Raw genomic sequence first — 115,343 nt, forward strand, 5'->3', positions numbered from 1 at the left:
CGAACCGCTCGACCCGGCCACGTCCGACCGCGCGCGATTCCTGCGCCGCCCGCATCTCAGCAGGAGATCGGGCGCGCGCCTCGCATCGGCACCACGTCGGCGCTCACGCGGGAGGACGGACGACCAGCAGCGGACAGGGCGCGCAGTGGGCGAGCGCCCGGCTGGTCGACCCCAGCAGCATCCCGGTGAAACCGGCATGGCCACGGCTGCCGATCACGAGCAGTTCGGCGCGCGCCGCGTGGGCGAGCAGCGCCCGGACGGGGCGGTCGTGCTCGACCGAACGGTGCAGCTCCACGTCGGGGAAGCGCTCGGCGGCTCCGGCGAGGCGTTCGGCGAGCAGGCGGTGGGCATCCCGTTCCCGGTCGGAGTCCGAGATGCCGGAGGTGAGGTCGGTCCAGTCCTCAGCGGCGACCTCGCGCCAGGTGTGCACGGCCAGCAGCGGGACTCCGCGCAGGCCGGCCTCGTGCAGAGCCCAGTCGAGGGCGTGATCGGCGACCCCGGCGGAGTCCACGCCGACGACGATGCCGCCCTCCCGGCCGGGCCCGCGCGACTCGCGCACGACCGCCACCGGGCAGCCGGCGAGCGCGATCGCCGCCTCCGCCGTCGAGCCGAATTCGAGCCGCGCTCCTGACTCGTCGAGCCCGTGGCTCCCGACGACGAGCAGGTGCGCCGCGGTCGACTCCGCGACCAGCCGCTCGGCCGCGTCGCCGCGCTGGACGTCCCCGCGGACGTCCACGGCCGGCGCACGTCCGCGCGCGGCCCGCTCGGCGGTGTCGAGCACGTCGCGGGCTCGGAGGCGGGCTCCTTCGTCGTCCCGCGGGGTGACCTCGCCCGGCAGCACCGCGAGCAGCCGCACCGGAAGCCCCCGCAGCTCGGCTTCCCGGGCGGCCCACTCCACTGCGCCGAAGGCGGGGGCGGATCCGTCCACACCGACCACGATTCCTGCCTTCCGCTGTCCGGTCACGATCGCGCACCTCCCGGCATCGGCCTCGCAGCGAAGGTACGACCGGGCCGCGCGGGACGCGATGCGGCGGCGGTCGTTCAGCCCGCGGAGCGGTTCCGCCGATCCGCCGTGGCGGTGCCCGGCCCCGTCCTGTCGCGGCGGACCCGCACCCGAGCGGCCTCCCCCCGCTCCCAGCGGAACGTCGCGCCGTCACCGGGGGCCAGCTCCACCTCGCAGTCCCCGCAGGCGCACCTGATCGAGCCGCCGGTGGGGCCGCCTCGGCCGACCCGCACCACCGCGGTGCGGCCGGTGACCGACAGGGACACCGGGTGCTCCCGGTAGCGCAGGTCGAGCTCCAGCTCGCCCAGCTCCGGTGGCCAGCACGGGTTGAGCCGCAGCGCCTCCTGCCTGGCCTCGACCCCGGCGAAGCAGCGCTGGAGCAGGTCGATGCTCCCGGCCATCGCGGCGAGGTGGACACCTTCGCGGGTGCTGCCGCCGCGGGTGTCGTGCACGTCGGCCTCCAGCACCCGGTGGAAGTGCTCCCACGCCCGCTGCCGGTCGGACCTGGCCAGCACCCAGGCGTGCACCACGGAGCTGAGGGTCGAGCCGTGACTGGTGCGCCGCAGGTAGTGCTCGATCGTCTCCGGGATCCGGTGGGCCGGGAACGGATAGCCCAGTCCCGCGAGGACGTCGCGCAGCTCTTCCGCGGACAGCAGGTAGAACAGCATGAGCACATCGGCCTGCTTGGAGGCCTGGTAGCGGTTCGGGTCGTCGCCCTCGGCCTCCAGGATGCGGTCCAGGCGACGGATGTCGCCGTAGCGCCGCCGGTAGCCGTGCCAGTCGAGCTCGGCCAGCTCGTGGTAGCCCTCGAACTGGCTCGGGATGCCGTCGTGGAAGGGCACGAACAGCTTGCGGGACAACCGCTTCCAACGAGCGAGCTCGGCTTCGCGCAGTCCCAGCTCGGCCATGAGCTCCCGTCGGCGCTCCGGCGCGAGAACGGTGAGCACCCGGACGGCCGTCCGGCACAGCCACGCGAGCATGACGTTGGTGTAGGCGTTGTTGTCGATCCCGGCGGTGGCGGCGCCCGGGTAGGCGGTGTGGTATTCGTCCGGGCCGACCACTCCTTCGACGACGTAGCGGTCCCGGCTCGGGTCGTAGCGGGCGAGGCCGGCGGCGAACCGGGTGATGTCCAGGATCAGCTCCGCGCCGAAGTCGCGGAGGAACGCCGTGTCCGCGGTCGACTGGTAGTAGTGCCCCGTGTTGTACGCGATCGCGATGCCGATGTGCCGCTGCAAGTGGGTGTCGTCGGTCAGCCACCGCCGCGATCGCGGGTTGAGGTGCAGGCGTTGGCTCTCCTCCCGGCCGTTGCTGCCGCTCTGCCACGGGAACATCGCGCCGGCCCGCCCGGCGCGGCGTGCGGCGCTGCGCGCCTGGTGCAGCCGCCGGTACCGGTACAGCAGCAACGCGCGAGCCTCGTCGGCGGCGCGCAACGCCAGAACCGGCAGCACGAACAGCTCGTCCCAGAACACGTGGCCCCGGTACGCCTCGCCGTGCAGACCCCGAGCGGGGACGCCCACGTCCAGGTCGGCGCTGTTCGGCGAGATCGTCTGGAGGAGGTGGAACAGGTGCAGGCGCACCGCGCGGCGGATGTCCCCGGCGCCGCGGATCCCGCAGCGGAAGGCCCGCCACGACTTGAGCCAGGCCGCTTGGTGCGTCTCCAGCAGCGATTCGAACCCGCCGGCCTCGGCGACCAGCTCCGCGGACTCCGCCGCCGGCTCCGAGATCGCACGGTCGCGCGAGGTGTGCAGTGCCACGACCTTCTCGATCACGACGCGCTCGCCGGGCCGCGCGGCCACCACGAGCTCGTGCGCGATGCGGTCGGCTTCCACCACGGTCGTTCGCGGAACGTTCGGCTCCCGGCCGTCGGTCCTGACGCGGGTGCGTGCCGCTTCGGCGACTTCGATGCGCGACCAGGCGGTGCGAGCCCGCAGGCCGAGGGTTTCGGGCGAGTGCTCGTGCACCTCGAATCCGGTGAGGTGAGCACCCTCCAGCGCTTCGTACCGGGCGACTCCGGTGTTGCGCACCCGGCCGTCGAGGCCGCTGCGGAAGGTGATGGTGCTGCTGTGGTCCTCGGGAACGAGCGTGGTCTCCAGCGCCGCCAGGTGCGGGAGTCCCATGTGGACGATGCGGCGCTGCGTCAAGGTCGTGGTGCGCCCGGCCCGGTCGCGGAACCGGCACCGCCTGCTCAGCAGCCCCCGTTCGAGGTCCAGTGCGATCTCGTGCTCCAGCAGCGTGCACCGGCTCAGGTCGAACCAGTCGCCGTCGTCGAAGCGGAACGTCAGCGGCAACCAGTTCGGCAGGTTCACCATCGACTCCGTGGTGATCTCCTGCCCGGCGACCTCGGCGGTCCGGCGGTCGTAGCACCCCGCCGCGTACGTGCCGGGGTAGTGCACCCCGTCGTCCTCCGCCTCCGGAGCCGCCCCGCGGGTGGCGAAGTAGCCGTTGCCCAGCACGCACAGCGCCTCCCGCCGCCCCTCGTCGGCGGGGTCGAAGCCGCTGAACGTCCACGCGCGATCATCGGTCATCAGGACCGGCCTCCGCTCAGCCGCTCCGGCCGGGGCGCGCACCTTCCGGTGGCACCACGGCGACCGGGCAGGCAGCCCGGTGCAGCACGCCGCGCGAGACCGATCCCAGCAGCGCCTCGGAGAACCCACCGGATCCGCGACGCCCCACGACCAGCAGGCGGGCACCGCTCGCGGCCTCGGTCAAGGCGGAGATCGGGTCCATCGAGCTGGTGAGGCGGCGCACGGTGACGTCGGGGTGGTCCGGGGCGAACCCGGCCACCGCTTCAGCGAGTGCGCGCTCCGCGCGCTCGACCAGTTCCTCGCGGTCCGGGTGCTCGAACGGGCCGGGGATGAACGCCGAATCCGGCGCCGCCTGCACCGCGACCACGTCGCAGCGCAGCGCTTCCGCCGCCTCGCAGGCGAATTCCAGGGCGCGGTCCCCCTGGACCGACCCGTCGACACCGGCCACGACGGTTTCGCGCCGCACCTGCTCGGCCGCCCCGCGCACCACCACCGCCGGGCACGGGGAGCGCGTCGCGACTTCCAGGGCCACCGAGCCGAGCACGGCGTCGTGCAGCGCCCGGTGTCCACGCGATCCGAGCACCAGCAGCGATGCGTGGCGCGCCACTTTCAGGAGCCGGGGAACGGCCCGGCCGGTCCGCGCCTCGACGCGCACTCGTCGAGGCGGGCGTTGCGTTCACGGATCTGCGCGGCGAGGTCGGTCAGCCAGCCGGGACGGGTCCCGCCCGGATGCGGCCCGGTGCCGATGGTGATCAACAGCAGCTCGTCGCCGCAGAGCGCCGCGTTCGCGCAGGCCCACTCGACCGCGCGCTCGGATTCGGGTGTGCCGTCCACCGCGATCGCGCACCCCGGCATCGCATCCCCCTTTCCTCGTTCCCAGGCTGGCAAAGGCACCTGCCCGGGGCATCTCGGCGTCCGGTCTCCTTCGGCGGTGGCGAGCGGGCGCGGGTGGAACCGCTCGGCGCGCCGCTCCGCGATCGCGGCGGGAGCGGGCGGCGGCCATCGCGGGACCCCGGCACGTGCGGCGGTGCGCAGGCATGGACGAAAGCCCGTTCCGGGCGCCCTTCGGCGGTGCGACCGTGAGGTGGTTCCTCGTGGAGGAGGTGGCATGAGCAGTGCCCGGCCCGGTCCGGTCGTCGCGGGGTTCAGCGGAACGCCCGGATCCCGGCAAGCGCTGCGGTGGGCGTGCCGCGAAGCCGCGGTGCGGCGGCGAGAACTGCACCTCGTGCGCGCGTTCTCCACGCCGCTGGAGGAGCTGACGCGGATCCACTTCCCCGCCGAGCCCGTCGACTTCGGACTGCTGCACGCGGACGTGGAGCACGAGGTGAGCGGGACGGTCGCGGAGTGCGCGCGGGACTGGCCGGAGTTGACCATCACGGGCGAGAGCCGGCTCGGGCACCCCGCGCTGGTGTTGCGGGAAGCCGCGGAGGACGGCGACCTGCTCGTGCTCGGACCCGCACAGCACGGGCGGCTGCACCACTGCCTGCTCGGATCCACGTCCGACGAGCTGCTGCGGGGCTCCGCGGTGCCCGTCGTCTTCGCCCGCGGGACGGAGTGGGCGGAACGCCACCGAGTCGTGGTCGGCGTCGACGGCTCCCGGATCAGCGCCCGGGCCGTGGGATTCGCCTTCGACCACGCGGCGCGGCACGGTGCCGAACTCGTCGCGGCTCTCGCCTGGGACGAGTTGCCGCGGGACGCGATCGCCCCGGCCAGGTGGAGCCTCGATTGGACCGACGTCACCCGCGGCTGCGAACGGCAGCTCGCCGAGTCCCTCGCCGGGTGGCAGGAGCAGTACCCCGACGTCCCGGTGCGGCACGAGGTCACGACGACGGAACTCCCGGCGGAGCTGCTGCTGCGCCACGCACGGGAAGCGGGGCTCGTGGTCGTGGGACGGCACGGCCGGTTCCTGATGCACGCGGCGATGGTGGGCTCCACCGGCCGTGCGGTCGCCCACCGGGCGCCGTGCCCCGTCGCCGTCGTGCCCTGACGCACGCGGCCCGGTCCCGGTGCCCGGCGGCTCGCCGGTTCGGACTCAGGTGCCCAGGGGCTCGCCGGTTCGGACTCAGCCGCCTGGCAGCAGGACGGCGGCCCCGTGCACGCGATCGTCGGCCAGGTCCCGCAGCGCCGCGTCGGCCCGGTCCAGCCGGTACGGCGTGGTCGTCACCCGCAGGCGGTGCTGGTCGGCGAAGCGCAGGAAGTCCACCCCGTCGCCCCGGGTGTTCGCGGTGACGCTGCACAGCGCGCGTTCGTGGAACAGGTGCCGCTGGTAGTCGAGCTCCGGGATCGTCGTCAGGTGGATGCCGGCGATCGCCAGCGTCCCGCCGCGCCGCAAGGCGGCCAGCGCCACGGGAACCAGCTCGCCGACGGGGGCGAACAGCACCGCCGAGTCCAGCGGTTCCGGTGGTTCGTCCGCCAAGCCACCGGCGGTGGCCGCCCCCAAGTCGAGCGCGAGCGCCCGTGCGCGCGCGGACCGGGTGAGCACGTGCACGCGTGCGCCGCCGGCCACGGCGACTTGGGCGGTCAGGTGGGCACTCGCGCCGAACCCGTACAGGCCCAGCACTCCGCCCGCGGGGACCTGAGCTCGGCGCCACGCCCGGTAGCCGATCACCCCGGCGCACAGCAGCGGTGCGACCTCGGCGTCGGTGTACCCGGCAGGCAACCGGTAGGCGTAGGCGGCGGGCACCGTGGTGAACTCGGCATAGCCCCCGTCGGCGTCCCAGCCGGTGAAGCGCGAGCGGGGGCAGAGGTTCTCCCTTCCCCGCAAGCAGAACCCGCATCGCCCGCACGTGCCCCGCAACCACGGGATGCCGACCCGTTCGCCCAAGTCGAAACCGGTGGCGGCCGGGTCGCAGGCCACTACTTCTCCGACGACTTCGTGGCCCGGCACGACGGGCCGGCGGTGGGCGGGCAGGTCGCCCTCGGCGAGGTGCAGGTCGGTGCGGCACACCCCGCAGGCCAGCACCCGCACCAGCAGCTCGCCGGAGTCCCGGGACGGGACGGGGCGCAGCACCCAGCGCAACGGCTGCTCCGCGAGCGGACCGGGCTCGCGCACGATCCACGCGTTCATGGTGTCGGCGATGGATGCCATCCCGTCCTCCCGGGGCGGCCCGCCGGGTCCGTCCGGGCCGCCGGCCTCGACCGATGTCCTGCGGGTACCAACCTGGCACGCGCCGAACCGCTGGTACCAGAGAACATCGGCCCCGCTCCCCGCGGCGGATTCCGATCGGCGGGAGCGTCGTTTCCCGGAACGCGGGCGGCGGGCATCCCGGAGCGGCAGTCGATGCGGCGGCCGGGTGCCGGCGGCGATCGACCCGACGCGACGGGGGAGCGGTGGTAGTGGTCCGCATCGATCCGCACGAGCACGGCGCGGCGTTGTTCGACCTCGACGGGGTGCTGACCGACACGGCCTCGGTGCACCGCGCGGCGTGGAAGCGGCTGTTCGACCAGTACCTGGCGGGTCGAGCGGAGCGTCCCGGCCCGTTCACCGAGGAGGACTACCTGTGCCACGTCGACGGCAGACCTCGGGACGACGGTGTGCGCGCATTCCTGGGATCCAGGGGGATCGACCTCCCGGCCGGTTCCCCATCCGACCTTCCGGGGCGCGAAACGCTGGTAGGGCTGGGAAAGCTCAAGGACCGGTACTTCCGCGACGCGGTCGGCGCCCACGGCGCGCGTGTGCTGGACGGTGCGGTGGAGCTGGTCACGTCGTTGCGCGCGCGGCGCGTGCGGACGGCGGTCGTGTCGGCCAGCCGCAACTGCGCGCTGGTGCTGGACGGTGCGGGCATCACCGGGTTGTTCGACGTCTCGGTCGACGGCGTCGTGGCGGCGGAGCTGGGCCTGCGCGGCAAACCGGATCCGGCGACGTACCTGGAAGCCGCCCGCAGGCTCGGGTGCGCTCCCCGGCGATCAGCGGTCCTCGAGGACGCGGCGGTGGGTGTCCGGGCCGGTCGTGCCGGCGGGTTCGGCCTCGTCATCGGCGTGGCCACCGCCGCGGACCCCGGATCCCTGCGAGATTCCGGCGCGGACGTGGTGGTGCGTTCGCTGCGCGAGGTAGCGGTGGTCGGCGCATCGCCTTGCGAGGGCTGAGGATGCCGCCGTCCTCACCGGACCAGGGCGACCGGGCCACGTCGCGTGGTGCAGCATTCCGATGCCCACCGAGCCCACCAGGGGCCGCTGAAGCCGCCGTTGCCGCGATGGCCCCGTCGCCCGCCTCCTCCCCGTCACCCGCGCCTGGGGTGAGGAAGCCCTGACCGCCCACCGGGCGTTCCACCGCGCCCTCTACGCCGCCTCGCACAACGACGTGCTGATCCGGATGCTCGACGACGTCTGGGACAAGTCCGACCGCTACCGGCGGATCGGGCTGGAACTCCCGCCCGGCGACGAACCCCGCACCCGCGACCACCGCGAACACCACGAGCTGTGCGACCTCATCGCCGCCGCCGATGCGCCTGGAGCGCGCGAGCTCATGCGCGCGCACATCGAGCGCAGCCTCACCGGCTCCGCCATCGACGCCCTCGAACGCCGGGAACGCCGGGAACGCCGCAGCTTCCCGGAAGCGGGCTCCGAAGCCAGCTGATACCGGCGCCGAATCCCGGTATCACGCGCCTTCTTCGTTGCAGGTCAACGACCTCGGTGGCCTGATCACGGCCGGATGCGTGCGCATGTGGCCTTCGGACGTGCTGGAATCAGGCTTGTCCCCTCACCGCGTGCTCCGGCCGAATTGCGTTGCCAGGAAGGCGGTCTGGTCGCGCACCGCGTGCTCGAACAGGTCGCCCACGTAGATGTCGAAGTGGTCGCCCTCGTAGCGGCCGACCTGCACGTGGTCCTGTCCGGCGGCGAGCCGGGCTGTGGTGTCGGCGGGTGCGGCCCGGTCGTCCTCGCACACGCACAGCAGGGTGGGCGCGGTGATCTTCGGCAGGTCCTTTCCCGGCCGGTACAGCGGTAGCCGCAGCGCCAACCGGGCCGCGACCCCGTTGGCGCTGTCGGCCCCGCCGTCGGGTCCTTTGAGGACGCCCCAGAGGGTGTCGCGGCCGACCCCCGTGTCAGCGGGCCGGAAGGGATCGCCACCGGTCTCGACGTTCTTCGACAGCTCCCTCCCCAGCGACGACATCTTGGTCACGGCCGCGGAGGTCCGGGGGGAGAGCCGGGTTCCCGGGGGCAGCAGCCGCGAGGCTTCGGCGATCGTGGTCGGCGACACGAGGTAGGCGGGCATCCACCACACGCCCACCACCGGAGCGAGCACCGGCTTCGCGCCGAACAAGGACCCCACGGTGTCGAGCACCCCGGCGGCGATGAGCCACAGCATGCTCAACGGTGAGCTGCGGAGACGTGAGAACAGCGAAGCCGGGCCGTCGGTGAACGGGCACTGGGCCACCACAGCGGCCAGCTGGTGGTCCTCACTCGCGATCCGCAGCGCATGGCCTCCGCCGAACGAGGTTCCCCACACCGCGATCCGATCGGTGTCGACGCCTGGCAGCGACCGGCCGAAGGCCAGTGCGGCTCGCCAATCGTCGAGCTGATCATCGATGTCGAGCAGCTGTCGCGGCGAGCCCTCGCTGGCCCCCAGGTACCGGTAGTCGAACACCAGCACCATCCAGCCCTGCTCGGCGAACCGCTCCGCGAACGCGTCCAGCCGCCACTCCCGCACCGCGCCGAGTCCGTGCGCCATGACCACCAGAGGTCGCGGTCCGCCCGCTTCGGCAGGGGTGTACAGCCACGCCGCGCACTGCCGGCCACCGGACTCGAACCGGACATCGCGCCGCGTGGTGGCAGCGCCCGGGTGCTGGCCTGGTGTCGTCTCCATCGCCCCTCCTCGGAGGTCCTCACCTATCTTGATCGCCATTCAAGAACGGAGGCGAGGCTACGATCCTCTTGAACGGGAGTCAAGAAGTGGTGCGCTCGGAACCTGCGCCCGGTGTGGGCGGCAGCGGGTGGCGTGACGGAAGCCGGCGGGGCGCCTCCTGCTGCTCAGCGAAGCGGCGAGGCAAGGTTGGCGGGTTCTTGAACACCTGCCAAGATGCCCGGATGGCTCGTAACCGCCGCCCGGTCCCCAAGGAGCAGAAACGCGACGAGCTGCTGGCCGCTGCAGCGCGACTGCTCGTGATCGACGGCTACGAGGCCACCTCGATGAGCCGGCTCGCCCAGCACGCCGGTGTCGCCCCGAACACGCTCTACTGGTACTTCCGCGACAAGGACGAACTGCTCGTGGCCGTCGCCGACCGCTACTTCCAAGCGCTGCTGCACGAGCACGCCTCGCTGGCGGACCGTCCGCTCGCCGAGCAGTTCCGCTGGTTGATCGAGAGGCTGCGGCCGGTCAAGCACCTGGTCGCCACGGTGCACAACCGGGTCGCCGTCTCGGAGTCGGTCCGCGAGTGGCACACCGGCTTCCACCGGCGCTTCGAGGACCTCTTCGAGCGACAGCTCGCCGACTCCCTGACCGCCGAGCACCGCACCGCGCAAATCGCTGCCGCGACCTTCGTCCTCGAAGGCGCGATCACCCACAGCATCGACGAGGCCACCACGGAACAACTCTGCGAGATCACCGCCGATCGCCTGCACCGGGCGGCCGAGGCGGAGCGATCTAGGAAGTGACGCGGCAGGGGTCTGCTGCTGGGAGCTGGAGCGGTATCGGGGCCGCGCCGAGCATTCGCTGCCATGCGGGTCGGAATGTCGGCTCCCTGCCGGCTGTTCAGGTGACGATGTCGGCGAGCCGGGTGATCTCGTCGGGGTCGTCGGTGGCGGGAACGAAAATGATCTCGTCGACACCGAGGCCGGTGTAGACGGTGATGGTCTGCTCGATCGTCTCCCTGGTGGTGCAGAGCACCGCGTTGGTGGCGATCTCCTTCGGGGCCAGCCGGTAGAAGTCCTGGATGTTCGCCCGTCCGGCCTCGGTGTCGCCCAGTGCGAAGTAGGCGAGCACGACGAGTTTCGGGGCGCCCTGGCGGCCTGCCTCCTGCCAGGCCCGCTTCGCCGCCTCGAAGCGCGGCGCCGTCATGGCCGGCGGCAGCGAACCGCCGATGTAGCCCTCGCCCCAGCGCACCATGCGGTCCAGCGCGCGAGCGGTGTACCCGCCGAACAACATGGGGACCCGCCGGGTACCCGATGGCACGGCTGGGTTCGGTCCGTTGCCGACCGGGGCGCCGGCCCAGACCTCGCGGTAGGTCGCCAGGTCGGATTCCAACCGCGCGCCGCGACCGTGCAGCTGGTGCCCGGGCACGGTGAACTCGTCTTCGCGCGAGCCGACGCCGACGCCGAGCGTGAGACGGCCGCCGGAAACACCGTCGATGCCCGCGATCTCCTTGGCCAGCAAGGCACCAGGCCACGTCGGGGCCAGCAGGACCGCGCTGAGCAGTCCGATCGTGGTGGTCGCCCCCGCCGCGGCCGCGAGCGCGACGGTGTCACTCACGCCCGGGTACGCGTAGCGCCCGGTCGTGGCGAGGGTGGAGAACTCCGCTTCCTCAGCCCGCGCGGCCCAGCGCGGAATGGTCGATGCGGTGACATCACGCACCTGATTCGGAAGTCCGATGCCGATCTGCACAGCGATTCCTCTCTGCGGTTGGGGCGATCCGCCGGTCAGGGCGTGCCAGGAAGGGAGCGGAAGAATTCCCGGACGTCGGCGATGAGCACCTCCGGTGCTTGCAGGGCGGGGAAGTGCCCGCCCTGGTCGTGCTCCCGCCAGCGTGTGACCACATTGGACAGTCGTGCCAGGTCCTGGATGGCGTTGTCCCCGGGGAAGTTCGCCACCGCCGTCGCAGCGCCCGATGGCGACGGCCTCCCCGCCAGCAGCTCGGCTCCGGCCTCGAAGTAGAGGCGTGCCGCCGAGCCCGCGGTCCTGGTCAGCCAGAAGATGGTGACGTTGGTCAGGATCGCGTCCCGGTCGACGGGGGTCTGCTCGGTCTGCTCGGGGTCGTAGTCGACGAACCACTCCAGGTTCCAGGCCAGCTGCCCGACCGGCGAGTCGTTGAGCGCGTAGGCGATCGTCTGCGGGCGGGTGCTCATCTCGTGCAGGTAGCCCGAGCGCCCGTACCACCACCGCTCGTGGGCGAGCGCCCGTTCGCGATCGGCTTCGCCGAGCAGTTCACGTTCGTCGGGGGACATGGGCCAGGCGGCGAAGGCCAACGCGTTGACGTGGACCCCGATCACCCGTTCACCGGCCACCCGACCCAGCTCGGGTGCGATGAGGCTGCCGAAATCCCCGCCCTGGACCGCGTAGCGCTCATACCCCAGCCTGCTCATCAGCTCGGCCCAAGCGCGGGCGGTGCGGTGGACACCCCAGCCGCGCTCGTGGGTCGGACCGGAGAAGGCGTACCCGGGCAGCGAGGGCGCGACTACGTGAAAGGCCGCGGCAGGGTCGCCGCCGTGTGCGCGGGGATCGGTCAGCGGTCCGAGGATGGCGTGGAAGTCGGCGACCGTGCTGGGCCACCCGTGCGTGATGATCAGGGGCGTCGCGTCCGGCTCGGGCGAGCGGACGTGCAGGAAGTGGATGTTCTGCCCGTCGAGCTCGACGGTGAACTGCGGGTGCGCGTTCAGCGCGGCCTCGTGAGCTCGCCAGTCGTAGCCCTCGCGCCAGTGATCGGCCAGATCCCTCAGCCATGCCTTGTTGACGCCGTAGGACCAACCGGCGCCGGGCAGCTCATCGGGCCAGCGGGTGCGGTCCAGCCGCTCTGCCAGGTCCACGAGGTCTTCGTCAGGGATGTTGATCCGGAATGGGCGAGGTTCGGATGCCATTCGACTCTCCTGGGTTGTGAAGTCCGCACTGCGGCGGCAAACCGCGGACGGTGGTGTTGGGCGCGCGGCGAAGGTGCGACCCTGCGCGTGGAGAATTCAGCGACATGTGAACAGCGGGGAGAACATGTCGCAGTGGTGAGATGCCGCGGCAATGCGAGTGCCCGGGTGATCGTGCGGCGATGTGGCCGGCCGTCGGCCGCAGGTCGAGCTGCTGGTCGGCGAGTCGGGTGGGGTCGGCCCGGCTAGCGGGGTTCAGGCGCCGTTCTCGACCAGTGCCTTGAGCCGCGGCAGGGTCTTCTCGATGCCCTCGGCGTTCCAGCGGGGCCACGGTGTGCGCACGAGTAGTCCGCGGACCGGCGAGGTGGTGAGGTCGCAGGTCTCGGTCACCCGCGTGTCGCCGTCGACCTCGTCGAGTTCGTAGCGCCAGCGGTGCTTGCCGGGGTGGCACCACGCGATGCGCCGATCCGCCTCGAACTCGACGACCGTGTTGACGATCCGGTAGTGCACGCCGAACAGCTTCATGGCTGTCTTGAACGTGTCGCCCAGGTTCAGCCGGACCGGGCCCGAGACCGTGTTCCGCACGGTGCCCGAACCGTCGAAATCGGCGTGGCGGTGCGGATTGGCGAGTGCGGAGAACACCGCCGAGGGTGGTGCGGCGATGATGATGTCGCGCGAGATCAGAAGTGGGCGGGGTGCGGAGGGCATTCGGTTCTCCTGGTTCACCTGTTGCGAGCCGAAGCGCTCACATGACAACATATTGTCATGTCCGACAAGCTAGCGAGACGACAACATGTTGTCAAGAGCGGTGATCAAGCATGCGATGCCTACGCCGCACTGGTCGACCAGGTCGGCAGGCTCGCCGACGTCGTCGAGGCGGTCGGCAACGGCATCGCCCGGCCCACCGGTCAGAGCTTGGCGCGTTGGCAGGTCCTGGCCGAGGTCGAGCACGAAGCCGCCCCGGTGGGGGCCATCGCCTGCCGGCTCGGCCACACGCGCCAGGGCGTGCAGCGCGTCGCGGACCTGCTCGTCGAGGACGGCCTCGCGTGCTATCGGCCCAACCCCGCGCACCAGCGGGCCAAGCTGCTCGAAGTCACCCCGACCGGCCGCGCCGCCCTGCACAGGATGCAGGCGGCCTACACCCACCTGGCCCTGCGCACCACCGAAGGCCTCGACCCGGAACGGCTCGACCTCGCACGCGAGACCCTCGGCGAACTACAGCGCCGCCTCGAATCCGAGCTGCCCTGACCTGTCGGCGCCCCGGGCGCGCATGCCGGAGACCGGCGGTTGCGCCGCGTGTACTTCTCAGCCGCCGAATACCACCTCGATGTCCGCCGCCGCGTAGTTGGCGGCGTAGGAGCGCTGCGGGCGGGGCCGGGTGTGGTGCTCCTGGAGCTTGTCGAACATGTCCTTCTCCCGAACGGTCAGGTAGCGGCCCGCTGGCGTGCCGCAGGATGGCCTGGACGTCGGGAAGGGCATCTCCGCGTCGGCCATCCGGGTCGACGCCGTGTGCCGCACGTCGTGCAGAGGTTCGTGCCCGGCTTTTCGTTGGCCCGCTGGAGAATTCGTCGCATCGGCCGATGCGACACCGGCCGCGCCTCGTCCGCCACAACGGCTCGTCAGGACCGGGTATCCCATCCGCCGTCCAGGTGTAGCGCGGCAGGTTCCGGATCGCCTCCGGCGATACCGGAACCGCTTGGCGCAGTCGGGTGCCCTTGGGTACCCCGTACACCCGAGCCCCGGCCCGGTCCACGTCGCCGATGGTCACGCCCAGCAGCTCACTGGCCCTGACTCCACTGGACGCACAACAGCGCCCGGTCCCGGTCGCAGGTCATCGCCGGATCGCAGCGCGCGGTCCCAGTCGCGCAGGTATCCGGACCACGTCGGGGACAGTTCCCCGGTGAGCCGACCAAGATCGAGAACGGGCATCGGAAACCTCCGAAGTCAAGTGGTCCAGCAACGGCGTGCTCGACTTCGAAGAACCGACCAAGATCATGAAAAGAGGGCCTTCGCAGTGTCTGACCTGCGAAGGCCCTCTAGACCGTCGGGACGGCGGGATTCGAACCCACGACCCCTTGACCCCCAGGGGCGCCCGTGAATTGGCGTGACCTGCGGAAATGGAGAATCTGCTGGTGTAGCGGTGTCGTTGGGCGTTGTTCGGTGTGCTTGTGGTCGGTTCGGTTGTGCCGGTTCCTCCCGTTTTCCTCCCGATGTTGTGGTCAAAACCGGTTGTGGGAAGGCAGATCTGGTTGTCGAGTGTTCGGTTCACCAGGCGGTGGGGTGGGCGCGTAGGCGGCGTGCGAAGGCTGCGGCGGGGGTGTCGTGGTTGAGGATGAAGTCGTCGCGGAACAGACCGTAACGGGGCTACGACCACGACAAGTACCGCAACCTGTTGCGACAACGGGGAATCCAGCCCTTGATCAGCCGCCGAGGCACCCGCAACAACAACCAACCCGTCCGCTGGGCCGTTGAGCAAACCCTCGCGCTACTGCACCAGTGCCGCCGCCTGGCCGAACGCTGGGAACGCCGCACCGACATCTACCACGGCTTCCTCACCCTCGCCTGCGCGCTCATCACTTGGCTCTGACACCCACCCCAATTACGTTAGGAGCTCGAAGGCCGTGCCGTCAGGTGGCCAGATGGTCCTCGTTGTTGATCTGACACATGCCGGGGAGCCGGCGAAGGCATACTGTCGTGTGATGGGCTTGCACAACGAAATTTCGGATGGCTTGTTCCTGGGGCCGGTGGTTCAGGCTGGCACGGTAGGAGCGGTTCATCTTCCGGTTCCTGCTCTCGAAGCGATGGATGGCCTGCCTGCCGGTCAGGACCTTGTCGGACGGAACGTCGAGACCGAGCAGGTGCTGGCCGCGCTAAATCCTGCCTCCGGAGGTCCCCCAGTGGTGATGGCATCGGGCCCGCCAGGGGTCGGTAAGACCGCGTTCGTGGTCCGGGCTGCGTACCAGGCCGTGAAGACCTTGGGCTGGTTTCCCGGCGGAGCGCTGTTTCTGGAGATGCGTGCCCACGCGGAGGACGAGGGTATGCGACCGGACATGGCGCTTGGCGAGGCGTTGAAACGGTTGGGAGTGTCGGACAACCAGGTGCCCAGTGGCCTCGAGGCTCGCAAGGTGCTGTATCGGACGGTCCTAGAAAAGCGCGGGCGTGGCCCGGTGCTGGTGGTGCTCGATGATCCGGCGAGTGGACGGGATGTCGAGGCACTGCTTCCCGGACCGGGGGCTCACCGAGTCCTGGTCGCTAGTCGGTCCGCCTTGGCAGTCAGTCCTCCACCGCGGCGTATCGACCTTGACGTGTTAGGGCTGACATACGCGGTTGACGTGATCGAGTCTACGTTGAAGGCGGCGGACTCGAATGATGACCGTGTGGCCGCTGATCCCGTAAGTTCCGAGCGTCTGGCCAGACTATGCGGGCAGTTTCCGCTTTCTCTCCAAATCGTCGCGGAAATGCTGAGTGCTGACCCCGGGCAACCAATCGAGGAACTGGCGGACCGCTTTGAATCGCGCGCTACTCGTTTGGGTAACCTGGAGTACCGTGATGGTGCGGTCACGCGGAGCCTTCGTGTTTCCTTTGATCTGTCGTATCAGCGCTTGCACGCAGATCAGCAGCGCATGTTCCGACTGCTAGCGGTGAATCCAGGGCCCCACGTGCACACGGAAGTCGCAGCCGCTCTTGCCGATTGCACACTCGAGCAAGCCCGACGGTTACTTGAAGAGTTGCACCGAGCTCGCCTCCTGCGTACCGCGAGCGCGCGTGGCTGGTACCGCTTTCACGACCTGCTTCGCCTATACGCACGGCAGCAACTCGTCGAAGCAGACGACGCGGAAGCTGAGCGAGGCTCGGCCGAGGAGCGCATGCTGAACCGCTACAAGGACAGCTTGCAAGCTGCTCACCATCAACACCGGCACGGCGGGTTACCAGGCGCGGACACGACTCGCTTCGTCGGTCGACGTGACTCCTTGGAATGGTTTGTGTTGGAACATCCCAACCTCGCCGCCGCTGCCTCCAGTGCCGAACGATTTGGCGATCCCCTCACGGCATATGAACTTGCCTGGCGCGCTAGCTCGCTGTTCGAAACCCTGGGCGGCAACTTTGACGCGTGGATAGAAGCTGCGCAGCGCGCAGTCCGGCTTGCTGAGGAACACGCCCCCGATGTGGTCCAGGCCGGAGCTTTTAGTCATTTGGGGGCGGCGTACTTTCGTGCCCGCCGGTATTTGGAGGCGAGCGAGTGCTATACGAAATGGTTGCGACGAGCGCAACGGGCTGGCAATAGTCGGGCGGTAGCCGAAGCGTTGCTGCAGTTGGGGCGGCTAAGCACTGCCCGCGGTGACGTGTCGAGTGGCTTGGAGTACCTGGAACGGAGCCGCGAGATGATGAAAGCGGCGGATAACCGGCCGGGCGAGGCGGAAGTGCTCACTGGTCTAGCTCAACTTTACATGACTCTTGAAGAACCTGATGAAGCAGTCGCTGTCTATCGTAGTGCACAAGAGATCTTCGACGAGATCGGTGACCTGGCCAGGATCGAGCGGAACCTAACGAATCTAGGTGCAGCCGTGCTCGAAACGGGTGATCCGGAACAGGCGTTAAGTCACCTGCAGCGAGCGCTAAAAAAAGCGAAGGATTCCGGGAGTCGAAATTCCGAAGCTGTGATCTTATCTCACCTCGGTCGTGCATATGCCGCAAGCGGGCAGTTTGAGGATGCAGTTAAGTATCATTGGCGTGGAATTGAGATCGACAGACAAGTCGGGGACCGGCACGGGGAAGGTGCGGCATTGCACAAGTTGGGGACCACTTACCAGAAGATGGGCCGGTTCGCTGACGCGGTCGACTGTTACCTCCAAGACCTTCATATCTGTCGCGAGTTCGAAGATATCTATGGAGAGGCTGTGGCTGCCGAAGCTTTAGCTGAAGCCTATTATGAATCCGGACGGGCCGCCGACGCGCTCGCCTGTTACCGGCAGGCATATACGTACTTTCAAAGCCAGCGAAACCTCGAACCCATTCTACGAATCATGGGGCGGCTGGCGCAGGTCAGCGACGAACTTGGCGAGTCGAGTAGTGCTGATGAATGGCGGCAGAGTCGTCTCGATTTATATGAACGCGCTAAGTAAGGTTTTCCGGAGAAAATAGTCACTATTTCCTGTCGGTGGAGAAATTGTGATCGTGCTCGTCTGGTGTTTTCAGTAGGACGGTATCCGTTCTGTGACGGGTCGGTCCTGGCTGCATCCGAACCTCCTCATTGGGTGACCTGCGAAAAACGAGAATTCGCTGGTGTGGTTGGTGTCGTTGAGGGGCGTTCGGTGTGGTTGTGGTCGGTTCGGTTGTGCCGGTTCCTCCCGTTTTCCTCCCGGTGTCGTGGTCGAAACCGGTTGTGGGGAGGCTGATCTGGTTGTCGGGTGTTCGGTTCACCAGGCGGTGGGGTGGGCGCGTAGGCGGCGTGCGAAGGCTGCGGCGGGGGTGTCGTGGTTGAGGATGAAGTCGTGGTCGTTGTCGAGTAGAGCGTCGGCGGTTTCGGCGAGGGCGTAGGTGATGTCGTCGGGGTCGTCGCCGATGCGCGTGCAGGCTTCGAGGAGTTCGTCGGGGTGGGTGCAGTCGAGGATGGCGTCGGCGAGTTCGGGGTCGGTCGTGGCGCGTACGAGGGTGGCGAGTGCGGTTGCGTCCATGTGGTGATGGTGCGGGGTGGGGCAGTGGTGTGTGGAGCTTGTGCGGGTGGATGTGCCCGGTTGGACGAGTCTTCCTGAGTCCGGAACGTTGCCGCGTCTCGTGTCTCTTGACCGGCTCGGTTTTCGATTTGTGCGGCCGTGCGGCGATGCACGGCTGGTCCTGCTCGACGCGTTTGAGTGCGCATGCGCGGGGCCGACCGCAATCCGGACCTGCCCGGGGACGTGGACCACGGAACACCCCCGCATGCGCGGGGCCGACGCGGTGTACGCGCTGCCGCACGTGATGGACCTGGGAACACCCCCGCATGCGCGGGGCCGACCAGGCCGCCGCCGTCGGGCTCGTTCGGGGGAGGGGAACACCCCCGCATGCGCGGGGCCGACGTCGGTGTTGAACCCGTTTTCCCTGAGTACAGCGGAACACCCCCGCATGCGCGGGGCCGACCCGCCGGAGCGGGGGGCCGTTGGGGGTCAGCCGGAACACCCCCGCATGCGCGGGGCCGACATCGCAGCTGCGGCGGACTGGGCGCGGTGGGTGGGAACACCCCCGCATGCGCGGGGCCGACCCGGCTGCGGTAGCCGCCATCGCCGCGGCACGAGGAACACCCCCGCATGCGCGGGGCCGACGGTGTACACGGGGCGCCGCGCGCTCGACCACCCGGAACACCCCCGCATGCGCGGGGCCGACGACATGAGGCGCCCGTGCTTGTCGCCGACGGCGGGAACACCCCCGCATGCGCGGGGCCGACCGCAAGCTCGGCCTGGAGCTGGCCACAGAGGGAGGAACACCCCCGCATGCGCGGGGCCGACCGAACCCGCCACCGACGACGAGCGCCCCGGCAAGGAACACCCCCGCATGCGCGGGGCCGACTCCGACGTCGGCGCGGACGACGTGTTCACCCGCGGAACACCCCCGCATGCGCGGGGCCGACTCCCTGGGGTGCGGTACGAGCACGCGGAGCAGTGGAACACCCCCGCATGCGCGGGGCCGACACCACGGCGGCGTGCAGGCCCTGGCCGACCGGAGGAACACCCCCGCATGCGCGGGGCCGACGTCGAGATGAACCAGCTCATCCCCGGACGGGTGGGAACACCCCCGCATGCGCGGGGCCGACGGCACGATTCCCGCGCCGTGCCACCGGCCGGACGGAACACCCCCGCATGCGCGGGGCCGACTTGGTGGTCCGGTAGAGCTTCATCTCGATCATGGGAACACCCCCGCATGCGCGGGGCCGACACTTCTTGACCTGCTGGTTTATCTCGTGGGGGCCTGGTTTTCATTCACTCCGTTTCGGGTGTGGCGTCAAATCGGGTGGTGGGTTCATGAGGTTTCGGCCTGGTTTGTCGGTGGGCTTCGCTACGGTGCGTGCGTTCGATGTTACTGCGGGGATCAGAGGTGGAGTCGCGCGTGGTGGTGGAAATCGAGGCCGGCTTGCGGCGGTGGTTGGGGGCATTGTGGGGGAAATCCGCGTCGCGGGGCGGTGGGCGTCGGAACTTGTTGTTGTCGCACATGCTGGATACGGCTGCGGTGGCGGAGTGCTTGTGGGATGGGTATCTGCCTGCGGTGACTCGGGAGCTTCTTGATCGTGTAGCGGGCGGCCCGGGTCGGGGTCGGCGGTTTTTCGCGTGGTTGTGCGGGATTCATGATTGTGGGAAGGCCACTCCGGCGTTCCAGTGCATGGACGCCGACTGCGCGGCGGCGGTGTGGCACGCGGGGCTGCGGTGGGATGAGTTCAAGGTCGGGCGGGTTCGGTGGCGGCACGACAAGGCTGGGGCGGTGTTGCTGCGCAGGGTTTTGCCTGACGAGGGTTGGGCGGCGGAGCAGGTGGCGTGGGTGTGGCCGTTGGTCGCCGGGCATCACGGCCGATTTCCCGACTTGGGCGAGTTGGTGCTGCGTGGGGCCCGTTTGCGGGCGGTCCAGGTGCCGGATGCCGATTGGGCTGCGGCGCAGGCCGGGTTGGTGCGGGTGTTCACCGAAGAGGTCGGATTCGGTGCTGTGGCGGCGGTCCAGCCGTCTTCGGCGCCGTCGCGCGCGGAGCAGTTGCAGTTGAGCGGCCTGATCGTGATGGCCGACTGGATCGCATCCCGCCTCGACGGCATCGACGAGCTGGAAGCGGTGAGCATGGACGGTTCCCGGGACCGGGCGCGTGGAGTGTGGGCGGAGTTGGGGTTGCGTGGCGGCTGGGGGAAGTTGCCGGTACCGGGCCCGGAGGTGTTCCAGGACCGGTTCGGCGGGGGGCCTCGCGCGTCGCAGTCGCTGGTGCTGGAGGTGGCGCGGAAGATGCCGGCGCCTGGGCTGATGGTGGTCGAGGCGCCGATGGGGGAGGGCAAGACCAAGGGTGCGTTGGGGGCGGCCGAAGTGTTCGCGGCACGGTTCGGTGCGGACGGGGTGTTCTTCGGTATGCCGACGCAGGCGACGTGCGATCCGATGTTCGGGCAGGTGCGGGAGTGGGTGGAGCGCATCGAGCCCGGTTTGGGCAGCCAGGTCGCGTTGTTGCACGGCAAGCGGGCGCTCAACGCGCAGTGGCGTGCTCTGCTCGACGCGGTGGCCGAGGATCCGGACGACGACTTCGGCACGATCGAGGAGGACGCGGCTTACGGCTTACCGCAGTCGGCGGGGGCAGAGGGTGAGCGGCTCGTTCCCGCGGAGTGGTTCCTGGGCCGGTTGCGGGGATTGCTGTGTCCGTTCGTGGTCGGCACGATCGACCAGCTGCTGTTCGCGGCGACGCGGACCAAACACGTGATGCTGCGGATGGCCGGTCTGGTCGGCAAGGTCGTCGTGCTCGACGAAGTCCACGCGGCCGACGTGTACATGTCGCAGTTCTTGAAGGAAGGACTGCGCTGGCTCGGCCAAGCCGGGGTCCCGGTGGTGTTGCTGTCGGCGACCCTGCCTCCGGCGCAGCGCGACGAGCTGCTGGCCGCGTACCTCTCGGGCGCCACCGGTGAGGAGCACGAAGCGATCGATGTACCGCGGGCCGCGGGCTATCCGAGCGTGACGGCCGTGTGGGCCGATGAGCACGGGAAACCCGCTCATGTGGTGGAGCACTGCGGGGCGTGGCGCGATGATCTGCGGGTGCGGGTGAGCGTCGCTGATGAATCTCCGACGGCCTCTCGGGGCAGCGGCGACTCCGTTGCCGACCTGGTGCAGGAACGCCTCACCGACGGCGGGACCGCGTTGGTCATCCACAACACCGTCGATCGGGTGCAGGAGACCTACGAGGTGTTGCGGGCCCGGTTCGGTGCCGAGGTCGGCCTGCTGCACGGGCGTTTGTCCGCCGCCGATCGGGCCACTCGCACCGCGGACAACCTTGCACTGCTCGGCCCGGAGGAGAACCGGCGCCCGGCTCCCGGACAGCGGTGGATTCTCGTGGCTTCACAGCTTGCGGAGCAGTCGTTCGACGTCTCGGCGGACTTGCTTATCACTGATCTCGCGCCGATCGACTTGGTGTTGCAGCGCATCGGCCGGCTGCACCGCCACGCCACCTCGCGACCGGAGGCGCTGCGCGAACCCGAAGTGATCATCACCGGATTTCAGGATCGCGGGAACGAGCCACCGTGGCTGCTTCCCGCCAGCGAAGGCATCTACGGCCGGATGTTGCTGCTGCGCACCGCCGCGACCGCCTTGGCGGCACGAGGTGGCACGTGGGCGATCCCTTCCGACGTCCCGTCCTTGGTCGGCGAGGTCTACGAGGGGACCGAGCCCGTACCCGAAGGGTGGAGCGATGCGGAACGAGCCGCCTCGGATCGAGATCTGCGCGACCGGCGGGACCGCATCGCGAAAGCGGAGCGGTTCCTGCTCACCCGCGTTGGCCACCACCGTGAACCGACCTTGGCGGGACTGCACCGCGGTGGCGCGGACGAGCTCGGCGAACATCGGGCCCGAGCCTTGGTCCGAGACGGTGACCCCAGCATCGAGGTCCAGCTGCTCACCCGCGACGAACGCGGCTACCGCACTATCAACGGCCGTTCCCTGGGGCTGAACGGAGATGCCAGCGCCGAAGTCCTCGACGACATCCTCGGCAGCACCGTACGGCTCCCGGCCAAGCTCACCGCAGCCGCCGAAGAGGAACTTGCTCCGCTGCCTGCCTGGCGCACCCACCCGTGGCTACGCCATAGCCGCGCACTCATCGTCGAACACAGTACAGCCGCCAGTCTTGGTGACTTCGCTGTGCATTACGACGGCAGTCTCGGGCTGATCGTTTCGAGTAAACGAGCCAGGCGATGACAAGGCCGAGGTGGCCGCGGGCGTATGCCCGCGGCCCCCCGCGCTGCGGGGCCGACCTCGCAATCAGGGCATCCCATGGGGCATCCCCGCGTCGCACGGGGCCTGAACCTATTGAACCACGTCGTTCAGGTACTCATCGAAGAGCGGTTCACCGTATTGGACCTGTAGGGCCTCCCAATTTGCCGATATCTTTATCGCTGTTCAGGGATGCTGCGTGATCCAGGGAGGGGCGGTGGCCCACGTGCGGAGGCAGTACTCGCCCGGGTTCCGGGAGTTCGCGGTGGCGGTAGCGACGCAGTCGGCGTCACCACTCGTCCGGGTGGCAGATGAGTTGGGCGTCAAGCGGACGACGTTGTCCAGCTGGATCGCCGCTGCTCGTCGTCATCGGGTTCAGACGCCGAGATTGCGTGCACCGGAGGTGGCCGCGTTGCAGAAGAAGATCGAGCGCATCAGCGCTCAGCGGGATGCTCTCGCTCACGTGCTGGTGCTGTGCGTGCAAGAGAAAGGGAGTGGTGGTGGTCAGGTTCAACTTGATCGATGAGCCGTGGATTCCGGTCCGGGCGCGGGCGGATGGTCGGCTGGTGAAGGTCGGGATCGAGGAGGCGTTGCTGCGGGCCGAGGAGTTCTCGGATCTGGTGGGTGATGTGCCGACGCAGGTTCCGGCGCTGTTGCGGCAGGTATTGCTGCCGGTCGTCGCTGACGCGCTGGGGTTACCGGCGACGTTCGAGGAGTGGGGGCGCCGGTTCGCCGCGCATGCGTTCACCTCGGCCGAGCAGGAGGTGTTGCGCGAGTACTTCACCGCGTATCGGGACCGGTTCGAGGTCTTCGACCAGGAGCGACCGTTCGGCCAGGTGGCCGGGTTGCGCACGGCGAAGGACGAGACGAAGTCGACGGCGCTGCTGGTGGCGACGGCGGCCTCGGGCAACAACGTGCCGTTGTTCTCCTCCCGCACCGATGCCGATGTCTACCCGCTGGCGGTGGATGAGGCGGTGCGGTGGCTGCTGCACGTGCAGTGCTGGGACACCGCCGCGATCAAGAGCGGTGCGGTCGGGGATTCCAAGGTGAAGGCGGGGAAGACGACGGGGAATCCGACGGGGCCGCTTGGGCAGCTCGGTGTGCTGGTGCCGATGGGGACCTCGCTCTACGACACCTTGCTGCTGAACAGCCCGATCTTGCCCGGACCGCAGGTCGGGATGCCCCAGTGGCGCGCGAAGAAAGCGGCCTCGCCGGAGTGGGACACGCGTCCGGCGGAGGGCTTGCTGGACCTGTGGACGTGGCAGCCCCGCCGAGTCCGGTTGATCCCGGAGGAGACCGGGGACGGGGTGCGGGTGACACGGATCGTGCTGTCGGCAGGGGATCGGCTACGGGAGCTGCCGGACTACGAACCGCACACCGCGTGGAAGACCGTGACCGACAAGAAGGCCGCGGCCGGGACGCGGCGCCCGCGGCGGCTCGCGTCGGGCCGGGCGATCTGGCGGGGCATGCAGGCCCTGCTGGATGTCGAGCACGCGGACCGCGAGCACACCAGCGACCTGCTGATGCAGCTGTCCGGGTTGCGGGGTGAGGGCGAGATCGACGAGGACTATCCGCTGCGCCTGGAGGCTTTCGGCGCGGTGTACGGGACGCAGTCCGCGGTCGTGGAAGACCTGCTGCACGACGCGATCCCGTTGCCGATCAGCGCTCTCGACCGGGACGGGGACGTGTTCGAGCTCGTGGTCGAAGCGACCGAGCAGGCCGAGCAGCTGGAGAAGGCGATCAACGGGCTCTCGCAGGACCTGCGTCGGGCGCTGCGGGCGGAACCGATCCCGTGGGACAAGGGCAACCGGCCCGGTGCGCTGGTGCTGCACGCTCTGGATCCGCTGGTCCGCCGGATGCTCGCCGGGGTCCAGGAGTCCGGAGGTGATCAGGACGTGGTGCGGCGCGGTCAGCTGGCGTGGGAGCTCAAGGCATGGGAAGCGACCCGGCACATCGCCGATCAAGTCGTTTTTTGCGGCTGGGCCGGGCACGTTCGGCGGGCGGGTCATCGAGGTCGGACAGAACAAGGTGGAAACGTTGTTCTCGCTGGGAACTGCGGAGGGCCGGTTCCGCAAGCGCCTCGCGGAGGCGTTGCCCCGGGCTGCCGAGCATCGCCGTCGGGTCGCAGCCGAACGCAGAGCCGTCGATGACGAGCGGGGAGAGGAAACGGCATGACTTCTGCACGACCCCAGCGCTACTGGCACCGGTTCATCGCCGATGACGGAACTTGGAGGAAGGACTCCTCCGAGCGCGAGTACCGACCTGTCCCGCAGGACCTCGCGGTCTTCCGTTCCGGCTTGGGCCGGGAGGCGGGTGCGGTGCCGAAGTTCTGGCCGTACTACACCACCGCGGTGACCGACGACGATGCGTACCGCGATCGGCTTCCCGATGAGCTGCACGCCGAGCACGCGGCGCTGGCGCTGTTCGGTCGGCATCAGCAGAGCAAGGACACCCCGATGCACCGGCGCGGTGTCGGTCTCGGCGCGGCCTGGTTGGTGTTGCGGCGCCGCACCGACAAGTTCAGTGCGGACGCTCTGGACCGGAAACTCACGGTCGCGGCGGCGTCGACGAGCGTGCCGGTACTGCGCACCCGGTTGCGCGGCCTGATCGATCAGCTGCGCACCGTCGATCAGCCGCTGGACTACGACCGGCTGTTGTGCGACCTGCGGGACTGGTCGGACCCGTCCCGTCGCGATGCGGTTCGGCAGCGCTGGGCGCTGGGCTACCGCATCTGGTCCACCGACCCGGCCGCCGAACCCGAGAACTGATCTTCCCCTTCCTCGTTTGATCAGGAGTGATCGTGACCTCTGCACGGACCTACATCGACCTGCACGTCCTGCACACCGTGCCCCCGGCAAACCTCAACCGGGACGACAACGGTGACCCCAAGGAGGCATTCTTCGGCGGGGTCCGCCGATCACGGGTGTCTTCGCAGGCGTGGAAGCGGGCGACCCGCGCGTTCTTCGCCGAGCGCAACCCGGACGGTGACCGGGCGACGCGGACCAAGAAGATCGCCGAACAGCTCACCCGGCGGTTGGCCGAGCGCGCCTCGCTCGACGCGGAGACCGCCGCACGGATCGCGACCTCCGCGTTGCAGCCGCTGAACATCAAGCCGGGCAAGAAGGCCGGGGAGACCGCGTACCTGCTGTTCTTCGGCCACGCCCAGCTGGACGCGGTCATCGATCTGTTCCTCGACGACGTCGCCGAGCTGTGTGAGCTCGGTGATGAGGACCTGGCCGCACGACTCAAGGACCTGCCGGTGCAGGAGACCCTGAACCAGGGGCACCCGCTGGATGTCGGCCTGTTCGGCCGGATGGTCGCTGACATTCCTGCCCTCAACGTCGATGCTGCGACCCAGGTCGCCCACGCACTCTCGACCCATGCTGTCGAGCTGGAGATGGACTACTACACCGCCGTCGACGACGAGGGGGACAGCACGGGCGCAGGCATGATCGGCACCGTCGGGTTCAACTCCGCGACCCTCTACCGCTACGCCACCGTCGGTCTGCACCAGCTCGAAACCAACCTCGCCGACCCGGCCGCGGCGCGCGACGGAATCCGGCTGTTCACCGAGGCGTTCGCCCGCTCGATGCCCACCGGCAAGGAGAATTCCTTCGCCCACCACACCCACCCCACTCTCGTGGCCGTGGTGATCCGCCGGGACCAGCCGGTCAATCTGGTCTCCGCGTTCGAGAGCCCCGTGGCGAGTACCAGCGGCATCGCGGCGGCCTCTGCCCGCCGCCTCGCCGAGGAGCATTCCCGCTCGGTGGCCCAGTGGGGCGACACACCCCTGTTCACTGGGGTCTGCCACACCCTGGACCCGGACTCGCCCGAGGCCGGCGTGGTCGGAAAGGCGTTCGGGGACAACCACACCTTCGCCGAGCTGCTCGACGCCATGCACACCCACCTGCCCGCCGTGCAGGAGGTGGCATGAGTCCCGAGCCTTCCTCGGAGTCGTCGGTGCTGCTGCTGCGGCTGGCGGGACCGATGCAGTCGTGGGGCGACCGCAGCTCGTTCAACCGGCGCGAAACTCGGCCCGAACCCACCAAGTCCGGACTCGTCGGCCTGCTCGCCGCGGCGCTGGGGCGACCACGCGGGGCCGACCTCACGGACCTGGCGGGGTTGCGGTGCGGAGTGCGGGTGGACCAGCCCGGCACCGTGTTGCGGGACTACCACACCGTCAGCGACTTCCGCGGCTTACCGCTGCTGCAAGCCGGAGTTTCAGCCAAGGGCGTGCAGAAACCGACGTCCCCGGCGAAACCAACCCACGTCACCCACCGCTTCTACCTTCAGGACGCGGTGTTCGTGGCCGCGCTGGCCGGGGATTCCGAGCTCGTGGGGGCACTGGCCGATGCGGTACGCCGCCCGGCGTTCCCGCTCGCGCTGGGACGCCGCAGCTGCACGCCGACGCAACCGCTCGCGCTCGATGTACGTCCCGGCGGGCTCGAAGCCGTACTGGCCAGCGAGCCCTGGCACGCCGCACGGCACGCACGTCAGGCGTACCGGCGCAGGCAGGGCGGAGCCGTCCCGGAAGTGGATCTTCCGGCGACGTTCGATGACGAAGACGGCACCGATGTCGTCAACGACCTGCCGCTGTCCTTCAACGCCCGCGACCGCCGCTACAGCACCCGCCGCGTCCGCCACGCCTGGCTGACCGTGCCCACCGGCGAGACCGCCGTCGGCGGTGCGGCGGCCGCGTCCTCCCACGACCCCTTCGCCCTGCTGGGTTGGTGACCTGACATGCCCTACCTCTCCCGCATCCGCATCAACCACTTGCGCCCGGCCAGTCGACGGCTGCTGGCCAACCCGCACGTCACCCACGGTGCCGTCGTCGGGGGGCTCGCTGAGATCACCGGTACGGAACGGCCGTTGTGGCGGTGGGACACCGACCGAGCACAACGTCCCCACCTGACCGTGTGCACACCGTCCAAACCGGACTGGTCCCACATCACCGAGCAGTACGGCTGGCCCGATGCCGACGGAGACCAGGTTCTCGTCCGCGACTACAGCCCGCTTCTCGAACGCCTGGCGACCGGCCAGGAGTACGCCTTCCGCATCACCGCCAACCCCGTCCAGAACATCCCACCGTCGCAAAAGGACATCGACGAGCACCACGGGGAGAAGAAGATCCGTTCCCGCAGGGCCGGACACCGCACTGCCGCGCACCAGTGGAGCTGGTTCCTGTCCCGGTCCGAAGGGTGGGGATTCGAAGTCCCACCCGCGCCGTTGCCGCCCACCGAGCAGGACGGAGACGATCCGGCCGCGGCGGTCGATCTGCGCATCACCCACCGGCAGCGCCTCGCGTTCGACAAGAAGGGCAAGTCGGTCGTGCTGACGACTGCTTCCTTCCACGGCCGCCTGCGCATCACCGACCTCGACCGGTTCACCTACCACCTGACCACCGGGTTCGGCCCGGCCAAGGCCTACGGCTGCGGGTTGCTGACCGTCGCCCCGCTCACATTCGGAAACGGGTGTTGACGTGGCGGACATCTGGTGGAAAGCCCATCCGCAAGACCTGCACCGACTCACCGACCGGGTCTCCAGCGTCTACATCGAACGCAGCCACCTCGACCGCGACGAGAACGCCATCGCGATCATCAACAAGCGCGAGACCGTGCGCCTACCTGCCGCGCTCGTCGCCGTGGTGCTGCTGGGGCCGGGAACCCGCGTCACGCACGGTGCCATGCAGCTGCTCGCCGACTCAGGCACCGCGGTGTGCTGGGTCGGCGAGCAAGGAGTGCGCCTCTACGCGGCAGGGCTCGGCCCCAGCCGCGGCGCCGCCCTGCTACAGCGCCAGGCTTGGCTGGTGAGCAGGCCACCGGAGCGGTTGCGCGTCGCCCGAGCCATGTACGGTATGCGCTTCCCAGGCGAGGACGTCTCCGAACTGACCATGCAGCAACTCCGCGGCCGCGAAGGCACCCGCGTCCGCAAGCTCTACAAGCAGCACGCCGATCAACATGATCTGGCCTGGCACGGCCGCGTCTACAAGCCCGGCGACGCATTCGCCGCGGGCGACGACCTCAACCGGATGCTCTCCGCGGCGAACACCGCGCTCTACGGGATCTGCCACACGGTCATCGTCGGCCTGGGCGCCAGCCCCGGACTCGGCTTCGTCCACACCGGAGCAGCGACATCGTTCGTCATGGACATCGCCGACCTCTACAAGGCCGACTACACCATCCCGCTGGCATTCGAGCTCACCGCGGCCGGACTCGTGGAAGAACGCGATGCCCGGACCGCACTGCGGGACCGGATCGCCGAGACGAAACTACTGACCACGATCGTCCGGGACATCAAGATTTTACTGCTGCCCGAAGGAGAGGAACCGCCGGACTCCGATGCCAACCACCTCTGGGACGAACACGCCGGAACGGTGGCGGGCGGGGTGAACTGGGGAGTGTTCGACGAAGACTACGAAACCGACCTGACCGAACCCGACCTCGGAGACCAACACATCGCCGTCATCGGACCCGAGCTCGACGCACCCACCCAGGGCACAGGTCGACCATGACCGTCATCATCCTCATCGCCGCACCCGAAGGGCTCCGCGGACACCTGACTCGGTGGATGGTCGAAGTCCACGCCGGCGTCTTCGTCGGCAACCCCAGCCGCCGCATCCGCGACCGTCTCTGGGAACTCCTCGCTGACCGCATCCGCGACGGCCAAGCCATCCTCGTCGAACAAGCACCCAACGAACAAGGCTGGGCCGTCCGCACCGCCGGAACAGACCGATGGCGCCCCATCGACTTCGACGGCCTCATCCTCTCCGCCCGCAACCGTCACACCACCTCATGATCAACCTCAGGAACGCCCTAAATGAAAAACACCCCGCCCGCCGCTAAACCCGCAGGTCAACAAGTGTGTCGGCCCCGCGCACGCGGGGATGCTTCGTGCACGACGTCTATGGAGTCCTGGTCCCAGAGGTCGGCCCCGCGCACGCGGGGATGCTTCCTGCCGCTGCGCGCTGGCGGTGTTGGACCGCGAGTCGGCCCCGCGCACGCGGGGATGCTTCTCCGCAACGGCGCGTCACATCTGCCGGTGCCACGTCGGCCCCGCGCACGCGGGGATGCTTCCCACCTCGGCGCGGTCCTGCGGCAGGCGCGGTCGTCGGCCCCGCGCACGCGGGGATGCTTCCCCCCGAGCGCGTGGACGCCCGCCGCGATCCGGTCGGCCCCGCGCACGCGGGGATGCTTCCCCCCGAAGCACCACCCAAGATCGCACCCGGCAGTCGGCCCCGCGCACGCGGGGATGCTTCCAGCGAGAACGCATCGAGCGACGCATCCACGCCGTCGGCCCCGCGCACGCGGGGATGCTTCGCAGGCGGGCAGCGGGTGGTTCTCGCGCCTGCGGTCGGCCCCGCGCACGCGGGGATGCTTCCCACTGGGGACAGCAAAAGTACTTTCACGATCAGTCGGCCCCGCGCACGCGGGGATGCTTCTCTGCACGACCACCTGCACCACCGGAGCCTGGAGTCGGCCCCGCGCACGCGGGGATGCTTCGCACGGCCCCCGCAGGCGCAGAGCCCGCACCTGGTCGGCCCCGCGCACGCGGGGATGCTTCGCGGTCTACGCCGGGCACTACACCTTCAGCGAGGTCGGCCCCGCGCACGCGGGGATGCTTCGCCGGGTCCCCGAGTAGGCCCTGCGCGCCATCCGTCGGCCCCGCGCACGCGGGGATGCTTCGAGCGTAAGTCCGGCCAGCCTTCGAGGTGGCCGGTCGGCCCCGCGCACGCGGGGATGCTTCTGGACGTTCGCGGGAATGTCGCGAACAAGATCGGTCGGCCCCGCGCACGCGGGGATGCTTCCCGGCGCAGAGCCTCGGCGACGACCTCCTTGCTGTCGGCCCCGCGCACGCGGGGATGCTTCTCGAGAGCGCAGCGGCAACGTCGCGATCAGCTCGTCGGCCCCGCGCACGCGGGGATGCTTCCGTCATCCGGTTCTCGTGCACGGAGCCGGGGTGGTCGGCCCCGCGCACGCGGGGATGCTTCCCAGGCCCGGGGCGCTGAGCCGCCAAACTCCAAGTCGGCCCCGCGCACGCGGGGATGCTTCCTCGACGACGACGAACGCCTGGAGGAGATCGAGGTCGGCCCCGCGCACGCGGGGATGCTTCGCCGGCGGCGGAGGCCCTGGAATCCGCCGCCGAGTCGGCCCCGCGCACGCGGGGATGCTTCGCCGAGCTCGGCGCGCACCGGCGCTACGAGCTCGTCGGCCCCGCGCACGCGGGGATGCTTCCCGGGAGGTATTCGCCGCCCGCGCCACCCAGCGGTCGGCCCCGCGCACGCGGGGATGCTTCTCACCGGCGGATTCTCGCCAGCGCACGCCTGCGGTCGGCCCCGCGCACGCGGGGATGCTTCCGCTACGACGGTGCCGCGCCAGCGAGCGGGCGAGTCGGCCCCGCGCACGCGGGGATGCTTCCGGACACCGGACCGACCACTACGTGCACCACGAGTCGGCCCCGCGCACGCGGGGATGCTTCCCACGGCAAACCGGCGCCGGTGTCGGTGCCGCTGTCGGCCCCGCGCACGCGGGGATGCTCCGCTCCGAGAGGTGCGAGTGCAGCCGTCCGCCGGGTCGGCCCCGCGCAGCGGGGATGCTCCTGAGGACTCCGTACTCGGGGTGACGTTCGGCGGGTCGACCCCGCGCACGCGAGGACGTTTTCCAGAGCGTGGGAGGCCGGTGATTTCGACCATTGCACCCGCGCATGCGGTGGCGTTCCCCGTGTTTGGGCTAGGCATTTGTACAGGCAGGGGCAGGGGCCGTATCGCAGGCCCTGCCCCTGCCCTGTGGCGGAGTGGGTTAGCTGACTACTCGTAGGGTGAATGGGCCGCGGGCGCGCCAGGTTTCAGGGATATGGGTGGTCGGCGTGTTGGTGATGGTGGCGGACCAGCGGTCTTGGAGAGCATCGATGAGTCGGCGTTCGAGGACGGGGCCGGAGTGGGAGTAGGCCTGGCGGATGTCGTCGTCGAGGACGTGGCCGAGGCGGCGGGATTGGGTGATTTCGGGGATGTTGTCTTCGATGAGCCAGGTTTTGTGGCTGTGGCGGAAGCCGTGGAAGGTCAGGCCGGGCTTGACCGGGTGGGTGCGGATGGCTGGGTCGGTGAGGTGGTGGTTGCCGTCGGCGGCGGGGCGCATGGCGCGGCGGGAGAAGTTGGACCTGCGGGGGTGTTCGTTCTCGGCGGTGACGAAGACGAACGGCGAGTCGTGGCTGGCGAGGTGGTGGCCGAGTAGTTCGACCAGGAAGGGAGGCAGGGTGATGGTGCGGGCGGACTCGGCGGTTTTGGGAGGCCCGAGGCTGAAGTGCCCGTTGACTTCGTGCAGTGCTCCGATGCCCGGGTCGATGATGAGAAGGGCATCGTCGAGGTGGGTGTTGTGGCGTTGCAGTCCGCAGAGTTCTCCCCAGCGTGCGCCTGTCCAGGCTGCGGTGATTTGTAGGGCGGCAGCCCAGGGGCCGACCAGGGCTGCGGTGTGGTCGGCGATGCGCACGACTTGGTCGGGGGTAGCCCAGACGCGCTCGGTGCGTTTGGTGCGGCGGCGTTGTCCGCGTCGTCGGGTGCGGACGGGGTTGGCGGGGATGAGGCGGTCGTCGGTGGCGTCGGCGAGCATCATCGACAACACCTTGGTCATGGTGGACACGGTGGCGTCGGCGTAGCCGCGGGCGCGGACTTTCTTGGCCCAGGTGGCGACGCCGCTGGTGGTGATATCGGACAGGGCAGTATGGCCCCAGCGGGGCAGGATGTGGTGTTTGAGCAGGCTGCGGTATTGGGATTCGGTGTTGGCGGCGACATCGAGGGCGCCGAGCCAGTCCACACTCCACTCTTCGAGGGTGAGTTTCCCGGCTGACGGGTCGATCCAGATTCCTTTGCGCTTGTCGGTTTTGATCGAGTCGGCGTAGTCGTCGGCTGCTTTCTTCTTCGGGAACCCGTTGACGGATCCCAGGGTTCCGTCATCTTTCTCGTAGCGAACCCGCCATGAATTCGGTCCGCGTTGTTCGCTCCAGGCCATGTTTTGCTCCGGGATGTTTAGGGATTGTGACGAGCCGATGGACGCTCGTTGTGCCGCGAAGCGCCAGTGTGTATGACTGGATTAACCCGAATGGATAATCGTCAAGTGTGTGAGCGTCGGGGCCTTCCGCGGCGTGTCGGCGGAGTGGTCTCGCCTTGGTTGATGATCGAGCGAAGGTCGTGTTCGGAGAAGCGCAGGTGTTTTCCTAGGAATGTGCACGGGATCGTGCGGTTTCCGGCTTTCCGGCGCAGCCATGACTCTTTGATCGTCAAGAGATCTGCGGCTTCCTTCGGCGTGTAGAGATGCGTTGAGATCGGGGTGTCGGAATGGGTGTCCTTGTTATCGGACATAGGTTCGTCCTTTGGGATCTGCTGGATCGGAGATTCGGTTGTGGCGCATCGTTTGGTGCTGTCGATTCAGTTGGCGTGCTGTTGTTCTGGTTGCTTGGTGGGATGGTCGGGTGTGCGGAAGATGAGGACGTCTTCGTGTGCGATGAGGTGCAGTGGGAGTCCGGCGTCGCGTTGTTTGCGGATGAAGTCGCGTTGGAAGAAGGAGCCGCGGGCGATAAGTTCGGTGCCGGTGGCTCGGGCCAGTAGCGCGACGCAGCGTTCGGTGGGGAAGAGTCCGGCGCGTTGTCCGCAGGTGAGGATTTGGGAGGGGAGGTCGATGAGTTCGGAGTGTTCTCGCCAGGGGCGGAGGGTGATGACGATGTGTCCGCCGGGTTTGAGGAATGTACGGAGTGCGGTGAGGATGCGGGTGAATCCGGCGAGGAGTCGGTGGTGCCCGATGTTGGCGAGATTGCCGCGGTCGAGAGCGTTGCCGTAGCGGTGATGGAACTTCTGCACGGTGTTGTCCGGTTTCGTGATGACTTGGCCGTGGACTGAGGGCCCGTAGGGCGGGCTGGTGACGGCGAGGGAGGCTTGGCCGGCGTACTCGACCGGCAGCAGTGAGCCGAGCTGGCGGGCGTCTCCGGAATAGACCTCGCCGTGGTGGCCGACGCCGTCGTCGGCGGCGAGGGCAACGTTGTCGCGCGCGACCTGAACCCAGTGCGGTTCGTATTCGACGCCGACTGCTCGGCGTCCGGCGTGGAGGGCTTCGACGAGGGTGGTGCCGATGCCGCACATCGGGTCGATCACGAGGTCGCCGGGTTGGGTGTAGTGGGCGATGGCGTGGGCGGCCACGGCCGGGAGCATCTTCGCGGGGTGTGCGGTCGACTCAGGGGTGTAGCGGTGTTTGCGCTGGGAGGCGGGCGCGGACTGGGCTGTCGCCCACACCGAGACCCCCGAGCTTGACGTGGTGTTGCCGGTGGTGTCGGCGTGCTGGCGTTCGGACATGTCGGGGTCCTTCCTGTCGTCGGGCTCGGAGCTCTGGTGCGGGGTCACGGGTGTTCGCCGTTCGCGTGGTCGGTGGGTTGGGCGAACACGAGCAGGTCGGAGTGGATCCGCCGATGCGGCGTCACCTGCCGGGCCCGGCTTTCGGCAGTCGTTTCGGGAGTGGTGGTGTCGGGTGGGGTGAGGGGGTGGCGATGCAGGGGTGTGTGGAGGACGACGAGGTGCTGGAGGTAGAGCAGGTCGGCGTTCTGCCCTGCCGCCACAATCGAGCCGGTCGGGTCGACCAGCACACCGTCGTTTTGGTGACTGTGGGTGAGTACGGCGAGGGTGCCGCCGGTGCGGAGGCGACGTGCTGCGTGCAGTGCGACGAGATCGGTCACCGCGTCCCCGGAAGCGTCTGGTGAGAGGCTGGTGATGATCAGGTCAAGATCCGCATTCGGCACGTCGGCGGCCAGGCCGCGCACTGCCTCCGCGTGCTCTGGGGCGAGTGCGGTGTGGTGGGCGTCGGGGGTGATGAGCCCGTCCCAGAACGGCCGTGACACGACGGCCCTCCTCACAGCAGGGCCGGAGTTGGGGACTTGGTCGAGGACGGCGACCCGGCCGGTTCGGTCGATCACGGCCAGGGCGTCGTCGGCTTGCTCGTCGAGTTCGGGGGTGTGCTCGGTGGCGTTCGTGCGGGGCCAGGGCAGCAGGCCGACTCGGGCGCCGGGTTCGGTGAACGCGGTGGTGATCTGCCGGATGAGCGCGGGTGGCCAGGCCAGTGCCGGGTCGATGGGGGCGGGGGGTGCCCATACCGAGCTGGGGATCGCTGCGGCGGCCTTGCCGCGGGGGCTGTGTTCCCGGCGTCGCCGGGTGGTGGCGGGCCGGGCGTGGTGCGGGCGGGTGCGGTCCGGCGCTCCGGGGTACGGCCGGGGGTCGGAACCGCGGCGAGGCGGGTGGGAGGAATGCGGAGTCGGCATCGGGTGTGTCCTTTCGGCGGGAGGGGTCTCGGTGGCCCGTGAAGGTGTTCTCACCTATAAATGCCGAAAAATTGGCCCGGATGGGACACGGCGAGGCCAGATTTTTTAAAAAAGTCTTCGAGCGCCCTCGATGTGGGCTGTGTCGTGTCGGCGAAGCGGGAAGAGGTGCTGGGTGATCGAATCATTCGATCGTCTCGTCGTCACTGATCGGCAAGGCGCTGAATCAAGATTTTCTTGAAAAATTTTTAGTGGTCTTGGTTAGTGTGAGGTGTCGAGGTTCCCCAGGTCCGGCAAGTGAACCCGCAAAGCCGTGTTAGTCCACTAGCAGTGCAGCTCACTGCATGTGTGCGCGATCAAAGTGTGCGCTGGGATCTGGTGCTTTTCTCTCGCTGCGGCCGATCATGGTTAGTGTCGTGGTGAGAGTTCGGTACTCGTTGTGTGAGTGCTCGGTATGTGGTGTGTGAGAGTTCGGTAATACCCCGCATGGCCTCCTTGCGGGGCGTCGCTCGCCCCGTGTTCTGTGGAGGTTTTCCATGTGCCGTGATCCGCTCGAACGGGATGCCGATTCTGGTGAGAACGGTGCGCTCACGACCGCGCATCGCGCGTTTTCGTTGCTCACTGCTGGCCCGCGTCCGCTGGCCTTGAATGGACGGAACTTCCCCGGCCTTCCCCTGCGATGGGTTCCGCTGGATGAGGTTCAGCAGGTCGTGTTGCACCGCCGGTGCCCGCAACCGCTCCGGGACCGGATCTGGGCGCATTTGGCCAGGCGCTCCCGCGCGGAAGGCGGAGCGTGGACGGTGGCCTGTGTCGGCGTGGCGTTGCCCGCGCTGCTCACCATCACCACGCGGCTCACCGCCCGTCATGCCCTGGACGCGGCCGACCTGCACGCCGCCGTGCTGACCGGCTTCCTGTCCGGAGTGGCCGAGATCGACCTCGAGGCCGCGGGCATCATGAACCGGCTCCGGTGGGCGGCGTTTCGCGCCGGGCACACCGCCCTGCGCGACGCACTCGACACCCCGCCGCCCACCTCGGAGACCAGCCCCGGCGAGGAGACGACCGGCCCCGGGCGCGCTCCCGTCCGCTTATTGACGTCCGCTGATGCGGGACACCCGGACTTGGTGCTGGCCCGTGCGGTCGCCGACGGAGTCCTGACTCCGGCCGAGGCCGACGTGATCGCCGCGACGCGCCTTGACAGGCGGTCACTGCGCCACATCGCGGCCGAGGGCGGCCACTCCTACGAGGTCCTGAAGAAGCAGCGCCAGCGCGCCGAAGGACGCCTCGCCGCCCACCTCACCGCACCCGGCGAACACCCCGATGGCCCGTCCACACCACCGCACCGAACCTCACTGCCCGTGACCAATCTTCGGGCGGGTTCGGCCCCGAGCGCAGGGAAAGCGCGTTGACCCCGGCCCACCGCTCCTGCCGCCAACCCGCTCGCCCCGGAGGCGCCCTCATGCCGAACACGACCCCACTCCACCCCTTGCCCCGACACCGCCGAGCCCGCTGTCGCTCTGCCCGCCTGGATGCCCGCCGGGTGCTGTTCCTGGTCGTGCTGGTGACCAGTGGGCTGCTGGCGGTGTCGTGTCCGGCGCAGGCGGAGACCACGCATGTGGTCGCGCTGGTGGGCTCGCTGGAGGAAGTGCTGAACAACATCCGCAACTGGGTCATGGGCATTCTCGCCCTGGTCGCGACCGTGTTCCTCACGATCGGCGGGGTCCGGTACCTGTTGGCCAACGGTGATCCCGGCGAGGTGGAGAAAGCCAAGAGCGCCTTCCGCAACGCCGCCTTCGGCTACCTGCTCGCCGCGTTGGCACCGGTGGTTGTGGACATCCTGCGCGGCCTGGTCGGAGCCTGATGATGCGCGCCCCGACACCCTGCGCCGCCCGCCTGACCCTCGTACTGCTGCTGATCGCACTCGGCTTCGTCGGCGGCCCCGTCGCCTCAGCGCAACCGCCCGTTCCCACACCTGCCCCGGCGCCTGCGGATCCACCGGTACCGCTGCCACCGCGTCCCGATGCGTGTGGGCCGGGCACGGCGCTGCCGGTGTGCGAATTCCCGGCGCCACCGAGCAGGCCACCCCCGCCCCCGGAACCGACCACCCCAGAGCCGGTCGAGGCCGACCAGGAGTGCGGTTTCACCAACATTCCCGGTTGCGTTTCCGGGGCGATCGCCGCGTTCTTCAAAGGCCTGGTCACCCCGGGGCTGAATGAGCTGCTGGGATTGTTGGCGGACTCGTTGCTGGTGACACCTCGACTGGATGAGTTGCCGGTGATGGGGGAGATCTGGGAGCAGTCCCGCCAGATCGTGCTCGTTACCTACAGCCTCGTGGTCACGATCGCCGGGCTTATCGTCTTGGCGTATCAGACGATGCAGACCCGGGCGTCGATCAAGGAAATCCTCCCACGGGTCGCGGTCGGATTTCTGGCCGCGAACCTCTCGCTCCTGTTCGCCGGTTACGCGATCGACATCGCCAACGCATTCTCGCAAGCGATCCTGGGAAACAACCTTGACCCGGAGCAAGCCGGGCAGGCGATGACCGACACGCTGATGCACGACCTCGACGGCGGCACCCTGTTCTTGTTGTTCGTCGCGCTGGCGTTGTTGGTGATGCTGCTCGTGGTGCTGCTGACATATGTCGTGCGGCTCATGCTCACCATCATTTTGCTGGCCGCCGCGCCGATCCTGCTGATGTGTCACGCGCTCCCGCAGACCGAGGGGATCGCGCTGTGGTGGTGGAAAGCGTTCGGCGGAGTGCTGGTGATCCAGATCGGGCAAGCCTTCGCTTTGGTGGCGGCGCTGAAACTGTTCTTCTTGCCTGGCGGAATCACGCTCTTCTGAAAACCCTCCCTGTTCGTTCGTTTTCTCGTGTGGTGGGTGTGTCGTGATCAATTTTCTAGTAGCGCTCGCATTGTGTTACGTACTGATCAAAATCCCGTTCTGGGTGTTGAGTTCCATCAAGGGGCGCGGCGGCTCGTCCTTGATCGGCGGGTTGGTACGCGGTGTCATTGCATACAAGACGTTCGGCCTGCTCGGCGGCGGTGGTGGCCGTTCGGCGCCGAAGAAGCCGAAGACGACGGCGCCGGAATCGGCGGATCCGTATGCGAAGGCACGAACGGATTCCCGCGGCCAGTACGTGATGCCGTTCGAGGGCATCAAGCGCAGCAAGCCCCCGAAACCCGCGTATCAGAAGTACGCGCCGAAACAGCGGTCGACGCCGCGGTCGCGGCGTGGCCCGGACCGGCAGCTGATGCTGCCCTTGGACGGGGAATGGCCCGAGAACAAGCCCGTCCTCGAACCCGATGGGCAGTACCGGCTGCCCATGCGCACACAGCGCCAGCCGCGCCCGAAACAGCCCGCACCGCTGCCTCCGCCGAAACCCGGCCGTTCCCGGCAGATGCGGTTCCCGACCGACGGGGAATGGCCGGAGAACAGGCCCCGTGAAGGTGCTGATGGCCAGTACCGGCTGCCGATCTCGGTGCGCCGCCAGGCGCGCCCGGCTTCGCCGCCGGTGCCGCCGGAGCCGAAGGCGACCGGGCACTCGGAGCAGATCGCGCTGCCGCTCGGGCGGGACTGGCCGGAGAACCGGCCCCGCGCGGGCCGCGACGGGCAGTACCGGCTTCCGCTCAACGTGCGCCGCCAACCCCCACCTCGTCCTGCCCGGCCCGTTGACCCGCCGCCGCGGGCGCCGCGGCGGCGCGCCGCCCACCAGCTCCCGCTGCCGCTGAAGCCCCCGCCCCGCCGTCCCCGTCGGCCGCGTTCCTCTGGAGGCCCGTCATGAGTGCTCCGATCAAGATCCCCGCTGATGTCGAAGTCGAAGACCGCGTGCTCGGTCCGCTGACCGCGCGCCAGCTCGCCGTGTTCACCGCGACCGCGCTCGTGCTCTACGTGGCCTGGCGCGGCACCCACGGGTTCGTCCCGCTGCCGGTGTTCGGCGCGGTCGCCGTGGTCGTCGGTGGTGGGGTGGCGGTGCTGGTGCTGGGCCACCGCGACGGCCTGCCCCTGGACCGGCTGCTGCTGGCCGCGCTCCGGCAGCGCCTGCAGCCGCGCATGCGGGTAACCGCACCCGAAGGTATCCAGCCTGCTCCGGCCTGGATCACCGCCCACACCACCACCGACTCGCCCCACGACGTGGGTGGTGTGGGGGTGGGGATCGGGTTGCCGGCCGAGGACATCTCCGAAGCCGGTGTCCTCGACCTCGGCCGCGACGGGCTCGCCGTCGTCGCCGCGTGTTCGACGGTCAACTTCGCCCTGCGCACCCCGGGGGAGCAGGAGTCGCTGGTCGGGGTGTTCGCCCGCTGGCTGCATTCGCTGACGGCCCCGGCCCAGATCCTGGTGCGCGCCGAACGCCTGGATGTGTCCGGGCAGGTCGCCGACCTCGACGCCCGCGCCCCCGGCCTGCCGCACCCGGCACTCGAGGCCGCCGCCCGCGAGCACGCCGGCTACCTCGCCGACCTGGCCGCGGGCAACGACCTGCTGCGTCGCCAAGTGCTGCTCGTCCTGCGTGAACCCCGCACGCCCCTGGCCAGCTCCGGCGGACTCGGCGGCCTGCTGCCCGGCCGCCGTGGTCGTGAGGACCCGGGCGGGCACGCCCCGGGCAGTGCCGAGCGCCGCGCCGCCGAAACCCGCCTGGTCCGGCGTCTCGGAGAAGCCGCCGAGCTACTGCACCCCGCCGGAATCACCGTGACCTCGCTCGATGCGGCCCAGGCGGAAACGGTGCTCGCGTCGGCCTGCAACCCTGACCGGCTCCTGCCCGCTTCGGCGGAGCTCGCTCACGCCGACGACATCGTCACCGCCCACCAGCAGGACGAGGAGAGGCAGTAATGCGCGCGACCAACACAGCACAGCAGGAGAACCCGTCCGCCGCGTTCGTCCCCGACTCCCTGGTTGTGGGGACCCGGCACGTGCAGGTCGGCTCGGATTGGGTCGCGAGTTTCGCGATCACTGGGTTTCCCCGTGAGGTGCATCCGGGGTGGCTGTCGCCGCTGCTGACCTACCCGGGCCGGGTGGACGTCAGCGTGCACATCACCCCAGTCGATCCCGCCACAGCAGCGAAAGGACTGCGCAAGCAACTCGGCAAGCTCGAATCCGGGCGTCGTCATACCGCCGAGCACGGGAGGCTGGCCGACCCCCAGATCGAGGCCGCCACCGAAGACGCCTACGAGCTCTCCGACCGCATCGCCCGCGGCGAAGGAAAACTCTATCGGCTCGGGCTGTACGTGAGCGTGCACGCCGCAACCGAGCAGGCGCTGGCCGACGAAGTCCAAGCCGTCCGCTCCCTGGCGGCGAGCCTGCTGCTGGACGCCCAGCCCACGACGTTCCGCTCGGTGCAGGGCTGGATCTCCACCCTGCCGATGGGCCTCGACCTGATCGGCATGCGACGCGCCTTCGACACCACCGCCCTGGCCGCCGCCTTCCCCTTCACCAGCCCCGACTTGCCCCCACCCGATCCGGCATCGCCTGCCGTGGCCGACGGGGTGCTCTACGGCTACAACCTCGGTTCCCAAGGGCTCGTGCACTGGGACCGGTTCGGCCCCGGGATGCACAACCACAACAGCGTGGTCCTCGGCCGCTCCGGCGCGGGCAAGTCCTACTTGGTGAAACTGGAGCTGCTGCGCAGCCTCTACCGCGGCGTCGACGTCGCCGTCCTAGACCCCGAAGACGAATACACCCGCCTGACCACAGCGGTCGGAGGCACGCAGGTCAATCTAGGGGAGCCGGGTGTGCGGCTCAACCCGTTCGACCTGCCCGTGCACGTCCGCGCCGATGGGCGCCGCACGATCGCCCCGGACGCACTCGCCCGCCGGAGCCTGTTCCTGCACACCGTCCTGGCCGTCCTGCTCGGCCGCGACCTCGACCCCGGCGAACGCGCGGTCTGCGATCGCGCGATCTCGGCGACCTACCAAGCAGCCGGGATCACCGACGATCCACGCACGTGGACCAGGTCCGCGCCGCTGCTGCGGGACCTGCGCGACACCCTCGCCGCCGACATCGACAGCACCGCGCGAACGCTGGCCGAGCGGCTGCATCCGTTCGTCGACGGCGCCTTCTCCGGGCTCTTCGACGGACCCACCACCACCGAGCCCGAAGGGCACCTGGTCACCTTCGGGCTGCGCGAGCTGCCCGACGAGCTCAAGCCACTCGGGACGCTGCTCACGTTGGATGCGGTGTGGCGGCGGGTGACCAACCCCGCCGACCGGCGCCCGCGCCTGGTCGTAGTCGACGAGGCCTGGCTGCTCATGCAGCAACCCGAAGGCGCTCGGTTCTTGTTCCGGATGGCGAAGGCGTCACGCAAGCACTGGGCGGGGCTGACCGTGGCGACCCAGGACACCGCCGACGTCCTGGCCACCGACCTGGGCAAAGCCGTTGTGAACAACGCGGCGACCCAGGTCCTTTTGCGCCAGGCGTCCCAGGCCATCGACGAGATCACCACGGTGTTCGACCTCTCCGCCGGAGAACGCCAATTCCTCCTGTCCGCCGACCTCGGCCAAGGACTGCTCTCGGCAGGCACCCAGCGTGTCGCCTTCCAAACCCTCGCTTCCCAGGTGGAGCACGAGCTGGTGACCAGCAACCCCGCCGAACTCACCGACCACGACCCACTCGAACACTCCACAGTGGACTCCGGGCTCGGGGATGACGGCGAGGCCGAGTTGTCGGTGGGCGACGACGGCGAACTCGACCTCGGCCACGCCTGATTGCCACCTGCTCCGGAAGGGAGCTGCTGATGTTCGTTCTCATTCCACTGCCCAGCACGTCCGAACCGGGTGGTAGCTGGGTGGCCGACTATCTCCGCGACCCGGCCGCCGTCCTCGACCCTGCTGTGCAGGTCGCCGTGGCCTGCTGGCCGGTCGTGGTGGCGCTGCTCGCGCTGCTTTCCGCGCTGCTGGCGTGGGCACGGCACTGGCAGTGGGCGCGGCGCCGAGCTGAGCTGGCCGCCGACGCGCGGGTGGTGACGGTGCTGGCACCCCCGCAGGTGGACCCGGCGGGTGGGGCGGCGTTGTGGTCGAACCTCGTCGGGTTGCTGCGGCCGTCGTGGCGACGGTGGCTGCGCGGGCAGCCGCACGTGGCCTGGGAGTACGCGTTCTCCGAGGCGGGTACCGCGCTGCGGTTGTGGGTGCCGGGAGTGATCCCACCGGGCCTGGTCGAGCGCGCGGTGGAGGCCGCGTGGCCCGGTGCGCGCACCAGCACCGAGCCCGCCACGCCACCGCTACCGGGACCGGAGCACGGGCAGCAACGAGTCCTCGTCGCCGGTGAGCTGCACCTCGGTAGACCGGAAGCGTTACCGATCCGCACCAGCTTCGACGCCGACCCGCTCCGCGGCGTGATCGGGGCCCCGGTGGGGCTGATGGCCGGCGAGTACGCCTGCGTGCAGGTCCTCGCCCGGCCCGTCACCGGCACTCGCGCTGCCCGAGCCCGCCGCACGGCACGCACCCTGCAGGCCGGGCACTCGACTCGGCTGGTGGGCCGGGTGCTGGACCTGCTCACCCCGCACACCACGCCCCGCCGACGCAGCACCACGCGAACACGGACGCCGCAGCAGGATCCCCAGACCTCCCTGGCGCTGTCGGCGCTGAACCGCGCCGTGGTCGCCAAACAGCAAGGCGGCCAGTACGAAACCCGCGTGCGGTACACGGTGACCAGCGAGCTCCCCGTCGACGCCAGCGAACAGCAGCTCCGTTCGGCACGCGAGACCGCGCGAGGCCGAGCACACGCGCTTGCCTCGGGATTCGCAGCGTTCACTGATCACAACCACTACCGTCGCCACCGCCTCCTGCAACCGGCCCGGATCGTCGGTGAGCGCCGCCTCGGCCGAGGGGACTTGCTCTCGATCGCCGAGCTCGCCGCGGTCGCGCACCTCCCGCACGACGAGAACCTCCCCGGCCTGCACCGCGCCGGGGCGAAAGCACTCGCACCCCCACCCGGCATCCCCGTTCCCGGTCCGACGGTGAAGCCACTCGGAGACTCCGACTCCGGGCAGTCCCGGCCGGTAGGGCTGCGGATCACCGATGCCCGGCACCACGTGCACGTGCTCGGCGCGACCGGCTCCGGGAAATCCACGCTGCTGGCGAACATGCTGCTCGCCGACGTCGAAGCCGAACGCGGCCTGGTCCTGATCGACCCGAAAGGGGACCTCGCCACCGACCTGCTGATGCGCCTGCCCCGCGACGCCGGGCAGCGGGTGGTGCTCTTCGACGCCGACAACCCCGCCCGCCCGCCCTGCCTGAACCCCTTGGACGGCGGCGACACCGACCTGGCCGTCGACAACCTCGTCAGCGTGTTCCGCAGGGTCTACTCCGCCTTCTGGGGACCACGCACCGACGACGTCATGAGGGCAGCCTGCCTGACCCTGCGCGCCCAGGCCGGAGTCGCCACCCTTGCGGACCTACCCAAGCTGCTCGCGGAACCAGCGTTTCGTGCCCGCGTCGTCGCCCGCCTCCACGACCCGGTCCTGCGCGGCTTCTGGAGCTGGTACGACGAGCTCACCGACGCCGGACGATCCCAGGCCATCGCACCGCTGATGAACAAGCTTCGGGCGTTCCTGCTGCGTCCGTTCGTCCGCGACGCTCTCACCGCCGGACCCTCCACCGTGAACATGAGTCGCGTTCTCGACGAGGGCGGGATCTGCCTGGTGCGCATCCCGAAAGGCTCCCTGGGAGAGGAGACCACCAAGCTCGTCGGCTCCCTCGTCGTCGCCCGCACCTGGCAGGCCACCACCGCCCGCGACCACACCCCACAACCCGAACGCCCCGACGCCAGCCTCGTGATCGACGAGGCCCACAACTTCCTCAACCTGCCCTATCCGATCGAGGACATGCTCGCCGAAGCCCGCGGCTTCCGGCTCTCGATGACCCTGGCCCACCAACACCTCGGGCAACTCCCACGCGACCTGCGCGAAGGCATCTCCACCAACGCCCGCTCCAAGATCTACTTCGCCGCCGGACCCGACGACGCCCACGACCTCGCCCGCCACACCGCACCGCACCTGTCCGAACACGACCTCACCCACCTCGGCGCCTACCACGCCGCCGCCCGCCTGGTCTCCCACGGCGAACACGCCCGCCCCTTCACCCTCACCACCCGCCCCCTGCCCGAACCCACCCCCGGCCGCGCACGCCACATCCGCACCACCAGCACACAGGCCACAGTGGACACACAGAGTCCGCGCTAGAAGTCGCTCTTTCCCCGCATTCCGCCACGGCCATGCCGTCGTGCCCGTTTCCTCTTCTCTGCGAGGTGATTGCTGTGAGCCGGTTCCCTGTTCGCCAGCATGTACTGCGCCCTGCCCGCGTAGATGTCCGGAATCCACGCTCGGCCAATACCGCCGAGCACCAGATGCGACTGGCCTCCCGGCTCACCCCTCGGGACCGGTGGCTGGCCGCGATGGTCCACGAACACCGAGTCCTGACCGGCGACCAGCTCGCCGCACTCGCCTTCCCGTCCGGGCGCGCAGCCCGCGCCCGCCTGCGAGAACTGTGGCAGTGGTCGGTCCTCGACCGGTTCCAACCCGTCCTGGCCCGCGGTTCCGCACCGATGCACTACGTCCTCGGCCCCGCCGGAGCCACCGTCCTGGCCGCCGCGCACGGCGTGAACGTCAAAGACCTCGGCTACCGCCGCGACCGCGTCCTCGGCCTCGCCCACAGCCTGCGCCTCGCACACACCGTCGGCCGCAACCAACTCCTGACCACCCTCACCACCCATACCCACCGTCACTGCGACGCGGAACTCACTGCCTGGTGGTCGGAGAACCGCTGTGCCCGCCACATCGGCGACCTCGCCCGCCCCGACGCCTACGCCCATTGGCGCACCGCCCGCTGCGAGATCGCCTTCTACCTCGAATACGACACCGGCACCGAAGCACTCCCGAAACTCACCGCGAAACTCCCCGGCTACCATGACCTCGCCCGCAGCAGCGGCCACACCCTCCCACTCCTGATCTGGCTCCCCAGCCCACGCCGCGAGGCCCACGCCCGCCGCGCCCTGCACCAGGCTTGGAACCGCCTCGACTACCCCGCGCACCTGCCCATCGCCACCGCCAGCCCCCACCCCACCCTCGATCCCGGCGGGGACGTGTGGCTGCCGCTGGAGAACACCGGGCCACGCCGCACCCTCGACCGACTCCCCGACGCCTGGCCTCACCTCACCCACCCCGACCCCGACGACGAACCCCCCACCCCCGCAGGCACCACCACACTTCTGCCGCCACCGTCACCGCAGGCCCCGAACCCCAGCTCCGGGCGGTGAGGCGGCATGGTGCGCCTGGCCGCCGGTACCGCCGCCGCGTTCCTGCTCCTACTCGTCACCCTCATTGCCGCCGTGACCAGCACCGTTGCTGCCCTCACTGCCAGCGGCGGAAACGGAAGCGCACCAAGCCAGGCGGCGCTGGCCGACATCCCCGCCGACTACCTCACCCTCTACCAACGCGCCGCACCCCTATGCCCCGGACTGGACTGGGCCGTACTCGCCGCGATCGGGAAGGTCGAAACCGACCACGGACGCCTCGACGCCCCCGGCGTCCGAGACGGCGAAAACTTCGCAGGCGCGGGCGGACCGATGCAATTTCTCGCCCCCACCTTCGACTCCGTCGTCACCGAGCATCCGCTCCCGCCGGGCGGAGCAACCCCTCCGTCGCGTTACCACCCGCACGACGCCATCCACGCCGCCGCCTTCTACCTCTGCGACTCCGGCGCCCGCCACGGCGACTTCCGCTCGGCGATTTTCGCCTACAACCACGCCGACTGGTACGTCTCGAAGGTCCTCGCCCAAGCCGAGGACTACCGGGCCACGGCGAGCACGCCGGCCACCTCGCCCAACGGATGGGTCGTGCCCGTCCAAGGACGGTGCACCTCCGGGTTCGGACCGCGCGAGGGTGACATCCACCGGGGCCAAGACCTCGCCGCACCGATCGGCACACCCATCCTCGCGGCCCATGACGGCACCATCATCAACGCAGGACCCGCCTCCGGCTACGGACTCTGGGTCCGCATCGAGCACGCCGACGGCACCATCACCACTTACGGCCACAACCACCGAAACCACGTCACCGCAGGTCAAGTCGTGCGTGCCGGGCAGCCCATCGCCGAAGTCGGCAACCGTGGCGAGTCCACCGGAGCACACTTGCACTTCCAGATTGAGGAAGGCGGGCACCCGGTCGACCCCATCGGGTTCTACAACGAGCATGGGGTGCGGCTATGTCCATAAATCGGGCACACCGCATGATGGCGAGGCGCTCGTCAACGGCGGCGTGGTAGCAGAAGCGATAGCACGCGCAGCGCAGCCTTTCGCCGTTGCGGAGATCGCGAAAATAGCGCTACCGCGACTGCCAGAGAAATCAAGAAAAGATAAATGGATGCTCCGAGGGGGGCAATAAGGAGTGCTCCGGGCATCCACGCCGGGTAATTCATGGGATTCACTGATCGGTCAGCGTTGGCATCTGGGGGCAGCCTGTTCTGAGTGCGTTGCACGCCCTTGACTGGTAAGTGAGTACTGGGTCAAGTTCGAGGGGGGGGAAAGCTCGAGGCCCGACCTACACCGCCGCCTTGGAATCCGTATAGGCGAAACTGCTTACTGCACTTCTGACTGAAGGACTTGTGGGCCTTCGCCGAATCGTGAAGAGCGGTAAGTAGCCCTATGGGGATCCCCGGCTCAAGGGAACGGTAAAGATTCCCTGCCTCAGTGATGTGTTTAATTAGTCGGTGGAGAGAGGGAGTGTTTGTGGCTGGTGTCGACTCGGTGGAAGATGGCTCCTTGAGGTGGTCAGCTTGGCGTGAATGGACCTTTTCGACGGCGCGGAGGGCGGCGTTGTATGAGCAGCCATGTTGTTGCTGATACGCCTTCGCGTCCCGCTGGCGCTTGCGATTGACGCACTTACGTCGGGGGTGGTCGCCCATGATCGCCTCCGCAGGGACCCACGCTACCCCGCACGAGGTCGGGTACCAGTCGCTGCCGTCGGCGCCGACTTGTCCTCAACGTCACCAGCCGCGTGGGGGTCAGATGACTCGGAAGGGGCGGGCGTTCCACCCGGCGAAAAATGTAGCAGTCTCGCCAACGGGTCGATCTCGGGGGCCATAGATGGCGACGGGGCCGTCGCCTTGGGTGGTGCTGTGTCCGGATAGCGGCACCACGCGGGAGGTGTGTGCCCGTGTTGTTGCGGGTGTAGTTATCTCGGCTGGTGTGGTGAGCGACGCCACGGGCGGGCGGTGGGAACGAGTCTCGTCATGAGTCGCGGCCGGGTTCGTCGCTGTCCTGTGTGCACGGTGTGTCCGGGATGGAGGCGAGCGGAAGTGGCGAGGCGTGTCGGGGCGGACGGCGAGTTGCTGCATATCTGGCTAACGGGTCAGGTCATGGGCCTCCTGGAAGAATCCGGGCGGGATCTTGACGGGGTGTGCGGGGAGGTCGATCGGTTGGTGCAGCGGTGGGGGCCGCGGCGTTGTCGCGAGCGCTGGCTGAAGCCACCGAAGCGGATCGTCGTGGTCCTGCGATGGCGCCGTCGCCGGGGCGGTGATGGCCGGGGCTGGACGCGTGCCGGGGCCGTGGCCTGAGCGGTATCCGTTCAGGCCACGGCCCCGACGGGTCCGGTCGTGGTGGTGTTGGTTAGTCGCGTGCCGTGGCGGGGTGGGTGTCCCAGGGGGTTCCGGCGGGCAGGGGTTCGACGTCGCCGACTCCGGCGCCGACGAGTCCGGCGAACGGCTTCTCGTTGCGGTCCATCAACAGGATTTTCTGGGTGAACAGCGGTGCTTCGCTGCTGTTGAGCGGTACGACGTTGTGGAACGAGGAGAGTTCGAACAGGATGAGCATCACCGTGCGGATTTCGGTGCGGTCCGGGTCGGCTTCGACGGAGAGGCCCCACACGCGGATGACGAGTTCGCGTTGCTGCGGGTTGATCTCGATGCGGGTGTGGATGTGGGCGGGTAGTCCGTCGTCGGCGCGGAGTTCGGTGATGGCGTCGGCGAGGCGCACGGCGGTGGCTTCGAGGGTGTAGCCGTGGCCGGTTCCGGCGCACAGGCCGTGGATCGCGTAGTTGTTTTCGGGCATGACGAGTCCTTTCATCGCACGGGCATTCGCCGCACGGGACGGAGAAGGAAACTGGAATTGACGGCGCCGGAATGGCGCTGATGCGTATCGACGCTCCATGGCGCCGGGCTGTCAATCCGGAATCCGGTAAATGGACCCGGTTGGGGTAACGATGTCGGGTCGTCGCGCCTGGTGGGAAACAAGTCACGTGTCTTGTTTTCGATTCGGCTTGACATTCGGAGCGGTATCGAGCGTCCATGGATGGCGTCACCCCGCGATTTCTGGATGCGCATCCGGTCGGAGTGGCGCCCCGGCCGGGGCATGGCCTCTATTGATCCACTGAAAGATTTGGGAGTGAAGTCATGCCCGCGAAGAACACTAAGAAGGCGAACGCCGCGCAACCGGCCACAGAGAAGCGCGCGACCCCAGCCGTACAGCCCGACACCGCCATCCCCGCGGCGGATGCCGTGCCTGAAGCGGCCCCGGCCGTACAGGGCGGAGACGGTGGTCCGCGGACCGAAGCTGAGGGCCAGCTCTGGGCGGTGCTGTCCGGTGAGCCGCAAACCACGGCCGCGCTGGCGGTGGCGGCCGGGGTCGGGCGGTCCACGGCGGCGAAGGCCCTGTCCCGGTGGGCGCTGGCAGGCACGATCACCCGCGATGTCGTCGGCGAGGGTGCCGGGCGGCGCTCGGAGTGGTCCCGCCAGCAGCACCCGGCGCCCGAGGCCGTCCTTGACCACGGCTCAGAGCAGGAGTTGGAGCCGGAGGAGGCCCCGCGTCAGCCTGAGCTCGCGGTCGTGCCCGAAGAGCTGAGCGTGCCTGAGCAGACGACGGAGGAGTCCGGGATTGAACCGGATTCCGGCAGGGACGAGGTGGCTGCTCCGCCGGTGACGCAGGAACGGTTGGCGCCGGGTGCGTTGCACGGTTTGGTCGAGGATTTCCTGCGCGAGCACCCTGGCGATGAGTTCGGGCCGAGCAAGATCGGCAAAGAATTGAGGCGCTCGTCGGGTGCGGTGAACAATGCGCTGGAAAAGATGGCGGAAAAAGGCGTGGTGATGAAAACCCGCGAAGCGCCGAAACGGTTCATGCTCGCCGAGACCGGCGACTGAGTCCGCTGTTTCCCGGTAGTGAGGTGGGGCCGTGTTGTGCGCGACATGGCCCCGCCTCTCATGCTGTGTGCATGGCATGGAGGGCGTGATCATGGTCGTGGAGAACGAATCGAGTTCAGGCGTGACCGGGTGGCCGCTGGAATCCGAGGAGGATGATCGGGGGCGTACGGGTGTGCGTGGCGATGAGGTGGTGCTGGCCGCCCCGGGGGTCGCGGTGCGTCCACCGATACGCACACCGTCCTGGGCGCACTTACTGGAACTGGTCGTCCCGGAGCTTGCCGGGCCACCCGATGAGGCCGATGGACCGATCCCCCGGCTGTTGTCGGCCGTCTGGCGCCGGAGCGCCCGGCCGCCGGTTCCCGGCTGCCCGTGCGAAGTGCTGATCATGGTGGAGGAGGCCGAACCTGTGGGCGGTGCGGCGCGGGTGAGCGCCCACGGCCACCCCTTCACCCACTCCGTACCCCTAGCCACGCCGACCGACTAACGCAGGGCGAACAGTGCCCCGCCGCCCCTGGGTGGCGGGGCACGACCACGTCTAGCCCTGGAACACGTGCGGCGCGTCGGGCCGTGTGCCCCTAGCGAACCGACGCCGCCGACGCACCGTTCCCCCGGGGGGTACAGCCGACGGGCACACCACGCCGCCGAAACCACCGGCGGGGCACGTCCGCACGCCGGGCAGTGTTGTTCAGCATCGCCGCCGACACGCGGACGGCTGCCTGCTCCGGCGGCGAGTGCGGGCGGTCGGGCTCGGCGAGCAGTGCTGGGTGAGGACGTGGTGTGCTCGCCGGCCTCGAGGTGACGAGGCGGCGAGGACGGGTGCCGCGGCGAGGCGCCTCGGCCGAGAAGCCTCCGGACGTGTGTGTGGTGCGCGGTTCAGTCCGGGCGCGGGGATGCGGGCACACCGTGAGCGGTGACGCGGGGACAGCGCCGCGGCTTGTGCGTTCCCGGTGGGCCCTGGGGCGGCGGGGGCGAGCGGGTGCGGAATCAGCGGTGCGTCGGGTGTGGGGGTGGTGACCGAGTGCGGTGCGGGGCCGACCGGGTAGGTGGTCGGCCCCGCACCGCACTCGGGCTGCCGGGGGCTAGCGGGTGGCGTGTTTGAGGGCGGTGGTGGCGGCGCGGCCGATGACGGCGGCGGTGGTGGTGGGGTCGGTGAGTTCGTGCACGGTGGTGCCGGTCATGGGTTTGTCGGTGGCTTTGGTGGTCAGCCACAGCAGGCCGCACCCTGTTGTGCGGAGGCGGTCGAGGAGTTGTTGACCGCGGCGGTAGTTGGCGGCGTCGAAGCACCCATCGCTGATGATCACCAGCAACCGGGCGGTGTCGGGCCGGGTCAGACCGAGGATGCCGTCGAGGGCGCAGATCGCCCCCGGGATGTCGTGGTAGCTGTCGCTGGAGCGGAACTCGGTGACCGTGCGTGGGGCGGTTCCGGGGTAAGTGACCGCACGGACATGGTGGCCGAAGATCACGGTGGCGGCGTCGGCGGGCACGGTGGTGTGACGGGTGGCGTGGGCCATGATCCACGCGGCGGAGGCGACCGCGTCGGTGTACTTGCGCATGGAGGAGGTCACGTCGCAGGCGATCCCGACGCGCAGCGGCGGGGCGGGGGCGAGGCGGCGGGTAGTGCGGGTGAAGGGTTCGGCGGTGGGTAGGTGACCGGCGGCGCGTTGCGCGTCGGCGGCGAGGGCGCCGCGCATCCGCAACCGGCCCGGCGGTAGCTGTGCGGTGGTGCGGGTGGCGTGGCGTTCGGTGACTCCGGCAGTGCTCAGTGCCCGTGCCAGGGTGCGGGCCGCGCGTCGTTCGTCCGGGGTCGGTGTGCGGGGCATGGCGAGCCCGGTGCTCCCGGTGCGCATGTCACCCGGTTCCTTGCCGAAGACGTTTCGTGCGGCGGTGGCGGCGGCATGCTGGGCGGCCTGCTCAGCGGCCTCACTCGCGGACTGTGTCGCTGCCCGCACAGCCGAACCGTCACCCGGGGGGATTTCGCGGGCGACGTGGCGCGCGACCCCGTTCACCGTGCGCCGCACGGCGCCTGCCAACGGCGACGGAGTACCGGAGGTGTCGTGGTCCGTGCTGGCACTGCTGGTGGCCGGGGGTGTGGTGTCGGGGTCGGTGCCGATGGCCTCGCACCACTGGCGGCCGAGGTCGAGCATGGTTTCGGCGTCGTCGTCGGCGACGGTGTGCGCGTGCCGCCAGAGGCGGCGCAGGGTGGTGAGGGTGTCGGGGGTGAGGACGTCGCGGATCACGTGCCGGACCCCGTGGGTTTCCTGATTTTCCAGGATTCCGGCGTCGGTGCGTGCCAGCAGCAGCCCGGCCGCCTGCGCGGCGTCGGGGGCGCTCATGCCGGGGGCGGTGGGCATGTCGGCGAGGATCAGGTTCCGTGCGCGACGCGCGCAGCCAGTAACGATCATCCGGGCGGCGCCGCAGGTGGGCGGCTTCAATCCGCGACTCCTCGAGCAGCATCGCGGCGGCCACCGCCCCGGCCGGGGCGGTGGCGGGCGGGTTCCACCGGGAATGCTGGGCGTGGGCGCACTCGTGGGTGAACAATCCCCATACCGTCGCGTACCGGGCACGGTCGCCCGGGTCGGAAGGGTCGGCGGTGGCGGGGTTGATCGCGCCGAGGTGGACACCGTTGATCTCGATGGACGCGTGCGGCGGCAGGACGCAGGCCGGGGCACCGTGCCCGGCGCCGGGGGCGATGTCCACGACCAGGTCGTCGCGGTCGGCGATGATCGGCGCCTCCTCGGTCAACGCGGCCGACAACCTCAGCCACGACGGCGACAGCGGCGCGGGGATCGGGGTACGGGACACGGCGGGGTCAGCGATCACATGCGTACTCATGAGCGGGAAATGTCCTTTCACAGCAACAGAAAAAACAACACGGACGAGGCGGGCTAGATGCGCCCGCCGAGGGCAAGCGGGGCGATGGCCCCGCCGAACACGGACCGGACCACGTCCGCGACGGTGTCGCGGTCCTCCTCCGGGGCGAGGTTGAGCAGGTTCCCGGCCGCCGCGTTCGTCCCGAGTACGCCCGCGATCCGGTCGAACGCGATCAGCTCCCGCAGTTGCGGTGCCCACCTGATTTCGCCCGCGCGCTGCTTGCTGGCGAGGTTGCGGGCGATGCGCACGGCTTTCGGTTCGATCTTGAGTTGGGCGGCGAGGTCGTAGTCGCTGGAGATTTGGATGTGCGCGGAAAACCGGGACGAGTGCGCGTCGGTGACGATGGCCCCGTGCGCCCCGGGGTTGTGCCCGGCGATCACGTAGAACCCCGGCGCGGCGGTCACCTTTTCGCCGCCGTTGGCCTTGATCACGACTTCGCGGCGCCCGTCCATCGCCGGATACACCACGGCCAGCACGGTCGGCGGAATCAGCGAGGCGTCATCGATGAACAGCGGACGACCTTCCCGCATCGCGGTGACCAGCGGCCCGTGTACGAACAGGTACCGGCCGTCGGGGGTTTGGGTGTACTCACCGACCAGGTCCGCCACGGCGGTATCCCCGTCCCCGGCGACGGTGACCACATCGGGGAACGCCGCCTCCGCGATCGCGGTTTTCCCGGTGCCGGGCGGGCCGTACAGCAACACCGGCACCTCGGCCTCCCGCAACTTCCGCAACGCGGTCACGTCCGGCAGTCCGGCCAGGGTGCGCGGGTGGTACTGCTGCCCGTTCGGCCGCGCCACCGGACCCGACACCTTCGTCGACGACGGCACCGCCCTCGGGGAACCCGACGCGGCGGCCTTCTTCCCCGTTTTCGCGGCCGTGCCCGCCGTGGCTGCCTTCCCTGGCTTCATGGGGGTGGCGGTGGTGTCCGACGTGGCGGTCTTGCCCGACTTCGGGGCGGTGGCGGTTTTGCCCGACGTGGTGGTCTTGCGCGATGTCGCGGTGCTGGTGGCCGTGGTGGATTTCTTCGCCGTGGCACGGGTTTTCGCCGCGCGGGCGGTGCCGGACTTCGCCGCCGCACCTGTGCCCCTGCCCGCGTCGGTGTCGGGGGCGGGGGTGGCGGCCTTGCGGGTGGCGCGGGTGGCCTTGTAGCGCAACGGCGCCGCGCTGGTGATCTCCGCCGCACCCTCCTCCGCCAACTTCTTGAGCGCGTTGCCGACCGCACCGGCCGACCTGTTCAATGCCGTGGCCACCTGGCGGGGGCTGTGGTCGGCTTTCCGGTCGGCGGCCAGCACCCCGGCGACCTGGGCGCGCAGTTGGCCATTCCGCAACCGGCCGGGCGACTCAGCGGCGGCCGGGGCGGGGGTGGTGGGTGTCGTGGTCATGATGGGTACCTCCTGGGACGTGATGGGGGTCAAGCGCGGCGGCGGGCGAGGGAACGGCCCGCCGCCGTCGTGCGCGGGTGGGGGTTCAGTCGACCGGTTCGCCGTGGTCGTAGTTCCAATCCGTTTCGCTGAGCTCACGGACCCCCAAGAGCAGGTGTTGCCGCCGCAGTTCCCCAGCGGCGTTGTTGAACCGCGCGACCACGCACAACAGCCCCGGGACCTGGGACGGCTGGCCGGGCGTGTCGTAGAACTCCACGTCCAACCGGTTACCGTCGGGCAAATCGGCGACGGTGGCGTCCTGAATCAAATCCCGCAACGCCTCCATGAATTGCGTTTGCGTCAGTTCCGGATCGTTGTCGTCCATCAACGGCATAGCACTACCTCCGGCGGTTACAGGCATAGCTCACGCCCGGCTACTCATTCGATGTGATTCCCGGGAATTCCCCGGCGACAACTCAAAGCTAACTCTGCGCCAACCCCCGCGCAAGCAAAAACACCCCCGAATTCCGTACTCTTCCCCAAAAAATCAGGCCCGCCCACCAGGGAAAACACAAAAAGCGGGGCGCGTTCGCCGCCCCAAGGGCAGAGGCACGAGGCGAAGTGGGGGCAAGGCGGAACTCGCGAACCCGTAATCAAGACAACAAAGAAGCGGTGAGGGGCAAGGGAGAAAAGGGTTTTCGGGTAAATACTGGGGACCTGGCCGAGTCGAGAGTGAGGCGGCGGTGACGCCGAGGGGGTGCGGGCGTCCGCCCGGGGGCTGATGTGTCTCTTGTGGAGGGGTCTATTACAGTCTGGGAGACCGCCGGTACCCCTCGCGGTGGCCGTACGCTGCTGTTATGTGCAGGCGTGCGGGGCGCGGATCAAGGCGTCGTTTCGGCTGGTAACCGGGTTGGTATCCCGGTTGGCACCCCTGATTCCGGTGCGATCGGCCGCAGCACTGCACTGGACGCCTTCGGTGCGGCGCCCGGGAATCTTCACGGGCGTAGCCGCAGAACAGACTCACACGTACCAACAGCGCTCTCGGGAAGTTTCCTCGCCCCGGAGGGGCCTTGTCTCCCACAGCACTTTGGCAGCGCCTATTGGAAATACCGGGTTGATTCTATCAACGCCGGTGACATCGATCGGATACGCGAACGCCCGTCTTTGCCTGGAGCAAGAAAAACCGCTTAGCGGCCGTGTAGCCCTTTTCCTTACTTGTTTCGGGGGTGTTGGAGTTGTTCGGCGAGGCGAAGGGTGTCGGGGTGGGGGGTGGTGTCGATTTCTGCGAGTGTGCTGCGGAGCAGGGCGAGGGTGCGGGTGATGTCGTCGGTGTGGTCGAGGGTGTGTTGCAGGCGCATGATGTCGCGATAGAGCGGCTCGTGGAAGGGGGCGAGATCTCGGGCGTGTTCGAGTATTCCCAGGGCGCGGTGCGGGGCGCGTGGGGCGAGGGCGCGGGTGTGTGCGGTGATGGTGTCGAGGTAGGTGCGGCGGGCATGTTCGCGGACCGGTTCGATCCAGGTGGTGTCGATGCCGTCGGCGAGGTCGCCTTGGTAGACGGCGATGATGGTCTCGTGGGCGTCGGCGCGCTGGGTGTCGGTGGTGGCTGCGCGGCGGGTGGTCACGGCGGTGGTGAAGTCGCGGTAGTCGGTGGTGGCCAGGGTGGTGTTGAGGCGGTAGTGGCCGTGGTGGGCGTGCACGAGTTCGCCGAGGTCATGATCGAGGCGGGTCAGGATGCGGCGCAGGCGGGACAGGGTGGTGTTGAGCGCGTTGCTGCCCGGGACCGCTTCGCCCCACAACGCTTCCAGGATCTCGTCCCGCCCGGCACCGTCGGGGTTCAGAGCGAGGTAGACGAGCAGTTCCCGCATCCGGGGCTGCAACCCGACTTCACGAGGAGCCGATTGCAGGCCGGGCTGGTGCCAGTGCAGGCGGGGCTGGCCGAACACGGTCACCCGCAACCTCGCTGAAGGTTCTGCCGGGGCCTCGGGCTCGGCGTGCTGCGGTGCACGCGGCGACGCGGCCGTGGTGGTGGCGGCCGGGCTCTCGGTTGCCTGTTCGTCAGGGGCGGAGCTCGGCGAGACGGCGGCGGAAACGGGCGGTTGTGCTGTTCGGGTGGCCTTTTGCGCGCGGGAGTCGTCGCCGCGGTGGGCAGACACGCTGGGGCCGACGGCCTCGCCGGAATGCTCCTCGGCGAGGTCGTCATCGCTGGAAGTATCGGGCTCAGGGCGAGTTCGGTGCAGAGCGACCGGGAGCGGATACACGGTAGGAAGCGGGATTCCTGTGGTCTTCGGGGCGGGGCGCAGACGGAACCGATACCGCATCACCACGGCGGCGCTCACGAGCCCGGCTGCGGACAAGGCCGCGATGACACCCGGTGTGAGAGAACTGTACGAGGCGCGGTCTGGAGGTGTGCGGTCGAGTTGCGTAGGCGGTGGCGTTGGCGCGGGTCCCGCCGGAGAGCCGATCGGCTCGCGGCTGCCGGACGGCGGCTGCGGGTGCGTCTCGGGCTCGTCGTGGGCGGGCTGCACGGCCGGGTTGGTGGTGTTGGCGGGTGGGAGGGCGAGGCGCCATCCGGGCATGAGGATGTGGGGGTAGCGCAGGGTGCGACCGGAGGGTTGGGTTCGTCCGGTGTTGAGGTCGAAGAGTTCTTGCCACCGCTGACTGTCGCCGAGGTGGTGTTGGGCGAGGCTGGTGAGGGTGTCGTCGGTGTCGACGGTGACCCAACGGACGTCGTCGGGCAGGGGTGGGGGTTCGGTGCGGGCGGCGTCGTTGGGCATCCGCAGCCATTGCCCGGCGAGCAGGTATCGGGGTTCGGGTGAGAGGTGAGGGTTGAGGCGGGTGATCTCGGTCCATCGTTCGCCGTCGCCGAGGTGGAGTTGGGCGAGCAGCCAGAGGCTGTCGCCGCGGTGGACGAACACGGTGGGGCCGGAGACGGACGGGCTGGGGGCGTGGTGCCCGTCCGTCTCCGGGGCGGCCCACGGCGCTTCGGGGGGAGCGCGGTGTGGGCCGCTGGGGTGGCGGGGCGCGCTGGCCGCCACCTGGTTCTGTGGGAGTGCTGAGGCGAGGCTGGGGGTGGCGGTGCCGAGCAGGACGGTGCCGGTGACCAAGGCGGTGATCCAGCCGCGTGCCCCGTTGGGGCCGTTCTCTCGGAGCTGCCTGGCCCCGTATCGGAGCAGGAGGTAGGTGTCTTCGGTGATCCAGCAGATCATCACGCCCCAGACGACCCACATGAACAGCAGGCACCCGCCGATCACGAAGCCGTCCACACCGAGCGTGAGACGGATCTCGTGATAGCTGTCCACCATCCAGGCCCGGAAGTGCGCGGGCTCGAACTCCCCGAGGAACCCGGAATGCAGCGGCGGCCAGGTGAGTTCGGGCCAGCCGACCCATTGGGTGCCGAGCACGAGCAGCGTGGGCATCGCGGTCAGCAGGACCAGCAGTCCGAGCACGACGGGAAGCCGTCGCAGGAGCACCGGTAAGCGGATCATGGTGCGAGTCCGGGATCGGTGGTGCCGACACCGAGCTGCGCCTCCGCGTGCCCGGTGACGTGGTGGGTGGGGCCGAACAGTCCGATGACGGCGGGTTCGGCGTGGGTGACGGTGACGCGCACGGTGCGCGCGGCGTCGAGCTGGATCTCGCCGTGGTGGCCGCTGGCGGCGAGCGCATCCTGCGCGGCCGAGCGTGCAGTCGCGGTGTCGAGGGTGATCTGCGGCGAGCGGGTGTCCACGGCGGTGAGGGCGGCGCGGGCGGCTTCGGCCGCGGCGTCGTCGGCGCGGGCCAGGGCGCGCATGCGGTCGGCGCCGTCGATGACGAGGGCGAGCAGGAGCAGCAGCGCGGGCAGCAGGACCGCGACGAGCACGCTCACCGAACCCTCATCCCGGGCGTCCTTGTGGCGGTTCATGCGCGGCCTCGGAACGGATCGAGCGGGCTGGTGAACTCGGAGTGCAGCGGGACGGCGCCGGGCAGGCCGGGCAGGGCGAGGTCCGCCAGCGGCACGGTGCAGGAGGTGCGTACCGACACGGTGCCGGGCTGGCCGACCGGGGCGGTGAAGCCTGCGGTGTCGATGTCGAGGACCTGCTGGTTGCAGTGCAGCCCGTGCTGGCCGAGGGTGTCGTGGGCGGTGGTGGTTGCTGCGGCGTGCGCCGTGGTGCCGGTGCGGGCGAGCGAGGCGGCGCGGGCGGCGGCCGTGGTGGCGGTGTCCAGGGCGGCGTGGGCGCCCACGATCCGTCCGCCCGCGATCACCACGGCTAACACCACCAGCACGATCGGGGTGAGCACGGCGAGCTCGACGCTCGCCGAACCCTCATCCGGGAGCGTGTTCCATGGGCGCTTCATGATCTGCCTCCCGGCGTCGTGAACTTCTCCTGTTCGGCCGTCGCCGTGCGGGTGACGCGGAACTCGAGGCCGGGGATGGGCAGCACGCGCGGCGCGGTCGCCGACACCCGCACGGTCACCGCCTGCGCACTGGCTTCCACGCTCGTGGCGGGGTCGGTGGCGGCGTTCGGCGCGCGGGTGAGGAAGTCGGCGGCGGCGTGTTCTCCGGAGCCTGGGGCGGAGTTGTAGGTGCGGGCGGCGTGCAGGCCGGTGGTGGCGGCGTGCTGGCAGAGGCTGTGGGTGTGCCACCACAACGCGGCCTGCACGACCGAGACCAGCAGGACCAGCGCCAGCCCGGCGAGCACGGCGGTCTCGACGGTTTCCGAGCCGCGGTCCGAACATGTGTGTCTGGTGTGGACAGTCATGTGGGGATCCTTCGGCTAGTGGATTTGGCCTTGGTACTTGTTGACCACGGCGGTGATCGCTGCGCCGAGCCCGACCGCGACGGCCAGGCCGATCGCGGTCAGCACCGCTTTCTCGGTGGTCTCGGACCCTTCGTCGTCGAACCGGGTGCGGCGGGCACGGAAGGCGAGCTGGTCGAGGGCGGTGGTGGTGGCGAGCACGAGCGTCAGCGCCCAGTACTGGGCGACGTCGAGGCTGCGGTGCAGAGCGTGGCGGGTGGTGGTGTGCATGAGCGGTTCCTTCCGATCAGGTGGTGAGGAGCTGGGCGACGGTCGGGTAGAGCACGAGGCCGAGGAACGCCAGCATCAGCAGCGAGGTCGGCAGGGTGAGGCGCTCGCTGCGGGAGTGGGCGTCGGCGGTGTCGGTGGCGAGCGCGGCGTGGCGCAGGGAGGCGGCTTTGGTGTGCAGGCTGGTGGCGATGGCCGCGCCGTCGGCGGCGGTGTCGGCCAGGTCGGCGACTTCGGCGAGCTCCGGGAGCCGAAGTCGGTCGCCGAGGTCACGCACCGCGTCCCAGGGGGTGTGGCCGAGCCGGTGTGCTTGCGCGACGGTGGCCCGGATGCGCAGGAAAAACGGGTGTTCGGTGAGCTCGGCGGCCTCGCGCAGCGCGGGTGTGGCGGCGCGGCCGGCGTTGCGTTCTTGGGCGACGAGGTCGAGGTAGACCGCGAGTACACGGCGGTAGTCCTCGCGGCGCCGTGCGGCGGCGTCGCGGAGCTGGAAGTAGGGGAGCATGCCGCCGAGCCCGGCCCCTCCCACGACACCGAGAATCACGGTGGGCGTGGGCGGCACACCGGTGATGGGTCCGAGCAGACCGACCCCGGCTCCGGTCGCGGTGCCGAGTGCCGTCCCGCGCACGCGCTGGGCCAGGTACTGCTGCTGTGTTCGTTCCAGCAGGTCGAGGTCGGCGGTGGGGAGCCCGAGCCAGGGATGCCGGGCTCGGGCCGCCCGGCTCGCGAGGCGGTCGGTGAACAGGCGGGGGTCGCTGGTTTCGGCGGTGCGGGTGGTGATCTGGTGGAGTGCGGTGTCCAGGCGTAGCGGTGCTGCGGGCAGCATCGCGGCGAATGCCAGGACCAGTCCGGTGCCGAGGGTGAGTCCGAGCAGCAGGGCGAGCGGCATCATCGGGCCTCCCCGGTGGTGAGGTAGCGGCGTGGTGGGGGTGGGGTGGTGAGCCGGTGCATCCACATCAGCGCGCCCGCCCCGAAGACCGAGATCCCTGCAAGCACGAGCTGGCCGGTTCCGGTGGAGAACGGTGCGAGGTAGTGCCCGGCGAACAGCAGCAGTCCGGCGAGCATGACCAGGGTGATGCCGACTAGGGATCGCACCGTGGCGCGGGGTTTGGCCCGGTCGGCTTCGACGTCCCGGCGGGCGGCGACCTCGCGGGCCTGGGCGTCGGCTTGGCGGTGCAGCAGGTCGGCGAGGCCGCGTCCGCCGGTGCGCAGCCGCAGCAGCAGGGCGAGCACGATCGCGTCGGCGGCCGGGTCGGCGAGCCCATCGGCGAACTCGCGCAGCGCGGCTTCCATGCCGTGCGTGCGGGCCCGTTGTGCGAGCCGTTGCACCGGTTCCACCAGCGGCTCCGGTGCGGTGGCTGCGGAGCGGGTGATCGCCTGGGCGAGTCCTCCAGCCCCGGAGGCGAGCAGGTCGGCGACCCGCCGAGTCCAGGTCACCAGCGCGTCGGCGCGCTCGATGCCGTGCCGGGTGCGGCTGGGGGAGAGCAGGTGGGGCAGGCCGAGCACGCCTGCGGCGGCCGCGATGCCGCCGACCGGCCACCCGGTCACCCACCAAGCCCCTGAACCGAGTCCGGCCGCGACGAGGGCGAGCTGCAGCCACCGCGCCGACCACCATCCCGGGAATGGGCGGTGCTGTAGTGGGATACCGCCGCGTCCATAGATGACGATCAGGATGGCGAGGGCGGTAGCGAGTCCGCACGCTCCGCCGGTGAGAACGATGCCGTTCATCGGCGATCACCTGCGAAGACCGGTGGTGCGAACACGTCGGGGTCGAGCCCTGCGGCGTGCAGGCGGGCGAGCAGGCGCGGGCTGGGCGGGCCGACCGGGACCGCGTGGTGCTGGCCGGGCGGGGTGGCGAACAGCGGGGTGAGGTCCGGGCCGTCACCGTCCCCGATCGGGCCGACTTCGACGATCTCGCCGATGGTGCGGTGGCGGCCGTGGGGGGTGTCGTGGCGGGTGACGTGGACGATGAGGTCGAGCGCGGAGGCGGTCCAGCGGTGCGCGGCGGTGATCGGCAGCGGCGGGTCCGCGAGCTGGCCGAGTGCGGCGATCCGGTCCGGGACCGCGGCGGCGCTGGTGGCGTGCAGGGTGCCCAACCCCCCGGCCGCCCCGTTGCCCAAGGCTCGCAGGAGCGCGGTGATCTCCCCGGCACGGACCTCGCCGACGATCACCCGCGAGGGCGAATGCCGCAGCGCCTGCTTAAGCAGGTCGTCGAGGGTGATCTCGCCGGCGCCCTCGGCCCCGGCGGTGCGGGCCTCCCACGCGGTGACCAGAGGATGCCGCCGCTGGTCGAGGTGCAGGCCGAGCTCGTAATCGTCCTCGACGGTGATCACGTGCTCGAACGGGGAGATCTGCTGGCACAACGCCCGCAGCAACGTCGTCTTGCCGGTGTAGGGGCCGCCGCTGACGAGGATGTTGAGCCCGGTGGCGACCGCCGCGGCCACGACGTCGTGGAGGCGGTCGTCGAGGGTGCCGTTCGCGTGGAGGTCGTCGAGGGTGGCGTGGGCGAGCCGATGCCGCCGGATCGCCACCCGCGGCCGATCGCACACCTCCCGCACCGCCGCCACGCGCGCCCCGAGCGGACCGCCGAAGGGGATGCGCATGTTCGCGATCGGGTGGGCCGGGGAGAACTCCCGGCTCGTGCGCCCGAGGCGCGCGAACATCTCGCCCAGCAGATCCAGTAGCGCGTCGTCGGAGTCGGCGACCGGGTACGGCCAGCGTTTCGTCGTGCCGTCGGCGCATTCCACGAGGACCTGGTCGTGGCCGTGGATGTGGATGTTCTCGATCTCGTCGCGGTCCAGCAGCGGGGCGAGGCCGCCGAGCCCGGCGACCGCACCGCGCACGGCCGTGGCGAGGCGGCGTTCCGCCGGGTGGGACAGCTCGGGCAGACCGTGCCGCGCCCGGTCGGCGACCCAGGCCGTGACCTCCTCGCCGACGACCGCCTCCCAGTCGTGGGCCCCGCCGTCGAGACGGGCCGCGACCATCGTGCGCAGGGCTTGCACGGCTTCGGGGACGGGGATCGGGTCCCCGTCGTCGAACCAGGGCAGCAGCGTGTTCATTCGTTCCCCGCTTTCAACAGGTCGAGCGCGGAGTTGGTCTCGAACCGCACCGGACGGTGGGCTTGGCGGTGCAGGGCGCGGGCGTTGCGGCGCGTCGCCTTCCAGAGCCTGCGTTGTTCCAGGTGCGGCGGTCCGTGGACGCCGTCGGCGAACACCTGGGCCGCGGGGTAGTCCAGCGGCATCGACAGCCCCAGCGGCAGCCCCACCACGGACGCCGCTTCAGCCGCGGTGGAGGAGTCCGCGCCGAGCACCGCCACTTGCGCCCGCGTTCCGACCCGTTCGGCCAGCAGCCGGGCGAGATCGGTGCTGCCCGAGCACGACCGCAGGCTCGGCCGCACCGCCAGCAGCACCCGGTCCGCTTCCGCGAGCAACGGCCACGGAGTCGTCGGTGACCACCGCCCGGCGTCGACGAGCACGTCCGGGCCGGAGCGGGAGAGGTCCCGCAGGGCGCTGGCCAGCCTCGACCAGCCCTCCGAGCCGATCGCGGTGGTCTGCTCGCGGTGCAGCACTCCGGGCAGCACCCGCACGTGCCGGGCGTGCGGCACCTCTTGGGCGTGACCGGCAAGCCCTTCAGCGGGCACGGAACGCATGCGGCGGGTGCTGGCGGCGAAGGTCACCACCCCGTCGGTGGTGATGCGCCCGTCGACCCACCACCGCGACAGCCACCCCGGCACCAGCGACCCCCGCACCGGGTCGGCATCCACCGCCAGCACCGGCCCCGGCCACGCCGTGGACAGCGCCGCGACCGTGGTCGACACCCCCGGAGCACCGAGCGCGCTGATCAAAGCTGTGATCGCCATGAAGACGTTCTCCTTCCACTGCAACAACGTGCGGTTACTGATGGGCGGGTCCGAGGAGGCTGACCTGCGCCCCGCCCACGGCCGCCTCGACCGCGGCGGAGACGGTGGTCTCAGGGATGAGCACGTCGGCGGTGATCGCCCCCTCGGCATCCGGGGGTGAGGTGCGCACCACCCGCGCGAGGAACTCGCGCCCGCTGCTCGGTGTGGTGCTGCTGGCCGTGGTGCCGTCGTCCGGGGCGGGGTGCACGGCGATCGGATCGTTGGGTGCCAGCCCGCCCGCCGGGTACCGCCCGGGATCGAGCCGCAGCCCGAGAACCCGCTGGCCCGGGCCTGGCACCGCCTGTGCGGACACGTCCCGCTGGGACAGGAGATCTCCGGCCCGCAGGTTCGCTGCGGCGACCTGCCCGACGAGTTGGGACCGCGCGGTATCGGGGACGGCGAACGCGCCGACCGCGGCGGGGAGGTCTCGTGCGACGACGTCATCGGCGGTGATCCGCTGGCCCCACGCCACGTCCCGGGCGAGCACGAGCACCGAGGCCCGGTCGGCCAGGTGCGCCACCAGCGCCGCGTTCCCCGCGACCGCCGCGACGATCAGCACCCCAGAGGTGACCCACACCCACCGTCGGCGCCGACCAGGCACCCGCGGCGCCGAATGCCGTTGTCCCGGATCGCGTGTGGAGGCCGGTGGTGTACCGGTTGTGGACATAGTTCTCCCCAATGCAGAAAGGAAAAGTGCGAAAACGAACTTGAGTAGTGACGCGGATGTATTAGCCGGTGGTGAGTGCTTGCGCCTCGACGACCGCGAGATCCACGCCCGCGCGGGAGGTCATCTCCGGCAGCACCCCGCCGACCGGCGCGACGCCGTCGAACCCACGCCAGGTGACCTGCCAGGTGATCGCCCACTGCGCCCGCACCTGCTCGCCCGGGGCCCCGGCCGAGGAGCGCTGGTAGACGAGATCGCAGTCCGGCGACGGGGCGTGCAGCCCCGCTTCGCGGGTGTACGGAGTGCCCGGTCCAGGACACGACACGAGGCCCTGCCCGTTGCCGGGATCGACACTCAGCCGGGTCGGGGTGGCGGTCACCTCGGCCCACACCGCACCGGACTGCACTCGCCGCGACACCGGCACCCACCGGGCCCGCTCGGTCCAGAACCAGGTGTGCTCACCGACCACCGTCGCCGCACGACCATCCGGCAAGGCCACGTCGGGCGAGTGCGCCGGCGTCGGCAACGGCAGCTGCAACTGCTCGACCGCCTGCCCGGCAAGCGCCCCCGGAGACGGCGGTGCCGCAGGATCGCCGAAGTCCGGGAAGCGGAACTCCGGGATCGCGGTGAACCACTCCGGAACCCCGTCGCCGCTCGACCAGCTCAACCCCAGCGGCGGACCCGGAACACCCGATCCCACCCCACCGCCCGGGTGCGCCGAACCCGGCCTGCCCGGACGCGATGCGGTGCCGCCGGTCACCGCCCCGAGATCGATCGACGGCGGCCCGAAGAGACCGTCCGCATCACCCGGGCTGACCACGACTCCGCCTTCAGCGACGACCGCAGGAGCCAGCAGGACCGTGCCGTGCAGCGCAGCGACCACCGCGACGGCGAAGCACGCGCCCCGCATCAGCAGCCGCCCATCGGGTAGTCGATCCGCGTGACCCGCCACGCACCGTCGGCACCTCTCTGGAGCGTGCCGGACACCGGGTTGCGTGCCACCCCGACCGTCTTCGGTTTCCCGGAGGCATCGGCCTGTCCCGAGCTGCTGGAGTCCTGGCAATCGGTGACGACCGCGCGATCCGAGTCGAGGCGGACGTCGCTGATCCGCGGATGGACCTCGCCGTAGAGGGTGATGCCCTGCTCACGCTGACGATCGAGGTTGACCAGGATCGTTTCGGCCATCGGCCCGGCCGCCACCTGTTCCAGCTCCGGGCGCCACCGCTCGGCTGGGTGCTGCGGCAACCCGCGCGACACCACCCAGAACCGCTCGTAAGCATCCACGACTGCTGCCTGCTCGCCGGAGAACCGGGCATCCGCGTGCGGCGGGGGAGCGATCGGCGGCTCCGGGGCCGCGGGCTTCGGTGCCTGCGCGCACCCCGCCACCACGACCGCGATCACGCCAGCAACGGCAGCCACGTCCCGAGCAGCAGCCCCGGCCCGGCCGCGATTCGAATGCCCGGGCCCCGCAGCCCGGAAAGCCACGCCACCGCCGCGAACACCCCGAGCACCAGGTGTGCCGTGATCACCCCGGCCAACACCGCGGACCACCCCGACCACGCCCAATACGGCGTCAACGCCACCAGCAACAGCGTGTCCCCGAACCCGATGTGCCCAGGCACCACCCACTGCACCAGCAGCCCCACCGCCAGCATCACCACGCTCGAGGCCACCAGCCGTGGAAGCACCTCCGGCCGGAGACCACCGAAGACCACCATGCCGCCGAGCAACAAGGCCGCCGTCCACGGGTGCGGCAACCGGTGGTGCACCGAGTCGATCAACCCCAACACCACCCCGACCACCGCCAGCCACCACCACGCCGCCAACGCCGGATCCCCACCGAACCGCGCCTGCACCGCCGCCGACAACAACGCCAAGCTCGCCCCGGCCACCATCGGCATCCACCACCGGGGAAGCCAAGGCAGCAGGCTCACCGCGATCAGCGGCGCAGCTGCCAAGCCCCACAACATCGTGATCATGAGCGCCACCGTGGCCCGCCCGCGCCGTCACCGTGCCGCTCCGATCGCATGGGCGCCCAGTACCCGTGCCCGCGTTCGTGGACTCGGAGCACCGGCGACACGGTGTGGCTTGCGGGCGTAGGAGTCCGCATCCGCCCGGCGCAGCAGGTCCTCGCGCGATGCGTCCGAGGCGAGCTCGCCGGCGTGGACGACACCCACGGAGGCCGCTACGAGCACCGAGCACCCGTGCGGCAACGCCACCGGCTCAGCCATCAGCGCGGTGAAGCGCGTCAGGTCCGCGTCGCGGTCGAGGTCACGTGCGAGCACCCCGAACTCGTCCCCGCCAAGACGGCAGACCACCGGGGAGCGGGCCGCGAAAGCTTCCTCCAGCCGTCGTGCCACTGCGCGAAGGACCGCGTCCCCGCACAGATGCCCGAACCGGTCGTTGACGCGTTTGAACTCGTCGAGGTCTGCCCACACGACCCACGTGCGGTCCCGTTCACCCGCGAGTCGAGCGTCCACAATGGACTCCCAGGCGGCGCGGACCGGAACTTCCGCCACCGTGTCCCACGCTTGTGCGCTCGCTCGAGCCAGGTCCCGCTCGAGCTCGGCGATGTAGGTTTCCCAGAACTGAAGCTGACGGCGCAGCTCGCCGTTCTCCGTTGCCAGAGCACGGCGTTGAGTACGCAGCAAGGTCCGTGCCACCGTCGTCGCTTGTGCCGGAACACGCATCGATCGACTCCTCTCGCGAGTGGTGTGTCAGAACGGTGAGCAGATCGATCAGGGCGAGATTTCGATTGCTCGTGCCTGGCGTCCACCGTGGGGGGCTCGGAGCTGGTGCTGGTAGTGGTGACCTGGTGACAATCTTGGTCACCTCACGACGGTTCACCCGAGTAGGTGACTCGATCGGGCCGTAGGTCTCTGTCGATCTGAGCAGGAATGAGCCAGCGCCGTACCTCGCTTCGCCACTTTGTGATCGTGTTCGCATCTCGGGCGACGGATTAGCGGATCTTGTGGACGCGGCGAGTCCGGTGTGGGAAGGTCCCCTCTCGTTTGGGCTCGGGAGCATCGGCTCGGCGGGGTTCGAGGGGAGGTCCGGGGTGCCGGACGAGTTTGCAGTGGCTGTGGACGCCTTGGTTGAAGCCGCCGATGGCGTTCGTGGGGTGATGGATGCATTGCGGGACGTCGGAGAGGTCCGGGACATCGACTGCGCGGCTTCGGCGTTCGGCGAGCATCCTCGTTTGGCCACGGTGACAGCGGAGTTCTGCGACCGGTGGCATGACGGGGTCAAGAACTTGACTCGCGACGGCGATGGCATCGCACACGCCTTGGAATCCTCGGCCCAGGAGTATCTGGACAGCGACGAGGCGGCGAGGAAGGCGATCGAGCGGTATGGCCGCTGAACTCGGGCAGGCTCGTGACCCGAAGGCATTGATCCCCGGCGATCCGGATGCGCTGAACGGGACCGTCGAGAAGTTCACGATCTTCGGTGCCGCACTGATCGCCGCGGGCGAAGGCATGCGAGACATCACCGTCTCCGGCTGGAGCGGTAGTGCTGCCGACAAGTTTCTGGCGCTCTACCAGGTCGAACCTCTGCGTTGGTTGACTTGCGGAGATGCGTTCAACGACGCGGCATCGGCCCTGATCACCTACTCGGACGCACTGCGCTGGGCCCAAGGCAAAGCCGCCGACGCGGTGGCGATGTGGGACGAAGCCCAAGCATCCACCGACGCTGCTCGAGCTGAGCACGCCCGCGCCCTCGACCACGTCGCCCGCGAAGCTGCGGCCCGCGGCGTGCCTGCCGGGCCACAGCCGCCGTTCGAAGATCCCGGAGCAGAACAACGCGCAGCCGCCATCGACCTTCTCAACCGCGCTCGCACGGACCTGCACTCGGCCGGCGACCTCGCTGCTTCCGCGATCGCCGCCGCCCGCGACCACGCGCCGGACAAACCCGGGTGGTTCGGCCAAATGCTGGGCATGGTCGAAGACTTCGCCTACGACATGCGCGACGGTGCCAACGAAAGCCTCGACGCCACTCTGAGCTTCGCCGCGTCACTGGCCCAAGACCCCGGCAAGATCGACGATGCTGCTTCCGCGGCAGCCACCAACATCGCCTCCGCCGTCACCAACCCCGGGCAGACGGTGAAGAACATCCTGGATGTCGACACGTGGAAGGACAGCCCAGGTCGTGCCGTCGGCCACCTGATCGCCGACACGGTCGGCGGCGGACCCGTCAAACGCGTCGCTGGGGAAGTCGCCGCAGGACGCGCCCTCGCCGGAGACGGCGCACGACGCGACGAACGCCGCGGCTATGAACCCGTCCGCAACCGCGTCAAACTCCGCGCCCAAACCAAACGCGACATCTACCGATCTGCTGATCGTGCGCCAAACGGCGAAGATTTCGAATGTGCGGCGACTGAAGAAGAGATCCCGGCCCGGCGGTACCCAGACGGTAGCCCAGTGCTTATCAACCCAGACACCGGTAAACCTGACCGGAACGGCATGAGCGTGCCGCAGCCCGGAGAGTTCCATTTCGGCCATCAGCCTTACAGAGAGTGGTGGCGGTACAAGATCGAGGCTGAAGAGGGAGGATATTCGAGGCAACGGGTCATTGAGGATCAAAATGACCCCGATAGATATCGGATTGAAACTCCACAGGCGAATCGTAGCCACCGGTATGAGCATCCGCGGTAGCAACGTATCATCCGTTCAGTAGGAGGAGGTCAGGATGACTGATCTGGACCGCATGGGCCGTGACCCGCTGCACTATGCAGCGGCGGAGAACGACGTCACGACCGTGCAGCAGCGTCTCGCAGCAGGCGTAGGCGTGGATATCACAGAGGACCGTGAGGGCTACACGCCCTTGTTCTTTGCTGTGCAAGAGGGCGCCCTCGACGCGGCACGGTACCTCTTGGAAGCAGGCGCGAGTGTACGTTGCACCACGACCGCAGGCGCCGCCAAGACTCCGCTTCATCTCGCGGTCAGTCGTTGGCGCAAGAGCCCGGACGGAGCGATGATCCGTCTCTTGCTCGAATACGGGGCGGACAAGGCCGCCACGACGAGAAAGGGACGCACTCCGAGGCTCATTGCGCAGGGGCAGTTCGATTTTCCCGATGACCTAGCGGAACTGCTCGACGTATGAACCTCGACGTACTTCGCGCTCATTACGCGCGCTTCTTCGGCGTACTGACGGCAAGCGAGATCGCTGACGAGATCGAGATCGCCCGTTGGGATCGGCCTGAGTTTGCCTCGGTGTCCACGCTCGGACTGTGCCGCAAGCGCATCACCGCGATCTACCCGCAGGAGCTGGTGTGCTCGGTGAAGCCTGAGCAGGCCGGTGCGGCGCAAGTCCTGGTGCGGGGCACCCTGGAGATGATCGCGAGCTTGGGGCGGGGCATGGTGCACCAGAGCGTGATCACCAACGAGGAGCCGCTGCTTCCTGAGACCGACATCCACGGGGTGCTCGTCGCTGCCCATCCCTACCTGGACGATGCGTTCAACGTCGTCTTCGGCCCGGGCCGCACCGTCCTCGTGGACATCATGACGCTCATCCCCATTACCGCGGCGGAAGCTGCACTGGCACGCGGTGGCAATGTCGAACGCTTGCTCGACGCGTTCGAAGCGGCGGACCCCGAGCTGACCGACATCACCCGCCGATCGGTGGTCTGAGCCCCCACGACCGGCATCACTCCTTCGAGTGTTCCCGACAGGGGCTTTCGGCTCTGGCGTGCTACGACGGATCGGGGAGACCTCGTAGCTCAAGTGGGGGTGCCGATGCGGGACGAAGAAGTCGGCGCGCTCGTGCAGCGATGGCGCAAGGAGCGACGCCTGGGTGTACGTGAGCTGGCGAAGACGATTCAGGTTCACCACACCTTGCTCTCGCGATTGGAATCCGGGCAGCGTCGTTTGAGCGTGGAGCTGGCCGAGCGCTTGGACCGTGAGCTCACTACGGCCGGCGATCTCGCTGCGGCGGTCGCCGAAGTTCGCACAGGTCAGGCCCACGGCACATCCAACGGCAACGGAAGAGCGGTCGTTCCGGCCCAGCTTCCGCCGGTCGAAGACCTCGTCGACCGCGTGCGGCTCGTGGAAACGATCACCGGTGAGGGAAGCCGCCCCGCGCCCGTGAACTCCTCCTCCCCGCGCACAGTGGTCCTGACCGGCCCAGGGGGAGTGGGCAAGACCGCCATCGCCATCGCCGCCGCAGCGCGGATGCGCCATGAATTCGACGGCGTCCTCTGGGCGGATCTGCGCGGGTGGGACTTGAACACCGGCCCCCGTGCTCCGGCAGTGGTGCTGCGGTCGTGGTGCGCTGCTACCACCGGGACTCCGGTGACCGCGCTTCCCGCCGACCTCGACGACCTGGTCGCGCTGTGGCGCAGTGTGCTGCAGGAGAAGCGCTACATCATCGGCGTGGACAACGCCCGATCAGAGCAAATCGGTGCCTTGATCCCGGCTTCGCCCGGTAGCGTGGTGCTGATAACCAGTCGTGATCGAGTCCCTGACGTCCCGGGCCGGGTCGTGTGGCTGTCCGTACCGCCGCTGGAGCCCGACGATGCCACCGCACTCATCGCAGCCCGAGCTAGGAAACCGGCACGCGAAGTAGCCGGCCTCGCCTGCCGCGGCGGCGGCCTTCCACTGGCACTGCGGTCGCTCGGGGACTACATCGCCGCGCACGACGCCGACGAGGAGATGATCGCCGAGATGTCCGCCGACACCGCTCCGCCCGATGCCGTCCGGCGCAACGCCCGGCTCTCGTACGAACACCTCACCGAGGAGCAAGCCCGGGCTTGGCGGCTGTGCGCGATCCTGCCCGAGATCACACCCGAGTCCGCTGCTGCCGCGACCGACACCGACCTCCGGCAAGTGCGCGAACTCCTCAACGGCGTTGCCGATGTGTCCTTGCTGAGCAAGCACGGCCGCAACTGGACCTACCACGAGCTGCACCGGGCCATTGCACTCGAAGAATCCCGCCGCGTCGACCCGCGCGCGGTCCGCGACGGCGCCACGGAACGCAGCCTGCTCTACATGCTGCACGGCTGGGCCAACGCCGCCGTCACGCTCGCACCCGACCGTGCCATCGGTCCGCCCCTGGACACCCCGCCACCGTCGGTAGCGCCTCCCACCTTCGACTCCTACGAAGCCGCCCTCGACTGGTCCGAGACGCGATGGGAATACCTGCCCGCCGCGGTGCGCGCAGCCATCGACAAGGGTTGGAACCGGCTCGCGTGGCAACTCGCTGCTTGCTCGTTCAACTACGTCATCCTGGTCAAGGCCTACGAGCAAGCGATGAACCTCACCCAGACCGTTCTCGAAGTCACCGAGCGCTCGGACGTGATGGAAGGGCAAGCCTGGATGTTGCACATCCAGGGGTGCATCGAGACCGAACGCGGCGATCTCGACGGCGCGGTACGAGTCCTGACTCGCGCGTTGGAGATCCGCCGTCGTCGTGGCGATCTCCGCGACATCGGCTGGACGGCCCAGGCGTTCGTCCGCGCGCGCCTGTTCCGCGGGGACCCGCCGAACGAAGTCCTGGTGACCGCCACCGAAGCCGTCGACTCGCTCGATGCCCTCGGGGCGACTTCCGGAGCAGCGAGCGCTCGCTCAGTGCGGGGCAACCTCTACCTGGTCACCGGTGACCTGCCCGCCGCTGCTGCCGACCTGACCCGCGCAGTCGAGCAACTTCCCATCGGCGGCGATCCCTTGCTGCACTGCTACGCGTACACCCGCCTGGCGGAGACCCAGCTGAAGCAGCACGAACTCGACGAGGCCGAACAGCTCGCCCGACACGCCGTCGAATACGCAGAAGAGCACAGCGCACGTTTCAGTGAAGTCGATGCCCTCGACATCCTCGGGCGTGTCCTGAACGAACGTCACGACGCCGAGGGGGCGGCCAGTGCGTGGACTCGTGCTCTTCAGATCGCCGACAACATCGGTGCTGTCGAAGCCGACCAAATCCAAGAACGCCTTGAATGCCTCAATGATCACCAAAGGTAGTGCCTTTGTTGGTGCCGGGCCTCGCTTCTTTGAAAGCGTTCCAAAGTAAATTGAGCGGATGGCGCGAGCTGTATTTTTCACGCTCTTGCCTTCGGCTGAATATTCCGGTCATGATCTGCATGGGTGGGGTGTATCCGGCGCCGAGGGGGAGGGCGCGGAGGTGGTGTCCTCCCTGAAGTCGTCCCTCGGTAGCTGCTCGAGCCACGTTTTCGGTGGTGAGCAGGCAGCCGCGCTGGAGTTCGTTGTCGAGTAGGGCGAGGCCGTAGCCGAGCGCGTCGATGTCGGCGATGACGTTGAGGGTGCTGCGGTAGTCAGGGCCGTACCAGGCGCGGAGGAAGTCGGCGAGCAGGCCGGCGGTGGGTGCTAGCAGGGGGAGTGCGGCGAGTTTGTCGTGCTGGACGGGCGCGTCGGGGAGTTCGTGGGTGGTGAGGTTGGTCAGGAGCGCGACGCCTTCTCGGTGCCATTCGATGACGTCGTAGTCGAAGTCGGGCCTGGTCCCGGTCTCGACGGCGAGGCTGCCGCAGATGAGGTCGACGTGGTGGGAGTCGAGGGTGGCGGCGAAGTCGCGGGTGCGGATGTGGCTGATTTTGAGTTCGATGTCGCGGCGGTGGAATTCATCGCGGACGCGGGGCCAGATGTGTCCGACGAACGCGACGGTGAACTCGGTGGTGCCGACGGTGATGGTGTGCCCGAGTCGGCGGCGTGCGGCCTGGATGCCGTGTTGCCACGTGTCGAGGGTGTCGAGTGCGAGGCGGACGTAGTGCTCGCCAGTGGGGGTGACGAGGAAGTTCTGCCCCCGGCCTTGCTTGATCAGGAGCGGTTCCCCGCAGAGGCGTTGTGCTGAGCGGTTGAGGTTGTCCAGCTGTTTTTGAACGCTGGACTGCTCTCTGCCGAGGCGCCGAGCTGCTTGGAGCGCGTTGCCTTCGAGATGGACGACGGCGAGGGTGCGCAGCTGATCAAGGGTCAAGTCGAGCAGTTCCGGGTGCTGTTGAAGGGCGTCGGCGACTACGTCACCCGGAGCGCGGTCGTCGTGCTGGCTGGTGCTGTTGGTGTTCGGTGGGACAGTTGAACTGGACATGATCGCAGTACCTGCCGAACTTTCTAATCGAACCGAGTTGATCTTCTGTACGTCGGGTGCTTTTTCTGGGAACAATTCTTGTCGTCGCTATCGGGCGTTGGCTGGGAGGGTTTCGATGAGTACGCGAAGCATTGCGAGCGAAGATCGGGCTGTGTCGTGCTACTTCCGGACCTCGATGCAGCCGGGCTCGCGGAAAGCGCTCGTGCAGATCGATGAGCGCTGCAATCTGCACTGCGCGCATTGCTTCGTGTCCGCGACGAAGGAGGGCGCGTTCATGTCGTTGGCGTCGATCATCGATGTGGTGATCCCGCGGCTGCAGGAGTGCCAGGTGCAGCGGGTGACCCTGACCGGCGGGGAGCCCACGATGCACCCGGACTTCCTGGCGGTGGTGTGCGCGTTCCGCGCGGCGGGGATGGCGGTCGGCGTGTGCACGAACGCTACGACCCTCAGCGAGGACGACATCGCGGAACTGGTCGCGATCGGCGGGGTGCACTGCAACGTCTCCTTGGATGGCTTCAGCGAGCACTCGCACGGCAAGTTCCGCGGCAACCGCGCGTCGTTTCACACCACGATCGCGACCGTGACGAGCCTGGCTGAAGCGGGGTTGTTGCAGGGATTGCTCTGCACGCCGAACTCGCTGGCCCAGGACGAGGAGTACGCGCAGCTGTGCGCGTTCGCCCGCGAGCACGGCGCCCGGTACGTGCTGTTGAACCCGCTCTCGCGGATGGGTCGCGGCGCGAAGTCCTCGGGCCGGCTGGCCAGCCCGGACGAGCACATGCGCCGCATCTTCGCCGACACCGTGCGGTTCGAGGACGATGAGCTCGACATCGCCCACATCCGGTTCCCGAACACCGAGCGCCGCCCGTTGTCGGGGTGCGAGGCAGGCACCATCCTCTACGTGTTCACTCCGGGCGAGGTCACGGTGTGCCCGTACCTGGTGTTCGCCGCGCGGAACTCGTTCGCTCAGCATGAGCCGGAGGAGTTCATCGTCGGCAACATCTTCACCGACGCCGATCTCGCGGCCCGGCTGGAGGAATACCGGTTCCACGACCGGTACCAGGTCGGCGCGAACCCGACCTGCGGGGCGTGTGCGATGGCCGACGACTGCGGGAAGGGCTGCCCGGCAGCGGTGATCGCAGCCGGAGGCCGCATCGGTGACGTGGACGCGGAGCAGTGCCCGCAAGTGGAGGCGGAGGGCCGGGTGCTGCTGCCGTTGAGGCCCGCATGAGCGGCGGCGACGTGACCCCTTCCCGGTGCTCGGTGACCGGCTGGCCGGGAGTGCTGGTGACCCTCGACGGCCCCGGCGGGGTCGGTAAGACCACGGTGGCCGAACTGGTCGCTCGTGAACTGAAAGCCCGCGACGTTGCGGTGCATCGCACGACCGAGCCGTCCCGTACCCCGTTGGGCGAGCTGATCCGCCACGGCACCGACGACTTCCGCGGCATGGCCCTGGCGTGCCTGGTGGCCGCCGACCGGCACCACCACCTGGAACACGAAATCCTGCCTGCCCTGTGGTCGGGCAGGGTCGTGCTCTGCGATCGGTACGTGGCCTCGTCGCTGGTGCTGCAAGGCATGGACGGAGTCCGCGCCGACACGATCTGGCACCTCCACGACGGAATCCCCGCTCCCGACCTTGCCGTCCTCCTGCATGCCGACGCGGCGGTGTTGAGCACGCGCCTGGACCGTCGTGGTCGGCACAGCCGCTTCGAGCGCCAAGCCGACTCCAGCCGTATCGAAGCCGCCCGCTACGCCGAGGCGGCCACGGAGCTGGGGGAGCGTGGCTGGCCGCTGCTGGAGGTGGCGTGCGCGGAGAATGCCCCGGAGGCGGTGGCGTCGACCGTGGCGTCGCATGTGCTGCCCATCTATGAGGAACGGAGCGGGAAGTGCCCGGCTTGAGCGTGTTGACCTGGAACATCAACAGTCCCTCCGAACACCGAGCCCAACGCCAACTCGACTGGCTGGCGACCCGCGGCGAAGACGTGTTCGTGCTGACCGAGACCAAAGCCAGCGACGGCTGCGCGCTGCTGGCCGAAGGGTTCCAGCAGGCGGGCTACTCGGTGGTGTTCCCGACTCCAGCGCCCCGCGAGCACGGTGTGATGATCGCCAGCAAGGTCGTCCTCGACGCCGACGACTGGAGCACCGAGCTCGACTACCTGCCTTCCCGCGCGGCCACCGCCACCGCGCACACCGACCACGGCCCCGTGCGCCTGATCGGCGTGTACGCGCCGTCGCGCGATGCGAGCCCGGACAAGGTCGAACGCAAACAACGCTGGCTGCGCGAATTCAGCGACCTGATGGCCGGCTCGGCGAAGAACCGCTCGGAGACCCGGCTGCTGCTCGGCGACCTCAACGTGATCGAACCCGACCACACCCCGCGGTATCCCCAGTTCCTCGCGTTCGAGTACGACTTCTACCGCTCGCTGATCGACACCCACGACCTCCGCGACGCCTACCGGCACACCGCTCCCAGCGAGGTCGAGCACAGCTGGGTCGGGCGCACCGGAGACGGCTACCGCTACGACCATGTCTTCTGCTCTCCTGCTCTGACGTCTCGCGTGTCCGCGTGCCACTACGTCCACGAAGTCCGGCTCGGCGACCCCCGGTTGAGTGATCACTCCGCCCTGGCCGTGTACCTGGACCTCGTCCCCCTGCGGCCGTTGGTAACCTCCGACCCCAGCACTGCGGCCAGCCCGCCCACGCTGTTCTGACCACGGCACACCACGCCGTTCGGGCTGGCGCTTCTCATTGGTGACCACGGGGGAATGCCAGCCCGCATGAGTACGACCACCCACGCCAGCACACCTCGCCTCGGCGCCCGCGTCCTCCTGCTCGATCCCGACGACCGCGTGCTGCTCATCCACGCCCGCGACCCCGACGCCCCCGATCACCAGTGGTGGGAACTTCCCGGTGGAGGGATCGATCCGGGCGAGACCGCCCGCGACACCGCGCGCCGGGAGATCACCGAGGAAACCGGGCTGGTCCTCGACGAAGTCGGGCCGCTGGTGTGGACGCGGGAATCTCGTTTCACCTACCGCGGACGACGGCACCACCGCCGGGACGAGGTCTTTCTCGCTCGGCTCACCGACACCCATCCCACTCGGGCACCGAAGTACTCGGCTAACGAGACCGCAGGGCTCCTCGGTCAGCACTGGTGGACCGGTGCCGAGCTCGCTTCGACGTCCAGCAAACTGCTCCCTCCGGAACTGCCACGCCTTGTGGAATCCTTGCTCGACAACACCCTCACCATCCCAGTGCACCTGGATGGCTGAGTCGATCTGACGAGAGGCGCGCGGCTTCCCCTGGTACAGGTCGTTCACCGGGCGAGGCGGGGCTGGAACTGCCAGCCGTGGGCTTGCTTGCGGGTGATGCGGACGAGCCGGTTGGCTTCGGCGGGGTGGAGCAGGTGCAGGGCGTCGTTGTTCGTGGCCCAGCGGTATTCGGTGACCTCGTTCGGGTCGGGGTCGGGCACGGTGGTGCCGTGGAGGTGGGCTTCGAAAAGGAAGTGGACTTTGTTCTCGCCGGCCGTGGACTCGGCTTCGGACCATCCGGCCCACAGCAGTGCTCCGGGTGTGATGGTGAGGCGGAGTTCCTCGTGGACCTCGCGGGCTGCGGCGTGGGGTGGTGAGTCGGGGCCGTGGGGTTCGCAGCGTCCGCCGGGGAACGAGAAGTGCCGGTCGTCGGGTCCGCGGACGAGGAGGAGTTGGCCGTGGGTGTTGCGGACGAGGGCGGCGGCGCGGACCGGGAGGGTAGGGCGCGGTGTGCTGGTGGGGATCCACTGCTGGAGTTCGTGGATGGCTGTGGCGAGGTCGGGGGCGGTGCGGTAGCGGTCGGGGGCGGCGACGCGAGGGATGTCGGCGTGGTGGGGGTGGAGCAGGAGGGCGCGGCATCCTGCGAGCAGGGGTGCGTGGACGTCGTCGTGGAGCTTGTCGCCGACGTGGACGATCTCGGAGAGCTGCACGTCGTGCTGGCGGGAGATGTGTTCGAACAGGTCCGGGCCGGTGCCTTTGGCCATGCCGACCTTGTACGAGAAGTAGCTGTCGTCAAGCAGGAGACCGAGTTCGGCGCGGACGAGGTCGGCGTGGGCGGCATCGGCGGCGGCGAGGTTCGAGCACACGACGACCTGCACGTCGGGGAAGGCGTCGCGGAGTCCGGTCAGGAGCGCTCGTGCGGTGGGCTGGATCAGCAGGGGCCGTGGTGTTCCCAGGATGTCGCGCACGGTTCGGCTGGGCAGGGCGAGTTCGGCGGCGAGCCGGGAGATCAGCTCTGGGGTGGTGTGGGCGCGGGTGTGCAGGTGGGTGCGCACGATGTCGGCGACGGTGGCGGCGTCGCGGGGTGAAGCGGCGGCGAGGGCGGCGCCGAGGCTGGGGCCTGCGACGGTGCCGAGCACGCCGCCGACGTCGAGGGTGATGAGCCGGATTCCGCGGTGCCGGGCGGTCATGGGATCAGTTCCAGGTACGGGCTTGCGGGAACGGTGGGGGCGGGCAGGGCGAGGTGGCGGTGAACGACGGGGACGTCGTTCCCGGACAGCAGGCGGGGGACTACGGCGCGGTGGACCCAGTTGATGTCGATTCCGTGCTGTGGCCGGAGGTCGGCGGGCAGGGTGTCGAGGGCGAACAGGTAGGTCAGCCGTGGGCCTGCCTCGGTTCGGTTCCAGGTGTGCGCGCAGAAGCGGGGTGTGCAGCGCGGAGCGAAGCCGAGGACGTCGTTGATCATGGACAGGACGGTCTCGGTGGGGGTGTGGAGGGTCGTGATGACGTCGCGACCGGGCAGGCGCCAGGTGGGGGCGCCGTGTTCTCGGATCAGCAGCCAGTCGGCGCGTTCGGGGCGGGAGAGCATTACGCAGGCCCGGATCTGTACTGCGGAGGGCATCTCGGGGTGAGCATGTTCTTCGTCGGGGCGTGTGGTCGGGCCGGTGACCGGTTGGTGGGGAGAGACAGGCTTCGTTAGCAGGTGGGCGGGGTCGTCGGGTGCGCCGGGACGAACGCGTCCGGTCTCGTACATCCAGACGGTGATCTGGACTCGAGTCTTGGCTCCGGTGATGGTTCGCAGCCGCCGGACACCGTAGTTGACGGCGTCGACGTTGCGGTGCAGCCGCGTGGCGATGGCGTCGTTGGTCAGTCCGCACGCCACGAGCCGGGCGATGTCGACCAGGTCGTGGGGCAGTTCGGCGTGGAGGTTGAGCCCGACGCGTCGGTCCGTGATCGCGCCACCGCGGACAGGTGTGTACCGCGGAGACATCTCGGAGAGGTGGGAACGGCCGGGTACGAGATGTTCGGTTTCGTACATCCAGATCACCAGGTCACTGCGATTGCGGGCACCGGTCTTGCGCAGCATGCGGATCACGTGCGTGTGCATGGTGTGTGTGCTGCGGGTGAGTGCGCTGGCCATGGCGGTGTCCGTCAGTCCACAGGCGACGAGCTGGGCCACCTCGCCCTCGACGGGCGAGAGTGCTGCGTCCAGGTCCAAGCGTGCGAGGTGGTCCGGGAAGCGGTCGGTCACGGGTGTTCTCCGGGGAGACGGGGTGTCTTGGCGTCTTCTGCCGGTGCCATCGGTCGTGGCCGGTGAGAAGGAGCGAGCTGGGGCTGACCGGTGGGGCGCTCGAGGCTGCGGGCCGTGCGCGCGAGCAGTGCGCGGGTGGCGATGAGGTGATCGCGCGCCACGTACAGGTGGTGGCTCGCGGTCCGGTCCACGGTTGCGGGTGGGGCGACCGGGCGAGGTGTCGCGGACAGGCGCGGCTTGCCGGGAACGAGCCGGCCAGTCTCGTAGAGCCACACGATGAGGTGGATGCGAGATCGGGCGCTGACCTTGGAGTACATGCGTCGTAGGTGTGCTTTCACGATGTCGGTGGTGGTGCCCAGGCTGGTCGCGATGGCGTCGTTGGTGGGGGTGGTGGTCAGTCGGTGAGCGAGCTCGAGCTCTCGTGTCGACAGGGCGGCGTTGTAGTTGAGGCCGGTCCAGCGTTCGGGCACGGGAAGGGAGGCCGTGGGGGCCCGGGAAGTGACTTCCGCGGTGGGGGAGTGGAAGTGGGCCAGTGCGGCGTCGATGTCGGCGCGGACGGTGGTGACCAGGTGCAGCAGCCGGGCCTGCTCCGGCGAGTGCCTGGCGAGCTCGGCGGCCGCGGCCTGGCGTGGCTGGGTGGGAGCCCGGGTTGCAGGTGTCGTGTCTCGTAGAGCCAGACCACGAGCTGGTACCTGGTCGTGGCGCCCGCCTTGCGCATGGCGGCGCTCAGGTGGGTTTTGATCGTGTTAGCGCTGCGGCCGAGCGTGTGGCCGATGCGTTCGTTGGTCAGCCCGCAGGCGACGAGCCGTGCCACGAGCAGTGGGGACGGAGTCAGCTCCGCGTCGAGGTTCAACGAGGCGTACCGGGACGTGGTCATCGGCGCCCTCCGACGAGCTCAGGGTTGGCCCTCACCCAGGCGCACGCTTTGCGGGCGACCTCGTTGTCGTCGAGCCAGCCTTGGGCGACCGGGACCGTGGCGATCAGGGCGTGGTCGTCGCGGGTGCCGCGCTGGTTCCCGCGGTGCACGGTGAACGCGTGGTCGGGGCGGCCCCAGCGCACGGTGATGTTCGCTGGCGGGTGGTAGTGCCAGGCACAGGGCAGCCCGTAGGTTCTGGTGGTCATGGCGAAAGCCGTTCTGCTCGTGGTCATGCGAAGAGCTCCTGGTAGTGCACTGATGGCGTTCGGCGGGGGTCGGCGAGGTCGGCCACGCACACCAGGTCGGCGGGTTCCAAGAGGCTGATCGCGCCGCGGTGGTGGACCCATTCCCGGCGGAGTCCGGGGCGGGTGCGGTGAAGACGTAGGTCGGGGTGGCCGGGCCGCCGGGGAACGACGGCGGCACCCACAGGTGCACCCGCAGCACCGGTTCGTGCACCTCGTCGAGGCCGGTGTCCTCGTGGATGACGCGACGGGCCCGCCTCGGTCGGGGTTTCCCCGTCCCGGATCACGCCGCCCGGTAGCCGCCATTGCGCGTCCCGGATGGGCATCAGCAGCCATTCGTGCCCGCCTGCGCGGGTCAGCAGCGTGCACACTCGCGCGTGGATCAACGGCGGCGGATCAGGAGACATCGACATCACACTTCGAGAAAATGAGAAAATAGAAGGAAAAAACATGCTTGCGAGGCGCCCGGCCGCACGATCGAAAACGAGTCGGGGGATCGTGCGGCCGGACTTTTCCGGATGGCGCTCGGGGAAGCACGCCACCCAGCCCGCCCCCAGCACCCATCGAGGGGCTCATCAAGGTGCCGGGGAAACACCCGCCGCCGGAGTTCGTCGGGGTACCGGCGACGGAGGGGAACTAGCGCTGCTGCCCGGGCCGCTCACGACCGCCATCGGTGTCAAGGCGTGCGGGTGCTGGGCAGGCGGGGCGATTCGATCGAGCAGCTTCGCCAGCCGTCGCAGGGATGCGGCTACGCGGATGCAGTCCTCGTCGGTCGCCTGAGCACCGAGCAGAGCGACGAACAGAGCACGAAGCAGACCCACGATCTGTTCGCCCTGCTCGACCACCTCCCGGTATCCGGAGCAGTCGACGCGGAACCGGACAACGCTGCTGAAGACAACAGGAACACCTCGTTTCGATCAAGAAAAATCACGGGGGGTGCGGCCACATCAGGCGGCCGAGGCGATACCCTGATCACCGGGTGTGGAAGTCCCTGGCCAGGTACCAGCTGCCGGGGGCCTCCACGCCCACATTGGCTGCGCGGCCACGACGGGTTCGTCGTGATGTGCGGGCGAATCCGGGGGATCTCGCCGGTCGGAGCATCGGACGCTGTGCCGACCCGGAACCGGACTCCACGGCCCGGCCCGCACTGCGCGCGAGGACGCGGCTCGCTGAACACGGAGACCTCCGCGACGCGTCCGGAAAGCGTGTCCGGCACGAACGCCGCCGCCCACTCAGCGATACCCGAGACGAACGCGCACTCCAGGCACACCACGAACCCACCCGCCCGCGCGCGGATACAAGCCGGAGAAACTCAGTCGTGGCACCCGCGCGTGCGGAACACACCGCCCCGGCCCGGTGCCACTGCGAACCCCGCACCAACCGCACCCACACCGGGCCCGTCAGCGCAGCTACGCGAACATCGTCAACGCCGTCACCCACCAGCGCGACGACAACCAGAACCAGGCAAGATCACCACAGCCGACATTCCCGTGATCCTTCCTCGCTCGTTGCCGCACACCGGCGTGTGAGAACTATCGGTCTCGACCGGCGCCAACCACCGGTGCCGTACCTGTCCCATCGATTTCTCCCTTCTTCGCGAGTTCGTGCCGCACAGCGGCCGATCGGAGTCCGTGGCCGTCCGCGTCAGGTGGGCGTTCAGGAGTCCCAGACGACGTCGCGCAGCTTCAGCCGTTGCGCGGTGGCTGAGCACTCACCACACCGCTTGGTGATCGACCGCGTCTTAGGAACCCGGTCGTTCGGAGTTGGCAACGGCAGCGTCACCGCCGCACCGCATGCCGTCTTGATCGTGCTGTTCACGCGGTGGGTGCCCGGTGATGCCAGTAACCACATGCCGTGTCCTGCTGCCGCGCGGCACCACCCAGAACGCGGTCGACGGAGAAGCGAGCGCTTCGGCACCAGCTCCGTTCGCACGAGTCGGCGCTGTATCGACGCTCGGCCGCCCCAACTCTGCTGCGGCGAATGGATCAACCGTCGCCTCCATGCATGGCCCTTCAGTCGCAAGTTCGAATTCGCAATGTCGTCACGATAGCGTCGCAAGTTCGATACGACAATGCGATCGAACGGGTGGTGTTGACGTGTCGGGCACGGCTCGCTGCGCCCTGCTGCTGATCGGGATGGGGAGAATGATCGGCATGCCAACCCGACGGTCAGGCGTCTGCAGCTCGGCAACGAGTTGCGGCACCTTCGCGAACGCGCAGGTCTAGAGCTCGCTGATGCCGGCGAAGTCATCGAGCGCACCTGGGCGACGGTGAGCAAGCTTGAGAACGGCATCACCGGTATCCGGCAGAAGCCGCTGCGGGAGGTTGGTCGAGCACTTACGCCGAAGTGATCGGCACTGGTGCTGACGGAGCTCCGGCTGACGGTGGAGAGCCGATCGATCCGGACGCGTTCTGCGAGCTGAACAAGGGTGCGGAGAACCGGGGCCGTTGGCGCGGCTACCGCTCTCGGCGCATCCTGCGCACTTCCGCATGGCGGTAGATCTCGAGACCGACGCCGAGTCGGTCAGCATCTACCAGACCGAGGGTGGTGTACGCCTTGTTCCAGACCGAGGAGTACATGCGGTCGATGTTTGAGAACGTCCGCTACGGGGACGTGGAGAACCGAGAAAACCGGATCAAGGCGCGGATCGAACGCCAGGCCATCCTGCGCAAGCAAGGTTCGCCGGAGATCACCGAGCGGTCTTGTCGGAGTCGGCGCTACGGCGCATGTACGGGAAGCAGGGAGGTTATGGCCAGGCAGATGGCGGCATCTCGCGCGACATCGCCGAGCTGCCGTCGGTGCACCTGCACGTGCTGCCGTTTCGCGGCGATCCCGTCGCTGGCGTCGTCGTTTCCGTTCCGTCCACTTCCGCGTGCCCTCGGTCAGCACGAACGCTTCCGCCCTGGAGTTTCGTCTACGTCGAGCAGTTCAGCAACGGGGACTATCTCGACGGAAGCACCCACGTGGGTGCCTACAATCGGTTGTGGCAGGGGTTGCTCGGGGCGGCACTTGATCCGGTGGAGTCGAGGGCCTCGTCCTCCGGGCGGCCGACGAGTTCGACTGATCCACCTCGAAGGAGCAGGCCATGCCCCCATCGAGAGGTTCACCGGCTGGCGCAAAGGCCACCGCGAGCGAACCCAACGGCAACTGTGTCGAGGTCGCGACGGTTCCGGGGTCACGGGCGTCCGGACAGCAAGCCTCGGCGAGGCGAGCCCGGTGTTGCCGTTCGCCGTCGATCGCTGGGCTTCGTTCCTGCACGAGGTCAAGAACGGCACCTTCGACCGCTGAACGCAGCCATGGAGAACACCCATCCGGAGCAGTCAGCCGGGTGGGCGTTTTCGTGTCGGTGGAATTCTCTGCGGAGGTCGGTGAGCAGGTAAGCTGGGGTAGTTCCTCGGCGTGCGCGGAGCCGACTCGCTCCACCGCCTCGGGTAGCAGCAGGTCCCGGAACCATCCCCGCCTGCGCGGGGCCGACGGCATCGCCGACCAGGTCGGAGCTGGCGTTGAACGGAACCATCCCCGCGTGCGCGGGACCGACCGCGCCAACCCGCAGGACGGCGTCCGCGCCCCGGAACCATCCCCGCGTGCGCGGGCCGACCCACTAGCGTCGGAGGCTGTGTGCCGCCGGAGGAAACCATCCCCCGCGTGCGCGGGGCCGACGGGATGTCGGCGGTCTTGTCGGCCGCGCCGGGGGAAACCATCCCGCGTGCGCGGGCCGACCGGTACCCGCTGCGCGACGTGGCAAGCAATGGAGGAACCATCCCCGCGTGCGCGGGGCCGACAGCGGTTCCGTTGCTTCCGGAACCCCCCTCGCGGAACCATCCCGCGTGCGCGGGGCCGCACGGTGCCCAGAACCATCCCCGCGTGCGCGGGCCGACTTCCCGATGTTCGGGTTTGCCGCCGGACTCCTGGAACCATCCCCGCGTGCGCGGGGCCGACCTCCCCGACGACGACAACGAACCCGCTGCCGGGGAACCATCCCCGCGTGCGCGGGCCGACCGCTCGAAGGGGACGCAGTCACCTACTACACGGAACCATCCCCGCGTGCGCGGGGCCGACCCGAGCTCACGCCCTCCGCCGAGTACAAGCAGGGAACCATCCCCGCGTGCGCGGGGCCGACACCTCGACCGCCTGCCCGCCCGGGAGTGGCGGCGAACCATCCCCGCGTGCGCGGGGCCGACTGCAGGTCCCAGATCGTGCTCATGGTGCTCTCCGAACCATCCCCGCGTGCGCGGGCCGACTCGCCGTAGGCCCGCAGGCTCATCGCGCGCCCGGGGAACCATCCCCGCGTGCGCGGGGCCGACTCAGCAAGACGCATCGCGGTCTCGCTCCGTGGGGAACCATCCCGCGTGCGCGGGGCCGACGACCGGATCGAATCCGACGCGTTCATGTCGATGGAACCATCCCCGCGTGCGCGGGGCCGACTCCACCACGTCGATGATCCTCACTACGCCGAGGAGAACCATCCCCGCGTGCGGGGCCGACCGCTAATGAAGCCTGCCGACGGTGAGGCGATGCGAACCATCCCCGCGTGCGCGGGGCCGACACGCGGAGGTGTCCCACGGGCGGGGGCTGAAGGAACCATCCCCGCGTGCGCGGGGCCGACGGCGGTGGCCAGGGCGCGCTGGGTCAGTCCGCGGAACCATCCCCGCGTGCGCGGGGCCGACTGAGCATGAGCGGCGGCGTCGCCTAAGCAGGAAGAACCATCCCCGCGTGCGCGGGGCCGACCACGACGCGCACGGCTCGTCGGCGATCGAGAAGGAACCATCCCCGCGTGCGCGGGGCCGACGCCGGATGGGCACGCACCCAGACCTTGAACGAAGAACATCCCCGCGTGCGCGGGGCCGACCGGCGTTGCTCGGAGTTGACCAACAGCCGAGGGGAACCATCCCCGCGTGCGCGGGGCCGACACGTCGATGCGGGCGTGCTCGGTGATCCCGGGGGAACCATCCCCGCGTGCGCGGGGCCGACCGAGGGCAGAACCACCCGAGCCACCCACCCGTGGAACCATCCCCGCGTGCGCGGGGCCGACCGGCTCCCCATCAAGCATCACCGCCGCGGCCGCGAACCATCCCGCGTGCGCGGGGCCGACCACGGTGGCGGGTTCGCACTGGGCCAGCTGCGGGAACCATCCCCGCGTGCGCACGCGCCCGGGTCTGCACGTTGGTGCCGGTGCCCAGAACCATCCCCGCGTGCGCGGGGCCGACTTCCCGATGTTCGGGTTGCCGCCGGACTCCTGGGAACCATCCCCGCGTGCGCGGGGCCGACCTCCCCGACGACGACAACGAACCCGCTGCCGGGGAACCATCCCCGCGTGCGCGGGGCCGACCGCTCGAAGGGGACGCAGTCACCTACTACACGGGAACCATCCCCGCGTGCGCGGGGCCGACCCGAGCTCACGCCCTCCGCCGAGTACAAGCAGGGAACCATCCCCGCGTGCGCGGGGCCGACACCTCGACCGCCTGCCCGCCCGGGAGTGGCGGCGAACCATCCCCGCGTGCGCGGGGCCGACTGCAGGTCCCAGATCGTGCTCATGGTGCTCTCCGAACCATCCCCGCGTGCGCGGGGCCGACTCGCCGTAGGCCCGCAGGCTCATCGCGCCCGGGGAACCATCCCCGCGTGCGCGGGGCCGACTCAGCAAGACGCATCGCGGTCTCGCTCCGTGGGGAACCATCCCCGCGTGCGCGGGGCCGACGACCGGATCGAATCCGACGCGTTCATGTCGATGGAACCATCCCCGCGTGCGCGGGGCCGACTCCACCACGTCGATGATCCTCACTACGCCGAGGAGAACCATCCCCGCGTGCGCGGGGCCGACCGCTAATGAAGCCTGCCGACGGTGAGGCGATGCGAACCATCCCCGCGTGCGCGGGGCCGACACGCGGAGGGTGTCCCACGGGCGGGGGCTGAAGGAACCATCCCCGCGTGCGCGGGGCCGACGGCGGTGGCCAGGGCGCGCTGGGTCAGTCCGCGGAACCATCCCCGCGTGCGCGGGGCCGACTGAGCATGAGCGGCGGCGTCGCCTAAGCAGGAAGAACCATCCCCGCGTGCGCGGGGCCGACCACGACGCGCACGGCTCGTCGGCGATCGAGAAGGAACCATCCCCGCGTGCGCGGGGCCGACGCCGGATGGGCACGCACCCAGACCTTGAACGAAGAACCATCCCCGCGTGCGCGGGGCCGACCGGCGTTGCTCGGAGTTGACCAACAGCCGAGGGGAACCATCCCCGCGTGCGCGGGGCCGACACGTCGATGCGGGCGTGCTCGGTGATCCCGGGGGAACCATCCCCGCGTGCGCGGGGCCGACCGAGGGCAGAACCACCCGAGCCACCCACCCGTGGAACCATCCCCGCGTGCGCGGGGCCGACCGGCTCCCCATCAAGCATCACCGCCGCGGCCGCGAACCATCCCCGCGTGCGCGGGGCCGACCACGGTGGCGGGTTCGCACTGGGCCAGCTGCGGGAACCATCCCCGCGTGCGCGGGGCCGACACCTTGCGGGTCAGGTCCCCGGTGTAGGTCACGGAACCATCCCCGCGTGCGCGGGGCCGACCACCAACGCCCGCAGCGCGCGGTCCACCGGCGGGAACCATCCCCGCGTGCGCGGGGCCGACAGTAGTAGTGCCCGCCTCCCCGGCTCGCTTGGCGAACCATCCCCGCGTGCGCGGGGCCGACGCGATGTACTCGGATTGCAAATTGACCGAGGAAGAACCATCCCCGCGTGCGCGGGGCCGACCCTTGCGCTGCCCGTGCTCGGTGATCGTGGCTTGAACCATCCCCGCGTGCGCGGGGCCGACGTCACCATCGAAGGCAAGAAGCGCGAGTACCTGGAACCATCCCCGCGTGCGCGGGGCCGACACTTCTTGAGCTGGTGCTTTATCTCGGGTAGGTGCCGTTTTCATTTACTCCGGATCGCGGCCCGGTGTGGAGCTTAGTCGTCGGGTTCATGGGGTCTCGGTTCGCAGTACGGCGGCGAAGGCGGGTGTGAGTCTTGTCGTGAAGATCACCTGACTGGGTGACCAGGAAATCCTCCCACCGTGCGACCCCATTTCGCGGGGCGCGGACGAATCCTCCCAAAATCCTCCCAAAAATCGGCACAGCCGCCCGGGAAGATCCACTACATGATCGACACTGTAACATCAAAAAGCCCGCTGACCTGCACTTTCGTGCTAGATCAGCGGGCTTTTCAGGCCGTCGGGACGGCGGGATTCGAACCCACGACCCCTTGACCCCCAGTCAAGTGCGCTACCAAGCTGCGCCACGTCCCGGCCACACCCTCTGTCTTGCGGTGTGTGGAAAGCTTAGCGCACCGTCCGCAGAGGATCTTCATCCCCCCTCCTTTACCGGATCTGCGCTGGTCAGGAGCTCTGCGCGGGTGCCGATGAGGCGGGTGGGGCGATCGCGGGGGAGCGCGGTGAGCGCTTCGTGGGAGGCCGCGGCGAGGGCTTCCGCGGAACGGGTGGGGCCGGCGAGGCGGTGCGCGTGGCTGCGGGTGCGGAAGCGGGAGTCGCGGACCTTGACGACGACGCGCCCGGCGAGCAGGTCGTGCTCGGCGAGGTCGGTGGCGACCAGTGCTGCGAGGCGGGTGAGTTCGGCGCGCAGCCGTTCCGGGTCGGTGACGTCCTCCTGGAAGGTGATCTCGCGACCGTAGGAGCGCGGACGGTACGGCGCCGGGTCGACCGGGGTGGGGTCGTAGCCGCGGGCGATGGCGACGAGCCAGGGTCCGTTGCGGGGGCCGAAGGTCTCGGCGAGCGCGGACGGGTCGGCGGCGGCGAGCTCGCCGACGGTGCGCAGGCCGTGGGTGCCGAGCTTCGCGGTGGTGCGGCGGCCGATGCCGCGCAGCGCGTCGACGGGCAGGCCGTCCATGACGTGCGCCCAGTTAAACCGGTCGAGGCGGAACACGCCGGTTCCGGTCGCGGGTTTGGCGAAACCGGAGGCGGTCTTGGCGCGGAGCTTGTTGTCGCCGATGCCCACCGAGCAGCTCAGCCCGGTGCGCGCGTGCACGTGGGTGCGCAGTTCGGCGGCGGTGCGGGTCGCGTCGTCGGTGTCGAGCAGCAGGTACGCCTCGTCCCAGCCCGCTTCCTCCACGGTGTCGGAGCGTTCGCGCAGCGCCGCGTAGTAGGTCTCGGACGCCGCGCGGTAGGCGTCGGCGTCCAGCGGCAGGAACACCGCGCCGGGGCAGCGCTTCGCGGCGGTGCGCAGCGGGGTGCCGGATCGGACGCCGGATTCCCGTGCTTCGTAGGAGGATCCGGCGACGACGCCGCGGCGGGTGGGGTCTCCGGTGCCGCCGACGAGGACGGGACGGCCGCGCAGTTCGGGGCGCCGCAGCAGTTCCACGGCGACGATGAACTGGTCGAGGTCCACGTGCAGCACCACCCGCTCCACGTCCCCAGCGTGCGCGCTCGGCGGTACGGTCGCCGGATGGCGAAGCGCAGCGCGGGCATCCTGCTGCACCGGATGCGGGCGGGTTCCCCGGAGGTGCTGCTGGTGCACCCGGGCGGCCCGTTCTGGCGGAACAAGGACTCAGGCGCCTGGTCGCTGCCCAAGGGCGAGTACGACTCCGGCGAGGAACCGCTGGCGGCCGCGCTGCGGGAGTTCGAGGAGGAGACCGGGTTCCGGCCGGACACCAGCGCGCTGGTGGAGCTCGGCGAGGTCCGGCAGAAGGGCGGCAAGGTCGTGACCGCGTGGGCCGCGGCCGGTGACTTCGACGTGGCGGAGCTGCGCAGCAACGAGGTCGAGCTGCCGTGGCCGCCGCGTTCCGGTCGGACCGCGACCTTCCCGGAGGTCGACCGGGCGGAGTGGTTCGACCCGGACGCGGCGCAGCGGAAGCTGGTGGCGGCGCAGGCCGAGTTCGTGCCCCGGCTGCTGCGCGCGCTCGGCCTGGACTGATCGGGTCAGCGCGCCGAGAGGTACCCGGCGACGAGCTGCACGAGGTACAGCCCGGCCACGACGAGCGAGGCCAGCAGCAGCGACGGTTCGGCCGCGGCCGACTCCAGTCCCGTGAGCGCGCCGACGATCGCGCAGGGGGCCACGACGGCGGTGATCAGGTAGCGCAGGTGCGGGGTCGGGCGAGCCGGCTCGGCCGGGGGGAGCGCCGTGGGGCGCTCCGCCGGGACGGCGTCGTCGAAGCTGGGGCGCGGCTGCGGGAGGTCGCGGAACGGCGCGAGCAGTTCGGCGCGGGTGCGCTCGTGTTCCAGCTGGATGGCGCGATCGGCGAACTCCTCGGACGTGAGGCATCCCGCCGCGACCTGCTCGTTGAGCAGCCGCATGCCCTGCGCCCGGTCGGCGTCCGACAGGCGGATGCCGCCGTCCTGGGCGGGAACGTCCACGTGGGTCACTGCGCTCACCTCGAATCCTCGTGCCGCCGGAGATCGGCCGGCCGGGTTCGAGGCTAGGGCGGCGGTGGCGGGTGCTGGATCGGACTTAGGGCCGGGACGCCTCGGCCGGAAAGCCGGATCGGTGCGGCCGAAATCGGCTGAACGACCGACGGCCCCTCCGGTGCGGAGGGGCCGTCACGACGAGGTCGGTCAGTCCAGCGCGGCGTCCCGCGTCTCCCGGCTCAGCAGCAGCGCGATGAACGTCAGCGCACCCATCGCCGCCAGGTACACCCCGACCCAGCCGACGCCGTAGGAGCCGGCCAGCCACGTCGCGATGTACGGAGCCACGGACGCGCCGAGCAGGCTCGCCAGGTTGTACGACACCGACGCCCCCGTGTACCGCACCGCGGTCGGGAACAGCTCGGGCAGCACCGCGCCCATCGGGCCGAACGTCAGGCCCATCAACCCGAGCCCGACGACGAGGAAGCTCAGCACTGCGGGCAGCGAACCCGCGCCGAACCACGGGCCCATCAGCAGTCCGAACGCGATGATCGCGGCGGTGATGATCAGCAGCGTGGGGCGGCGGCCGAACTTGTCGGCCAGCAGACCGGCCACCGGCACCGTCAACCCGAAGAACACGACGCCGATCAGCAGGAACACCAGGAACTCGGAACGGCTGTAGCCGAGCCCGGCCTCCGAAGTCCCGTAGGACAGGGTGAACACGGTCATCAGGTAGAACAGCACGTAGGTCGCCAGCATGATGAACGTGCCCAGCACCAGGCCCTTCAGCCCGGTGCGGAACACCTGCACGAACGGGACCTTCGCACGCGCACCGGATTCGACGACCTTCGCGAACGCGGGCGTCTCGTGCAGGCTCAGCCGCACCCACAGCCCGACGACGACGAGGATCGCGGAGGCCAGGAACGGCACCCGCCAGCCCCAGGCGAGGAAGGTGGCGTCATCCATCGTCTCGGACAGCAGCAGGAACAGGCCGTTGGCGACGAAGAAGCCGATGGGGGCGCCCAGCTGCGGGAAGGTCCCGAAGAAGGCCCGCTTGCGCGCGGGAGCGTTCTCGGTGGCCAGCAGCGCGGCACCACCCCACTCGCCGCCGAGCCCGAGTCCCTGGCCGAACCGGCACAGCGCCAGCAGCAGCGGGGCGGCGACGCCGATGGAGGCGTAGCCGGGCAGCAGGCCGATGACCACGGTCGAGATGCCCATCGTCAGCAGCGAGGCGACGAGCGTGGACTTGCGGCCGATGCGGTCGCCGAAGTGCCCGAACAGCGCGGAGCCGACCGGGCGGGCGATGAAGGCGATGGCGAAGGTGGCCAGCGACTGCAGCGTCGCCGCGGTGGGGTCGCCCGCGGGGAAGAACAGCTTGGGGAACACCAGCACGGCGGCGGTGGCGTAGACGTAGAAGTCGTAGAACTCGATCGAGGTTCCGACGAGGCTGGCCACCACGACTTGGCGAGTGGAGTTGCGCGGCGCGGTGCCATCCGCGACGTCGCCGGGAACGTGGCCGACCGCCATGGTCCGGAACCTCCCTGTTCACACGTTCAGACCAGAATTGAGCACACGCAGGGTAACCTCCGCTGCCCATCTAGCGGGAACCGAGTCCCATTCGGTGGACGTGGGATCGGCCACGGGAGCGGTCCGGTGCGGAATCGAGCTCGTGCGCGGCGGTGTTGGGAGTGGTGTGACGACTCCGCTGCGCTTCTCCGTGCTGGACCGCTCGCTCGTGCTCCGCGGACGGAGCCCGGCGGAATCCCTGCGCCGCACCGTCCGGTTCGCGACCGAGGCCGAGCGGCTGGGCTACCACCGGTTCTGGGTGGCCGAGCACCATGGGGTGCCCGGCGTGGCCGGTTCCGCGCCCGCGGTGCTCGCTGCGGCCGTGGCCGCGGCGACCTCGCACATCCGGGTGGGCACCGGTGGGGTGATGTTGCCGAACCACCGGCCGCTGGTCGTCGCCGAGCAGTTCGGCGTGCTCGAATCGCTGCACCCGGGGCGCATCGACCTCGGCGTGGGGCGCTCGGTCGGGTTCACCGCCGCGGTCCGCGAAGCCCTCGGCCACGGCCGCGAGTCCGCGGACCGGTTCGCCGAGCAGCTCGACGAACTGCTCGGCCACTTCACCGGCGGTCCGGAGGCGGCGGTGCGCGCGATGCCCGCGGCCGGGCTGCGCCTGCCGGTGTTCGTGCTGGCCACCGGTGCGGGCGCCGAGCACGCGGCCGCCGCCGGGTTGCCGCTGGTGATCGCGGCGGTGCGCGGGGACGACGCGCTGCGCAGCGCCGTGCGCGGCTACCGGGAGCACTTCCGGCCGTCGCCGTGGGCGGACCGCCCGCACGTGGTGCTGTCCCGCTCCGTCGCGGTCGCGGCCACGACCGAGCGGGCCCGGCGGTTGCTGGTGCCGGAGGCGTGGGCGACGGCGAGCTCCCGCGTGCACGGCGTGTTCCCGCCGCTGGAGCCCGCGGAGGACGTGCTGGCCCGGGACCTGGACCGGCGGGAGGCCGCGCAGTTCGAACGGGCGATGCGCGGTCACGTGCACGGCACCGAGGCGGAGGTCGCCGACCAGCTGCAGTCCGCGCTGGACGACGTGGGGGCGGACGAGCTGCTGGTCACGACGAGCGGCTACGACGAGGAGGGGCTGCTCGACTCGTACCGGCGGTTGTCCCGGCTGATGCCGTGACGGGCCCGGGATCCCGGAGATCGTCCCGGCCGGAACCCGTGGTGCGGCGGAGGATTCGAGCTGGCGGCTCCCGTTCGAGTGATCATCTTGCCGCTAGCGGGTGATCGTCGGGGCGGATACCTTGTGCATCAACGGAATCCTGCGGTCCACTGAGCACCTGCGGGCGGTTTCCGGGGCCGCCCGCGGGCCGCGGCGTGGGATCGCCGTTCCAGGGGCGCGCGGAATTCGCGATCAGCCGCGCGGGAACGGGGCTCTCGGGGAGGCGCCGCGGTTCCCGCACTGGACCAGGGGGAACCATGGTGGAGATCTCGACGCGGCCGTCGGTGGCCGAATTCCGCGGCCCGACGTTCGGGCTGACGAAGTTCCTGGACCCGCTGCCGGTTCCCCCGGTGCTGCGGCCGACCGCGCACGGCTGCGACGCGGACCTGACGATCCGGGCGATCACCGCCCGCGCCCGGTTGCACGGCGAACTGCCGGAAACGGTGCTGTGGACCTACGACGGGCACTTCCCCGGCCCGACCATCGAGGTGCGGCGGGACCGGATGCTGCGCGTGGCGTGGACCAACGAGATCACCGGGACGATGCCGCTCACCGCCGTGCGGGTGCCGCAGCCACCAGCGGGCACCCCGCCGGAGGAACTGCCCGCGAACCGGCCCGGCTACCCGCGGAATCCGGACGGCAGCCCCGCGGACGGCGCCGCGTTCGTCGACGGCGTCGCCGAGCTGCCCGCCTGGCTGGTGACGCACCTGCACGGCGCCGACGCGAACGCGGGCAGCGACGGGTGGGCGCACAACGCCGTGCTGCGCGGGCACTCCCAGCTCACCGAGCACCCGAACCGGCAGGCCGCCGCGGCGCTCTGGTACCACGACCACGCGATGGCCGTCACGCGCTGGAACGTCCACGCCGGACTGTTCGGCGCGTACCTGCTCCGCGACGACCGGGAGCGGGCGCTGGGGCTGCCGGACGGGGAGCGGGAGGTCCCGCTGCTGATCTGCGACCGGAACCTGGACACCGACGCCGCGGGCGAGCTCACCGGGCGGCTGTTGTTCAAGGTGCCCGCGATCGGTACCGCGATGATTCCGTTCACCGGCCCGTTCACCCTGGTGAACGGGATGATCTGGCCGCACCTGGAGGTCGACGCGGCCGCCTACCGGTTCCGCGTGGTCAACACCTCGAACGCCCGGTTCTACCGGCTGAACCTCGTCGGGGAGGACGGCGAGCCGGCGAACGCGGTGGTGCGCCAGATCGGCACCGACGGCGGGCTGCTTCCCCGGCCGGTCCCGCTGCCCGCGGACGGGCTCGTGCTGGCGCCCGCGGAGCGCGCCGACCTCGTCGTGGACTTCGGGCGGGTGCGCGGGCGGTTGCGGCTGACCAACACCGCCGCCGACGCCGCGCTCGAACCCGACGTCATGCAGTTCCGGGTGCGGGGCGGGCGGGCGCAGGACACCTCGCGGCTGCCCGACGTGCTCTCCGCCGGGCCGGAGCGCATCGCGCACCTGCCCGGCGAGCACGACCAGGTGTGGGTCGGGCTCGTGCCGCCCGGCACCGGCGGCGAGGCGCACCCGCAGCTGTGGGAACTGCGCGAGCTCGCCGCGCACGAGGTGCCACCGCTGCCCGCCGCGGGCGTGGTGCAGGTGACCGATCCGCGGACCGGGCGAACCCGCACCTTCCGGCAGGTCGCGTCGCTGTTCGACGACACGGTCAGCGTCTTCATCGCGCACGACGCCGTCGTCGAGTGGAACTTCATCAGCTTCGGCGGGCCGCCGCACCCGATGCACGTCCACCTGGTGCAGTTCCGGATCCAGGCGCGCCGCCGCTTCACCGCCGACTTCGACGTGGCGCTCGGCGGAACCCGGTCCCCGGCCGACGGGTTCACCGACGTCCCGCTGGAGGACTTCGAGCGCGGGCGCAAGGACACCACCGTCGTCGGCGGTGGGGAGTGGGTCAGCGTGCTGGCGCGGTTCGGTGCGTCCACCGGCCAGTTCATGTACCACTGCCACATCCTCGACCACGAGGACGAGGGCATGATGCGCCCGTTCGTCGTGCACCCGCCCGAAGTCGCCCGCTTCCACCCGCACCCCGGCTCCCATCCCCACGAGCCCTACCGCGGAGCGTGATCGTCGCACCCGCGGGCGCGCGAGCGGGCCGGACGGCGGTGCTCTCGTAGCAAGGGCGGGCTCGCGGCCCGGTGGCGGCGCGACCCGCGGTGCCGTCGGTGCGGTGCTCTGGAACGGTGCTGCGGAACGGTGTCCCGCGTCGTGCCGGGCGATCCGGTGCAGGCGGTGGTCCGGCTCGAGCGGGCAGGTGCGCCGAGTGCGTAGGTTCGCCGCCGTCCGCGGGGAAATGCCGCATTCATGGCGGCATGTCCGGGATCCGCGGTGTTCCGGATAACGGATCGGTGGACTCGGGGGCGGATCGGGGCGGTTCCGGGGATAGGTTCAGACCTCGTCGCACCCCCGGAACGGACGGACTGGCCGCAGCATGAAGCCGACGAGCGCGGAGCACCAACCCCACGTACCGGCGAGTTCGACGCCGCGCGAGATCACCGCCAAGGCCGTCGTCCTCGGCATCGTGCTGGCGGCGATCCTCGCCGGGGCGAACGCCTACCTGGGGCTGAAGGTCGGGCTGACCGTGTCGGCCTCGATCCCGGCCGCGGTGATCTCGATGGCCGTGCTGCGGATGCTGCGCGGGTCCACGGTCGTGGAGAACAACATCGTCCAGACCGCGGCCTCGGCCGGTGAGTCGCTCGCCGCGGGCGTGATCTTCACGCTGCCCGCGCTGGTGCTGCTGGGCTATTGGGACGGGTTCCCGTTCCTGCCGGTCGCGACGATCGCGCTGTGCGGCGGGGTGCTGGGCGTGCTGTTCACCGTGCCGCTGCGGCGCGCGCTCATCGTGGAGAAACCGCTGCGGTTCCCGGAGGGCGTCGCCACCGCCGAAGTGCTCAAGGCCGGTGAGCGCGGCGGGCGCAGCGCGGTGCACATCACCGTCGCGGGGCTCGCCGGGGCGCTGCTGAAGTTCCTGCAGAGCGGGCTGGGCCTGGTGTCGTCCACGGTGACCGGGTCGGTGAAGGCCGGTGGGGTCGTGATCGGGCTCGGCAGCGAGCTGGGCGTGGCGCTGCTGGGCGTCGGCTACATCGTCGGGCTGAACATCGCGTTCCTCGTGTTCCTCGGCGGCGGACTCGCCTGGTTCGCGGGGATCCCGCTGTACATGGCGTTCGCGGACCCGGCGCAGCTGCACTCGATCGTCGGGGACGCGACCGGCTACGACGCGGCGGAAGCGGTGTGGGACGAGAAGATCCGCTACCTCGGCGTCGGCGCGATGGCCGTCGGCGGGGTGTGGGCGCTGCTGTCGGTGGTGCGGCCGATGATCGCCAGCATCCGGTCCTCGGTGGCCGCGGTGCGCGCCCAGCGCGGTGGGGGAGCGGCGGACGTGCCGCGCACCGAGCGGGACATCCCGGCGAACTGGCTGCTGTACGGGACGCTGGCGATGGCGGTGCCGGTGCTGCTGGTGTTCCTGTTCGTGGTGGACCGCTCGCGGCTGGAGGTCGGCGGCGGCCTGTTCGCCGCGACGATCGCGTTCGGGGTGCTGTTCGCGCTGGTGGCCGGGTTCTTGTTCTCCTCGGTGTCCGGGTACATGACCGGGCTGGTGGGCTCGTCGAACAACCCGGTGTCCGGGGTGACGGTGCTGACGTTGCTGGCGAGTTCGTTGCTGCTGCTGGTGATCCTCGGCGTGCAGATCGACTTCGCGGGGGACGAGGCGAAGGCGACGATCGCCGCGTCGACCGCGGTGCTGATCTCCGGGGTGGTCAGCTGCGCGGCGGCGATCGCCGGGGACAACCTGCACGACCTCAAGACGGGGCACCTGCTCGGGGCTACGCCGTTCAAGCAGCAGGTGATGCTGGTGGTGGGCGTGGTCGTCTCGGCGCTGTGCATCGCGCCGATCCTGTCGGTGCTGTACGCGGCCTACGGGATGGGGAACTCGTTCCCGCGGCCGGGCATGGACCCCTCGGAGTCGTTGCAGGCCCCGCAGGCCGCGTTGATGAGCTCCATCGCGCAGGGCGTCTTCGGCGGCGGCCTGCCGTGGGGGATGATCTGCGGCGGTGGTGTGCTGGCGGTCGCGCTGATCGTCGCGGACCGGCTGCTGGAGCGGCGTGGCGCAGCGTTCCGGACGCCGGTGCTGGCGGTCGCGGTCGGCCTGTACCTGCCGCTGGAGCTGTCGGTGCCGATCTTCGTGGGTGGCGTGATCGCCTACCTGGTGGCCCGCCGCAAGCGCGGTTCGGAGTCCGGCGGCGGGCCGGGGCTGCTGTTCGCGTCGGGCCTGATCACCGGTGAGGCGCTGGTGGGGATCGTGCTGGCGATCCCGTTCGCCATCGCGCAGAGCGCGGACGTGTTCGCGATCAGCCCGGCGGCGCTGGGGATGTCGGAGGCGTCGTTCTCGGTGCTCACCGACGTGCTCGGGGTGGCGGCGTTCGTGTTCTTCGTGCTGTGGCTGTACCGGACGGCGCGCAAGGCGGAGTGATCCCGGCGGCCGGTGCGGCCGTTCGGGTGACTGTGCTGGTGACCACGGGGCCTTGTGGGTTAGGCAAGCCTTTCTTTAATGTTCGGCTGTGTCCCCGAACTCATCGCAGCAACCGGCCGGCGTGCGCGCCCGCGAAGTGGACGTCGCCTACGGCCGCGACGTCGTCGTGCACGGCGCGTCGATCTCCCTGGTCGCGGGGGAGGTCACCGTGCTGATCGGGCCGAACGGCAGCGGGAAGTCGACGCTGCTGCGCGCCCTCGCGCGGCTGCACCCGCCGGTCGCCGGTGCCGTGTCGTTCGCCGACGGCGCCGAGCTGCGCGCGCTGTCCGGCAAGGACCTGGCCCGCCGGATCACCCTGCTCTCGCAGCAGCGCACCGCGCCGGGCGGGTTGAGCGTGCGGGAGCTGGTGGAGTTCGGCAGGCACCCGCACCGCTCCCGCTGGGGCGGCCGCGACCCGGAGGGGCCGGCCGCGGTGGAGCGCGCGATGGCGCTGACCGGTCTCGCGGGCATCGCCGACCGGCCGGTGCAGGCGCTCTCCGGCGGGCAGGCGCAGCGGGTGTGGCTGGCGAGCTGCCTGGCCCAGGACACCGAACTGGTGCTGCTGGACGAGCCGACGACCTTCCTCGACCTGCGCTACCAGGTGGAGATCCTCGACGTGATCCGCGCGCTCGCCGACGAGCACGGGGTCGGCGTCGGTGTGGTGCTGCACGACCTCGACCAGGCGGCGGCGGTCGCCGACCGGGTGCTGCTGCTGGAGGACGGGCGGGTCGCCGCGGAGGGCGCGCCGGACGAGGTGCTGACCTCGGCGAACCTCACCCGCGCCTACGGCATCCAGGTGGACGTGGAGGTCGATCCCGCCGACGGGCACCTCCGCACCCGTGCCGTCGGCCGCTTCAACACCTCCGGCGTTCGCGCCCCCTCGGCCTGACCGGCGCCGCCGGTCACCCTCCAGGTAGGAGAATCATGCGCAGGACCAGAGCGATCATCGGGCTGTGCGCGGCCGCCGCGTTCTTCGCGGCGGGTTGCGGCACCACCGAGCAGGCAGGTGGCCGGGACGACTCGGCGGGCGGTGGCGAACCGGTGACGGTCGTCGACTCGCGCGGCGAGGAGGTCACCCTCGACGGGCCCGCGAAGCGGGTCGCGGCCACCGAGTGGAACGGCACGGAGAGCCTGGTGTCCCTCGGCGTCATGCCCGTCGGAGTGTCCGATGTGGATGGTTACGGCAAGTGGGTGGGCGCCGCGCCGCTGGACGGCACCGCGAAGGACCTCGGCACCCGCGGGGAGCCGAGCCTCGACGCGCTCGGCGCACTGGACCTGGACCTGGTGGTCGTCACCGACAGCCTCAGCGAAGGGGCGCTGGCCCAGGTCGAGCAGATCGCGCCGGTGGTCGTGATCAAGGGCGGTGGTGCGCCGGACCCGATCGGCACCATGTTCGAGAACCTGGACCTGATCGCGAAGGCGACCGGCACCGAGGACGCCGCCGCCCGGTTGCGCGCCGAGTTCGACGCGAAGATCGCCGAAGGCCGCGCCGCGGTCGAGCAGGCCGGTGCGCTGGACGACCCGGTCGCGTTCTCCGACGCCTACGTGACCTCCGGTGAGGTGAGCATCCGGCCGTTCGCGAAGGGCTCGCTGGTCTCCGAGGTGTTCGACCGCATCGGCCTGCGCAACCCGTGGCCGATGGCGGGCGACCCGGACTACGGGCTCGCCTCCGCCGACGTGGAAGGGCTCACCCAGCTGCCCGACGTGCGGTTCTGGTACGAGGCCAACGGATCCGAGACCGACGCCTACGGCGAGGAGCTGCGGGACAACGCGATCTGGAAGAACCTGCCGTTCGTGCGCAGCGGCAAGGTGCAGCGGCTGCCCGATTCGCTGTGGATGTTCGGCGGGCCGAAGTCCATGGAGCAGTACGTCGACGCCGCGATCGCGGCGCTGAAGGCGTAGTCCGTGACGACGCTCGTCCGCCCGCCCGCCCCGCCGGTCGCGGTCATCCGGCGGGGCGGGCCGCTGGTGCTGCTGGTGGTGGGGCTGGCCGCGCTGGTCGTGCTGGGCGCCGCGGTGCACCTCACCCAGGGGACGTCCAGCGTGGACTTCGGCGCGCTGCTGCACCTGGTGCTCGGCGGCGGCACCGACACCACCGCGGCCGTGGTGGTGGAGTCGCGGTTGCCGCGGCTGCTCACCGCGCTGCTGGTCGGCGCGGCCCTCGGCATCGCGGGGGCGGTGCTGCAATCGGTGGCGCGCAACGTGATGGCCTCCCCGGACACGCTCGCCGTGGACGCGGGCGCGCACCTGGCGATCGTCGCGGTCGCCGCGTTCGGCGTCTCGTTCCCGGTGCTGGGCACCACGGCGATCGCGTTCGTCGGCGGGCTCGCCGCGGCCCTGCTGGTGATCTCGCTGTCCGGGATGGGCGGCACCGGGATCGTGCGGCTGGTGCTCGCCGGGACCGCGATCGCGTTCGCGATGCACTCGCTGACGCGGATGTTCCTGCTGCTGTTCGACCAGGAGACGCAGGGGCTGTTCGCCTGGGGTTCCGGCTCGCTCGGGCAGACGGGGCTGGGCGGGATCCGGGCGGTGGCGCCGGTGATGGGCGTCGCGCTCGTGCTCCTGCTGCTGCTGTCCCGGCGGCTGGACCTGGTGTACCTCGGCGACGACCACGCGCGGACCCTCGGTGTCCACGTGGGACGGATCCGGTTCGCCTCGATCGCGCTGGCGGTGCTGCTGGCGGCGGCGTCGGTGACCTTGGCGGGCCCGGTGGGGTTCGTCGGGCTCGCCGCGCCCGCGGTGGTGCGGCTGCTGTCCAACCGGGTTCCGGGCCTGCACCGGCACGCGGCGCTGCTGCCGATCTCCGGCGCGATGGGTGTGGTGCTGCTGCTGGGCGCGGACGTGCTGCTGCGGGCGCTGATCGGCGCGCAGACCGCGTTGGAGATCCCCACCGGGGTGGCGACCACGCTGGTCGGCGCGGTTTTCCTGGTGGTGCTGTGCCGCAACATCCGGGTCACCGCGTCGGCCGCGGAGCCGCCGGCGGCGGGCATCCGCGGCGGCGTGTCGGCACGGCGGGTGCGGCTGGTCGTCGGAGCGCTGGTGCTGCTGCTGGTCGCGGTGGCGATCGGGGCGGTGCTGCTGGGCGACGTCCTGCTGCTGCTCGGCGACCTGGCGAACTGGGCGAGCGGGCAGGCCGGGCCGATCGTCAGCAACGTGATGTCGAACCGGGTGCCGCGGGTCGTGGCGGCGGTGCTGGCGGGGGCGGCGCTGGCGCTGGCCGGAGCCGCGATCCAGGCGGTGGCGCGGAACCCGCTGGCCGAGCCGGGGATCATCGGCGTCGCGGGCGGTGCCGGGCTCGGCGCGATCACGGTGATCACCCTGTGGTCCGGTGCCGGGTTCTGGGTGCAGGCGGGCGGTGCCGGGCTCGGCGCGGCCGTGGCGACGCTCGTGGTGTTCGCGATGGCGGCGAAGGGCGGTTTCGCCGGGGAACGGCTGGTGCTGATCGGCTTCGGCGTCCAGGCGGCCGCGCAGGCGCTGGTGACGCTGCTGATCACGCTGTCCGACCCGTGGAACGAGACGAAGGCGCTGACCTGGCTGGGCGGCTCCACCTACGGGCGTTCCTACGAGCACCTGGTGCCGATGGTGCTGGCGCTGCTGGTGCTGGTGCCGGTGCTGGTCCGCGCCCGCGGCGAGCTGGACCTGCTGTCGGTGGACGAGGAGACGCCGCGGGTGCTGGGCGTGCACGTGCCCGGGGCGCGGTTGCTGCTGCTGTGCTGCGCGGTGCTGCTGACCGGTACCGCGGTGGCCGGGGTCGGGGTGATCGCGTTCGTCGGGTTGATCGCGCCGCACGCGGCGCGGGCGGTCGTGGGCAGGCGGCACTCCCGGATGTTGCCGGTGGCGGCGCTGCTGGGCGGGGTGCTGGTGTGCGTGGCCGACGTGGTGGGCCGCGCGGCGATCGCCCCGGCGCAGCTGCCCGCCGGGATGATGACGGCGCTGGTCGGCGCGCCGTACTTCGTGTGGTTGCTGCACCGCGACCGCACTCGCTGAGCCCCGCCAGGTGAACGGCCGGGGCGGGCCGTTCACCTGGCCGGTGCGCGCGGGGTCAGGCGTCGAGCAGCAGGACCACGTGCAGGGTCCGCGGCCCGTGGACTCCCTCGACCCGGTCCAGCTCGATGTCCGAGGTCGCCGACGGCCCGCTGATCAGCGTCGTCGGCCGCACCGGGTCGAGCCGCGCCACCGCCTCCGGCACCCCGGCGACCACCGAGGACAGCGCCACCACGCACACGTGCAGGTCGGGCACCAGCGTCAGCGCCCGGCGGCCCTGGTCGGCCGACGAGTCCAGGAAGATCGTGCCGGTCTCCGCGCAGCTCACCGCCGACCCGGTCACCACCCCGTCCAGCTCGTCCAGCCGCGCGGACGGCACCTCCGCGGAGTCGACGGTGACCTCCCCGTCGAACTCGGCGAGCCACCGGCGGTCCAGCCCGGCGGGGATGCCGATCCGGCGGGCGCCGCGCAGCGCCGTCGCGATCGCGCCCGGCGCCTCGGCGGTGTCGCACTGGTGCACGGAGGCGCGGTAGTCCTCCAGGCGGTCCACGAGCAGTTCCCGCCGCCGTTCCGGGGGCAGCGACCGGCGTCGCCGGTAGTCGCGCGGCACCTGCACGGCGTCGGGCGGGGCGAGGGCGAGCGCGTCGCGCACCCGGCCCAGCACGGTCTCCCGGGCGTTCACCGCGCACCTCCTTCGCGCCGGGCCCGTTCGATCGCGGCCCGGCCTTCGGCGGAGTCCCACCACTGCCGGAACGTCCGCTTCGGCGGCACCGGCAGGTCGCGCGCCGAGGTCCACGCGCTGCCCGGCGGCGGCAGCGCCCGGATCCGCCCGCCGCGCCCGAGCAGCCTGCCGAGCTGCGCCGCGCGCTGCGCCGCCGTCCACCGCCCGGCCGAGGCCATCGCCGCGGAGGCGGCCTTCATCAGCGCCTGCTCGGCGTCGAACCCGGCCTGCTCCACGTGCTGGTGGCGCAGTTCCACCAGCAGCGACGGGATGTCGATCTTCACCGGGCAGGCGTCGAAGCAGGCCCCGCACAGGCTGGAGGCGTAGGGCAGCGAGCCGTTCGGGTCGCCGGAACCGGTGTCCATCCCGGCCAGTTGCGGGGTGAGCACCGCCCCGATCGGTCCCGGGTAGGTCGAGCCGTAGGCGTGCCCGCCGGTCCGCTCGTACACCGGGCACACGTTCAGGCAGGCCGAGCAGCGGATGCAGTGCAGCGCCTCGCGCCCGACCTCGTCGGCGAGGGTGGCGGTGCGCCCGTTGTCCAGCAGCACCAGGTGGAACTCGCCCGGCCCGTCGCCGGGGGTGACGCCGGTCCACATCGAGGTGTACGGGTTCATCCGCTCGCCGGTGGAGGAGCGCGGCAGCAGTTGCAGGAAGACTTCGAGGTCCGCGTAGCTGGGGATCAGCTTCTCCAGCCCCATCACGGTGATCAGCGTCTCCGGCATGGTCAGGCACATCCGCCCGTTGCCCTCGGATTCCACGACCGAGAGCGTTCCGGTGTCGGCGACGCCGAAGTTCGCCCCGGAGATCGCGACCCGCGCGCGCATGAACCGGTCGCGCAGGAACCGCCGGGAGGCGTCGGCGAGGTGCGCCGGGTCGTCGTCGAGGTCGGGGTCGACGCCGGGCATGGCGCGCAGGAAGATCTCCCGGATCTCCGCGCGGTTGCGGTGGATCGCCGGGACGAGGATGTGCGAGGGCCGGTCCGCGCCGAGCTGCACGATGAGTTCGGCCAGGTCGGTCTCGATGGCGGTGATGCCCTCGTCGGCGAGGTGCTCGTTGAGGCCGATCTCCTGGGTGGCCATCGACTTGACCTTGAGCACTTCGTCGGAGCCGGTCCCGCGGACGAGGCGGGTGACGATCGCGTTGGCCTCGGCGGCGTCGCGCGCCCAGTGCACGGTCCCACCGCGCGCGGTCACGGCCTGTTCGAACTGCTCCAGGAGGTCCGGCAGCCGGGACAGCACGTCGCGCTTGATCGCGGCGCCTGCGGAGCGCAACTCCTCCCAGTCGGGCAGTTCGCCGGTGACGGCGATCCGCTTGTCCCGGATGGTGCGGGTGGCCTTGCCGACGTTGCGGCGCAGCTGGGCGTTGCCGAGCTCGGTGCGGGCCGCCGCCGGGAACGGTTCGCTGCCGCGGATGTTGCCGGTTCCGCGCGGCGGAGCGGTGGGCATGCCGAGGAACGTGCCGCTCATGCGAGTGCTCCCTGCTTCGGCGCGATCGTGCGTTCGGTGGTGGCGAGGATCTCGGCGAGGTGCTTGGTGCCGACTCCGGTCTGCAACCGGGACAGGCCACCGCCGATGTGCATCAGGCAGGACGAGTCCCCGGCGGTGCAGTACTCGGCGTCGGTGGCGCCGACGTTGCGCAGCTTGTCCGAGAGCATCGCGGTGGAGGTGTCGGCGTTCTTCAGCGCGAAGGTGCCGCCGAACCCGCAGCACTGGTCGGCTTCGGGCAGTTCCACCAGGTCGATCTCGCGCACGGCGCGCAGCAGCCGCAGCGGCTTGTCCCCGACCCGCAGCATCCGCAGCGAGTGGCAGGTGGGGTGGTAGGTCACCCGGTGCGGGAAGGTCGCGCCGACGTCGACCACGCCGAGGACGTCGACGAGGAACTCGGCGAGCTCGTAGGTCTTCGCCCGGGAGCGCACGACCTGGTCGCGGAGCCCGGGACGGCCGAAGCGCTCGGCGACGATCTCGTGCTGGTGGCGGATGGAGCCGGCGCAGGAGCCGGAGGGCACCACCACGGCGTCGATGGACTCGTCGGCGAAGCAGGCCGCGTGGTTCTCGACCAGCGGCAGCGCCTCGCGCTGGTACCCGGTGTTGACGTGCATCTGCCCGCAGCAGGTCTGCGCCTCCGGGAACACCACGTCCTGGCCGAGCCTGCTCAGCAGCAGGGCGGTGGCCTGGATCGCGTCCGGGAACAGCGTGTCGCCGAGGCAGGTGGCGAACAGGGCTACCCGCATGCGTCGGACTCCCTTCGTGTGTGGTCTGACCACACCGTAGCCGGGGTGGGCGAGTTCGGGAACGGGCGGTGTCCGACCGCCTCCGGTCAGCGTTGCGGCAGTGGGCGGCGCCCGCAACGCGCGGCGCCACGACCTCGATAGGCTCCGAGGGTGGTGAACGCTGGGCCGCGGGCGTGGGAACGGGTGCTCGCGCAGATCGAGGACGACCTGCTGCAGGGCCGGATCGCGCCCGGGCAGCGCCTGCCGGGGGAACGGGCGCTGGCCGAGGAGCTGGGGGTCGGGCGCTCCTCGGTGCGCGAGGCGATGCGGGTGCTGGAGGCGCTGGGCCTGCTGCGCGCCCAGACCGGTTCCGGGCCGGAGGCGGGCGCGGTGATCCTGGCCCGCCCCACCGGCGGCATGAGCGCACTGCTGCGGTTGCAGGTGGCGGGACAGGGCTTCCAGGTGCGCGACGTGGTGCGCACCAGGCTCGTGCTGGAGACGGCGTCGGTCACCGAGCTGGCCGGTGCGGCCGCGGACCTCGCCGCGGCGGAGGAACTGCTCGACGCGATGGACGAGCCGGACCTCGCCCCGGCCGAGTTCCTGGCGCTCGACGCCCAGTTCCACCTGACCCTGGCGCAGGCCGCGGGCAACGAGGTGGTCGCGGTGATGATGTCCGGGCTGCGCGACTCGATCGAGCACTACACCCGCGAGACGGTCCCGCTGCTGGATTCGTGGGCGGCCACCTCGACCCGGTTGCGCGCGGAGCACCGCGAGGTGCTGGCCGCGATCCGGGACGGCGACGGCGCGCTGGCGGGCCGACGGGTCACCGCGCACATCAAGGGCTACTACGCCGACGGCGGCCTGGCGCTCTGACACCGGGCTGGCGGGGACGCCGGGGTAGCGGGGACGCCGGGGTGGCAGGCCCGCCCCGCCGAGCCCGTCGGGCCGTTCGGGGCGGCGGGTCAGACGCTGCGCAGCACGGAGACGACGACGCCGAGGACGGTGGCGTGGTCGCCGTCGATGACCTCGTAGGCCGGGTTCCGCGGCTCCAGCAGCACGTGCCCGTTGCGCTTCCGGTACACCTTCACCGTCGCCTCGTCGTCGAGCAGTGCGGCGACGATCTGCCCCGAGTGCGCTTCGGGCTGCTGCTTGACGATCACGGTGTCCCCGTCGCAGATCGCGGCGTCGATCATCGAATCACCGCGCACCCGCAGCGCGAACACGGTGCCGCGCCCGGCGAACTCGCGGGGCAGCACGAGGGTGTCGTCGAGGTGCTCGTCGGCGGCGATCGGCGTCCCGGCGGCGATGTCGCCGACCACGGGCACCGTCACCGAGTCCGCATCGTTCCGCGACGCGGAGGTCTCGCGCAGGAACGCGCGCACGTCGATGGGCCGGGACACGGTGTCGCTGCGCCGCAGGAAGCCCTTGTCCTCCAGGCTCGCCAGGTGCTTGGACACCGAGGAGGTGGAGCGCAGGCCGACGGCCTCGCCGATCTGCCGGGTGCTCGGCGAGTACCCGTGCCGCACCACCCAGTCGCGGATCGTCGCGAGGATCCGCTGCTGGCGCAGCGGCAGCGACGAGGCGTCCAGGTGCTCGAACGGGTCAAGATCGTCGTAGCCGGTCATCCGCCGAATGGTAGATCCCACCACCCCGAACCCGATCACCGGCACGCCGACGGGTGATCGACGCGTGCGCGATCACGGGGTGGGGAGGAGGCAGGGGGTGGCGTGGGCGATGAGCTCGCCCGCGTCGTCGTGGACCTCGCCCTCGGCGGTGGCGGTGCGGCGCCCGGCGTGCACGACGGTGCCTTCGGTGGTGAGCACCTGGCCGTCGGTGCGGCGCGGAGGTGGTTCACCTTCAACGGAAAGGTGGTGCAGCCGACGCCCGTGGGCGGCGTGGTGTGCCCGGCGCAGCCCGTCGCCGAGGCGAGCAGGGTCGCCGCGATCCCGCCGTGCGCGGTGCCGAGCGGGTCGGCGAAGTCCGGCCGCGCCTCCAGCGGGACCACGATGCGCCCGTGCTCGGCCACGACGTCGATCCGGACCTGGTCCACCCGCGAGGGCGCCGTTCCCGGCGGCACCCACCGGCGCGGGCGCCGCCGGGGCGGGCGCGGTCCCGCTCCGGCCTCACCAGGTGACCGGCAGCGACTCCACGCCGTGGACGAGCTTGTCGAACTTGAACGCGATCTCCGCCGGGTCCACGGCGAGCGCCAGCGTCGGCACCCGCCGGTACAGCGTGCCGAACACGACCTGCAGCTCCACCCGCGCCAGCTGCTGGCCGACGCACTGGTGCACGCCGAACCCGAACGCGTTGTGCTGCCGCGCGTCGCGGTGCAGGTCCAGCCGTTCCGGTTCCGCGAACGCCGCGGAGTCCCAGTTGCCCAGCGGCAGCGCCAGCACGATGCCCTCGCCCGCGCGGATCGTCTCGCCCTCGACCTCGATGTCCTCCAGCGCGACGCGGCGCAGCCCGTGGTGGGCCACCGACAGGTAGCGCAGCAGCTCCTCGACCGCGCCCGCCACGACCTTCGGGTCCTCGGCGTCGCGGAGCACGGCCAGCTGCGCCGGGTCCTGGAGCAGCTTCGCGGTGCCGATACCGATCATGTTCGCGCTGGTCTCGTGCCCGGCGATGAGCAGCACCATGCCCAGCTGCGCGGCCTCGGCGACCGTGACGTCCCCGGCGGTGACGCGCTGCGCGAGGTCGGACACCCAGCCCGTGCCCGGTTCCTCGACGCGGGCGGTGATCAGGTCGGCCAGGTAGTCCTGCAGCGCGCCACTGGCGGCCGCGCTCTGCTCCGGGGTGGCGTCCCGGTCGATGGCGAGCACGCTGTGCCGCTGGAAGAACTCGTGGTCGGCGTAGGGCACGCCGAGCAGTTCGCTGATCATCAGCGACGGCAGCGGCAGCGCCAGCGCGGAGACCAGGTCGGCGGGCTTCGGCCCGGCGAGCATCGCGTCGATCAGCTCGTCGGTGGTGCGCTGGATGAACGGCCGCAGCGCGGAGACCCGCTTGGCGGTGAACGGGAACGTCATCATCCGCCGGAACCGGCTGTGCTCGGCGGCATCGGTGTTGAAGATGCTCGGCGCGCGGTCGGCGGCGTGCGCCTGCGAGGCGGCGCTGATGTGCGGGAAGTCCGGTCGCTTCTCGTCGGTGCTCACCCGCGGGTCGGACAGCAGGGAGCGCTGCGCGGCGTGCCCGGTGATCACCCACGGGGTGCTGCCGTTCCACAGCCGCATCCGCGTCAGCGGCCGGTGCGCGGCGGCCTCGCGCAGCGCGGGCGGGGGAGCGAACGGGCAGGAGCGGGAGCGCGCGGACGGGAACTCCCCCGCGGCGGCGGGATGTTCGGGCATGGTGGCCTTCCGGTGGGAGCGGTTCACGGGAACGTCCGAAGTGGACTTCAGCGGGCGGGAGCGGCCGCGGCGGCCTCGACGATCTCCTGGCGGCGCAGGCGGGTCTGCTTGGGCATGTTCCAGCCGAGCACCCCGGTCGTGCGGCCGTCCTCGCGGTAGCGCACCACGAACCGCCCGTCGGCGAGGTCGCCGTCGACCACCTCGGCGTCCGCGGCGGGCCGCACCGTTCCGTGCACCTGGATCTTCACGTCGTACTGGTCGGTCCAGAAGAACGGGATCGGCGAGTACGCGCGGTCGGCGCCGAGGACGTTCGCGGCCACCACCCCCGCCTGCTCGGTCGCGTGCGTGCGGTTCTCCAAGCGCAGCAACGAGTTCGTCCGCTCGTCGAACCACCGGCACACGTCCCCGACCGCGTAGATCCCGGGTGCGGCGCGGCACCGCGAATCGCACACCACCCCGTCGTCGAGCCGCAGCCCGCTGCCCGCGAGCCACCCGGTGTTCGGCACCGCGCCGACGGCGACGACCACCACGTCGGCGGGCAGCTCGTCGCCCGAGTCCAGCCGCACCCCGGTCACCCGGTCCTGCCCGGTGAACCCGGTGACGCCGTGGCCGAGGCGGAGCTCGACGCCGCGCTCCGCGTGCAGCGCGGCGAGCCTGCCGCCGACCAGCGGCCCGAGCTGCCCGGCCATCGGGGTCGGCAGCGGCCCGGTGAGGGTGACGTGCAGGCCCGCCGCCCGCGCGGTGGCGGCGATCTCCGAGCCGAGCACGCCCTCGCCGACCACCACCAGCCGGGCGCCGGGGCGCAGTTCCGCCCGCAGCGCCAGCGAGTCCTCGACGGTGCGCAGCACGTGCACGCCGGCCAGCTCCTCGTGCCCGGGCAGGGTGCGCGGCCGCACCCCGGTGGCCAGCACGATCCTCTCGGCGCCGAGCTCTCGTCCCGACGCGGTGCGCGCGGTGCGGTTCGCCGCGTCCAGGGACACCGCCGCGTCGCCGAGGACGAACTCGGCGTCCAGCCCGGCGAGCACCTCGTCGGTGCGCAGCCGGACGCGGTCGGGCTCCCACTCCCCGGCGAGCACCTTCTTCGACAGCGGCGGCCGGTCGTAGGGCGGGTGCGGCTCGTCGCCGAGCACCGTCACCGGCCCGTCGTGCCCGGCCCGCCGCAGGGCCTCCACCGTGGACAGGCCGGCGGCGGAGGCGCCGACCACCAGCACGCTCACGATTCCTCGCTGAGCGCGATCGCGGCCGCGGGGCACATGTTCGCCGCTTCCCGCACGCCGTCGTGCAGCCCCGCCGGGGGAGCGGCGTCCAGCAGGACCACCACGCCGTCCTCGTCGCGCTGGTCGAAGACCTCGGGCGCCACCATCACGCACGTGCCCGCGCCGCAGCACTTCTCCTCGTCGATCGTCACCTTCACGATGTGCTTCCCCGTTCCCTCGGAGTGATCTCGGAAGTGGTGGGCGCGAGCCAGAGACCGGTGATCGCGTCCACCAGGCCGGTTCCGGCCTGTTCCCACGTCTCGCGCGGGGTGGTGGTGCCGTCGGCGAGCGCGCGTTCGCGCTCGGCGACCCCGTGCACCACCAGTTGCCGGGCCATGTCGCGGCGTTCCTCCCGCACGGGCTCCGGCAGTTCCGGCAGGAGCCGGTGCAGTTCCCCGCCCGCCCGCAGCAGCGCCGGGGAGCTCCGCGATGCGCGCTCGGCGATCTCGCGGTAGGCGGGGTCGGTCATGACCTGCGCGCCGAACCTGCCGAACCAGGTCGGCGGACCCAGCTCGGCCAGGTGCAGCGCGGTCGGCAGCACCATGCAGGACACCCAGCCGCGCACGGATCCATCGGCTACGGCGACCATCCGGGCGCGCCACCGCTCGACCTGCTCGTGGTGCTTGCGCAGGATCGCGGCGACCAGTTCGGCCTTGGTGCCGAAGTGGTAGCCGACGGCGGTGTTGTTGCCCTGCCCGGCGGCTTCGCTGACCTGGCGGTTGGACACGGCGGCGATCCCGTGCTCGGCGAACAGGCGCTCGGCCGCCGACAGGATCAGCTCCCGCGTCGCCCGCACCTGCCGGGACCGCGCCGCGCCCACGGTCACCACCGCACCGGGACTTCGCTCAGCCCGCCGACGACGAGCCCTTCCAGCGGGCGCAGCCGCTCGGCGGGCACCGCGAGTTCCAGCGACGGCAGCTTGCGCAGCAGCACTTCGAGCGTCACCTGCAGCTCGTTGCGGGCCAGCGCCTGCCCGAGGCAGGAGTGCGCGCCGGTGCCGAACGCCAGGTGCGGGTTGGGGGTGCGGGCGAGGTCCATGTCGTCGGCGCCGTCGAAGGCGGTTTCGTCGCGGTTCGCGGCGGCCATGTTGCACATGACGGTGGTGCCGCGCGGCAGTTCGGTGCCCGCGATCTCGACGTCCTCGTGCAGGAAGCGGACCATGCCGAGCCCGGAGTTGGCGTCGAAGCGCAGCACCTCTTCGACCGCGGAGCGCACCAGCGACGGGTCGGCCAGCAGCCGTTCCCAGCGCCGCCGGTCCGACAGCAGCATCGCGACCATCTTGCCGATCATGTTCGCGGTCGTCTCGTGCCCGGCGATGAGCAGCCCGAGCCCGGTGGCGGCGAGCATGCGGTCCGGCATCCGCTCGCCTTCGGAGTCGGTGGCGGCGATGAGCTCGCTGAGCAGGTCGTCCCCGGGCTGCCGCTGCTTCGCGGCGATGTGCCCGGCCATGTAGCCGAAGAAGTCGGCCTCGGCGGTCTTGAACTCCTGCTCGGAGTACCGGGTGAGGTTCAGGAACGTGTCCGACCAGCGGGAGAACCGGTCCCGGTCCGCGGTGGGCACGCCGAGCATGTCGCAGATGACCCACACCGGCAGCGGGAAGCCGAGCGCGGCCTTGAGGTCGGCGGGTCCGCCACCGGCGATCATGTCGTCGACGAGGCTCTCGGCCATCCGCTCGATCTCGGGGCGCAGCGCCAGCATCCGCTTGGCGGTGAACCAGCGGTTGACCAGGCGCCGCCACCGCTGGTGGCCCTCGCCGCTCTGCGGGAGCGCGGTGGACATCTCGCTGTTGAACAGCCCGCCCGATTCGGTGTCGGAGATCCGGGCCGCGTCGGGATCGTCGAGGCTGCGGCCGAACCGCGGGTCGGCGAGCACGCCCTTGACGTCGGCGTAGCGGGTCAGCAGCGCGACTTCGTCCCCGCTGGGCAGCTTCGCGCGGGAGACGGGGCAGCCGGCGCGCAGCCGGGCCCATTCGGCGGGTGGTTCCAGCGGTCCCGGTGCGGGGATCGGGTAGTCGAGCACCCGCTCGTCAGGTGTGGTCACCGCGGTTTCTCCTCGTGTTCGGGAAACGAACTTGGAGGTAGTGAACCGCAACTGCTAACGTCAGTCAATCGCCTGCCTTAAAGGTGGGGATCGAACGAGAACGGAGCACCATGACCCACGCCCTCAGCGCGCCGCGGCGCCCGGACGACGCGCCGCCCGCGCGGACGAACGTGGTCGTCCCGGTGCTGGCCTTCGGCGGCATCTCGGTGTCGCTGATGCAGACCCTGGTCGTGCCGCTGGTGCCGAGCCTGCCCAGGCTGCTGGGGGCGTCGGCCGCCGACACCGCGTGGGCGATCACCGCGACCCTGCTGGCCGCCGCCGTCGCCACGCCCACCGTCGGGCGGCTCGGGGACATGTTCGGCAAGCGGCGGATGCTGCTGATCAGCCTCGGGATCATGGTGTGCGGCTCGGTGCTGTGCGCGCTGGCGAACGGGCTGGCGCTGATGGTCGCTGGCCGCTTGCTGCAGGGCCTCGCCGCCGGGGTCATCCCGCTCGGGATCAGCATCATGCGCGATGAACTGCCCGCGGAACGGCTCGGCGGGGCGACCGCGCTGATGAGCGCCTCGCTCGGCGTCGGCGGTGCGCTGGGGCTGCCCGCCGCCGCGTTCGTCGCGGAGGAGGCCGACTGGCACGCGCTGTTCTGGGCCGCCGGTGCCCTCGGCCTGCTCGCCGCCGTGCTCGTCGCGACCCTCGTGCCGGAATCCCGGGTCCGCGGCGGCGGCCGCTTCGACCTGCCGGGCGCGATCGGGCTGTCCATCGCGCTGCTGTGCCTGCTGCTGGCGCTGTCGAAGGGCGCCGACTGGGGCTGGGGCAGCGGGACGACGCTCGGGCTCGTCGCGGGCGGGCTGCTCGTGCTGCTGGTCTGGGGCTGGTGGGAACTGCGCACCGGGCACCCGCTGGTGGACCTGCGCACCACCGCGCGCCGCCAGGTGCTGCTGACCAACCTCGCCTCGGTGGTGTTCGGGTTCGCGATGTTCGCGACCTCGCTGGTGATCCCGCAGCTGCTGCGGCTGCCCGCCGCCACCGGGTACGGCCTCGGGCAGTCCATCCTCGCCGCCGGGCTGGTGATGGCCCCGAACGGGCTGGTGATGATGGCGATGTCGCCGGTGTCGGCGCGGATCTCCCGGGAACGCGGGCCGAAGGTGACGCTGATGGCGGGGGCGCTCGTCGTGGCCGCCGGCTACGGCCTCGGGCTCGTCATGATGTCCGAGATCTGGCACCTGATGGTCGTCTCCTGCGTGATCGCCGCCGGCATCGGGCTCGCCTACGGCGCGATGCCCGCGCTGGTCATGGGCGCGGTCCCGGTGTCGGAGACCGCCGCGGCCAACAGCCTCAACACGCTGATGCGCTCCATCGGCACCTCCGTGTCCAGCGCCGCGGCCGGGGTGATCCTGGCGAACATGACCATCCAGGTCGGCGGCGCCGCGCTGCCCGCCCTGGCCGGGTTCCAGGTGGTGCTGGGCATCGGCGCCGCCGCCTCGCTGGGCGCGTTCGCGATCGCCGCGTTCCTGCCCGGGCGCGCCGCCGAGTAGTCCCGCCGGAAACCCCGAACGTCCCGAAACCCACCTGGAGGAAGCGGAATGTCCACCACCGAGGAGTCCCGGCGCGCCGTGCTGGACCCCGCCGTGCTCGGCTTCGACCCCGAGCAGCTGCGGGCGCGCTACCGGGCCGAGCGGGACCGGCGGCTGCGCCCCGACGGGTCCGCGCAGTACCGGGCCACGACCGGCGAGTTCGGCTACTACGCCGACGACCCGTACGTCGAACCGGGATTCACCCGGGAAGCACTGCACGAGCACTCCGAGGTCCTCGTGATCGGCGGCGGGTTCGGCGGGCTCACCGCGGCGGCCCGGCTCGTGGAACGCGGGTTCACCGACATCCGCGTCGTGGAGAAGGGCGGCGACTTCGGCGGCACCTGGTACTGGAACCGGTACCCCGGCGTGCACTGCGACATCGAGTCCTACATCTACCTGCCGCTGCTGGAAGAACTCGGTTCGCTGCCGCGGTGGAAGTACTCGCCGGGCGAGGAGATCCGCGAGCACGCCCGCGCCATCGGCCGCCACTTCGGGCTCTACGACCGCGCCTGCTTCCAGACCGAGGTCGTCGACAGCGAGTGGGACGAGGAGGCCGAGCGCTGGACGGTGCGCACCGACCGCGGGGACGTGCTCACCGCCCGCTACGTGATCGTCTCCAGCGGCCCGTTCAGCAGGCCGAAGCTGCCCGGCCTGCCGGGGATCGAGGACTTCCGCGGGCACACCTTCCACACCAGCCGCTGGGACTACGACTACACCGGCGGGGACGCGAGCGGCGGGCTGCACCGGCTCGCCGACAAGCGGGTCGCGGTCATCGGCACCGGCGCCACCGCCATCCAGTGCGTTCCGCACCTCGGGCAGGACTCGGCGCACCTGTACGTGTTCCAACGCACTCCGTCCTCAGTGGACGAACGCGGGAACCGGCCCACCGACCCGGGATGGGCGGAGACGCTGCGCCCCGGCTGGCAGCGCGAGCGGCGGGAGAACTTCCTGACCCTCGTCTCCGGCGGGCACGCCGAGCAGGACCTCGTCGGCGACCGCTGGACCGACAGCGCCGAGACCTTCCGCTCCATCATGCCCAGCGCGCACAACGAGATCCTCGACGCCGACGACGCGCTGCGCGCCGAACTCGCCGACTTCGCCAAGATGAACTCGGTGCGCGCCAGGGTGGACGAGATCGTCGAGGACCCGGCCACCGCGGAGGCGCTGAAACCCTGGTACCACCGGCTGTGCAAGCGGCCCACGTTCAGCGACACCTACCTGCCGACGTTCAACCGCCCCAACGTGACCCTGGTCGACACCGGGGGAGCGGGCGTGGAACGGCTCACCGAACGCGGAGTGGTCGTGGCCGGCGTCGAGTACGAAGTGGACTGCATCGTGTTCGCCACCGGTTTCGACCTCGGCGCGGGCGCGATGACGACGGCGCGGACGGTGCGCGGGCGCGGCGGGCGCACCCTCGCCGAGCACTGGAGCGGCGGACTGCGTACGCTGCACGGGTTCACCAGCCACGGCTTCCCGAACCACTTCCGGCTCGGCGCCTCGCAGAACGCGAGCTCGGTGAACTTCGCCCACGTCCTCGACGAGCAGGCCGAGCACGTCGCCGAGTTGATCGCCGCCGCCCGCGACCGCGGAGCCCGCCGCGTCGAACCGACCGCCGAGGCCGAGGCCGCGTGGGTCGCCACGATCCGGCAGAAGGAGCGCTACGACCGGGAATTCCTCGCCGAGTGCACCCCGAGCTACTACAACAACGAGGGCGATCCCCGGGCACGCAGCGAGAGCTACGGTGGCGGCGCCATCGAGTTCTACCGGTTGCTGCGCGACTGGCGAGCCGCCGATGGCGTGGACGAGGTGCTGGTGGAAGGGGAACGCGCGTGACGCGCAGCAGGTCCGGTGCGGCGGTGGCGGTGTTCGACGCCGGGCGCTGGACCGCGCGCCGCGAGAACGAGCCGAACCCGCTGTGGGGGTCCAACGGGGTCGCCTTCGGCCCGGACGGGCGGCTGCACGTCGCCCAGTACCTGGCGGGGCAGATCAGCGCGGTCGACGTCGACTCCGGCGAGGTGGAGGCGGTGCTGCCGGTCGGCGGGCCGGTGCGCTCGCCGGACGACCTGGCCTTCGCCGCGGACGGTTCGATGTACATCACCGACCTGAACCCGGGGCTGGTGTGGCGGTGCGCGCCGGACGGCGAGCTCGCCGTGGTGGCGCGCGGACTGCGCTGCCCGAACGGGATCACCTGCGTCGGGAACCGGGTGTTCGTCAACGAGATGCACCGGGACGGGCGGGTGCTGGAGCTGTTCCCGGACGGGCGCGAACCGGTGGTGCTCACCGGCGGGCTCGCGATGGGCAACGCGATGCAGCTCGGGCCGGACGGGTCGCTGTACTACCCGCACATGATGACCGGCGAGGTGTGGCGGATCTCCCCGGAGGGCGGCGCGGCGGAGCTGGTCGCCGAGCAGGTGCACGAACCGGTCGCGGTGCGCTTCGACCGCGCAGGCGAGCTGGTGGTGCTCTCCCGCGGGGTGGCGGGGATCGTCACCCGCTTCGACGCGGAGGGCTCCCGCACGATCACCCGCACCGGCATCGCCGGGATGGACAACGCCGCGTTCGACGCGGAGAACCGGATGCTGGTCTCCAGCTTCGCCAGCGGCGGGGTGACCAGGATCGAGGCGGACGGGCCGGTGCGCCCGGTGGTGGCCCGCGGGTTCAACGGCCCGTTCGGCGTGGCCGCCGACTCCGACGGGCGCTGGTACGCCGCCGACCACTTCCGGCTCGGCACCGCCGCGGACGAGCTCGGGGCAGAGGCGGGCGGGCCGCTGCTGTCCGAGCTGGGCGGCTTCGTGCACGGCATCGCCGCCGACTCCGGGGTGCTGCACGTGACCTCGCAGTTCGGCGACGTCCGCACCGTGGACGGCGGCCGGGTGCGGGTGCGCGCGTCCGGGTTGGACGGGCCCGGCGGGATCGCGGTCGCGGCGGACGGCGCGCTGGTGGTCGCCGAGACCGGTGCGGGCCGGGTGCTGCGCATCGACGCGGCGGACGAGGTGACCGTGCTGGCCGACGGACTGGACGGGCCGGTGGACGTGGCGCTCGACGAGGACGGGCGCTGCTTCGCCACCGAGCAGCGCGGTGGGCGGGTGCTGCGGATCGGCGACGGCGCGGTGGACGCCCTGGCCGACGGGCTGGCCGAACCGCAGGGCCTCGCGCGGCTGGGCGACGAGCTGTTCGTCGTCGAGGCCGGTGCCCGCAGGCTGCTCTCGCTGGACCCGGACAGCGGCGCCCGGCGCGTCGAGGTCGCGGAGCTGCCGGTCGACGGGTTCCGGGACCCGGAACCCGTGGTGACGCCGGGGATCCCCGGCCAGCCGCGCGCGTTCGCCGGGATCGCCGCCACCCCGGACGGCGCGCTGCTGCTCTCGGCCGGAGGCGAGGGCACCGTCCTGCGCCTCACCCGCGGTTAGCGGGGGCGGTGGCTCCCCGTCCGACGGGCGGGGAGCCACCGGCGTCAGAAGACGCGTTCGTCGAGGAACTCGTTGCGGAAGCGGTGCTGCGGGTCCCAGCGCTCGGCCAGCGCGCGGAAGTCGGCGAGCCGCGGGTAGCGCTCGGCGAGCACGTCGGCGCCCATCGCCCACACCTTGCCCCAGTGCGGCCGGGCGCCGAACGGGACGAGCGCGGCTTCGAGAGCGGGCAGTGCGGCCGCCACCCCGGCCTGGTCGCGGCGCCAGGTGAAGTGGATCGCCAGCGAATCCCGCCGCCACGCCGGGCTGAGCCACAGCTCGTCGGCGGCGACCGAGCGCAGCTCGGCGACCAGCAGCACCGGTGCGAACGCGGGCGCGGCCCGCTGCAGCGCCTCGACGGCGGCGGCCGCGTGCCGCGCGTCCACCAGGTACTCGCTCTGGATCTCCGCGCCGCTGCTGGGGGTCCGTCCCGCCTGGAAGTGCGGGAGCCGTTCGTGCGACGGGCCGGGTGCGGCCTGGACGGTGACGTTCTCGGTCGGCCCGCCCGCCATCGGGTGCCGCGGCCCGTCCACGCGCCGCGAGCCGAGACGGGCGAACAGCTCGGTGTCGTGCCCGCCGCGGTCCTTCACCACCACCTGCCGGACGCCGGAGCCGTCGAAGTCGGTGAACAGGCTGACGCTGTAGCCGGAGCCGAGCAGCGCGGCCAGTTCGGCAGCGGCCACCGGCCACCGCAGACCCGCGTAGACGTGCTGGGTGACCTCGAACGCCGGCTCCACCGCCAGCTCGATCCGGGTGATCACGCCGAGCGCGCCGAGCCCCACGACGGCCCCGGCGAAGTCGGCGTCGCCCTCGCGCAGCACCCGGACCTCGCCGTCGGCGGTGAGGAACTCCAGCGCCCGCACCGCGGAACCGAGCCCGCGGGTGCGGCTGCCGGAGCCGTGCGTGCCGGTGGAGATCGCGCCCGCCACCGACAGGTCCAGCAGCGACGCCAGGTTCGCCAGGGCGAGCCCGTGCTCGTGCAGCACCCGGGTGAGCTCCGCGTAGTGCACCGGGCCGGAGATCGCGACGCTCCCGGCGGGGTCCACCTCGATCTCGGCGGGCAGCGCCGCCAGCGACACCTGCACGTCGGCGCTGTCGGCGATGCCGGTGAAGGTGTGCCCGGTGCCGAGCACCCGGACGCGGTCGGCGCCGGTGACGACCTCGGCGAGCTCGTCGAGGCTCCGCGGCCGGGCGAAGCGGGGCGCCCGGTAGGTGACGTTGCCGGACCAGTTGGTGCGGGGCGTACTCATCCCCGCGCGCCCATCAGGTGTTCGGTGGCCAGCTGCTGCAGCCGCACGAAGCCGTAGCCGCGGCCGTCGTAGTGGGCGGCGCCGTCGAAGTCCTCGAACGCGGTGCGGTCGGCCAGCAGTGCGGCGGCTCCTTCGCCGTCGGCGAGCGTCGGCACGGCCAGCTCAGGCACCTTCGAGGCGGCCAGCGCCTCCTGCACCTCGGGGTCGGCGCGGAACGCCGCCGCGCGCTCCGCGAGCAGCAGGTAGTTGGCCATGTTGGCGCGCACCGAGTCCCACACGCCCGCGTCGTCCTCGGTGCGGGCGGGTTTGAAGTCGAAGTGCCGCGGCCCGTCGTAGGCGGGTGTCCCGCCGGGACCGCCGTGCTCCAGCAGGTCCACCAGCGCGAACGCGTTGTGCAGGTCGCCGTGCCCGAACACGAGGTCCTGGTCGTACTTGATGCCGCGCTGCCCGTTGAGGTCGAGGTGGAACAGCTTGCCGTGGTAGAGCGCCTGCGCGACCCCGGCGGCGTAGTTGAGCCCGGCCATCTGCTCGTGGCCGACCTCCGGGTTGACGCCGAACAGCTCGGGGCGCTCCAGCGAGTCGATGAACGCGAGGGCGTGCCCGAGGGTGGGCAGCAGGATGTCGCCGCGCGGCTCGTTCGGCTTCGGTTCGAGGGCGAAGCGCAGGTCGTAGCCGCGTTCGGTGACGTAGTCGGCGAGCAGGTCGGCGGCTTCCCGGTAGCGGGCGAGCGCCTGCTGCACGTCCTTGGCGGCGTCGTGCTCGGCGCCCTCCCGGCCGCCCCACATCACGAAGGTGCGGGCACCGAGCTCGGCCGCCAGGTCGAGGTTGCGCAGCACCTTGCGCAGCGCGAAGCGGCGCACCGCGCGGTCGTTGGAGGTGAACCCGCCGTCCTTGAACACGGGGTGCGAGAACAGGTTGGTGGTGACC

Annotated in this window: 101 protein-coding genes, 1 tRNA gene, 2 pseudogenes and 4 CRISPR repeat arrays (2 of these 108 cut by a window edge); of the genes and pseudogenes, 49 read left to right on the forward strand and 55 right to left on the reverse strand. The window is 70.5% G+C overall.

Features of this window, described 5'->3' with window-relative positions; translation table 11 throughout:
* The 5 genes and pseudogenes from H1226_RS28305 to H1226_RS11310 form a co-directional block, all read right to left on the reverse strand.
* A pseudogene (locus H1226_RS28305) lies at positions 1-198 on the reverse strand (universal stress protein) (its annotated part extends 813 nt beyond the left edge of the window); the annotation flags it as partial.
* Complete coding sequence (locus tag H1226_RS11295; protein ID WP_258348955.1) at positions 104-964, reverse strand: universal stress protein; 861 nt, start codon at positions 962-964, stop codon at positions 104-106. The pseudogene H1226_RS28305 and the gene H1226_RS11295, both read right to left, overlap by 95 nt.
* A gap of 77 nt (positions 965-1,041) precedes the next feature.
* Entirely contained in the window at positions 1,042-3,528 is a 2,487-nt protein-coding gene (locus H1226_RS11300; protein WP_258348956.1) for a glycoside hydrolase family 65 protein, read from the reverse strand.
* A 16-nt stretch (positions 3,529-3,544) separates the two neighbouring features.
* Positions 3,545-4,135 carry a universal stress protein gene (locus H1226_RS11305; RefSeq protein WP_258348957.1) on the reverse strand — a complete coding sequence of 197 codons (591 nt, stop codon included), beginning with the start codon at positions 4,133-4,135 and terminating at the stop codon, positions 3,545-3,547.
* 2 nt (positions 4,136-4,137) lie between these two features.
* The gene (locus tag H1226_RS11310) at positions 4,138-4,383 is read right to left on the reverse strand and encodes a universal stress protein (RefSeq protein ID WP_258348958.1); all 246 of its coding nucleotides are present in this window, start codon (positions 4,381-4,383) and stop codon (positions 4,138-4,140) included.
* Between the two features lie 253 nt (positions 4,384-4,636).
* On the opposite strand from H1226_RS11310, the gene H1226_RS11315 reads away from it, so the two are divergent.
* Positions 4,637-5,515, forward strand: coding sequence for a universal stress protein (locus H1226_RS11315; RefSeq protein WP_258348959.1), 879 nt, complete (start codon positions 4,637-4,639; stop codon positions 5,513-5,515).
* Positions 5,516-5,590: 75 nt separating this feature from the next.
* Here H1226_RS11315 and H1226_RS11320 read toward each other — a convergent pair whose 3' ends face one another.
* Positions 5,591-6,595, reverse strand: a complete 1,005-nt coding sequence (locus H1226_RS11320; RefSeq protein ID WP_224957376.1) for a zinc-dependent alcohol dehydrogenase family protein — start codon at positions 6,593-6,595, stop codon at positions 5,591-5,593.
* A 269-nt stretch (positions 6,596-6,864) separates the two neighbouring features.
* On the opposite strand from H1226_RS11320, the gene H1226_RS11325 reads away from it, so the two are divergent.
* Both H1226_RS11325 and H1226_RS11330 read left to right on the forward strand, forming a co-directional pair.
* Positions 6,865-7,614 (forward strand): HAD family hydrolase, encoded by a 750-nt coding sequence (locus H1226_RS11325; RefSeq protein ID WP_258348960.1) that lies wholly within the window; start codon positions 6,865-6,867, stop codon positions 7,612-7,614.
* A 160-nt stretch (positions 7,615-7,774) separates the two neighbouring features.
* Positions 7,775-8,104, forward strand: coding sequence for an FCD domain-containing protein (locus tag H1226_RS11330; protein WP_258349389.1), 330 nt, complete (start codon positions 7,775-7,777; stop codon positions 8,102-8,104).
* A 123-nt stretch (positions 8,105-8,227) separates the two neighbouring features.
* On the opposite strand, the gene H1226_RS11335 is transcribed toward H1226_RS11330, so the two are convergent.
* Positions 8,228-9,331, reverse strand: coding sequence for an alpha/beta hydrolase (locus H1226_RS11335; RefSeq protein WP_258348961.1), 1,104 nt, complete (start codon positions 9,329-9,331; stop codon positions 8,228-8,230).
* A gap of 221 nt (positions 9,332-9,552) precedes the next feature.
* Between H1226_RS11335 and H1226_RS11340 the strand changes: the two genes are divergently transcribed.
* A complete protein-coding gene (locus tag H1226_RS11340) occupies positions 9,553-10,119 on the forward strand; it encodes a TetR/AcrR family transcriptional regulator (RefSeq protein WP_258348962.1) in 567 nt (188 codons plus the stop codon).
* A 97-nt stretch (positions 10,120-10,216) separates the two neighbouring features.
* On the opposite strand, the gene H1226_RS11345 is transcribed toward H1226_RS11340, so the two are convergent.
* The 3 genes from H1226_RS11345 to H1226_RS11355 form a co-directional block, all read right to left on the reverse strand.
* Positions 10,217-11,065: an LLM class flavin-dependent oxidoreductase gene (locus H1226_RS11345; protein WP_258348963.1), complete on the reverse strand. Its 849-nt coding sequence runs from the start codon at positions 11,063-11,065 to the stop codon at positions 10,217-10,219.
* A gap of 35 nt (positions 11,066-11,100) precedes the next feature.
* Positions 11,101-12,255 carry an epoxide hydrolase family protein gene (locus tag H1226_RS11350; protein WP_258348964.1) on the reverse strand — a complete coding sequence of 385 codons (1,155 nt, stop codon included), beginning with the start codon at positions 12,253-12,255 and terminating at the stop codon, positions 11,101-11,103.
* Positions 12,256-12,507: 252 nt separating this feature from the next.
* Positions 12,508-12,960, reverse strand: coding sequence for an SRPBCC family protein (locus tag H1226_RS11355; protein ID WP_258348965.1), 453 nt, complete (start codon positions 12,958-12,960; stop codon positions 12,508-12,510).
* A gap of 57 nt (positions 12,961-13,017) precedes the next feature.
* Between H1226_RS11355 and H1226_RS11360 the strand changes: the two genes are divergently transcribed.
* The 3 genes from H1226_RS11360 (at position 13,018) to H1226_RS11370 (ending at position 17,375) form a co-directional block, all read left to right on the forward strand.
* Positions 13,018-13,500 (forward strand): MarR family winged helix-turn-helix transcriptional regulator, encoded by a 483-nt coding sequence (locus tag H1226_RS11360; RefSeq protein WP_224959892.1) that lies wholly within the window; start codon positions 13,018-13,020, stop codon positions 13,498-13,500.
* Positions 13,501-14,668: 1,168 nt separating this feature from the next.
* Entirely contained in the window at positions 14,669-14,839 is a 171-nt protein-coding gene (locus H1226_RS11365) for a hypothetical protein (protein WP_258348966.1), read from the forward strand.
* A 112-nt stretch (positions 14,840-14,951) separates the two neighbouring features.
* The gene (locus tag H1226_RS11370; RefSeq protein WP_258348967.1) at positions 14,952-17,375 is read left to right on the forward strand and encodes a tetratricopeptide repeat protein; all 2,424 of its coding nucleotides are present in this window, start codon (positions 14,952-14,954) and stop codon (positions 17,373-17,375) included.
* A 294-nt stretch (positions 17,376-17,669) separates the two neighbouring features.
* Here the strand turns inward: H1226_RS11370 and H1226_RS11375 are convergent, their stop codons facing one another.
* Entirely contained in the window at positions 17,670-17,927 is a 258-nt protein-coding gene (locus tag H1226_RS11375) for a hypothetical protein (RefSeq protein WP_258348968.1), read from the reverse strand.
* Between the two features lie 231 nt (positions 17,928-18,158).
* Positions 18,159-19,161: a CRISPR direct-repeat array (repeat unit 28 nt; unit sequence GGAACACCCCCGCATGCGCGGGGCCGAC).
* Positions 19,162-19,299: 138 nt separating this feature from the next.
* Here H1226_RS11375 and cas3 point away from each other — a divergent pair.
* The 9 genes from cas3 (at position 19,300) to cas2e (ending at position 28,959) form a co-directional block, all read left to right on the forward strand.
* Positions 19,300-22,149, forward strand: coding sequence for a CRISPR-associated helicase Cas3' (gene cas3, locus H1226_RS11380; protein WP_258348969.1), 2,850 nt, complete (start codon positions 19,300-19,302; stop codon positions 22,147-22,149).
* Between the two features lie 241 nt (positions 22,150-22,390).
* Positions 22,391-22,690 (forward strand): transposase, encoded by a 300-nt coding sequence (locus tag H1226_RS11385; RefSeq protein WP_258349390.1) that lies wholly within the window; start codon positions 22,391-22,393, stop codon positions 22,688-22,690.
* A 40-nt stretch (positions 22,691-22,730) separates the two neighbouring features.
* Positions 22,731-24,314, forward strand: a complete 1,584-nt coding sequence (gene casA / locus H1226_RS11390; protein WP_258348970.1) for a type I-E CRISPR-associated protein Cse1/CasA — start codon at positions 22,731-22,733, stop codon at positions 24,312-24,314.
* A 21-nt stretch (positions 24,315-24,335) separates the two neighbouring features.
* Positions 24,336-24,932, forward strand: coding sequence for a type I-E CRISPR-associated protein Cse2/CasB (casB, locus tag H1226_RS11395; RefSeq protein ID WP_258348971.1), 597 nt, complete (start codon positions 24,336-24,338; stop codon positions 24,930-24,932).
* A gap of 26 nt (positions 24,933-24,958) precedes the next feature.
* Positions 24,959-26,098 carry a type I-E CRISPR-associated protein Cas7/Cse4/CasC gene (gene cas7e, locus H1226_RS11400; RefSeq protein ID WP_258348972.1) on the forward strand — a complete coding sequence of 380 codons (1,140 nt, stop codon included), beginning with the start codon at positions 24,959-24,961 and terminating at the stop codon, positions 26,096-26,098.
* Positions 26,095-26,898: a type I-E CRISPR-associated protein Cas5/CasD gene (gene cas5e / locus H1226_RS11405; RefSeq protein WP_258348973.1), complete on the forward strand. Its 804-nt coding sequence runs from the start codon at positions 26,095-26,097 to the stop codon at positions 26,896-26,898. Before cas7e ends, cas5e begins: the two co-directional genes overlap by 4 nt.
* Before the next feature lie 6 nt (positions 26,899-26,904).
* Positions 26,905-27,642: a type I-E CRISPR-associated protein Cas6/Cse3/CasE gene (gene cas6e, locus H1226_RS11410; protein ID WP_258348974.1), complete on the forward strand. Its 738-nt coding sequence runs from the start codon at positions 26,905-26,907 to the stop codon at positions 27,640-27,642.
* Position 27,643: 1 nt separating this feature from the next.
* Positions 27,644-28,675, forward strand: coding sequence for a type I-E CRISPR-associated endonuclease Cas1e (gene cas1e / locus H1226_RS11415; protein WP_258348975.1), 1,032 nt, complete (start codon positions 27,644-27,646; stop codon positions 28,673-28,675).
* The gene (gene cas2e / locus H1226_RS11420) at positions 28,672-28,959 is read left to right on the forward strand and encodes a type I-E CRISPR-associated endoribonuclease Cas2e (protein ID WP_258348976.1); all 288 of its coding nucleotides are present in this window, start codon (positions 28,672-28,674) and stop codon (positions 28,957-28,959) included. The genes cas1e and cas2e overlap by 4 nt, the downstream gene beginning before the upstream one ends.
* Before the next feature lie 67 nt (positions 28,960-29,026).
* Positions 29,027-30,700: direct repeats of the CRISPR family, unit length 28 nt; unit sequence GTCGGCCCCGCGCACGCGGGGATGCTTC.
* A 259-nt stretch (positions 30,701-30,959) separates the two neighbouring features.
* Here the strand turns inward: cas2e and H1226_RS11425 are convergent.
* From H1226_RS11425 to H1226_RS11440, 4 genes are all read right to left on the reverse strand, one after another.
* Positions 30,960-32,165 carry a tyrosine-type recombinase/integrase gene (locus tag H1226_RS11425; protein WP_258348977.1) on the reverse strand — a complete coding sequence of 402 codons (1,206 nt, stop codon included), beginning with the start codon at positions 32,163-32,165 and terminating at the stop codon, positions 30,960-30,962.
* A 101-nt stretch (positions 32,166-32,266) separates the two neighbouring features.
* Positions 32,267-32,515 (reverse strand): helix-turn-helix domain-containing protein, encoded by a 249-nt coding sequence (locus tag H1226_RS11430; RefSeq protein ID WP_258348978.1) that lies wholly within the window; start codon positions 32,513-32,515, stop codon positions 32,267-32,269.
* Positions 32,516-32,581: 66 nt separating this feature from the next.
* Positions 32,582-33,499, reverse strand: coding sequence for a TRM11 family SAM-dependent methyltransferase (locus tag H1226_RS11435; RefSeq protein WP_258348979.1), 918 nt, complete (start codon positions 33,497-33,499; stop codon positions 32,582-32,584).
* A 44-nt stretch (positions 33,500-33,543) separates the two neighbouring features.
* Positions 33,544-34,455, reverse strand: a complete 912-nt coding sequence (locus tag H1226_RS11440) for a class I SAM-dependent methyltransferase (RefSeq protein WP_258348980.1) — start codon at positions 34,453-34,455, stop codon at positions 33,544-33,546.
* Between the two features lie 533 nt (positions 34,456-34,988).
* On the opposite strand from H1226_RS11440, the gene H1226_RS11445 reads away from it, so the two are divergent.
* The 9 genes from H1226_RS11445 (at position 34,989) to H1226_RS11485 (ending at position 45,651) form a co-directional block, all read left to right on the forward strand.
* Positions 34,989-35,858 (forward strand): sigma-70 family RNA polymerase sigma factor, encoded by an 870-nt coding sequence (locus H1226_RS11445; RefSeq protein WP_258348981.1) that lies wholly within the window; start codon positions 34,989-34,991, stop codon positions 35,856-35,858.
* Positions 35,859-35,989: 131 nt separating this feature from the next.
* A complete protein-coding gene (locus H1226_RS11450; protein ID WP_373690040.1) occupies positions 35,990-36,310 on the forward strand; it encodes a pilin in 321 nt (106 codons plus the stop codon).
* Complete coding sequence (locus tag H1226_RS11455; protein WP_258348982.1) at positions 36,310-37,293, forward strand: hypothetical protein; 984 nt, start codon at positions 36,310-36,312, stop codon at positions 37,291-37,293. Before H1226_RS11450 ends, H1226_RS11455 begins: the two co-directional genes overlap by 1 nt.
* Positions 37,294-37,336: 43 nt before the next feature.
* Positions 37,337-38,233, forward strand: coding sequence for a hypothetical protein (locus H1226_RS11460; protein ID WP_258348983.1), 897 nt, complete (start codon positions 37,337-37,339; stop codon positions 38,231-38,233).
* Positions 38,230-39,276, forward strand: coding sequence for a PrgI family protein (locus H1226_RS11465; protein WP_258348984.1), 1,047 nt, complete (start codon positions 38,230-38,232; stop codon positions 39,274-39,276). Before H1226_RS11460 ends, H1226_RS11465 begins: the two co-directional genes overlap by 4 nt.
* Positions 39,276-41,147: a VirB4 family type IV secretion system protein gene (locus H1226_RS11470; protein WP_258348985.1), complete on the forward strand. Its 1,872-nt coding sequence runs from the start codon at positions 39,276-39,278 to the stop codon at positions 41,145-41,147. Before H1226_RS11465 ends, H1226_RS11470 begins: the two co-directional genes overlap by 1 nt.
* Positions 41,148-41,176: 29 nt before the next feature.
* A complete protein-coding gene (locus H1226_RS11475; protein WP_258348986.1) occupies positions 41,177-43,621 on the forward strand; it encodes a type IV secretory system conjugative DNA transfer family protein in 2,445 nt (814 codons plus the stop codon).
* A 74-nt stretch (positions 43,622-43,695) separates the two neighbouring features.
* Positions 43,696-44,694, forward strand: a complete 999-nt coding sequence (locus H1226_RS11480; protein ID WP_258348987.1) for a replication-relaxation family protein — start codon at positions 43,696-43,698, stop codon at positions 44,692-44,694.
* Between the two features lie 6 nt (positions 44,695-44,700).
* Positions 44,701-45,651: a peptidoglycan DD-metalloendopeptidase family protein gene (locus H1226_RS11485; protein ID WP_258348988.1), complete on the forward strand. Its 951-nt coding sequence runs from the start codon at positions 44,701-44,703 to the stop codon at positions 45,649-45,651.
* Between the two features lie 1,392 nt (positions 45,652-47,043).
* Here the strand turns inward: H1226_RS11485 and H1226_RS11490 are convergent.
* Complete coding sequence (locus H1226_RS11490) at positions 47,044-47,484, reverse strand: hypothetical protein (protein ID WP_258348989.1); 441 nt, start codon at positions 47,482-47,484, stop codon at positions 47,044-47,046.
* Positions 47,485-47,825: 341 nt separating this feature from the next.
* Between H1226_RS11490 and H1226_RS11495 the strand changes: the two genes are divergently transcribed.
* Together H1226_RS11495 and H1226_RS11500 are read left to right on the forward strand one after the other, a co-directional pair.
* Positions 47,826-48,569, forward strand: coding sequence for a hypothetical protein (locus tag H1226_RS11495; protein WP_258348990.1), 744 nt, complete (start codon positions 47,826-47,828; stop codon positions 48,567-48,569).
* Between the two features lie 85 nt (positions 48,570-48,654).
* Positions 48,655-49,053, forward strand: coding sequence for a hypothetical protein (locus H1226_RS11500; RefSeq protein WP_258348991.1), 399 nt, complete (start codon positions 48,655-48,657; stop codon positions 49,051-49,053).
* 595 nt (positions 49,054-49,648) lie between these two features.
* Here H1226_RS11500 and H1226_RS11505 read toward each other — a convergent pair.
* The 17 genes from H1226_RS11505 to H1226_RS11590 form a co-directional block, all read right to left on the reverse strand.
* Positions 49,649-51,001, reverse strand: a complete 1,353-nt coding sequence (locus H1226_RS11505; protein WP_309148804.1) for a hypothetical protein — start codon at positions 50,999-51,001, stop codon at positions 49,649-49,651.
* A gap of 453 nt (positions 51,002-51,454) precedes the next feature.
* Positions 51,455-52,825 (reverse strand): AAA family ATPase, encoded by a 1,371-nt coding sequence (locus tag H1226_RS11510; RefSeq protein ID WP_258348992.1) that lies wholly within the window; start codon positions 52,823-52,825, stop codon positions 51,455-51,457.
* Between the two features lie 85 nt (positions 52,826-52,910).
* A complete protein-coding gene (locus H1226_RS11515; RefSeq protein WP_258348993.1) occupies positions 52,911-53,198 on the reverse strand; it encodes a hypothetical protein in 288 nt (95 codons plus the stop codon).
* 817 nt (positions 53,199-54,015) lie between these two features.
* Positions 54,016-56,250, reverse strand: a complete 2,235-nt coding sequence (locus H1226_RS11520) for a BTAD domain-containing putative transcriptional regulator (protein ID WP_258348994.1) — start codon at positions 56,248-56,250, stop codon at positions 54,016-54,018.
* A 35-nt stretch (positions 56,251-56,285) separates the two neighbouring features.
* A complete protein-coding gene (locus tag H1226_RS11525) occupies positions 56,286-56,666 on the reverse strand; it encodes a hypothetical protein (protein ID WP_258348995.1) in 381 nt (126 codons plus the stop codon).
* A 32-nt stretch (positions 56,667-56,698) separates the two neighbouring features.
* On the reverse strand, positions 56,699-57,136 hold the full coding sequence (locus tag H1226_RS11530; protein ID WP_258348996.1) for a TadE/TadG family type IV pilus assembly protein: 438 nt from the start codon (positions 57,134-57,136) through the stop codon (positions 56,699-56,701).
* A complete protein-coding gene (locus H1226_RS28130) occupies positions 57,133-57,540 on the reverse strand; it encodes a TadE/TadG family type IV pilus assembly protein (protein ID WP_309148805.1) in 408 nt (135 codons plus the stop codon). Before H1226_RS28130 ends, H1226_RS11530 begins: the two co-directional genes overlap by 4 nt.
* Positions 57,541-57,555: 15 nt before the next feature.
* A complete protein-coding gene (locus H1226_RS11540) occupies positions 57,556-57,807 on the reverse strand; it encodes a hypothetical protein (protein WP_258348997.1) in 252 nt (83 codons plus the stop codon).
* Between the two features lie 16 nt (positions 57,808-57,823).
* Positions 57,824-58,693 carry a type II secretion system F family protein gene (locus H1226_RS28135; protein WP_309148806.1) on the reverse strand — a complete coding sequence of 290 codons (870 nt, stop codon included), beginning with the start codon at positions 58,691-58,693 and terminating at the stop codon, positions 57,824-57,826.
* Positions 58,690-59,349, reverse strand: coding sequence for a type II secretion system F family protein (locus H1226_RS11555; protein ID WP_258348999.1), 660 nt, complete (start codon positions 59,347-59,349; stop codon positions 58,690-58,692). The genes H1226_RS28135 and H1226_RS11555 overlap by 4 nt, the downstream gene beginning before the upstream one ends.
* 176 nt (positions 59,350-59,525) lie before the next feature.
* On the reverse strand, positions 59,526-60,860 hold the full coding sequence (locus H1226_RS11560; protein WP_258349000.1) for a CpaF family protein: 1,335 nt from the start codon (positions 60,858-60,860) through the stop codon (positions 59,526-59,528).
* Entirely contained in the window at positions 60,857-61,660 is an 804-nt protein-coding gene (locus H1226_RS11565) for a P-loop NTPase family protein (protein WP_258349001.1), read from the reverse strand. Before H1226_RS11565 ends, H1226_RS11560 begins: the two co-directional genes overlap by 4 nt.
* Before the next feature lie 34 nt (positions 61,661-61,694).
* Entirely contained in the window at positions 61,695-62,276 is a 582-nt protein-coding gene (locus tag H1226_RS11570; RefSeq protein ID WP_258349002.1) for an SAF domain-containing protein, read from the reverse strand.
* Positions 62,277-62,427: 151 nt separating this feature from the next.
* The gene (locus H1226_RS11575) at positions 62,428-63,273 is read right to left on the reverse strand and encodes a hypothetical protein (RefSeq protein WP_258349003.1); all 846 of its coding nucleotides are present in this window, start codon (positions 63,271-63,273) and stop codon (positions 62,428-62,430) included.
* Complete coding sequence (locus H1226_RS11580) at positions 63,273-63,764, reverse strand: hypothetical protein (RefSeq protein ID WP_258349004.1); 492 nt, start codon at positions 63,762-63,764, stop codon at positions 63,273-63,275. The genes H1226_RS11575 and H1226_RS11580 overlap by 1 nt, the downstream gene beginning before the upstream one ends.
* On the reverse strand, positions 63,761-64,342 hold the full coding sequence (locus tag H1226_RS11585) for an A24 family peptidase (RefSeq protein ID WP_258349005.1): 582 nt from the start codon (positions 64,340-64,342) through the stop codon (positions 63,761-63,763). Before H1226_RS11585 ends, H1226_RS11580 begins: the two co-directional genes overlap by 4 nt.
* A 27-nt stretch (positions 64,343-64,369) precedes the next feature.
* Entirely contained in the window at positions 64,370-65,053 is a 684-nt protein-coding gene (locus H1226_RS11590) for a GGDEF domain-containing protein (RefSeq protein WP_258349006.1), read from the reverse strand.
* Between the two features lie 368 nt (positions 65,054-65,421).
* Here H1226_RS11590 and H1226_RS11595 point away from each other — a divergent pair, with 368 nt between their 5' ends.
* From H1226_RS11595 to H1226_RS11615, 5 genes are all read left to right on the forward strand, one after another.
* Positions 65,422-65,724: a hypothetical protein gene (locus tag H1226_RS11595; RefSeq protein ID WP_258349007.1), complete on the forward strand. Its 303-nt coding sequence runs from the start codon at positions 65,422-65,424 to the stop codon at positions 65,722-65,724.
* Complete coding sequence (locus H1226_RS11600; protein ID WP_258349008.1) at positions 65,714-67,015, forward strand: putative T7SS-secreted protein; 1,302 nt, start codon at positions 65,714-65,716, stop codon at positions 67,013-67,015. The genes H1226_RS11595 and H1226_RS11600 overlap by 11 nt, the downstream gene beginning before the upstream one ends.
* Before the next feature lie 34 nt (positions 67,016-67,049).
* Positions 67,050-67,463 carry an ankyrin repeat domain-containing protein gene (locus tag H1226_RS11605; protein ID WP_258349009.1) on the forward strand — a complete coding sequence of 138 codons (414 nt, stop codon included), beginning with the start codon at positions 67,050-67,052 and terminating at the stop codon, positions 67,461-67,463.
* Complete coding sequence (locus H1226_RS11610; RefSeq protein ID WP_258349010.1) at positions 67,460-67,990, forward strand: suppressor of fused domain protein; 531 nt, start codon at positions 67,460-67,462, stop codon at positions 67,988-67,990. The genes H1226_RS11605 and H1226_RS11610 overlap by 4 nt, the downstream gene beginning before the upstream one ends.
* A gap of 105 nt (positions 67,991-68,095) precedes the next feature.
* Entirely contained in the window at positions 68,096-70,315 is a 2,220-nt protein-coding gene (locus H1226_RS11615; RefSeq protein ID WP_258349011.1) for an NB-ARC domain-containing protein, read from the forward strand.
* On the opposite strand, the gene H1226_RS11620 is transcribed toward H1226_RS11615, so the two are convergent.
* Complete coding sequence (locus tag H1226_RS11620) at positions 70,296-71,393, reverse strand: LysR family transcriptional regulator (protein ID WP_258349012.1); 1,098 nt, start codon at positions 71,391-71,393, stop codon at positions 70,296-70,298. The two genes, H1226_RS11615 and H1226_RS11620, sit on opposite strands and share 20 nt — an antisense overlap.
* Before the next feature lie 175 nt (positions 71,394-71,568).
* On the opposite strand from H1226_RS11620, the gene H1226_RS11625 reads away from it, so the two are divergent.
* The 4 genes from H1226_RS11625 to H1226_RS11640 all read left to right on the forward strand — a co-directional run bounded on the left by H1226_RS11625 (position 71,569) and on the right by H1226_RS11640 (position 74,662).
* On the forward strand, positions 71,569-72,621 hold the full coding sequence (locus H1226_RS11625) for a radical SAM protein (RefSeq protein WP_258349392.1): 1,053 nt from the start codon (positions 71,569-71,571) through the stop codon (positions 72,619-72,621).
* Positions 72,618-73,289: a dTMP kinase gene (gene tmk, locus H1226_RS11630; RefSeq protein WP_258349013.1), complete on the forward strand. Its 672-nt coding sequence runs from the start codon at positions 72,618-72,620 to the stop codon at positions 73,287-73,289. The genes H1226_RS11625 and tmk overlap by 4 nt, the downstream gene beginning before the upstream one ends.
* A gap of 2 nt (positions 73,290-73,291) precedes the next feature.
* Positions 73,292-74,101 (forward strand): exodeoxyribonuclease III, encoded by an 810-nt coding sequence (locus tag H1226_RS11635; RefSeq protein WP_258349393.1) that lies wholly within the window; start codon positions 73,292-73,294, stop codon positions 74,099-74,101.
* 66 nt (positions 74,102-74,167) lie between these two features.
* Positions 74,168-74,662: an NUDIX hydrolase gene (locus tag H1226_RS11640; protein ID WP_258349014.1), complete on the forward strand. Its 495-nt coding sequence runs from the start codon at positions 74,168-74,170 to the stop codon at positions 74,660-74,662.
* 44 nt (positions 74,663-74,706) lie between these two features.
* On the opposite strand, the gene H1226_RS11645 is transcribed toward H1226_RS11640, so the two are convergent.
* Genes H1226_RS11645 through H1226_RS11660 form a run of 5 tightly spaced genes read right to left on the reverse strand, consistent with a single transcriptional unit; the run spans position 74,707 to position 78,041 of the window.
* Complete coding sequence (locus H1226_RS11645; protein WP_258349015.1) at positions 74,707-75,831, reverse strand: NUDIX domain-containing protein; 1,125 nt, start codon at positions 75,829-75,831, stop codon at positions 74,707-74,709.
* Positions 75,828-76,892, reverse strand: a complete 1,065-nt coding sequence (locus tag H1226_RS11650) for a LuxR C-terminal-related transcriptional regulator (RefSeq protein WP_258349016.1) — start codon at positions 76,890-76,892, stop codon at positions 75,828-75,830. The genes H1226_RS11645 and H1226_RS11650 overlap by 4 nt, the downstream gene beginning before the upstream one ends.
* Complete coding sequence (locus H1226_RS11655; RefSeq protein WP_258349017.1) at positions 76,889-77,362, reverse strand: helix-turn-helix domain-containing protein; 474 nt, start codon at positions 77,360-77,362, stop codon at positions 76,889-76,891. The genes H1226_RS11650 and H1226_RS11655 overlap by 4 nt, the downstream gene beginning before the upstream one ends.
* A complete protein-coding gene (locus tag H1226_RS28310) occupies positions 77,287-77,769 on the reverse strand; it encodes a helix-turn-helix domain-containing protein (protein WP_373690042.1) in 483 nt (160 codons plus the stop codon). Before H1226_RS28310 ends, H1226_RS11655 begins: the two co-directional genes overlap by 76 nt.
* Positions 77,766-78,041 carry a hypothetical protein gene (locus tag H1226_RS11660; protein ID WP_258349018.1) on the reverse strand — a complete coding sequence of 92 codons (276 nt, stop codon included), beginning with the start codon at positions 78,039-78,041 and terminating at the stop codon, positions 77,766-77,768. Before H1226_RS11660 ends, H1226_RS28310 begins: the two co-directional genes overlap by 4 nt.
* Before the next feature lie 2,185 nt (positions 78,042-80,226).
* Between H1226_RS11660 and H1226_RS28315 the strand changes: the two genes are divergently transcribed.
* Together H1226_RS28315 and H1226_RS28320 are read left to right on the forward strand one after the other, a co-directional pair.
* Positions 80,227-80,400: a helix-turn-helix domain-containing protein gene (locus H1226_RS28315; protein WP_373690075.1), complete on the forward strand. Its 174-nt coding sequence runs from the start codon at positions 80,227-80,229 to the stop codon at positions 80,398-80,400.
* 194 nt (positions 80,401-80,594) lie between these two features.
* A pseudogene (locus tag H1226_RS28320) lies at positions 80,595-81,430 on the forward strand (Scr1 family TA system antitoxin-like transcriptional regulator).
* A 1,138-nt stretch (positions 81,431-82,568) separates the two neighbouring features.
* A CRISPR array of direct repeats spans positions 82,569-83,083; the repeat unit is 28 nt; unit sequence GAACCATCCCCGCGTGCGCGGGGCCGAC.
* A 146-nt stretch (positions 83,084-83,229) separates the two neighbouring features.
* Positions 83,230-84,905: a CRISPR direct-repeat array (repeat unit 28 nt; unit sequence GAACCATCCCCGCGTGCGCGGGGCCGAC).
* A gap of 336 nt (positions 84,906-85,241) precedes the next feature.
* Here H1226_RS28320 and H1226_RS11665 read toward each other — a convergent pair.
* Both H1226_RS11665 and H1226_RS11670 read right to left on the reverse strand, forming a co-directional pair.
* Positions 85,242-85,315: transfer RNA gene (locus tag H1226_RS11665), tRNA-Pro, on the reverse strand.
* A 58-nt stretch (positions 85,316-85,373) separates the two neighbouring features.
* Positions 85,374-86,432 (reverse strand): DNA polymerase IV, encoded by a 1,059-nt coding sequence (locus tag H1226_RS11670; protein ID WP_258349019.1) that lies wholly within the window; start codon positions 86,430-86,432, stop codon positions 85,374-85,376.
* Between the two features lie 36 nt (positions 86,433-86,468).
* Here H1226_RS11670 and H1226_RS11675 point away from each other — a divergent pair, with 36 nt between their 5' ends.
* Positions 86,469-86,936 carry an NUDIX domain-containing protein gene (locus H1226_RS11675; RefSeq protein ID WP_258349020.1) on the forward strand — a complete coding sequence of 156 codons (468 nt, stop codon included), beginning with the start codon at positions 86,469-86,471 and terminating at the stop codon, positions 86,934-86,936.
* A gap of 5 nt (positions 86,937-86,941) precedes the next feature.
* Here H1226_RS11675 and H1226_RS11680 read toward each other — a convergent pair whose 3' ends face one another.
* Positions 86,942-87,394, reverse strand: coding sequence for a DUF1707 SHOCT-like domain-containing protein (locus H1226_RS11680; RefSeq protein WP_258349021.1), 453 nt, complete (start codon positions 87,392-87,394; stop codon positions 86,942-86,944).
* A 180-nt stretch (positions 87,395-87,574) separates the two neighbouring features.
* Complete coding sequence (locus H1226_RS11685) at positions 87,575-88,891, reverse strand: MFS transporter (protein ID WP_258349022.1); 1,317 nt, start codon at positions 88,889-88,891, stop codon at positions 87,575-87,577.
* 166 nt (positions 88,892-89,057) lie between these two features.
* Here H1226_RS11685 and H1226_RS11690 point away from each other — a divergent pair, with 166 nt between their 5' ends.
* The 6 genes from H1226_RS11690 (at position 89,058) to H1226_RS11715 (ending at position 98,588) form a co-directional block, all read left to right on the forward strand.
* Positions 89,058-90,044: an MsnO8 family LLM class oxidoreductase gene (locus H1226_RS11690; RefSeq protein ID WP_258349023.1), complete on the forward strand. Its 987-nt coding sequence runs from the start codon at positions 89,058-89,060 to the stop codon at positions 90,042-90,044.
* A 296-nt stretch (positions 90,045-90,340) separates the two neighbouring features.
* Complete coding sequence (locus H1226_RS11695; RefSeq protein ID WP_258349024.1) at positions 90,341-92,161, forward strand: multicopper oxidase family protein; 1,821 nt, start codon at positions 90,341-90,343, stop codon at positions 92,159-92,161.
* Positions 92,162-92,525: 364 nt separating this feature from the next.
* Complete coding sequence (locus H1226_RS11700) at positions 92,526-94,562, forward strand: OPT family oligopeptide transporter (RefSeq protein WP_258349025.1); 2,037 nt, start codon at positions 92,526-92,528, stop codon at positions 94,560-94,562.
* A gap of 88 nt (positions 94,563-94,650) precedes the next feature.
* The gene (locus H1226_RS11705; RefSeq protein ID WP_309148807.1) at positions 94,651-95,490 is read left to right on the forward strand and encodes an ABC transporter ATP-binding protein; all 840 of its coding nucleotides are present in this window, start codon (positions 94,651-94,653) and stop codon (positions 95,488-95,490) included.
* A gap of 35 nt (positions 95,491-95,525) precedes the next feature.
* On the forward strand, positions 95,526-96,503 hold the full coding sequence (locus H1226_RS11710) for an iron-siderophore ABC transporter substrate-binding protein (RefSeq protein WP_258349026.1): 978 nt from the start codon (positions 95,526-95,528) through the stop codon (positions 96,501-96,503).
* Positions 96,504-96,506: 3 nt separating this feature from the next.
* Positions 96,507-98,588 (forward strand): iron ABC transporter permease, encoded by a 2,082-nt coding sequence (locus H1226_RS11715; protein WP_258349027.1) that lies wholly within the window; start codon positions 96,507-96,509, stop codon positions 98,586-98,588.
* A gap of 55 nt (positions 98,589-98,643) precedes the next feature.
* On the opposite strand, the gene H1226_RS11720 is transcribed toward H1226_RS11715, so the two are convergent.
* From H1226_RS11720 to H1226_RS11730, 3 genes are read right to left on the reverse strand one after another with little or no spacing between them, the layout of a single operon-like run.
* On the reverse strand, positions 98,644-99,267 hold the full coding sequence (locus tag H1226_RS11720; protein ID WP_258349028.1) for a LutC/YkgG family protein: 624 nt from the start codon (positions 99,265-99,267) through the stop codon (positions 98,644-98,646).
* On the reverse strand, positions 99,264-100,772 hold the full coding sequence (locus tag H1226_RS11725; RefSeq protein ID WP_373690043.1) for a lactate utilization protein B: 1,509 nt from the start codon (positions 100,770-100,772) through the stop codon (positions 99,264-99,266). The genes H1226_RS11720 and H1226_RS11725 overlap by 4 nt, the downstream gene beginning before the upstream one ends.
* The gene (locus tag H1226_RS11730) at positions 100,769-101,536 is read right to left on the reverse strand and encodes a (Fe-S)-binding protein (RefSeq protein ID WP_258349029.1); all 768 of its coding nucleotides are present in this window, start codon (positions 101,534-101,536) and stop codon (positions 100,769-100,771) included. Before H1226_RS11730 ends, H1226_RS11725 begins: the two co-directional genes overlap by 4 nt.
* A gap of 150 nt (positions 101,537-101,686) precedes the next feature.
* On the opposite strand from H1226_RS11730, the gene H1226_RS11735 reads away from it, so the two are divergent.
* Positions 101,687-102,388 carry a FadR/GntR family transcriptional regulator gene (locus H1226_RS11735; RefSeq protein WP_224967385.1) on the forward strand — a complete coding sequence of 234 codons (702 nt, stop codon included), beginning with the start codon at positions 101,687-101,689 and terminating at the stop codon, positions 102,386-102,388.
* 89 nt (positions 102,389-102,477) lie between these two features.
* On the opposite strand, the gene lexA is transcribed toward H1226_RS11735, so the two are convergent.
* The 7 genes from lexA to H1226_RS11770 all read right to left on the reverse strand — a co-directional run bounded on the left by lexA (position 102,478) and on the right by H1226_RS11770 (position 108,152).
* Positions 102,478-103,140, reverse strand: a complete 663-nt coding sequence (gene lexA, locus H1226_RS11740) for a transcriptional repressor LexA (RefSeq protein WP_224959859.1) — start codon at positions 103,138-103,140, stop codon at positions 102,478-102,480.
* 72 nt (positions 103,141-103,212) lie between these two features.
* A complete protein-coding gene (locus H1226_RS11745; RefSeq protein WP_258349030.1) occupies positions 103,213-103,338 on the reverse strand; it encodes a PaaI family thioesterase in 126 nt (41 codons plus the stop codon).
* Positions 103,339-103,638: 300 nt separating this feature from the next.
* Complete coding sequence (locus H1226_RS11750; RefSeq protein ID WP_258349031.1) at positions 103,639-104,856, reverse strand: cytochrome P450; 1,218 nt, start codon at positions 104,854-104,856, stop codon at positions 103,639-103,641.
* Between the two features lie 47 nt (positions 104,857-104,903).
* Entirely contained in the window at positions 104,904-106,073 is a 1,170-nt protein-coding gene (locus H1226_RS11755) for an NAD(P)/FAD-dependent oxidoreductase (RefSeq protein WP_258349032.1), read from the reverse strand.
* Positions 106,070-106,270, reverse strand: a complete 201-nt coding sequence (locus H1226_RS11760) for a ferredoxin (protein WP_224961215.1) — start codon at positions 106,268-106,270, stop codon at positions 106,070-106,072. The genes H1226_RS11755 and H1226_RS11760 overlap by 4 nt, the downstream gene beginning before the upstream one ends.
* On the reverse strand, positions 106,267-106,938 hold the full coding sequence (locus H1226_RS11765) for a TetR/AcrR family transcriptional regulator (RefSeq protein WP_373690044.1): 672 nt from the start codon (positions 106,936-106,938) through the stop codon (positions 106,267-106,269). Before H1226_RS11765 ends, H1226_RS11760 begins: the two co-directional genes overlap by 4 nt.
* A complete protein-coding gene (locus H1226_RS11770; RefSeq protein ID WP_224961217.1) occupies positions 106,935-108,152 on the reverse strand; it encodes a cytochrome P450 in 1,218 nt (405 codons plus the stop codon). Before H1226_RS11770 ends, H1226_RS11765 begins: the two co-directional genes overlap by 4 nt.
* A gap of 110 nt (positions 108,153-108,262) precedes the next feature.
* Between H1226_RS11770 and H1226_RS11775 the strand changes: the two genes are divergently transcribed.
* Genes H1226_RS11775 through H1226_RS11785 form a run of 3 tightly spaced genes read left to right on the forward strand, consistent with a single transcriptional unit; the run spans position 108,263 to position 113,130 of the window.
* Positions 108,263-109,684 carry an MFS transporter gene (locus H1226_RS11775; RefSeq protein ID WP_258349033.1) on the forward strand — a complete coding sequence of 474 codons (1,422 nt, stop codon included), beginning with the start codon at positions 108,263-108,265 and terminating at the stop codon, positions 109,682-109,684.
* 48 nt (positions 109,685-109,732) lie between these two features.
* Positions 109,733-111,556 (forward strand): flavin-containing monooxygenase, encoded by a 1,824-nt coding sequence (locus H1226_RS11780; protein ID WP_258349034.1) that lies wholly within the window; start codon positions 109,733-109,735, stop codon positions 111,554-111,556.
* Positions 111,553-113,130, forward strand: coding sequence for an NHL repeat-containing protein (locus tag H1226_RS11785; protein WP_258349035.1), 1,578 nt, complete (start codon positions 111,553-111,555; stop codon positions 113,128-113,130). The genes H1226_RS11780 and H1226_RS11785 overlap by 4 nt, the downstream gene beginning before the upstream one ends.
* Positions 113,131-113,174: 44 nt before the next feature.
* Here the strand turns inward: H1226_RS11785 and H1226_RS11790 are convergent, their stop codons facing one another.
* Positions 113,175-114,416 (reverse strand): FAD-binding protein, encoded by a 1,242-nt coding sequence (locus H1226_RS11790; RefSeq protein ID WP_258349036.1) that lies wholly within the window; start codon positions 114,414-114,416, stop codon positions 113,175-113,177.
* A protein-coding gene (xylA, locus tag H1226_RS11795; protein WP_258349037.1) for a xylose isomerase crosses the window boundary here: on the reverse strand, positions 114,413-115,343 show its 3' portion. It continues 263 nt past the right edge of the window; the window shows 931 of its 1,194 coding nt (coding positions 264-1,194); its start codon lies off the right edge, out of view; the stop codon is at positions 114,413-114,415. The genes H1226_RS11790 and xylA overlap by 4 nt, the downstream gene beginning before the upstream one ends.

Source organism: Saccharopolyspora gregorii (genome assembly GCF_024734405.1).
GTDB lineage: Bacteria > Actinomycetota > Actinomycetes > Mycobacteriales > Pseudonocardiaceae > Saccharopolyspora_C > Saccharopolyspora_C gregorii.

Bases quoted from the DNA above. Each gene is read 5' to 3' on its own strand.
- H1226_RS11360 (WP_224959892.1), top strand. From the start codon at position 13,018: ATGTCCGACAAGCTAGCGAGACGACAACATGTTGTCAAGAGCGGTGAT.
- H1226_RS11725 (WP_373690043.1), bottom strand. From the start codon at position 100,772: ATGAGCGGCACGTTCCTCGGCATGCCCACCGCTCCGCCGCGCGGAACC.
- H1226_RS11750 (WP_258349031.1), bottom strand. From the start codon at position 104,856: ATGCCCGAACATCCCGCCGCCGCGGGGGAGTTCCCGTCCGCGCGCTCC.
- H1226_RS11445 (WP_258348981.1), top strand. From the start codon at position 34,989: ATGTGCCGTGATCCGCTCGAACGGGATGCCGATTCTGGTGAGAACGGT.
- H1226_RS11575 (WP_258349003.1), bottom strand. From the start codon at position 63,273: ATGCGGGGCGCGTGCTTCGCCGTCGCGGTGGTCGCTGCGCTGCACGGC.
- cas5e (WP_258348973.1), top strand. From the start codon at position 26,095: ATGAGTCCCGAGCCTTCCTCGGAGTCGTCGGTGCTGCTGCTGCGGCTG.
- H1226_RS11465 (WP_258348984.1), top strand. From the start codon at position 38,230: ATGAGTGCTCCGATCAAGATCCCCGCTGATGTCGAAGTCGAAGACCGC.
- H1226_RS11475 (WP_258348986.1), top strand. From the start codon at position 41,177: ATGTTCGTTCTCATTCCACTGCCCAGCACGTCCGAACCGGGTGGTAGC.
- H1226_RS11675 (WP_258349020.1), top strand. From the start codon at position 86,469: ATGGCGAAGCGCAGCGCGGGCATCCTGCTGCACCGGATGCGGGCGGGT.
- H1226_RS11605 (WP_258349009.1), top strand. From the start codon at position 67,050: ATGACTGATCTGGACCGCATGGGCCGTGACCCGCTGCACTATGCAGCG.
- H1226_RS11685 (WP_258349022.1), bottom strand. From the start codon at position 88,891: ATGGCGGTCGGCCACGTTCCCGGCGACGTCGCGGATGGCACCGCGCCG.
- tmk (WP_258349013.1), top strand. From the start codon at position 72,618: ATGAGCGGCGGCGACGTGACCCCTTCCCGGTGCTCGGTGACCGGCTGG.
- H1226_RS28130 (WP_309148805.1), bottom strand. From the start codon at position 57,540: ATGACTGTCCACACCAGACACACATGTTCGGACCGCGGCTCGGAAACC.
- H1226_RS11600 (WP_258349008.1), top strand. From the start codon at position 65,714: ATGGCCGCTGAACTCGGGCAGGCTCGTGACCCGAAGGCATTGATCCCC.
- H1226_RS11440 (WP_258348980.1), bottom strand. From the start codon at position 34,455: ATGCCGACTCCGCATTCCTCCCACCCGCCTCGCCGCGGTTCCGACCCC.
- H1226_RS11695 (WP_258349024.1), top strand. From the start codon at position 90,341: ATGGTGGAGATCTCGACGCGGCCGTCGGTGGCCGAATTCCGCGGCCCG.
- H1226_RS11645 (WP_258349015.1), bottom strand. From the start codon at position 75,831: ATGACCGCCCGGCACCGCGGAATCCGGCTCATCACCCTCGACGTCGGC.
- H1226_RS11585 (WP_258349005.1), bottom strand. From the start codon at position 64,342: ATGATCACGATGTTGTGGGGCTTGGCAGCTGCGCCGCTGATCGCGGTG.
- H1226_RS11350 (WP_258348964.1), bottom strand. From the start codon at position 12,255: ATGGCATCCGAACCTCGCCCATTCCGGATCAACATCCCTGACGAAGAC.
- cas2e (WP_258348976.1), top strand. From the start codon at position 28,672: ATGACCGTCATCATCCTCATCGCCGCACCCGAAGGGCTCCGCGGACAC.
- H1226_RS11780 (WP_258349034.1), top strand. From the start codon at position 109,733: ATGTCCACCACCGAGGAGTCCCGGCGCGCCGTGCTGGACCCCGCCGTG.
- H1226_RS11565 (WP_258349001.1), bottom strand. From the start codon at position 61,660: ATGGCGATCACAGCTTTGATCAGCGCGCTCGGTGCTCCGGGGGTGTCG.
- H1226_RS11315 (WP_258348959.1), top strand. From the start codon at position 4,637: ATGAGCAGTGCCCGGCCCGGTCCGGTCGTCGCGGGGTTCAGCGGAACG.
- H1226_RS28310 (WP_373690042.1), bottom strand. From the start codon at position 77,769: ATGACCACGTCCCGGTACGCCTCGTTGAACCTCGACGCGGAGCTGACT.
- H1226_RS11355 (WP_258348965.1), bottom strand. From the start codon at position 12,960: ATGCCCTCCGCACCCCGCCCACTTCTGATCTCGCGCGACATCATCATC.
- H1226_RS11700 (WP_258349025.1), top strand. From the start codon at position 92,526: ATGAAGCCGACGAGCGCGGAGCACCAACCCCACGTACCGGCGAGTTCG.
- H1226_RS11375 (WP_258348968.1), bottom strand. From the start codon at position 17,927: ATGGACGCAACCGCACTCGCCACCCTCGTACGCGCCACGACCGACCCC.
- cas6e (WP_258348974.1), top strand. From the start codon at position 26,905: ATGCCCTACCTCTCCCGCATCCGCATCAACCACTTGCGCCCGGCCAGT.
- H1226_RS11340 (WP_258348962.1), top strand. From the start codon at position 9,553: ATGGCTCGTAACCGCCGCCCGGTCCCCAAGGAGCAGAAACGCGACGAG.
- H1226_RS11495 (WP_258348990.1), top strand. From the start codon at position 47,826: ATGCCCGCGAAGAACACTAAGAAGGCGAACGCCGCGCAACCGGCCACA.
- cas3 (WP_258348969.1), top strand. From the start codon at position 19,300: ATGTTACTGCGGGGATCAGAGGTGGAGTCGCGCGTGGTGGTGGAAATC.
- H1226_RS11530 (WP_258348996.1), bottom strand. From the start codon at position 57,136: ATGAAGCGCCCATGGAACACGCTCCCGGATGAGGGTTCGGCGAGCGTC.
- H1226_RS11790 (WP_258349036.1), bottom strand. From the start codon at position 114,416: ATGAGTACGCCCCGCACCAACTGGTCCGGCAACGTCACCTACCGGGCG.
- H1226_RS11610 (WP_258349010.1), top strand. From the start codon at position 67,460: ATGAACCTCGACGTACTTCGCGCTCATTACGCGCGCTTCTTCGGCGTA.
- H1226_RS11490 (WP_258348989.1), bottom strand. From the start codon at position 47,484: ATGCCCGAAAACAACTACGCGATCCACGGCCTGTGCGCCGGAACCGGC.
- H1226_RS11320 (WP_224957376.1), bottom strand. From the start codon at position 6,595: ATGAACGCGTGGATCGTGCGCGAGCCCGGTCCGCTCGCGGAGCAGCCG.
- H1226_RS11300 (WP_258348956.1), bottom strand. From the start codon at position 3,528: ATGACCGATGATCGCGCGTGGACGTTCAGCGGCTTCGACCCCGCCGAC.
- H1226_RS11625 (WP_258349392.1), top strand. From the start codon at position 71,569: ATGCAGCCGGGCTCGCGGAAAGCGCTCGTGCAGATCGATGAGCGCTGC.
- H1226_RS11775 (WP_258349033.1), top strand. From the start codon at position 108,263: ATGACCCACGCCCTCAGCGCGCCGCGGCGCCCGGACGACGCGCCGCCC.
- H1226_RS11515 (WP_258348993.1), bottom strand. From the start codon at position 53,198: ATGCCGTTGATGGACGACAACGATCCGGAACTGACGCAAACGCAATTC.
- H1226_RS11710 (WP_258349026.1), top strand. From the start codon at position 95,526: ATGCGCAGGACCAGAGCGATCATCGGGCTGTGCGCGGCCGCCGCGTTC.
- H1226_RS11455 (WP_258348982.1), top strand. From the start codon at position 36,310: ATGATGCGCGCCCCGACACCCTGCGCCGCCCGCCTGACCCTCGTACTG.
- H1226_RS11485 (WP_258348988.1), top strand. From the start codon at position 44,701: ATGGTGCGCCTGGCCGCCGGTACCGCCGCCGCGTTCCTGCTCCTACTC.
- H1226_RS11430 (WP_258348978.1), bottom strand. From the start codon at position 32,515: ATGTCCGATAACAAGGACACCCATTCCGACACCCCGATCTCAACGCAT.
- H1226_RS11660 (WP_258349018.1), bottom strand. From the start codon at position 78,041: ATGACCACGAGCAGAACGGCTTTCGCCATGACCACCAGAACCTACGGG.
- H1226_RS11540 (WP_258348997.1), bottom strand. From the start codon at position 57,807: ATGCACACCACCACCCGCCACGCTCTGCACCGCAGCCTCGACGTCGCC.
- H1226_RS11615 (WP_258349011.1), top strand. From the start codon at position 68,096: ATGCGGGACGAAGAAGTCGGCGCGCTCGTGCAGCGATGGCGCAAGGAG.
- H1226_RS11470 (WP_258348985.1), top strand. From the start codon at position 39,276: ATGCGCGCGACCAACACAGCACAGCAGGAGAACCCGTCCGCCGCGTTC.
- H1226_RS11335 (WP_258348961.1), bottom strand. From the start codon at position 9,331: ATGGAGACGACACCAGGCCAGCACCCGGGCGCTGCCACCACGCGGCGC.
- H1226_RS11425 (WP_258348977.1), bottom strand. From the start codon at position 32,165: ATGGCCTGGAGCGAACAACGCGGACCGAATTCATGGCGGGTTCGCTAC.
- H1226_RS11640 (WP_258349014.1), top strand. From the start codon at position 74,168: ATGAGTACGACCACCCACGCCAGCACACCTCGCCTCGGCGCCCGCGTC.
- H1226_RS11560 (WP_258349000.1), bottom strand. From the start codon at position 60,860: ATGAACACGCTGCTGCCCTGGTTCGACGACGGGGACCCGATCCCCGTC.
- H1226_RS11510 (WP_258348992.1), bottom strand. From the start codon at position 52,825: ATGACCACGACACCCACCACCCCCGCCCCGGCCGCCGCTGAGTCGCCC.
- H1226_RS11435 (WP_258348979.1), bottom strand. From the start codon at position 33,499: ATGTCCGAACGCCAGCACGCCGACACCACCGGCAACACCACGTCAAGC.
- lexA (WP_224959859.1), bottom strand. From the start codon at position 103,140: ATGACCGGCTACGACGATCTTGACCCGTTCGAGCACCTGGACGCCTCG.
- H1226_RS28135 (WP_309148806.1), bottom strand. From the start codon at position 58,693: ATGATGCCGCTCGCCCTGCTGCTCGGACTCACCCTCGGCACCGGACTG.
- H1226_RS11310 (WP_258348958.1), bottom strand. From the start codon at position 4,383: ATGCCGGGGTGCGCGATCGCGGTGGACGGCACACCCGAATCCGAGCGC.
- H1226_RS11590 (WP_258349006.1), bottom strand. From the start codon at position 65,053: ATGCGTGTTCCGGCACAAGCGACGACGGTGGCACGGACCTTGCTGCGT.
- H1226_RS11370 (WP_258348967.1), top strand. From the start codon at position 14,952: ATGGGCTTGCACAACGAAATTTCGGATGGCTTGTTCCTGGGGCCGGTG.
- H1226_RS11620 (WP_258349012.1), bottom strand. From the start codon at position 71,393: ATGTCCAGTTCAACTGTCCCACCGAACACCAACAGCACCAGCCAGCAC.
- H1226_RS11730 (WP_258349029.1), bottom strand. From the start codon at position 101,536: ATGCGGGTAGCCCTGTTCGCCACCTGCCTCGGCGACACGCTGTTCCCG.
- casB (WP_258348971.1), top strand. From the start codon at position 24,336: ATGACTTCTGCACGACCCCAGCGCTACTGGCACCGGTTCATCGCCGAT.